General features: G+C 62.7%; 112 protein-coding genes, 1 tRNA gene, 2 pseudogenes and 1 other annotated feature (2 of these 116 running past the window's edge). Of the genes and pseudogenes, 47 read left to right on the top strand and 68 right to left on the bottom strand.

Going from position 1 to position 110,394, the window contains the following annotated elements:
- Positions 1-101, bottom strand: partial view of an ergothioneine biosynthesis protein EgtB gene (locus GLL_RS08495; protein WP_011141636.1) — the 5' end (the start) only. The gene continues 1,117 nt to the left of window position 1, outside the view; the window shows 101 of its 1,218 coding nt (coding positions 1-101); it begins with the start codon at positions 99-101; the stop codon falls past the left edge of the window.
- A 150-nt stretch (positions 102-251) separates the two neighbouring features.
- Between GLL_RS08495 and GLL_RS08490 the strand changes: the two genes are divergently transcribed.
- Both GLL_RS08490 and GLL_RS08485 read left to right on the top strand, forming a co-directional pair.
- A complete protein-coding gene (locus GLL_RS08490) occupies positions 252-1,001 on the top strand; it encodes a cobalt-precorrin-6A reductase (protein ID WP_164928822.1) in 750 nt (249 codons plus the stop codon).
- Between the two features lie 27 nt (positions 1,002-1,028).
- A complete protein-coding gene (locus tag GLL_RS08485) occupies positions 1,029-1,505 on the top strand; it encodes a hypothetical protein (RefSeq protein WP_011141634.1) in 477 nt (158 codons plus the stop codon).
- 11 nt (positions 1,506-1,516) lie between these two features.
- Here the strand turns inward: GLL_RS08485 and GLL_RS08480 are convergent, their stop codons facing one another.
- Complete coding sequence (locus GLL_RS08480) at positions 1,517-2,500, bottom strand: hypothetical protein (protein WP_011141633.1); 984 nt, start codon at positions 2,498-2,500, stop codon at positions 1,517-1,519.
- A gap of 124 nt (positions 2,501-2,624) precedes the next feature.
- Positions 2,625-2,876 (bottom strand): hypothetical protein, encoded by a 252-nt coding sequence (locus GLL_RS08475; RefSeq protein ID WP_164928821.1) that lies wholly within the window; start codon positions 2,874-2,876, stop codon positions 2,625-2,627.
- Positions 2,877-2,962: 86 nt separating this feature from the next.
- Here GLL_RS08475 and GLL_RS08470 point away from each other — a divergent pair, with 86 nt between their 5' ends.
- Together GLL_RS08470 and GLL_RS08465 are read left to right on the top strand one after the other, a co-directional pair.
- On the top strand, positions 2,963-3,199 hold the full coding sequence (locus GLL_RS08470; protein ID WP_011141631.1) for a hypothetical protein: 237 nt from the start codon (positions 2,963-2,965) through the stop codon (positions 3,197-3,199).
- Between the two features lie 107 nt (positions 3,200-3,306).
- Positions 3,307-3,912 carry a hypothetical protein gene (locus tag GLL_RS08465; protein WP_011141630.1) on the top strand — a complete coding sequence of 202 codons (606 nt, stop codon included), beginning with the start codon at positions 3,307-3,309 and terminating at the stop codon, positions 3,910-3,912.
- Between the two features lie 105 nt (positions 3,913-4,017).
- Here the strand turns inward: GLL_RS08465 and GLL_RS23430 are convergent, their stop codons facing one another.
- Positions 4,018-9,210 (bottom strand): caspase family protein, encoded by a 5,193-nt coding sequence (locus GLL_RS23430; protein ID WP_011141629.1) that lies wholly within the window; start codon positions 9,208-9,210, stop codon positions 4,018-4,020.
- A gap of 222 nt (positions 9,211-9,432) precedes the next feature.
- Between GLL_RS23430 and cbiD the strand changes: the two genes are divergently transcribed.
- The gene (gene cbiD / locus GLL_RS08455; RefSeq protein ID WP_011141628.1) at positions 9,433-10,506 is read left to right on the top strand and encodes a cobalt-precorrin-5B (C(1))-methyltransferase CbiD; all 1,074 of its coding nucleotides are present in this window, start codon (positions 9,433-9,435) and stop codon (positions 10,504-10,506) included.
- A gap of 60 nt (positions 10,507-10,566) precedes the next feature.
- Positions 10,567-11,329, top strand: a protein-coding gene (locus tag GLL_RS08450; RefSeq protein ID WP_164928820.1) for an IS5 family transposase whose coding sequence is annotated in 2 segments (ribosomal slippage) — positions 10,567-10,914 and positions 10,916-11,329 — 762 coding nt in all. Because the reading frame shifts where the segments join, the coding sequence is not laid out codon by codon here.
- A gap of 38 nt (positions 11,330-11,367) precedes the next feature.
- Here GLL_RS08450 and GLL_RS08445 read toward each other — a convergent pair.
- Positions 11,368-11,985 carry a class I SAM-dependent methyltransferase gene (locus GLL_RS08445; protein ID WP_197530144.1) on the bottom strand — a complete coding sequence of 206 codons (618 nt, stop codon included), beginning with the start codon at positions 11,983-11,985 and terminating at the stop codon, positions 11,368-11,370.
- A gap of 741 nt (positions 11,986-12,726) precedes the next feature.
- On the opposite strand from GLL_RS08445, the gene GLL_RS08440 reads away from it, so the two are divergent.
- A complete protein-coding gene (locus tag GLL_RS08440; protein WP_164928819.1) occupies positions 12,727-13,551 on the top strand; it encodes a M48 family metallopeptidase in 825 nt (274 codons plus the stop codon).
- On the opposite strand, the gene GLL_RS08435 is transcribed toward GLL_RS08440, so the two are convergent.
- From GLL_RS08435 to GLL_RS08425, 3 genes are read right to left on the bottom strand one after another with little or no spacing between them, the layout of a single operon-like run.
- Complete coding sequence (locus GLL_RS08435) at positions 13,548-13,958, bottom strand: nucleotidyl transferase AbiEii/AbiGii toxin family protein (RefSeq protein ID WP_011141623.1); 411 nt, start codon at positions 13,956-13,958, stop codon at positions 13,548-13,550. The genes GLL_RS08440 and GLL_RS08435 overlap by 4 nt on opposite strands.
- Complete coding sequence (locus GLL_RS08430; RefSeq protein WP_011141622.1) at positions 13,945-14,166, bottom strand: hypothetical protein; 222 nt, start codon at positions 14,164-14,166, stop codon at positions 13,945-13,947. The genes GLL_RS08435 and GLL_RS08430 overlap by 14 nt, the downstream gene beginning before the upstream one ends.
- A 25-nt stretch (positions 14,167-14,191) precedes the next feature.
- Entirely contained in the window at positions 14,192-15,907 is a 1,716-nt protein-coding gene (locus GLL_RS08425; protein WP_011141621.1) for an Rqc2 family fibronectin-binding protein, read from the bottom strand.
- A gap of 133 nt (positions 15,908-16,040) precedes the next feature.
- Between GLL_RS08425 and gmk the strand changes: the two genes are divergently transcribed.
- The 7 genes from gmk (at position 16,041) to GLL_RS08390 (ending at position 22,731) form a co-directional block, all read left to right on the top strand.
- A complete protein-coding gene (gmk, locus tag GLL_RS08420) occupies positions 16,041-16,658 on the top strand; it encodes a guanylate kinase (RefSeq protein ID WP_011141620.1) in 618 nt (205 codons plus the stop codon).
- Complete coding sequence (locus GLL_RS08415) at positions 16,639-16,860, top strand: DNA-directed RNA polymerase subunit omega (protein ID WP_011141619.1); 222 nt, start codon at positions 16,639-16,641, stop codon at positions 16,858-16,860. Before gmk ends, GLL_RS08415 begins: the two co-directional genes overlap by 20 nt.
- A gap of 10 nt (positions 16,861-16,870) precedes the next feature.
- On the top strand, positions 16,871-17,782 hold the full coding sequence (locus GLL_RS08410; RefSeq protein ID WP_011141618.1) for a histone deacetylase family protein: 912 nt from the start codon (positions 16,871-16,873) through the stop codon (positions 17,780-17,782).
- A gap of 258 nt (positions 17,783-18,040) precedes the next feature.
- A complete protein-coding gene (locus GLL_RS08405) occupies positions 18,041-18,430 on the top strand; it encodes a hypothetical protein (RefSeq protein ID WP_164928818.1) in 390 nt (129 codons plus the stop codon).
- 64 nt (positions 18,431-18,494) lie between these two features.
- Positions 18,495-19,439, top strand: coding sequence for an aldo/keto reductase (locus GLL_RS08400; RefSeq protein ID WP_011141616.1), 945 nt, complete (start codon positions 18,495-18,497; stop codon positions 19,437-19,439).
- A gap of 364 nt (positions 19,440-19,803) precedes the next feature.
- Positions 19,804-21,795: a ribonuclease catalytic domain-containing protein gene (locus tag GLL_RS08395; protein ID WP_011141615.1), complete on the top strand. Its 1,992-nt coding sequence runs from the start codon at positions 19,804-19,806 to the stop codon at positions 21,793-21,795.
- Between the two features lie 36 nt (positions 21,796-21,831).
- Positions 21,832-22,731 (top strand): mechanosensitive ion channel family protein, encoded by a 900-nt coding sequence (locus GLL_RS08390; protein WP_011141614.1) that lies wholly within the window; start codon positions 21,832-21,834, stop codon positions 22,729-22,731.
- Here the strand turns inward: GLL_RS08390 and GLL_RS08385 are convergent.
- On the bottom strand, positions 22,728-23,366 hold the full coding sequence (locus tag GLL_RS08385; RefSeq protein ID WP_011141613.1) for a phycobiliprotein lyase: 639 nt from the start codon (positions 23,364-23,366) through the stop codon (positions 22,728-22,730). The genes GLL_RS08390 and GLL_RS08385 overlap by 4 nt on opposite strands.
- Positions 23,367-23,511: 145 nt before the next feature.
- Between GLL_RS08385 and GLL_RS23655 the strand changes: the two are divergent.
- Positions 23,512-23,700: pseudogene (locus GLL_RS23655) on the top strand (hypothetical protein); the annotation flags it as partial.
- 93 nt (positions 23,701-23,793) lie between these two features.
- Positions 23,794-24,671, top strand: a protein-coding gene (locus tag GLL_RS08380) for an IS630 family transposase (RefSeq protein WP_197530059.1) whose coding sequence is annotated in 2 segments (ribosomal slippage) — positions 23,794-24,123 and positions 24,126-24,671 — 876 coding nt in all. Because the reading frame shifts where the segments join, the coding sequence is not laid out codon by codon here.
- 45 nt (positions 24,672-24,716) lie between these two features.
- On the opposite strand, the gene GLL_RS08375 is transcribed toward GLL_RS08380, so the two are convergent.
- The 12 genes from GLL_RS08375 to rplK form a co-directional block, all read right to left on the bottom strand.
- The gene (locus tag GLL_RS08375) at positions 24,717-26,975 is read right to left on the bottom strand and encodes a TonB-dependent receptor plug domain-containing protein (protein WP_011141609.1); all 2,259 of its coding nucleotides are present in this window, start codon (positions 26,973-26,975) and stop codon (positions 24,717-24,719) included.
- A 90-nt stretch (positions 26,976-27,065) separates the two neighbouring features.
- Positions 27,066-28,964, bottom strand: coding sequence for a DNA polymerase III subunit gamma/tau (locus GLL_RS08370; RefSeq protein ID WP_011141608.1), 1,899 nt, complete (start codon positions 28,962-28,964; stop codon positions 27,066-27,068).
- Positions 28,965-29,015: 51 nt separating this feature from the next.
- Positions 29,016-29,771 (bottom strand): Uma2 family endonuclease, encoded by a 756-nt coding sequence (locus GLL_RS08365; RefSeq protein WP_011141607.1) that lies wholly within the window; start codon positions 29,769-29,771, stop codon positions 29,016-29,018.
- Positions 29,772-30,209: 438 nt separating this feature from the next.
- A complete protein-coding gene (locus GLL_RS08360) occupies positions 30,210-30,698 on the bottom strand; it encodes a hypothetical protein (protein ID WP_011141606.1) in 489 nt (162 codons plus the stop codon).
- 109 nt (positions 30,699-30,807) lie between these two features.
- Complete coding sequence (locus tag GLL_RS08355; RefSeq protein ID WP_011141605.1) at positions 30,808-31,095, bottom strand: DUF3067 family protein; 288 nt, start codon at positions 31,093-31,095, stop codon at positions 30,808-30,810.
- Between the two features lie 69 nt (positions 31,096-31,164).
- Positions 31,165-32,079, bottom strand: a complete 915-nt coding sequence (accD, locus tag GLL_RS08350) for an acetyl-CoA carboxylase, carboxyltransferase subunit beta (protein WP_011141604.1) — start codon at positions 32,077-32,079, stop codon at positions 31,165-31,167.
- A gap of 92 nt (positions 32,080-32,171) precedes the next feature.
- The gene (locus GLL_RS08345; protein ID WP_011141603.1) at positions 32,172-33,266 is read right to left on the bottom strand and encodes an LOG family protein; all 1,095 of its coding nucleotides are present in this window, start codon (positions 33,264-33,266) and stop codon (positions 32,172-32,174) included.
- A gap of 54 nt (positions 33,267-33,320) precedes the next feature.
- Positions 33,321-34,478, bottom strand: coding sequence for a GuaB3 family IMP dehydrogenase-related protein (locus GLL_RS08340; protein ID WP_011141602.1), 1,158 nt, complete (start codon positions 34,476-34,478; stop codon positions 33,321-33,323).
- 113 nt (positions 34,479-34,591) lie between these two features.
- The gene (rplL, locus tag GLL_RS08335) at positions 34,592-35,005 is read right to left on the bottom strand and encodes a 50S ribosomal protein L7/L12 (protein ID WP_011141601.1); all 414 of its coding nucleotides are present in this window, start codon (positions 35,003-35,005) and stop codon (positions 34,592-34,594) included.
- A gap of 31 nt (positions 35,006-35,036) precedes the next feature.
- Positions 35,037-35,615, bottom strand: coding sequence for a 50S ribosomal protein L10 (rplJ, locus tag GLL_RS08330; protein ID WP_011141600.1), 579 nt, complete (start codon positions 35,613-35,615; stop codon positions 35,037-35,039).
- A gap of 17 nt (positions 35,616-35,632) precedes the next feature.
- Positions 35,633-35,776: a sequence feature (ribosomal protein L10 leader region), on the bottom strand.
- A gap of 9 nt (positions 35,777-35,785) precedes the next feature.
- A complete protein-coding gene (gene rplA / locus GLL_RS08325) occupies positions 35,786-36,502 on the bottom strand; it encodes a 50S ribosomal protein L1 (RefSeq protein WP_011141599.1) in 717 nt (238 codons plus the stop codon).
- 52 nt (positions 36,503-36,554) lie between these two features.
- Positions 36,555-36,980 (bottom strand): 50S ribosomal protein L11, encoded by a 426-nt coding sequence (rplK, locus tag GLL_RS08320; protein WP_011141598.1) that lies wholly within the window; start codon positions 36,978-36,980, stop codon positions 36,555-36,557.
- A 184-nt stretch (positions 36,981-37,164) separates the two neighbouring features.
- Between rplK and GLL_RS08315 the strand changes: the two genes are divergently transcribed.
- From GLL_RS08315 to GLL_RS08300, 4 genes are all read left to right on the top strand, one after another.
- On the top strand, positions 37,165-37,719 hold the full coding sequence (locus GLL_RS08315; protein ID WP_011141597.1) for a DUF1269 domain-containing protein: 555 nt from the start codon (positions 37,165-37,167) through the stop codon (positions 37,717-37,719).
- Positions 37,720-38,146: 427 nt separating this feature from the next.
- Positions 38,147-39,316: a transaldolase gene (locus GLL_RS08310; protein WP_011141596.1), complete on the top strand. Its 1,170-nt coding sequence runs from the start codon at positions 38,147-38,149 to the stop codon at positions 39,314-39,316.
- A 56-nt stretch (positions 39,317-39,372) separates the two neighbouring features.
- On the top strand, positions 39,373-40,071 hold the full coding sequence (locus GLL_RS08305; RefSeq protein ID WP_011141595.1) for a 2,3-bisphosphoglycerate-dependent phosphoglycerate mutase: 699 nt from the start codon (positions 39,373-39,375) through the stop codon (positions 40,069-40,071).
- Positions 40,072-40,087: 16 nt separating this feature from the next.
- A complete protein-coding gene (locus tag GLL_RS08300; RefSeq protein ID WP_011141594.1) occupies positions 40,088-41,950 on the top strand; it encodes an alpha-amylase family glycosyl hydrolase in 1,863 nt (620 codons plus the stop codon).
- Positions 41,951-41,971: 21 nt separating this feature from the next.
- Here GLL_RS08300 and GLL_RS08295 read toward each other — a convergent pair.
- From GLL_RS08295 to GLL_RS08250, 10 genes are all read right to left on the bottom strand, one after another.
- Positions 41,972-42,058: transfer RNA gene (locus tag GLL_RS08295), tRNA-Ser, on the bottom strand.
- Between the two features lie 165 nt (positions 42,059-42,223).
- Positions 42,224-42,970 (bottom strand): Uma2 family endonuclease, encoded by a 747-nt coding sequence (locus tag GLL_RS08290; protein WP_011141593.1) that lies wholly within the window; start codon positions 42,968-42,970, stop codon positions 42,224-42,226.
- Positions 42,971-43,005: 35 nt separating this feature from the next.
- Positions 43,006-43,572, bottom strand: a complete 567-nt coding sequence (locus tag GLL_RS08285) for a hypothetical protein (RefSeq protein WP_164928817.1) — start codon at positions 43,570-43,572, stop codon at positions 43,006-43,008.
- Positions 43,565-44,017, bottom strand: a complete 453-nt coding sequence (locus GLL_RS08280) for a hypothetical protein (protein WP_164928816.1) — start codon at positions 44,015-44,017, stop codon at positions 43,565-43,567. The genes GLL_RS08285 and GLL_RS08280 overlap by 8 nt, the downstream gene beginning before the upstream one ends.
- A gap of 93 nt (positions 44,018-44,110) precedes the next feature.
- Complete coding sequence (locus tag GLL_RS08275) at positions 44,111-44,461, bottom strand: RIP homotypic interaction motif-containing protein (RefSeq protein WP_011141590.1); 351 nt, start codon at positions 44,459-44,461, stop codon at positions 44,111-44,113.
- A gap of 10 nt (positions 44,462-44,471) precedes the next feature.
- Positions 44,472-44,813, bottom strand: coding sequence for a hypothetical protein (locus GLL_RS08270; protein ID WP_164928815.1), 342 nt, complete (start codon positions 44,811-44,813; stop codon positions 44,472-44,474).
- A 225-nt stretch (positions 44,814-45,038) separates the two neighbouring features.
- Entirely contained in the window at positions 45,039-47,147 is a 2,109-nt protein-coding gene (locus tag GLL_RS08265; protein WP_197530143.1) for an alkaline phosphatase family protein, read from the bottom strand.
- Between the two features lie 82 nt (positions 47,148-47,229).
- Complete coding sequence (locus tag GLL_RS08260) at positions 47,230-47,892, bottom strand: response regulator transcription factor (RefSeq protein WP_011141587.1); 663 nt, start codon at positions 47,890-47,892, stop codon at positions 47,230-47,232.
- A 1-nt stretch (position 47,893) separates the two neighbouring features.
- Positions 47,894-48,532 (bottom strand): sensor histidine kinase, encoded by a 639-nt coding sequence (locus tag GLL_RS08255; protein ID WP_011141586.1) that lies wholly within the window; start codon positions 48,530-48,532, stop codon positions 47,894-47,896.
- A gap of 1 nt (position 48,533) precedes the next feature.
- Entirely contained in the window at positions 48,534-49,769 is a 1,236-nt protein-coding gene (locus GLL_RS08250; protein WP_011141585.1) for a sensor histidine kinase, read from the bottom strand.
- A 155-nt stretch (positions 49,770-49,924) separates the two neighbouring features.
- Here GLL_RS08250 and GLL_RS08245 point away from each other — a divergent pair, with 155 nt between their 5' ends.
- The 8 genes from GLL_RS08245 (at position 49,925) to menA (ending at position 55,635) form a co-directional block, all read left to right on the top strand.
- A complete protein-coding gene (locus tag GLL_RS08245; protein WP_011141584.1) occupies positions 49,925-50,386 on the top strand; it encodes a hypothetical protein in 462 nt (153 codons plus the stop codon).
- A 14-nt stretch (positions 50,387-50,400) separates the two neighbouring features.
- Positions 50,401-51,624 carry an NADH-quinone oxidoreductase subunit NuoH gene (gene nuoH / locus GLL_RS08240; protein WP_011141583.1) on the top strand — a complete coding sequence of 408 codons (1,224 nt, stop codon included), beginning with the start codon at positions 50,401-50,403 and terminating at the stop codon, positions 51,622-51,624.
- A complete protein-coding gene (locus GLL_RS08235; RefSeq protein ID WP_011141582.1) occupies positions 51,621-52,043 on the top strand; it encodes a hypothetical protein in 423 nt (140 codons plus the stop codon). The genes nuoH and GLL_RS08235 overlap by 4 nt, the downstream gene beginning before the upstream one ends.
- 39 nt (positions 52,044-52,082) lie before the next feature.
- On the top strand, positions 52,083-52,619 hold the full coding sequence (locus tag GLL_RS08230; protein ID WP_011141581.1) for a hypothetical protein: 537 nt from the start codon (positions 52,083-52,085) through the stop codon (positions 52,617-52,619).
- 76 nt (positions 52,620-52,695) lie between these two features.
- Entirely contained in the window at positions 52,696-53,427 is a 732-nt protein-coding gene (locus GLL_RS08225; protein ID WP_269446175.1) for an SDR family oxidoreductase, read from the top strand.
- A gap of 23 nt (positions 53,428-53,450) precedes the next feature.
- Positions 53,451-54,095, top strand: a complete 645-nt coding sequence (gene folE, locus GLL_RS08220; RefSeq protein ID WP_011141579.1) for a GTP cyclohydrolase I FolE — start codon at positions 53,451-53,453, stop codon at positions 54,093-54,095.
- A gap of 63 nt (positions 54,096-54,158) precedes the next feature.
- Entirely contained in the window at positions 54,159-54,701 is a 543-nt protein-coding gene (locus tag GLL_RS08215; protein ID WP_011141578.1) for a DUF721 domain-containing protein, read from the top strand.
- 46 nt (positions 54,702-54,747) lie between these two features.
- A complete protein-coding gene (menA, locus tag GLL_RS08210; RefSeq protein WP_011141577.1) occupies positions 54,748-55,635 on the top strand; it encodes a 2-carboxy-1,4-naphthoquinone phytyltransferase in 888 nt (295 codons plus the stop codon).
- Positions 55,636-55,788: 153 nt separating this feature from the next.
- Here menA and GLL_RS08205 read toward each other — a convergent pair whose 3' ends face one another.
- From GLL_RS08205 to GLL_RS08195, 3 genes are all read right to left on the bottom strand, one after another.
- Entirely contained in the window at positions 55,789-56,016 is a 228-nt protein-coding gene (locus GLL_RS08205) for a hypothetical protein (RefSeq protein WP_164928814.1), read from the bottom strand.
- Positions 56,017-56,129: 113 nt separating this feature from the next.
- The gene (locus GLL_RS08200) at positions 56,130-56,354 is read right to left on the bottom strand and encodes a hypothetical protein (protein WP_011141576.1); all 225 of its coding nucleotides are present in this window, start codon (positions 56,352-56,354) and stop codon (positions 56,130-56,132) included.
- Positions 56,355-56,369: 15 nt separating this feature from the next.
- Positions 56,370-57,200 carry a DUF3598 family protein gene (locus tag GLL_RS08195; protein ID WP_011141575.1) on the bottom strand — a complete coding sequence of 277 codons (831 nt, stop codon included), beginning with the start codon at positions 57,198-57,200 and terminating at the stop codon, positions 56,370-56,372.
- 101 nt (positions 57,201-57,301) lie between these two features.
- Between GLL_RS08195 and GLL_RS08190 the strand changes: the two genes are divergently transcribed.
- The 4 genes from GLL_RS08190 (at position 57,302) to GLL_RS08175 (ending at position 59,047) form a co-directional block, all read left to right on the top strand.
- Positions 57,302-57,997 carry a HEAT repeat domain-containing protein gene (locus GLL_RS08190; RefSeq protein WP_164928813.1) on the top strand — a complete coding sequence of 232 codons (696 nt, stop codon included), beginning with the start codon at positions 57,302-57,304 and terminating at the stop codon, positions 57,995-57,997.
- Positions 57,998-58,073: 76 nt separating this feature from the next.
- Positions 58,074-58,352, top strand: coding sequence for a hypothetical protein (locus tag GLL_RS08185; RefSeq protein WP_164928812.1), 279 nt, complete (start codon positions 58,074-58,076; stop codon positions 58,350-58,352).
- A gap of 27 nt (positions 58,353-58,379) precedes the next feature.
- Positions 58,380-58,634: a hypothetical protein gene (locus GLL_RS08180; RefSeq protein WP_011141573.1), complete on the top strand. Its 255-nt coding sequence runs from the start codon at positions 58,380-58,382 to the stop codon at positions 58,632-58,634.
- A complete protein-coding gene (locus GLL_RS08175) occupies positions 58,631-59,047 on the top strand; it encodes a type II toxin-antitoxin system VapC family toxin (protein WP_011141572.1) in 417 nt (138 codons plus the stop codon). The genes GLL_RS08180 and GLL_RS08175 overlap by 4 nt, the downstream gene beginning before the upstream one ends.
- Before the next feature lie 16 nt (positions 59,048-59,063).
- Here GLL_RS08175 and GLL_RS08170 read toward each other — a convergent pair whose 3' ends face one another.
- From GLL_RS08170 to GLL_RS08130, 9 genes are all read right to left on the bottom strand, one after another.
- Positions 59,064-59,471, bottom strand: a complete 408-nt coding sequence (locus GLL_RS08170; RefSeq protein ID WP_164928811.1) for a globin family protein — start codon at positions 59,469-59,471, stop codon at positions 59,064-59,066.
- A 35-nt stretch (positions 59,472-59,506) separates the two neighbouring features.
- Positions 59,507-61,585: a molybdopterin oxidoreductase family protein gene (locus GLL_RS08165; RefSeq protein ID WP_011141570.1), complete on the bottom strand. Its 2,079-nt coding sequence runs from the start codon at positions 61,583-61,585 to the stop codon at positions 59,507-59,509.
- Positions 61,575-62,372, bottom strand: coding sequence for an ABC transporter ATP-binding protein (locus GLL_RS08160; protein ID WP_011141569.1), 798 nt, complete (start codon positions 62,370-62,372; stop codon positions 61,575-61,577). Before GLL_RS08160 ends, GLL_RS08165 begins: the two co-directional genes overlap by 11 nt.
- 14 nt (positions 62,373-62,386) lie before the next feature.
- Positions 62,387-64,354 (bottom strand): nitrate ABC transporter ATP-binding protein, encoded by a 1,968-nt coding sequence (locus GLL_RS08155; RefSeq protein ID WP_011141568.1) that lies wholly within the window; start codon positions 64,352-64,354, stop codon positions 62,387-62,389.
- 6 nt (positions 64,355-64,360) lie between these two features.
- The gene (gene ntrB, locus GLL_RS08150; protein WP_011141567.1) at positions 64,361-65,206 is read right to left on the bottom strand and encodes a nitrate ABC transporter permease; all 846 of its coding nucleotides are present in this window, start codon (positions 65,204-65,206) and stop codon (positions 64,361-64,363) included.
- A 32-nt stretch (positions 65,207-65,238) separates the two neighbouring features.
- A complete protein-coding gene (locus GLL_RS08145; RefSeq protein ID WP_011141566.1) occupies positions 65,239-66,522 on the bottom strand; it encodes a CmpA/NrtA family ABC transporter substrate-binding protein in 1,284 nt (427 codons plus the stop codon).
- 252 nt (positions 66,523-66,774) lie between these two features.
- Entirely contained in the window at positions 66,775-67,245 is a 471-nt protein-coding gene (locus GLL_RS08140) for a hypothetical protein (RefSeq protein ID WP_011141565.1), read from the bottom strand.
- A 65-nt stretch (positions 67,246-67,310) separates the two neighbouring features.
- Positions 67,311-67,682 (bottom strand): VOC family protein, encoded by a 372-nt coding sequence (locus tag GLL_RS08135; RefSeq protein ID WP_011141564.1) that lies wholly within the window; start codon positions 67,680-67,682, stop codon positions 67,311-67,313.
- Positions 67,683-67,718: 36 nt separating this feature from the next.
- The gene (locus GLL_RS08130) at positions 67,719-67,907 is read right to left on the bottom strand and encodes a hypothetical protein (protein WP_011141563.1); all 189 of its coding nucleotides are present in this window, start codon (positions 67,905-67,907) and stop codon (positions 67,719-67,721) included.
- Positions 67,908-67,955: 48 nt separating this feature from the next.
- On the opposite strand from GLL_RS08130, the gene GLL_RS08125 reads away from it, so the two are divergent.
- The 3 genes from GLL_RS08125 to GLL_RS08115 are packed head-to-tail and all read left to right on the top strand — an operon-like array spanning position 67,956 to position 71,430.
- Positions 67,956-69,494 carry a TldD/PmbA family protein gene (locus GLL_RS08125; RefSeq protein WP_011141562.1) on the top strand — a complete coding sequence of 513 codons (1,539 nt, stop codon included), beginning with the start codon at positions 67,956-67,958 and terminating at the stop codon, positions 69,492-69,494.
- A 2-nt stretch (positions 69,495-69,496) separates the two neighbouring features.
- The gene (locus tag GLL_RS08120; protein ID WP_011141561.1) at positions 69,497-70,804 is read left to right on the top strand and encodes a TldD/PmbA family protein; all 1,308 of its coding nucleotides are present in this window, start codon (positions 69,497-69,499) and stop codon (positions 70,802-70,804) included.
- Between the two features lie 53 nt (positions 70,805-70,857).
- Positions 70,858-71,430, top strand: coding sequence for a Uma2 family endonuclease (locus tag GLL_RS08115; RefSeq protein WP_011141560.1), 573 nt, complete (start codon positions 70,858-70,860; stop codon positions 71,428-71,430).
- An 8-nt stretch (positions 71,431-71,438) separates the two neighbouring features.
- Here the strand turns inward: GLL_RS08115 and GLL_RS08110 are convergent, their stop codons facing one another.
- The 3 genes from GLL_RS08110 to GLL_RS08100 are packed head-to-tail and all read right to left on the bottom strand — an operon-like array spanning position 71,439 to position 74,282.
- The gene (locus GLL_RS08110) at positions 71,439-72,218 is read right to left on the bottom strand and encodes a Uma2 family endonuclease (RefSeq protein ID WP_011141559.1); all 780 of its coding nucleotides are present in this window, start codon (positions 72,216-72,218) and stop codon (positions 71,439-71,441) included.
- Between the two features lie 46 nt (positions 72,219-72,264).
- The gene (locus GLL_RS08105; protein ID WP_011141558.1) at positions 72,265-73,302 is read right to left on the bottom strand and encodes an anthranilate phosphoribosyltransferase family protein; all 1,038 of its coding nucleotides are present in this window, start codon (positions 73,300-73,302) and stop codon (positions 72,265-72,267) included.
- The gene (locus GLL_RS08100; protein ID WP_011141557.1) at positions 73,302-74,282 is read right to left on the bottom strand and encodes a LysR family transcriptional regulator; all 981 of its coding nucleotides are present in this window, start codon (positions 74,280-74,282) and stop codon (positions 73,302-73,304) included. Before GLL_RS08100 ends, GLL_RS08105 begins: the two co-directional genes overlap by 1 nt.
- 176 nt (positions 74,283-74,458) lie before the next feature.
- Here GLL_RS08100 and GLL_RS08095 point away from each other — a divergent pair, with 176 nt between their 5' ends.
- Positions 74,459-76,015 (top strand): ferredoxin--nitrite reductase, encoded by a 1,557-nt coding sequence (locus GLL_RS08095; RefSeq protein ID WP_011141556.1) that lies wholly within the window; start codon positions 74,459-74,461, stop codon positions 76,013-76,015.
- Between the two features lie 102 nt (positions 76,016-76,117).
- Positions 76,118-76,468 carry a phage holin family protein gene (locus tag GLL_RS08090; RefSeq protein ID WP_011141555.1) on the top strand — a complete coding sequence of 117 codons (351 nt, stop codon included), beginning with the start codon at positions 76,118-76,120 and terminating at the stop codon, positions 76,466-76,468.
- Positions 76,469-76,523: 55 nt separating this feature from the next.
- On the opposite strand, the gene GLL_RS08085 is transcribed toward GLL_RS08090, so the two are convergent.
- Positions 76,524-76,742 (bottom strand): hypothetical protein, encoded by a 219-nt coding sequence (locus GLL_RS08085; protein WP_164928809.1) that lies wholly within the window; start codon positions 76,740-76,742, stop codon positions 76,524-76,526.
- Between the two features lie 92 nt (positions 76,743-76,834).
- Positions 76,835-78,568, bottom strand: a complete 1,734-nt coding sequence (locus GLL_RS08080; RefSeq protein ID WP_164928808.1) for a S8 family serine peptidase — start codon at positions 78,566-78,568, stop codon at positions 76,835-76,837.
- A gap of 179 nt (positions 78,569-78,747) precedes the next feature.
- On the opposite strand from GLL_RS08080, the gene GLL_RS08075 reads away from it, so the two are divergent.
- On the top strand, positions 78,748-79,737 hold the full coding sequence (locus tag GLL_RS08075; protein WP_164928807.1) for a tetratricopeptide repeat protein: 990 nt from the start codon (positions 78,748-78,750) through the stop codon (positions 79,735-79,737).
- A gap of 9 nt (positions 79,738-79,746) precedes the next feature.
- On the opposite strand, the gene GLL_RS08070 is transcribed toward GLL_RS08075, so the two are convergent.
- Entirely contained in the window at positions 79,747-81,381 is a 1,635-nt protein-coding gene (locus GLL_RS08070; protein WP_011141551.1) for a serine/threonine-protein kinase, read from the bottom strand.
- Between the two features lie 357 nt (positions 81,382-81,738).
- On the opposite strand from GLL_RS08070, the gene GLL_RS08065 reads away from it, so the two are divergent.
- Entirely contained in the window at positions 81,739-82,524 is a 786-nt protein-coding gene (locus GLL_RS08065; protein ID WP_011141550.1) for a hypothetical protein, read from the top strand.
- Between the two features lie 116 nt (positions 82,525-82,640).
- Here the strand turns inward: GLL_RS08065 and GLL_RS08060 are convergent, their stop codons facing one another.
- From GLL_RS08060 to GLL_RS22830, 4 genes are read right to left on the bottom strand one after another with little or no spacing between them, the layout of a single operon-like run.
- A complete protein-coding gene (locus GLL_RS08060) occupies positions 82,641-83,288 on the bottom strand; it encodes a hypothetical protein (protein WP_011141549.1) in 648 nt (215 codons plus the stop codon).
- A gap of 41 nt (positions 83,289-83,329) precedes the next feature.
- Entirely contained in the window at positions 83,330-83,596 is a 267-nt protein-coding gene (locus GLL_RS08055; protein ID WP_011141548.1) for a hypothetical protein, read from the bottom strand.
- On the bottom strand, positions 83,593-84,801 hold the full coding sequence (coaBC, locus tag GLL_RS08050; RefSeq protein ID WP_011141547.1) for a bifunctional phosphopantothenoylcysteine decarboxylase/phosphopantothenate--cysteine ligase CoaBC: 1,209 nt from the start codon (positions 84,799-84,801) through the stop codon (positions 83,593-83,595). The genes GLL_RS08055 and coaBC overlap by 4 nt, the downstream gene beginning before the upstream one ends.
- Positions 84,802-84,807: 6 nt before the next feature.
- On the bottom strand, positions 84,808-84,984 hold the full coding sequence (locus GLL_RS22830; RefSeq protein ID WP_011141546.1) for a hypothetical protein: 177 nt from the start codon (positions 84,982-84,984) through the stop codon (positions 84,808-84,810).
- Between the two features lie 129 nt (positions 84,985-85,113).
- Here GLL_RS22830 and GLL_RS08045 point away from each other — a divergent pair, with 129 nt between their 5' ends.
- Both GLL_RS08045 and GLL_RS08040 read left to right on the top strand, forming a co-directional pair.
- Positions 85,114-85,998: a tetratricopeptide repeat protein gene (locus GLL_RS08045; RefSeq protein ID WP_011141545.1), complete on the top strand. Its 885-nt coding sequence runs from the start codon at positions 85,114-85,116 to the stop codon at positions 85,996-85,998.
- Positions 85,964-87,226, top strand: coding sequence for an MDR family MFS transporter (locus GLL_RS08040; RefSeq protein ID WP_011141544.1), 1,263 nt, complete (start codon positions 85,964-85,966; stop codon positions 87,224-87,226). Before GLL_RS08045 ends, GLL_RS08040 begins: the two co-directional genes overlap by 35 nt.
- A 52-nt stretch (positions 87,227-87,278) precedes the next feature.
- On the opposite strand, the pseudogene GLL_RS23425 reads toward GLL_RS08040, so the two are convergent.
- The 4 genes and pseudogenes from GLL_RS23425 to GLL_RS08020 form a co-directional block, all read right to left on the bottom strand.
- A pseudogene (locus GLL_RS23425) lies at positions 87,279-87,479 on the bottom strand (cytochrome d ubiquinol oxidase subunit II); the annotation flags it as partial.
- A 182-nt stretch (positions 87,480-87,661) separates the two neighbouring features.
- Entirely contained in the window at positions 87,662-88,012 is a 351-nt protein-coding gene (locus GLL_RS08030; RefSeq protein WP_164928806.1) for a transcriptional regulator, read from the bottom strand.
- Positions 88,013-88,181: 169 nt separating this feature from the next.
- Positions 88,182-90,518 carry an ATP-dependent Clp protease ATP-binding subunit gene (locus tag GLL_RS08025; RefSeq protein ID WP_011141541.1) on the bottom strand — a complete coding sequence of 779 codons (2,337 nt, stop codon included), beginning with the start codon at positions 90,516-90,518 and terminating at the stop codon, positions 88,182-88,184.
- 62 nt (positions 90,519-90,580) lie between these two features.
- Positions 90,581-91,162, bottom strand: coding sequence for a TetR/AcrR family transcriptional regulator (locus GLL_RS08020; RefSeq protein ID WP_011141540.1), 582 nt, complete (start codon positions 91,160-91,162; stop codon positions 90,581-90,583).
- Positions 91,163-91,326: 164 nt separating this feature from the next.
- Between GLL_RS08020 and GLL_RS08015 the strand changes: the two genes are divergently transcribed.
- Positions 91,327-91,626, top strand: a complete 300-nt coding sequence (locus GLL_RS08015; protein WP_011141539.1) for a ribbon-helix-helix protein, CopG family — start codon at positions 91,327-91,329, stop codon at positions 91,624-91,626.
- Between the two features lie 61 nt (positions 91,627-91,687).
- On the top strand, positions 91,688-92,428 hold the full coding sequence (locus GLL_RS08010) for a hypothetical protein (protein ID WP_011141538.1): 741 nt from the start codon (positions 91,688-91,690) through the stop codon (positions 92,426-92,428).
- Positions 92,429-92,466: 38 nt separating this feature from the next.
- Here the strand turns inward: GLL_RS08010 and GLL_RS08005 are convergent, their stop codons facing one another.
- Positions 92,467-93,018 carry a chromophore lyase CpcT/CpeT gene (locus tag GLL_RS08005; RefSeq protein ID WP_011141537.1) on the bottom strand — a complete coding sequence of 184 codons (552 nt, stop codon included), beginning with the start codon at positions 93,016-93,018 and terminating at the stop codon, positions 92,467-92,469.
- Positions 93,018-94,016 (bottom strand): hypothetical protein, encoded by a 999-nt coding sequence (locus GLL_RS08000; RefSeq protein ID WP_164928805.1) that lies wholly within the window; start codon positions 94,014-94,016, stop codon positions 93,018-93,020. Before GLL_RS08000 ends, GLL_RS08005 begins: the two co-directional genes overlap by 1 nt.
- A gap of 57 nt (positions 94,017-94,073) precedes the next feature.
- Between GLL_RS08000 and GLL_RS07995 the strand changes: the two genes are divergently transcribed.
- Complete coding sequence (locus tag GLL_RS07995) at positions 94,074-95,312, top strand: mechanosensitive ion channel family protein (protein WP_164928804.1); 1,239 nt, start codon at positions 94,074-94,076, stop codon at positions 95,310-95,312.
- A gap of 15 nt (positions 95,313-95,327) precedes the next feature.
- Here the strand turns inward: GLL_RS07995 and GLL_RS07990 are convergent, their stop codons facing one another.
- A complete protein-coding gene (locus GLL_RS07990) occupies positions 95,328-97,742 on the bottom strand; it encodes a glycoside hydrolase family 31 protein (protein ID WP_011141534.1) in 2,415 nt (804 codons plus the stop codon).
- A 142-nt stretch (positions 97,743-97,884) separates the two neighbouring features.
- On the bottom strand, positions 97,885-98,298 hold the full coding sequence (locus GLL_RS07985) for a response regulator (RefSeq protein WP_011141533.1): 414 nt from the start codon (positions 98,296-98,298) through the stop codon (positions 97,885-97,887).
- A gap of 212 nt (positions 98,299-98,510) precedes the next feature.
- On the opposite strand from GLL_RS07985, the gene GLL_RS07980 reads away from it, so the two are divergent.
- Positions 98,511-99,992: a sensor histidine kinase gene (locus tag GLL_RS07980; protein ID WP_164928803.1), complete on the top strand. Its 1,482-nt coding sequence runs from the start codon at positions 98,511-98,513 to the stop codon at positions 99,990-99,992.
- A gap of 28 nt (positions 99,993-100,020) precedes the next feature.
- Here the strand turns inward: GLL_RS07980 and GLL_RS07975 are convergent, their stop codons facing one another.
- Positions 100,021-100,434, bottom strand: a complete 414-nt coding sequence (locus GLL_RS07975) for a response regulator (protein WP_164928802.1) — start codon at positions 100,432-100,434, stop codon at positions 100,021-100,023.
- A gap of 283 nt (positions 100,435-100,717) precedes the next feature.
- On the opposite strand from GLL_RS07975, the gene GLL_RS07970 reads away from it, so the two are divergent.
- Complete coding sequence (locus GLL_RS07970) at positions 100,718-101,242, top strand: phycobiliprotein lyase (RefSeq protein WP_011141530.1); 525 nt, start codon at positions 100,718-100,720, stop codon at positions 101,240-101,242.
- Between the two features lie 45 nt (positions 101,243-101,287).
- On the opposite strand, the gene GLL_RS07965 is transcribed toward GLL_RS07970, so the two are convergent.
- Both GLL_RS07965 and pdhA read right to left on the bottom strand, forming a co-directional pair.
- The gene (locus GLL_RS07965; protein ID WP_011141529.1) at positions 101,288-102,271 is read right to left on the bottom strand and encodes a pyruvate dehydrogenase complex E1 component subunit beta; all 984 of its coding nucleotides are present in this window, start codon (positions 102,269-102,271) and stop codon (positions 101,288-101,290) included.
- A gap of 4 nt (positions 102,272-102,275) precedes the next feature.
- Complete coding sequence (gene pdhA / locus GLL_RS07960) at positions 102,276-103,274, bottom strand: pyruvate dehydrogenase (acetyl-transferring) E1 component subunit alpha (protein ID WP_164928801.1); 999 nt, start codon at positions 103,272-103,274, stop codon at positions 102,276-102,278.
- Between the two features lie 154 nt (positions 103,275-103,428).
- Between pdhA and gatA the strand changes: the two genes are divergently transcribed.
- Positions 103,429-104,898: an Asp-tRNA(Asn)/Glu-tRNA(Gln) amidotransferase subunit GatA gene (gatA, locus tag GLL_RS07955; RefSeq protein WP_011141527.1), complete on the top strand. Its 1,470-nt coding sequence runs from the start codon at positions 103,429-103,431 to the stop codon at positions 104,896-104,898.
- On the opposite strand, the gene GLL_RS07950 is transcribed toward gatA, so the two are convergent.
- The 4 genes from GLL_RS07950 to GLL_RS07935 form a co-directional block, all read right to left on the bottom strand.
- Positions 104,888-106,861, bottom strand: a complete 1,974-nt coding sequence (locus tag GLL_RS07950; protein WP_011141526.1) for a hypothetical protein — start codon at positions 106,859-106,861, stop codon at positions 104,888-104,890. The two genes, gatA and GLL_RS07950, sit on opposite strands and share 11 nt — an antisense overlap.
- Positions 106,862-107,001: 140 nt before the next feature.
- Positions 107,002-108,132, bottom strand: a complete 1,131-nt coding sequence (locus GLL_RS07945; RefSeq protein ID WP_011141525.1) for a glycosyltransferase family 4 protein — start codon at positions 108,130-108,132, stop codon at positions 107,002-107,004.
- Positions 108,133-108,144: 12 nt separating this feature from the next.
- On the bottom strand, positions 108,145-109,590 hold the full coding sequence (locus GLL_RS07940; protein WP_011141524.1) for a S41 family peptidase: 1,446 nt from the start codon (positions 109,588-109,590) through the stop codon (positions 108,145-108,147).
- Between the two features lie 112 nt (positions 109,591-109,702).
- Positions 109,703-110,394, bottom strand: the end of a protein-coding gene (locus GLL_RS07935; protein ID WP_011141523.1) for a CTP synthase. 958 nt of this gene lie beyond the right edge of the window; the window shows 692 of its 1,650 coding nt (coding positions 959-1,650); its start codon lies beyond the right edge, outside the window — the gene reads right to left on this strand; its stop codon occupies positions 109,703-109,705.

The following is a 110,394-nucleotide window of genomic DNA, read 5'->3' as shown; positions in this document are numbered from 1 at the left end:
ACGCCCGCAAGCATGGCGAAGGTGGCTTCGCGGGTCGCAAATAACCGCTGCGGCAGAAAACGGGCGCGACTGGCGGCAATTTGGACCGGTTCTTGAACCACACTCGACTCCGAGACGACGGCGATCCCAAACTTCAGGATCCTACCACTGGGGGCCGGGGGTCCCCATGATCGGTATCACAGATAACCGGCCGGTCGTGACCCATCTCACGGAGTCACGCCGGGAGTTGGCACCACGGTACACTCGTGTCCATGATCTGGCTGATTGGCGGCACCAGTGAGAGTCGCAGTATCGCCCAGGCACTCGCCGGGGCCAGAGTTCCCTGGGTGGCGACGGTGACCACGGCGCGGGCTGCCGGACTCTACACGGGTCTGCCGGGGGAGGTGGGGGTCGGTCCCCTCAACACCGAAGCCTTGGGGGCTTTTTTGGCCGCCCACCGGCCCCTGGCGGTGGTCGATGCTTCCCATCCTTTTGCTGCGCAGATTTCGCGGCTGGCCATGGCCGTAGGGTTGCCGTATTTGCGCTACGAGCGACCGAGTGTGTCCCTGGCACCCGAAACGGAGCAATTTCCCGATTTCGCAGCGCTCGTCCATTCGCAGGTGCTCGATGGGCGCCGGGTGCTGCTCACCGTGGGCGTCAAAGCGCTGCCGCTTCTGGCTCCTTTGCAGGGGCGGGCCGCGCTCTGGGCGCGGGTATTGCCCGAATCGGCCGCACAGGCGCACTCGGCCGGCTTTGCCCTGAACCGGCTCATCCTCACCCGCCCACCAGTAGATGCCGGGGCGGAGCGGGAGTTGTGGCAACGGCTCGCTGTCGATACGGTGGTCACCAAAGAAGGCGGCGAAGCGGGCGGGGTCGACGTCAAGCAAGTCGTTGCCCGGCAGTTGGGCGTGCGTCTGGTGGTAATTGCCAGGCCCACCCTTGCCTATCCCCGCCAGACAGCCAATTTGTCCGAAGTTCTGGCCTTTGCCCAGAAATTTTTACACCCGGCATTAGATCAGTAGAATCGACGTATCGTCCCGCTTTTTTCGATGAGCACTGAGCAACGCCTGGACAACATCGATGCCCGATTGGATCGGTTGGTTACGGTGGTCGAGCAGACCAACCTCAGTATCCGCGAAGGGTTCCGCCAACACTCCGAGAGCATTCGCGAGGGGTTTCGTCAACAGTCCGAACTGATGCGCGAAGATTTTCGTCGACAGTCCGAACTGATGCGCGAGGGGTTTCGTCAACAGTCCGAAATGGCTCAGGCCGGTTTCGAGCGTCAGTCCCAGGTGCTCGCTAGGCAGTCTGAAAGCATCGACCGGCTCGACCGCAACCTCGACCGCTTGGCCGGGATGGTCTCCCAGATGGTGCGGGCGAGTTCTGAGAACCTGGCTGCCGCCCGAGCGGCGGCGGAGGCGGCCCGCGAGTCTGCCCAGGCCGCCAAAGAATCCGCGTACTGGGCACGCAATGGGCTCGATACGATCCGCGAAGTCCTAGAAGAGTTGCGCGATCGCCGCGACTGAAGACCCGCTCTTCAGCGCGGCGGCAGACCGGCTGTCTGGCCGCAGCTGTGCATGCGCATCATTACCTCCGCCGAGCGCAATTGCTGGGGGATGATCGTCCGCGCGGTGCGGCCTTCCTCCGAGAGATCCGGACCGTTGCCGAGTACCACGACGCTGTGCAGCAACTCCGTCGAGCCGTTGATCGAGCGGGCCTCTAGGGCGTAGGAGGCACCCGGAAACAGCACGTTGTTGGGGACGGCGGTCGGGTCGAGACCGAGCAATCGGCCCAACTGAAACATCGCCTGCTGGGTGATCACCTCCGGGTGCCGCCAGCGGTAGCCCGCCGCAAACAAGCCCTCGCGCCGCTGCTTGAGGGGCAGCCGCACGACCGCCAGTCGCGAATCGTCACTTACCAGATAACTGCTGAAATCCGGGTACTGTTCGTAGGTCTCGACGCGCACATCGGCGGCTTCGGGATCGCCCACCATTACAAAAGGCTCGCTCGCCGCGCGGCGCGTGAAGCCCGCCATCAGCCGGTTCCAGCGTTCCGTTGACTTGGCGATTGCTTCGAGCAATACCGACGGGACCGGTTCGGGGCTATCTTGCAGGCGCGGATCGACATACACCTTGAGCGGAAAGCATCCTTCCAGGTACGCTCCGCCCGAGCGGACGGTGATCGTGAACTCGATCGGGCCGGGCGGCACAGCGGCCACCGTGCGGCCGATCGCTTCATTCAAGCTGCGGCGGACTTCCTCCAGTTCCGGTCCCGGCGGCAGTTCGCTCACCAGTTCCGGTTCGACCACCGCGCCGCTGAGGAGCACCGTCGCCCGCACCCGGACGGTGGCATCGCTCATCAGGCGGGGCAGCTGCCAATTCTCGACCACCGACTGGCGCACCGCTTCGCCGTGGCGGGCATTGGTAGTCGTGGCGTTCAGTTCGATAGGAGGCGAAGTTTGCGCCCACACCTGTTGGGCGAACGTCCCGAGCAGGAGCAGGCAGAAAAGTAGCTTATACATAAAATTTTGGCGTTGGTACCGATTCCCGGGCGGGGATCGGGAGGGTTACGGCGACAGTGTACCAGCGCCATCCGGGCGGGAAAGCCTTTATGAGGAATCTACACAACTCACCAAGCGGTTCGCCTCAGCGGTTCTGTTCGATGAGCTTCTCGCTGTGGGCGATTCCCTCGTCGGTGATGGCAATGCGCAGATTGGTCCGCTCGATGTAGCCGGACTTTTGCAGGGCTTTGCACACGTCCTGCACTTCTTTGAAGGGCAAACCCGTCGCCGCCTGCACTTCACCTAAGAACGTGGCGCGATCGAGGTCTTCGAGGGTGAGGTGGTAGATCGCCTTAAGTACCCTGCGCTCGTGGTTCTGCCGGTCTGCAAATTTCATCGCTGTGCGCCCATGGACAAACGTCCCTTTCATTGTAGCGCCTAGGCCCGCCGTTAGAATTGGGGCGGTCGTTTGCGCAGTGTGCCATGGTACCCAATCCGCCCTCCGCTTTTGTCCCAACAGTTGCCAACTACGACAAAATCATCACCCCAGCCATGGCAAATGTAATTAAAAACCAGAAATACGAAGATCTTATGGTCAGCTACCAAGGAGTTATACTTGGGCAAGGAGAAGCTCAGATTAATGGAACTTGCCTCGATAATTCGTGCAACAAAGTCGACGTTAAAGTGGTGACAATTCAAGGCAAGTCGAGCTCGAAATGAAATCAACTTCTAATTGTTGAGGATACAAGTAGAAAGTTTATTCAAGCTGCATACTCCAGGCAGAACGCGACTATAAAGTTGTATCGCCATCGCTGGAGAATAGATGTATGTGGAGAGTTACCCATATAATTGCCGGTCCAGAGCTTCCTATAATCATAAAAGCAGATCAAGAAACATTCTGTGAAGAAGGTGTTGAGCAGGTGCTCGAATTGAACGATATTCTACTTACACGATCCTCTTTAGTCGAGCTTCAGGAAGTGGAGAACAGTTCTCAATTACTCATCACCATGGTGAGATTAGATTCGGATACTGAAGTAACTATTGCTGATGATGGCCCAGCCATTATGCTGCGGTTGAACGCTGGAAAGCTTGTCGCTAAGTCCTTCGAAACGGCAGATCGGAGGGGACATTTAAGCTTTGATACTAGATGCATTCCTCAACAGGAGCAGGTCTATCTTGAAGCCGACGGGCAAAGCTACGATTACGCCTTGAGCAGCGTCAGCGGGAATACGGATGTTTATGCCCACGATCCGGCAGGCCAGTATTTTTTGGCCGGTACTGTTCCTGAAGGGCTGATGGCCAGATTCACTACGCAGCCAAGTCTGAGCGATTCGGAAAATTTTGAGAGGATACTCGCCAGTACCACCGACAGTTTACTGGCGAATATGAACAGGCTAACGGACGACGGTCGGTGGCCGACTATTCCGTCCTAGAGCAGGTTTTAGGTGCCGGGTGCGGGATGTCCAAAGGAAAACCATTATCCGCCAGGGTTTTCGGCCGATCGGCTGTTTTTATGCACCTGAAAGCTGGTCTTGGGCTTACCTTTTTCTACAGGCACGGGCAACTTCTCCAGCCTTCTCATCCGTGGCAAGGCTGGTGTAGTTCTGCAACCATTGACAGCCAGACTCAAGCACATCATGCGGTCTGTATCGCCATTGCTTCCAGAGCTCGAGGGTGCCGTCAGCACTCCCGGAAGCCAGAGTGTGGCCGTCAGGGCTAAAAGCAAGGGCTGTCACACTGTTACCAACATCGAGGGTTGATAACAAGTCACCCTTCAGGTTCCAAATGCGCACAGTACCATCTTCACTTGCCGTTGCGAGGTATTTGCCGTTCGGGCTGAAGCGAACATCCCGGATCGAATCGGAATGGTGTGCCAATACAGCCAATAACTTTCCCCTAGCTGTCCACAAACGCACCGTGCCATCCATGCTCCCGGAGGCTAGTATCCGGCCATCCGGGCTGAACTTTAGATTGTAAATAGAGCCCCGATGCCCTGAAAGTACAGCAAGCAGACTGCCATCGCCGCGCCAGAGTCGAATTTCACCTTCTGAATCGGCGGAAGCCAGTATATTATCGGCAGGCTGAAAGTCAAAGCTATAAATTTGGCCTTTGTGTCCTGTCAAAACTTTTATCAGTTTGCCATTCAGTTGCCACAGCCGAATAGTACCATCCCAGCTGAAGCTAGCCATCTTGTCCTGCAGGAGCAGGGCACCTGTCGTCGAATCGGTGTGTCCTTTAAAAGTTTGCAGCAAAGAGCCATCCAGGCTCCATAAATGTACCTGATTATCATGGCCTGCCGAAGCAATAATATCACTGGAGATATAACGAATAAAGAAAGGCCAGTTGGTTTGCCTGGGAAAAATTTTAAGCAGCTTTCCTTGGCTACTCCAAAGACGAATGGTGCGGTCGGAGCTTACTGAGACAATCTGCTTTCCATCGGGGCGTATGTCAAAATTCTGAACCAGATCTTCATGCCCGATGAGTTTGGCTATCAACTTTCCATCATGGCTCCAAAGGTAGATATCTTTGTTGGCGGCGGCAGCTAGAACGCGATTATTAACCGGACTGAAGCGCATAGACAGCACCTCGGAGCCATTACCTTTAAAAGATAATCTATAGAGATTATTGACTTGCCATAAGCGAATTGATTTATCAAAGCTTGCTGAGAGGAGATGGGTGCCTTCTGGGCTGAAGCGCACATCCATGACTCTGTCTGTATGACCTGACAAAATTTTTAAACTGTGGCCGTCCTTGCTCCATAAGCGCACTGTCCTGTCTTCACCGGCTGATGCGAATATTGAGCTATCGGGGCTGAATTCGACTTGCCAAATCGCATCTGTATGACCGGAGTAAGCATGCTGAAATTTGCCGCTCTTTGCATTCCAAAGCCGTACAGTCTTGTCTGAACTAAAAGAGGCTATTTGATTGCCGTCAGGACTGAAATTGGCGCCATTGACCGGCTGTGTATGGCCCTTAAGAACTCTGAGCAATTGTCCGCTAAGACTTGTAATTTCAACGGAATTTCCTGCTATTATCGGAATGGCGAGCAGCTCTTCATCCGGGCTCCATCCAAAGGCAATGGCTTCGCCAATGTTGCGGTTGATTGATCGTATAAATTTACCGGTTTTATCCCAAAGCTTTATTGAGTTTGAACTCATCGAGGCAAGGAGTCTGCCACTTGAGCTGTAGCGTATACTGTGCACTCGCTCGGTATGGCCTCTCAGTGTCTTGAGCAATTCGCCATTCACGCTCCATAGCCGAATAATCTTATCCTCACCTGCAGTTGCAAACTGTAGACTGTCGGGACTAAAGTCAACTTTGTAAATGACAGATTCATGCCCTTTCCATGATTTAATAGTCTGACCACTTCGATTTTGAAGATAGATATTTCCTTGCGAGTCTCCGCAGAGGATGAATTTTCCGTCCGGGCTGAAGTCACAACTTAACGGAGTACCGATGTATCCCTCTAGGCGATTGGCTTCCTCAATATTAAAGATCACTTTTTGCAGCGTTCTGTCGGTCTGTTCGTTGAGTTGTTTGTCTCCCGAGAAAAACTGACGTGCCAGCTGCGCTGCACGCACACTACTGATCAGTGCGTCCAGTTGTCTGTGGTCGGCAAACAACAATTTTGATTCTGAAATCAGTGTGTCGATGCGGCTGTGCTGCACCTCCTCGACCTGTTTGTAGGCAAATAGTCCGGCCACGGCGGCAAAGGCGGCCAGGATCGCCATCGCCACGGCGGCTATCTGGGCAACGCGCAGGCGGCGGCGCTCCTGCGCGCGTTGGGCGCCACGCTCCGCGAGGCAGGCGACCACGAACTGCTGGGCAGTTGCCGTGAGTTGGTCGGCGAATTTGCCAATCAGCTCCTCCGCCTCCGACAGGCGCACCCCCTGGAGCAAAAAGTCCTTCTGGCGCTGCTTTTGGTTCCACAGAAAAGCGGCCTGTTCGATCTGGCGCAGCACCCGCAATCGGGCGCGGTTTTCTTCGAGCCACCAGCGCAAAGTCGACCAGTGACGGATGAGCACCTCGTGGGCCACCTCGACCGTCACCTCGCGGCGCAGTTGCGCCGCCGCCGTGGCGATGTCCGTGCCGAACGTGCTGCGGGTGCCCGCCGGTTGTCCCTCTTCGAGGTCGACCACCACCAGCTTCGCCGCCGTGAGCGCCTGCAGCGTGCGCTCCACCAGATCTTGTGAATAGCGCTCGACCACCAGTTCCGACTTGTGCACCCGGCGGCGGGTGTCCTCGGTGCCTTCGCCCAACTGGGTCAGCGACAAAAAAATCCACTGCGCGCACTCGCGCTCCTCGGTCGTGAGATCTGCATAGACCCGCTCGGCGCGTGCCTCGAGCGCCCCCTGCAACCCTCCCACCTCCTGGCGGTAAGCCTGCAACGTCAGGCGGCCCTCCGAGCGCACCTGCCAGAGTTGCTCCAGGGCAAATTCGAGCAAAGGCAGCCCCCCCGCCGAGCCGCTTAATTCCTCGAGCAGCGCCTCCACCAGTTCGGGCTCCACCTGCAAATTCACCTGCTGGGCCGGCTTGCAGATGATCTGGCGGTAATCGGCACTCACCAGCACCGGCGGCACCAGAAAGCTGCCCTGCTGCAACAGCGGGGCAAGCTCGCTCTCCTCCAAACAAGGACCGATAAAATCGGCGCGCAGGGTGACGACCAGCTTCAAGCGCCCCGCCGCCCCAGCCAGCGCCCCGAGCAGTACCGCCAGAAAGTCGCGGCGCTCCTGGGGTGAGGCGAGGGTAAACAGCTCCTCGAACTGGTCGATCACCAGCAGCACCACCGGCTCCTGGCGAGCGGCCAGCCACTGCAACAATCCCTGAGCACCCAGGTGCAACAACCCTTCGATCTGTTGTCCCGCATCCAGGCGCTCGCCTGAGCCGTGTCCCTCGGCGAGGCGGCGGCTGAGGGCGGCGATCGGCTGCGCTCCCGGACGGAAGCTGCCACTCCACCAGTGCTGCGAGCCCGGGATGTGGCGGCCGGTACGCAACTGGGCGAGCAGACCCGCCTGGACCAGCGACGATTTGCCGCTGCCGCTCGCCCCCACCACCGCCACAAACACCTGGCGCTCCAGACGGGACAGCAAGTCGCGCGCGAGGACCGCGCGGCCAAAGTAGTAGGGCGCGTCCTCCTCTGCAAACGCTCTGAGGCCCATGTAAGGACACAGCTTGAGGTCCGCGGCGGCAAGGGAAGCGAAATTCTGGCGGGCGGCGGGCAAAATTTCGATGATCCCCGTCTCGCCGGTGAGACCGACGTGCACCCCCACCCGCGCCTGGGTAAGGCCGTTTTGCAATCGGTCGATCCAGCTTGCCGCACTCAGGCCCGTCTGGGAATCGGCAGTCTCGATCGTGGCGAGCAGCACCCGCAAGAAGCGCTCGGGATCGCTCTGCGGCGAGGCGGCGGCCACCAGGCACTGGCTGCGCTCAGAACCGACCAGCAGGCAGTCGGTCCAATCGGCGAGGCTGGGGCCACCCCCGGGGCAGTCGAGGACCACAATCTGCTGGGCTGCGCCGCTGTACTGCAGCTCGCGGCGCAGCCAGAAAGGACTGAGGCGCACCGTGCCCCCCAGGCAGAGCGTCTCGCCCTCGGCGGTGCGTTCGATGGGCGCGCGCAAATAGATGAGCACCGTCTCGTGCTCCTGGGCGCTCCCCTGGGGGGTGAGGCAGGTTTTGATCGCCTCGCGCACTTCGCTCCAGGGGCGGCCCGGTTGGGGCCAGTAGGCGACCTCGAAGCCGCCGGATCCCTGCAGGAGCGGGCCGAGGGCAAAGGCGGCCCGCTCGCCTGCAAACCCATCGACAACCAGGGCCCGCCTGAGGGGACGGGCCTCTTCCTGGGGCACCTTGAGGCCAATCACCTGGGTGCCTACACCTTCGACGATGCGCTTGGGGGTTTGCGGCGGGTACTCCGGAAAAAAATCCGTTTCTCCGTCGCGCTGCTTCTGGCGGTTCAGAAGCCGGAGTTGCCGGTTGCGGTTGTCGATGTACAGTCGCGCCTGCTGGCAGACATAGCGGTAGAGATGGTCGACTTCGATTTCGCCTTTGTAGTTGGCGGCCTCTCCCCGCAGGCCGCGCATCAAAAAGTAAGTAAACAAACCGTGCCCCAGTTCGCTGAATTCCCAGGAGCGCTGGAAGCGGTCGCACGAAAGAATCGCGTAGAAGCCCTGGCTTCTGGCGGCCCGCTCGCGCAGCACCGCCACCATCGGACCGCCGGGATCGCCCCCGGCGGCCAGATCCCCGATGCTCATGCCGCCGCTGTGGCAGGCGTCGATCCAGACCAGTTGCTGCTGGGCGCTGCAGCGGCCGAGCCGGGCGAGCAACCGCTGCAACTCCAATCCCGTCTCGGCGGGTTCCTCGGCGCGGGTGTCGGCCAGGCACAGCACCGCCTGCCGGGTGGCCGGGTCGATCACCCCGTGGCCGCAAAAATAAAACAGCAGCGTGTCCTCCGGTTGCGCCCGCTCGGCAATCTGCTCGAGGGCGGCGAGGACACCGGCCGCCGGCGGAGCGCTCACCCCCCGGTCTTGAAAGACAAAGCACTCACGGCCGCTGAAGTTGGGAGTCGCGTCGAGCAGGGCGGCGTGAATGCCCTGGCAATCGGCCACGCAGTAGCGCAATCCGGCAAACGTCGGGTCCTGGTAATCGTTTATCCCCACCAAAAGCATCCACAACTTGCCCTGCTTGGCAAGCGAACGACGCCCGGTTTGGGGGGAGCGAATACCGACTGGAGACATGCAGAGCGTCTCGCACAGGTGCGGGTATAAAAACCGATGAAAAGTAAACTGGGCTTGACGTCACAGCAAGCTTTTCGATACGTCGATAGCTGCTTTTTAAGCGATCATAAATGTAGTCCCTTTATAAAAGGAATTCTATGGCTTCGAGCGGCAGCGGATTTGATTGTCATGGGATCGTGACATAAGATGGGCGACGCCGCTACCTGGCGCGTACCGATTCTGATGTCCCGCACCGGCTACACCTTGCCCGTTTTTGCCGCCGCCGCCGCCCGGGCGGCGTTGCTCCATTTGATTGAAAAAGTGCCCTGCGCATCGGTACAGCTCGATTTGCTGGGTGAACAAGCCGCGATTCCCATCGAGCAGGTGGCACGGCTGGACGCTGAAACAGCCCTCGGGGTTACCCGCAGCGATCCGGGCGACAACCTGGATCTGACCCGCCACACGCCGGTCTGGGCCTGGGTGCACCTGGAGGTGGGCACCGGTGAAGTGCTGCGGTTGGAGGCCGGGGAGGGGCTGGGCCGCACCGCGGCGGGCGAGGCGGCCATCTACCGCTACGCCCGGCAGCTGATGGAGGCGAACGTCGCTCCGCTGGTACCGACGGGCCGGACCGCCACGGTGCGCTTTATTTTACCGGAGGGGCGGGCCCTCGCCTTGCGCACCTCCAACGCCGCCTTCGGCATCCTCGAAGGGCTGGCGCTGCTGGGCACCAGCGGTCTCTCGCAGCCGCTGTCCGCCGCCGACCACCTGGAGAGCTTTCGCGCGGCGCTGCGCGAGCGGGCCGAACGCGAGCGCCGTCTGGTTTTTTGTATCGGTGCAGGCGGTCTGCAGGCGGCCGGGCGGCTGGGCCTCGACCAGGGCGCCACGGTGCAGACGGGCAACTGGATTGGAGCGCTGCTGGTGGAGGCGGGGATGCTGGGGATCGAGTCGGTACTGCTTCTGGGTTACCAGGGCAAGCTCGTCAAGCTCGCCGCAGGCATCTTCAACACCAGCAGCCACGTCGCCGACGGGCGGCTGGAGACAATCGCCGCCGGGGCCGTCGCCGCCGGAGCGGACATCGAGACGGTGCGCACCGTACTCGAAGCGCCCACCGCCGATGCCGCCTGCGCCCTGTTGGCGGCGGCGGGATGGGCAGAGAAAATCTATGCTGCTCTTGCAGAGCGGGTAAGCGGTCGGTCGGTCGAGTACGTACGCAAGTACACCGAGCGGACGATGGCCGTCGCCACGATGCTGTTGGATCGTCAGGGCCGGGTAATCGCCCGGGATCGCGCCGCCGCGGAATGGCTGGCCGAACCCTAGGGCCTGTCATCAATTAGCTAAAAAAATTGAAGGAGATCTCTACTCCCGCAAGTTCCAGACATGACAACCAGACGCTATGCCCTGCGAGACGACCAATGGGAACGCATCAAAGACCTTCTGCCAGGACGCGAAGGGACCGTCGGCGTCACCGCTAAAGACAATCGCTTGTTCATCGAAGCCGTCCTGTTCCGCTACAGAGCAGGCATTCCCTGGCGAGACCTGCCCGCCCGCTTCGGCGATTTTCGCGTCGTGCACACCCGCTTCAGCCGTTGGTCCAAATCGGGTGTCTGGCAAAGGGTCTTCGAGCATCTGGCCCAAGACGCGGACAATGAATACGCGATGATTGACTCGACGATTGTGCGCGCCCACCAACACAGTGCTGGGGCAAAGGGGGGGAGCGTGACTCTAAGCAATCGGTCGCAGTCGCGGGGGACTAAGTACGAAGATCCATGCCACGGTCGATGCTTTGGGCAACCCGTTGAGCTTTCATCTGACGGCAGGTCAGGCGAGTGACCTAGAGGGGGCGGATGTGCTTTTGGTGGGTCTGGCCTCTGGGACGGTGATTGGGGAGAAGGGCTACGACGCGGATGAGCGGGTGATAGAAGTGCTTGAGTGTGCGGGAAAGACAGCGGTAATCCCGTCTAAGAGCAACCGCAAGGTGGCGCGGGAGTATGACAAGGACTTGTACAAAGCGCGGCACTTGATAGAGAACTTCTTTGCAAGGCTGAAGCAATATCGGGCGATAGCGACGCGGTACGACAAGCGGGCTATCCATTTTCTGGGAGCCGTTTATCTTGCAGCGGCGGTCGTTTGGCTAAATTGATGACACGCCCTAGGCGACCTTGTCCACCACAGCAGTCTTCATGAGACCTCGCCGATTACGCAGACGACGGGGGGTTTGAGCGCAAGCGTGTCCGATCGGATGCACGTGAAGCCCGCCTCTGTGAGACGTGCCGCGATCTCGCGGCCTGCAGCCACTGTTGTCTCCGCCGTGGCACCGTGGCACCGCGGCTGGGAGACGATCGCGATCCGTCCTCCGGGCCGCATGAGGCTATGAAGCTCTTTCAGCCGCTCGCCTGGATCGCGCCACATGCCCATGTTGTTCACGGCCAAGACCTTGGCAAACGGCTCCTCAAACGCCGGCAGGTGCTCGGCCGAACCGCAACGCAGCTCCACACGGCCCGCGCGTACGGCGTCCGCGTTGCGCCTGGTCGCTTGCCGGACCATGACTTCCGAGTGATCGACGCCACACACAAGGCCGTGCGTCGCCCGGCGGCTCAGCTCCCGGATCGCGATCCCCGGCCCGAAGCCGATCTCAAGGACGCGGTCGGTTGGCTCCACCCCGAGCAGACCGACTGCCCACACGTTACGCTTGCGGTTCGACGACCGCAGTGCCATCTCCCATCCGACGAGCCAGCCTGCAAACCCGCAGGGCCGCATAAACTGAGACCGGATCGCCATTACCAGCGTCTGCTTCATGTCCATAACCTCAGTCAACTCCCTTTTGAGAGCCTTTCGCCCTTGGAGCCTAGCTTTAGCAGCCAGCAATAGTAGAGGCCCGAACCTGCAATAAGGAGATTCTCGACCGGGGTTAATTGCAACCAGGGATTACTGTGGACCAGGCATAAATGCACCCGGACCTGCAACCATCCGCCCTCAACCTGCAATCGTCCGTCTTGGCTAGGATTAAGTGCAACTGGAGGGCAGGAAAACCTCCGACTCCCTACCCTTCTGCTCACGAGAGTCGATGCACGAAGGCTCGACCTTTCAGCAGTCAACAGAGCCGATCATAGGATTCGAAGCCAGGTTTTGTCATCTCCTGATGGGTCTCTTACCTTTTTCTCTACCAACGTGAATGTAGTCTGTCAAGGGTTCCAGCCATTTGCAATTAATGCTGGCTCAGCTGCAATATTGCAGGTCGAGGTACAGTCATTGTTGGCTTGGTTGCATTTAATCCTGGCTCACTTTGCCCTTATTGCAGGTCGGAGCCTCTACTATTGCTGGTCGCTACACCTACGGTATCGTCGCTCTCGCTGTGCACCGCACGCCGGGTGCGTCCCCGGGATGATGGCGCACGAGCGGGTGAACTTGTATCGTGACATCGGCGGCTTCGCAGGGGTACCCGTTCCTCGTCGCTGCCGATTGCAGATAGGTAGGATCGACCACGTTTTCAATCGAATCGGTGCACCCACTTTTCACACCATCCAATTCGTTACATCCATGGGCAGATCTTCCGGCGGCGGTTTCTTTCGCGTGCTCATCGCACTGGTTTTGGCCGGTGGCGCGTTGTTTACTTACTTCAGTTCTACCCAGGTCAACCCGGTCACCGGCGAGAAGCAAAACATCACGATTACCCCCGAGCAGGAGATCGCCCTCGGATTGCAGGCGTTGCCGCAACTGCAGCGGCAGTACGGCGGCACCTCGCGCGACGCTCGGGGCCAGCAACTGGTCGATCGCGTCGGCGAGCGGCTCGTGCGCGGGACTGCGGCAAGCCGCAGCCCCTACCGCTTCAAATTTCACCTGCTCGACGACCCGCGCACGGTGAACGCCTTTGCCCTGCCCGGGGGCCAGATCTTTATCACCAGCGCGCTGCTGGGCCGCCTCAAAAGCGAAGGCGAACTGGCGGGCGTCCTCGCCCACGAGATTGGGCACGTGGTGGGCCGCCACGGCGCCGAGCAACTGGCCAAGCAGCAGTTGACCCAGGGCCTCACCGGGGCGGCGGTGATCGCCACCTACGACCCCTACGACCCCTCCAGCCGCAACAGCGCCGCGGTAGCCGCCGCCCTCGGGCAACTGGTCAACATGCGCTTCGGCCGCGAGGACGAACTGGAGTCAGACCGGCTCGCCATTACCTACATGGCCGAGGCGGGCTACGATCCGCGCTCGCTGCTTGCGGTGATGCGCACGCTGAAGGCGGCCGGGGGAGGTGCCCGCCCGCCCGAATTTTTCAGCACCCACCCCGACCCGGATAGACGTCTGGAGCGTATCGCCGAGGCGATCAAGCAGCAGTACCCGAACGGCGTGCCAGCGGGCCTCAAACCCTAGAGCGCCACCTGCCAGATACCGCGGCCGTAGGTCGAGACGCGCAGGAAGCTGCCGTCCGCGGGCAGGTACAGATCGCTCACCTGCACCGCGGGCAGTCCCGCCCCGAACAGCTGCCAGTGGGCGCCGCCGTACTGGTCGGCGCGGATTTCCCTGTGCAACAAGACGCCCTCTCGGCTTGCAAACAAAGCCCTGTATCCCCGCTCGCCGATCACTGTGCGCAGCAGGCGGTAGCCCTCGTCCACCGAACAGAGAAAGTCGATATCCAGACTCAACCGAAATTCACCGTGCAGCAGGCTGATGAGCGTACCACCGCCAAACAGGGCGCGGCAGCGTGCGAGAAATTCGGCATCCAACCGGGCGAGAATCTCCAGGATGCGGCGGTGTCGTTCTCGTTTAGCAGGATACATCGAGATCCGAGCCAAAGCGGTGAATCAATTTCTGGAGGAATTCGCGCTCCTGCTCGCCGAGGTCGGCAAGCACGCCCCGAAACCGCCAGCCGCGTTCGTAGATCTGCAACATCTCGCGCGGCGACAGACCGGATGTGCTCCCCGTCTGCCAACAGAGCGCCTTCAACAAAGGCAGTTCCTGGGGAATGTCGAGTTGCGGCTCCGGCATAGAAAAGTTGGGCTCTGGGGTGATTCTATGTTCCTCTGTCGGGAAGCGCGTTGGGATTGCCCCAGATCACTTTTTCGTCGCGGAAGGTGACCAGGCCGGGACGGCCGCCTTTGAGTTTGCGCACGAAGCGCCGCTCGGTATAGATCACCGGCACAAAGGCGCTCTGGCGGGCCTGGCTGAAGTAAGCGGCGACGTTGGCCGCCAGTTGAATCTGCTCGGGGTCGGCCTGCTGGCCGGGGGGCAACTTGAGCACCACGTGGGAGCCGGGAATCTCCTGGGCGTGAAACCACAGATCCGCGGGCGAGGCCACTTCGAAAGTGAGCCGGTCGTTCTGGCGGTTGTTGCGTCCCACCAGCACGAGACGCTCGCCTTCTAGAAGAAAGCGGTGAAAGGGCACAGTCTCACCGGATGTGGCCGGCTTCTCTTTGGCCTCGACATACTTCTGCTGGACCAGTTCTTCTTCCACTTCCAGCAGCGCTTCGAGGTCGGTGCTCTCGCCCAATAGTTCGACGGTGGCACCGACTTGCTCCAGATAAGCCACTTCCTCGCGGGCTTGCTCCAACAGCGGCGTCACCGCCTGCCGGGCGCGCTTCGCCTTGCGGTGCAGGCGGTAGTAAGCCTGGGCGTTGGCCACCAGATCTTTGGTCGGGTCGAGGGGAATGGTTACCGGTTCGCCGCTTTCGAAGTCCTCCAGCACGACGCGCCTGGCCCCCGGCTCGGCCCCCTGGTGCAGATAAGCCATCAGCAAATCGGCCATCTGCTTGTGGCGCTCGCCCTCGGCGGCACCAGCGAGCATCTGCTCAAGGGCCGCGCGCCGCTTGACGGCCTTGGCAAGGGTCGCTTTGAGGATCTGTTGCAACCGCGAGCGGCGGGCGCGCAGCAGGTCCGCCTGCAACTGGGCGGTGTAGTAGCGATCCAACAGGGTGTGCACGCTGCGCTCGGGAGCGCGCAGATCCCAACCGAGCACCGTGTAGCCGCCGGTGGTCCAGCCGGGGCGGTAGCTGCCCTCGCCTAGGCAGGCGAGCCACTGCCGCCAGAGTTCCCAGAGCCTCCGCCAGTCGATTTCTGCAAGTTCGGCAATATGCACTTTTGTGGGCAGATGCGCCTCGGCGAGCATCTGCTGGGCAAGGGTCTGGCTGACCCCGCGGTAAGCTTTAAACAAAGTGGGGGCAAAAGGACCGGGCACCACCGAAAGCCGGGCGCACCAGCTTGCAAAGGGTTCGTCGGGGTTGGGGATGGGGCCGCTCAAGGGCGGCGGCGACTGGTAGATTTCTCCCAACAGCAAAGGCCGCACCCGCGACTGGGCGGCCGAGACCGAGTGGGCCAGGGCCAGGATCTGGCCGCTCGGATCGGTGAGAACGATGTTGCTGTACTTGCCCATCACCTCGACATGCAGTTCCACCTCCGGCTCCTGCTCGGGGCGACGGGCGAAACCCAGCCGCACGATCCGCTCCCATTGCGGCTGTACACAGTGCACCAGCACCCGGCCCCCCAGGTACTGATGCAGGGTCGAAGCAAAGGAGAAGCGCGCCCCCTTGCCCCGGCTCGCTTCGCCCATGTGCAGCCGGGCCGCCTGAGGGTGGCAACTGGCCACCAGCCAGCGCTGGGCAGCAAAGGTCTTCAGCTGCAGTTTGATGGTCTGGTAATCGTCCTGGCGAATCTGCTCGACGCGCGCCGGAATCCAGGCGGATTGGATTTCGGCGCGCGCTGCGCTCAGCGCTGTAAAATCGACCGCTTGCATGCTCAGCCCGACTCCTTTGTGCCCGGCCCGCCGCACCCACCGCCGGGGGGCGCGTTACGATGAGATACGGGAAATGCTGTACCTGCTTTTATGGACGTCCGGCCCATTGGATTGGAACGCTGCGCATCAGGCCATGCCATTTTATCGGCGATCCGCCGGATCGCCTGCAGGGCATCCCTTGAGTAGGTTGCTGGTGCTCAGCGGCCCGAGCGGCGTCGGCAAAGACACGATCTTGCGGGAAGTGCGCGAGCGTCACCCGGGGCTCTATGTCTCGGTGTCGGCCACCACCCGCCCGCCGCGCCCCGGCGAGGTCGACGGCAGGGACTATCGCTTTTTGAGCGCCGCCGAATTTGAAGAATGGATCGCCACGGATGATCTGTTGGAGTGGGCCTGCTACGTCGGCAATTACTACGGCACTCCCAAGACTCCGGTGCTCGAACGGCTGGCAGTGGGCGAGCCGGTGGTCCTCGAAATCGACGTGCAAGGGGCGCTGCAGGTCAAAAACAACTTTCCGGCGGCTATGCTGGTATTCATTCGCCCGCCTTCGCTGGAGGTGCTGGCGGAGCGCCTGCGCTCCCGCGGCACCGATGCGCCCGAGGCGATCGAGCGCCGTCTGGCGCGCGCCCGTGAAGAACTGGCCCTAGCCGACCGCTTCGATCACCAGGTGGTCAACGACAAACTGGCGGCGGCCGTCGAAGCAGTAGAACGTCTGTTGTTTGAGGAAATACCCGATGAACCAGCCGGTGGTTGAAACCGCAGAGTTGATGCGCCGCGTCGAGCAACTGGTCGACGCCGCCGCCAACCGCTATCGCATCACCGTCCAGGTGGCCAACCGCGCCAAGCGCCGCCGCTACGAAGATCTCAACGACGACGACGGCAACTTCAAACCGGTGCTGCGGGCCATCTTCGAGATGTCCGACGAAATGAACGAGCCTGAAATCATCGGCGATTGAGCCGTTCGGCGTGGAACTGCCCTTCGTTTACAGCCCCCGCTACGAGGCGAACCTGCCCCCCGCCCACCGCTTTCCAATGGGCAAATTCAGCCGCCTCCACCACTATTTGCTCAACCAGGGCGTCGCCCGGCCGGAGCAATTTTGGGAGCCGGAGCGGGCCGGTTGGGAGTGGCTGACACTGGTGCACGCGCCGCGCTATGTCGCGGATTTTTGCGCAGGGATCTTAAGCGCTCAGGAATTTCGGCGCATTGGCCTACCTTGGAGTCCGGCTCTAGTCGAGCGCACCTGCACCGCCGTGGGCGGCACGATCTTGACCGCCCGGCTCGCCCTCAGGCACGGTCTCGCCTGCAACACCTGCGGCGGCACCCACCACGCCTTTCCGGACTTCGGTTCCGGCTTTTGCATCTTCAACGACCTGGCGGTGAGCGCCCGGGTGCTGTTGGCCGAGGGACAGGTGCGCCGCGTGCTCATCGTCGATCTTGATGTGCACCAGGGCGACGGCACCGCCTGGATTTTCGCGGACGAACCCGGGGTGTTCACCTTCTCGATGCACTGCGAACAAAATTTTCCCGGCCGCAAGCAGCGCAGCGACCTGGACGTTCCGCTGCCCATCGGGTTGGACGACGATACTTACCTGCGCGTCCTGAACGAGCACCTGCCGGGGCTCATCGAGACCGTCCGCCCCGACCTGGTGCTCTACGACGCCGGGGTCGATCCCCACCGCAGCGACAAACTGGGCAAGCTCGCCCTCACCGACCGGGGATTGTTCGAGCGCGACCGCGCGGTGCTGGGCCTCTGTCTGAAGCGAGGCATACCGGTGGCAGCCGTCATCGGCGGCGGCTACGACAACAATCTCGACGCGCTGGTGGCGCGGCACGCCCTGCTGCACCGGGCCGCCGCCGAGGTTTATCGCCGCGCCTGAGCGGCATTGCCGTAAAGAAAGCTGCTACATATTCCAAGGTCGATCGGCAAAACACCATCCGGAGATTTGCAGTCATACCGACTTTTTACCCACAAAAAGGTGAACTGCAACCGGGATTGCACCAGTCGGTAATGTAAATTTTGTACACTGGATTACCTGCGTTTTTCGGGGAACTTGCTATAACCGACCCATAGCCTATGCGTCCTTCCCCCGAGTATTCTCGCCCATGTGTTGTTGCCGTCATTCCGCGGTTGCACGATGCCCAACAGCCACCCCTCCAGTACGATCACCCTATCCAGACGCGCAAAATGCGAAGATCCGCGCTCTTCGCTCCGTAAACATTCAACCCGGCTTGCAGCGCTGCGCCGCCGCCTTTTTCAGCGCGAGGCCCGCAGGCGCGAGCACCGCTTTCAAAAAAGCGACGCCCACCTTTGCACGCAGCGGACCTACCGCAACTGGCGCATCTCGACGCGCTGGCTAATTCGCGGCTATGTGGCCGACCTGCTCAATCCGCAGGGCAAACCCTTCGGCGAGCCGTTGCTGTGTTTTGCAACCCCCGATCTGGCCCAAGCCTACGCCATGCGTTACATCGACTGGCTGATGCTGTTCGCCTCTCCGGGTGCCCAGGTCTCCGGAAGCGGGTGCTGAAGGCGGCGTTGGCTTTGGGTCTCCCAAGGGCGACACTGATGACAGCGCTTGGGACAACGAAACGATGGAAACGCGCCGGCTTGGTACCAACGGCCCGCACATCACCACAATCGGCTTCGGGGCCTGGGCCGTCGACGGACCCTGGCAGTTCGGTTGGGGACCGGTGGACGACCGCGAATCGGCAGCAGCAATTCGCGCCGCCCTCGACGCCGGGGTCAACTGGATCGATACCGCCGCGGTCTATGGCTTCGGCCACTCGGAGAAGATCGTGGGTGAGGCGGTCAAAGGCCGCCGCGACGAGGTGTTCATCGCCACCAAGTGCGGCTTGCTCGGAGGGGAGACCAAAAGCCCCGTGCGCTCGCTGAGGCCCAAGTCGATCACAGCCGAGGCCGATGCGAGCCTGCGGCGTCTGGGGGTGGATCACATCGACCTCTACCAGTTCCACTGGCCGGATGTGAATACGCCGGTCGAGGACTCCTGGGGCGCGATGGTGGAATTGGTCGAAGCGGGCAAAGTGCGCTATGCCGGCGTGTCCAATTTCGATGTGCCGCTGCTTGAAAAAATTCTGCCCATCCATCCGGTCACCTCGCTGCAGCCACCCTACAGCCTCATCAAGCGCGGCATCGAGGCGGAACTGGTGCCGTTTTGCCGCGAGCACGGCATCGGCATCGTCGTCTACAGCCCCATGCAGGCGGGTTTGCTCACCGGCAAGTTCGATCCCGACCGCCTTGCCCCCGACGACTGGCGACGGCGGGCCGCCTGGTTCGCGCCCGAAAATCTCGATCGCAATTTGGCCCTCGTCGAGCACCTGCGGCCGATCGCCGCGCGCTACGGCAAGAGCGTCGGACAGTTGGCCATCGCCTGGGTGCTGCGCGATACGGCTGTCACTTCCGCGATCGTGGGCGCCCGCCGGCCGGATCAAGTCAGAGAGAACGTCGAAGCTTCGGGATTTCACCTCGGGGAGGCAGATCTGGCCGAAATCGAGGCAATCCTGGCTACTCAAAGTTGACAGACTTGTGCTCAAGTCTGTCTGCGAGCACATGCAGCGCAAGAGCCTGAACGACAGCCATTGCCCGTTCCCTTGTTTCCTATAGGCAACAACACCGGGAAGTTCGGTAATCTCAGCCAGCCACCGCCCGTCGATTTCTTGTTCGAGCTCAACAGTGTAGTTCACAGCCAGCCTGGAGCGAACCGCTTCGCAAAATCTGTTTTGCTCCACTATGATGCGTTCGCTTTGGGCTCGACGGCCTGTCGGTACCGATAAAAGCTCTACCCTACAGACTTGCGCCATTGCAGAGAATTGCGTCAATCGCTTCCGAGCGGCGCGGGCCTGCGGATAAAGTAGTCAGGTACTGCGCACTGGCTGGACGTTTGTGGAAAGAGGGACTCTGGTGGAATTTCGCCTGCAAGGAGGCCGGCGCTTGGGAGTGATCAGCGGCCCGGACGGCAAGAAAAATTTCAACCTCCAGACCCAGACGGGCAACACCCAGACCGTGCATCCCCGGCAAATCACCTACCAGGTGGCCGGTGGCCCCTACCGCACCAGCGAACTGCCGGCTTTTGAGTCGCAGGTGCAAAATTACCTGGACCAAGCAGATCTGGAGGTGGCCTGGGAGCTTTTTCGCGAGAGCCACGCGCTGGTAAGCCCCGAGGATCTCGCCCAGCTGCTGTTTGACACCGCCGCTCCCGCCGCTTGCTACGCGGCCCACTGTCTACTGAGCGAAGACCGGCTCTACTTCAAGCAAAAGGGCGACGGTTACGAGCCGCGCCCGACCGCCCAGGTCGAGGAGTTGCGCCACCAGCAGGCGGTCGAGCAGCGCAAAGCCCAGGAACAGGCGCGCTTTCTAGCCAGAGTGCAATCGGTGTTGGGTGGGGCCGCAGACGAATGGGAGCCCAGCGACCGGTTGCGCCTCGATGCCCTCGAACGCTACGCGCTGTGGGGAGACGAAGCTTCCGACCGCGCGAGCGCCCAGGACGTGCTGAGCCAGTTGGGCCACACCACCCGCAGCGAGGACGCGATTGCCCTTTTGGTCGCCCTCAGGCTCTGGTCGCCCCACGAAAATATTCACCTGCGCCGCTCGGGCATCCCGGTGCACTTCGGCACTCCGGTAAGCGAATACGCCCGCAAGTTGCTGGAGAATCCGCCGGCCGATCCGGCCTCGCGCCGCGATTTTGGGCGGCTTGCCATCTACACGATCGACGACGAATCGACCCGCGAAATCGACGACGGCTTGAGCCTTGAAATGCTCGAGGACGGCCGCGAAAAATTGTGGATCCACATCGCGGATCCGACCCGCTGGGTGCAGCCGGGCGACCCGCTCGAAGCGGAAGCCCGGCGGCGGGCCACCAGCGTCTACCTGCCCACCGGCGCCATCCCGATGTTTCCGCCGGAACTGGCCACCGGTCCGATGAGCCTGCTGCCGGGGCAACTCAACTGTGCTTTGAGCTTCGGCGCCATCATCGGTCCCGACGGTGCCGTCGAGAACTTCGAGGTCACCCCGGCCCTGGTGCGCACGGTCTACCCGGTCACCTACGAAGAAGCCGACCCGCTTATCGCCAGCGGCGAGGAGCCGGTGCTTGCGCGCCTGCACGAAATCGCCCTGGCCCGCCGCCGCCACCGCCACCAGCGCGGGGCGGTCAGCATCGACCTGCCCGAAGCGCAGGTCAAAGTCAAAGATGACGAAATCCGCCTGGAGATTCTGGGGGATTCGGCTTCCCGGCTGCTGGTCTCCGAGATGATGATCCTGGCGGGGGAACTGGCGGCGCGGCTGGCCATCGAGGCGGGCATCCCGGTGCCTTTTCGCACCCAACCGGCGCCCGAACTGCCCCCTGCCGACGAGTTGCTGCGCCTGCCCGCCGGGCCGGTACGCGAATTTGCCGTCTGCCGCTGCATGCAGCGCGGCGAGGTGAGCGTCTACCCGGCCCGCCACGCCGGGTTGGGCCTCGACGCCTACACCCAGGCCACCTCGCCCATCCGCCGCTACAGCGACCTGCTGGTGCACTTTCAAATCAAGGCCCACCTGCGCCACGAGCCGCTCCCGCTGACCCTGGAGCACCTCAAAGAGTTACTCGCCATGATCGACGCCGCCGGCCAAGAGGTCACCCAGATCGAGCGGCTCTCGGAGCGCTATTGGATCTACGAGTACCTGCGCCACCGCCGCCACCAGGTCCAGCCCGGTCTGGTGCTCGACTATCTGGGCGGCGACCCGCAGCGGGCGCTGGTGCTGCTCGAGAGCGTCGCCCTCAGGCTGCCGGTGCGCCTCGACCGGCCCGTCTCCAAAGGTGAGATGGTCGATTTACAGATCGTGCAGGTGGACCCGCGCCAGGATCTGCTGGTACTCAAGGAAGTGCGCCAGGCCCACTGACGGTTACCCTGGGAAAGATAGCGACGCCTGGAGCCCATGGAGCAGGTACTGCAATATCTTGGCCGGTTTTTTACCCAGCCGCTGTTTACGATCAGCGGCACGGCCGTCTCGGCCACCTCGGTGCTGGTCTTCGCGGTGCTGACCGTGATGTCCATCTGGCTCGGGCGCCAGGGGCGGCGGCTGGTGCGGCAGCTGGTGGCGGGCCGATTGGAAGCCACCCTCGCCAACGCCCTCGATCAGATCGTCAACGTGCTGGTCATCGTCGCCGGACTTTACATCGCCCTGCGCTTCGTAGGAATCGACGTGAGCGGTCTGGTGGTGCTGGCAAGCGCCCTGGGCGTGGGCATCGGCTTTGGCTTACAAAATATCGCCTCCAACTTGATTTCAGGAGTGATCATTCTGCTGGAGCGGCCGATTTCGGTGGGCGACCGGGTGACCGTCGGAGACACGATCGGCGATGTCAGCCACATCGGCCTGCGCTCGACGGAGATCATCACCCCCGACAACATCATGATCATCGTCCCCAACACCGAATTTGTGAGCAACCGTGTCATCAACTGGACGCGCGGCAAGCCCCAGACGCGGGTACGTTTGCCCATCGGCGTCGCCTACGGCAGCGATCTCGACCGAACCCGGCAGGTATTGCTGGGTGTGGCAGCCCGACAAACAGGAGTACTGGCCGAGCCGGCGCCGGAGGTGTGGCTGGCGGGCTTCGGCGATTCGTCGCTCAATCTCGAACTTCTCGTCTGGGTAAGTGCGCCCAATTTGATCCCAAGACTCAAATCCCAGCTCAACTTCGCCGTCGAGGCGGCCCTGCGCACCCACCGGATTGCGATTCCCTTTCCCCAACGCGAGGTGCGCGTCGTCATCGACGGCACCACCAACGGCAGCATCCCCCCGACAGGCAGCCGCAGCCCGGAGGAGACTTCCCGCTAAACCTCCGGGTTATCGCCCTTGTTGGCCATCTCCTCGGTGATCCAATCCGGCAGTTCGTTCGTTTGGCTGGGCCAGGTGCGCGCCTGGGTCTGCGGCGGTTGCTGGGCGGGGGGGGCTTCTGCCCTGCGCACCTCCGAACAGAAGGTCGTGACGCTCAGGCCGTCCGGGCCGGTGACCACGCCCGCGCGCAGGCGCAGGTTCGGGCTGGCGAACAGTAACCGCTCCTTGATTTCGACGGCGCCATGGCGGGTCAACAAAGTCAGAGCGTCATCCTCGCCCATCCGAAAGCGTCCGACCAGCGGCTCACCGCCCGCGGCGGTCTGGGCCACCAGATCCCCCTCGCCCGAGCCGGGCGTGTCGGGAGCGCTCACCAGCAACGAGCGGCCGGCGTAGGTCTTGTTATCGAAATCGAGTGCACCCTTCCACTCGATAAGCAGTGCCCCGGCGGCGCGATCGGGATCGATGCCGCCGAGACGGCACAATTCAATCGCGCGCGGATCGTCGGCTTCCAGACAGGCAATTTCGACTTCGGAGCGACTCCCCTCGCTGCGGCGGCCGGTCAGGTCGAGGCGATTGCGCTGCGAGAACCAGCGTCCGGCGCTGGCGCGAAAAAAATCGATCACATCTCTGGCCATCAGCTCAAGACTTTCCCGTTGACGCCGTTTTTCATTATATCGGGGGAAATGGAATCTAGCCTCCAGGATTCTTCCCTGCTGTACTCAAGCATAATTTATAGTAATTGCATGGGGAAGCCCGAAGCAATGTGACCGCTCAAGCCTGATGACATCGTGGAAGTTTCAGGTGGCAACACCGCTGGGGTTCACTGTGAGAATGACCGAGAACTACTGGCAAAGGCTGTTGGAGAAGCATCCCGATTTATTCGATAAAGAATGTCTGGTGAAACAAGCCCTTACCACTCCGTTAGAAGTTAGGCGCAGCAGCAGAGATTCCAATGTGCTTCTTTTTTACATTCCTACCAAAGTATAAAGATGGATGGTATAGCTGTCGTCAGCTCTATTAGGACATAGGCTATAACTACCAGTAGTCTCTCGGCGACCGGCCATGGCAAAACCCTACAGTTACGACTTCCGCCAAAAAGTCCTGCAAGCCATCGAACTCAACGGTCTCAAGAAAAGTGAAGCCAGCGAGCTGTTCGACATCAGTCGCAACACCATCAACTTGTGGTCTCAGCGCAAGGCAGAAACCGGAGATGTCCAGGCAAAGCCCAGACCGGCATCCCATAAGGGTCAGAAAATTACCGACTGGGAAAAGTTTCGGGCCTTCGTAGAAGCACATGGCGACAAAACCCAGGCCGAGATGGCGCAACTGTGGGATGGACAGATCAGTAGCCGCACGATTTCGCGGGCGTTGCACAAGCTTGGCATCACCCGAAAAAAAAGACCTACGGGTATCGCGAACGCGATGAGGCGAAACGCTCAGCATTCCTAGAGCTTCTGCCGGACCCGAAAGCCGCGCACCTGGTGTATGTCGATCAGTCCGGCATGGACGAGCGCGACGATTACGGATACGGTTGGTCGCCGTTGGGGGAGCGCTTTTACGGACTGAAAGCAGGTCGTCGTCAAGGTCGCATCAACATGATTGCGGGCTATCGAGCCGGTCAGCTGATCGCCCCGTTCACTGTCGAAGGGGCTTGCAATCGGACCGTGTTTGAAATTTGGCTGGAGAGCTGCTTGATTCCTGTGTTGCAGCCTGGCGAGTGGGTGATTCTGGATAACGCCACGTTTGATCATGGTGGCCGGATTGCCGCATTGATTGAAGCGGCCGGTGCCCACGTACTCTATTTACCCCCGTATTCCCCCGACCTGAACCGCATTGAGAAGTGCTGGGCGTGGTTGAAAAGTCGGATTCGCAAACGGTTACGTGATTGCGGGCATTTGCGCAACGCAATGGATGCCGTTCTCAAACAGGCTGCGTCCTAACTTAAATGGCGACAGCTATACCTTGGAAATTTTCGACGACAAAGATCAAAACAGCGCGTCGATGCCGACGTTGACGCCGAAGCCGGGGGCGTCCAGGGTCGTGCCGTGCTCGCGGTAATTGGTGTTGAGCACATTGTTGACGTTCACCCGCAGCGTTGTCGCGCCGCTGAGGGGAAAACCGGCCCGCAGGTTGGGAACGACGAAGCCGGGGGTGCCGTTTGGGTTGATGCGCGTATCGGTGAGGTTATTCTCCGAAAGCCGTCCCTGGTAGGTGGCGTAGCGTAGGTAGGGCTCGATGTAGGCTCCCGCCGTCGGTTCAAAGCGAACGCCCAGCACGCCGTTAAAGGGCGGGATCACCGTCTCGCCCACCAGGGGCGCTTCCGCGTAGGTGAAGGTGCCGGTGGCAAAGAGCGACCAGACATCCCCGAGACGGTAGCGCCCGCCCAACTCGATTCCCCAGATGGTCTCGTTGTCGCGGTTGACCGACTGGAAAACCTCAGAGGTGCTGCCGTCGGAGTTGACCACGGTACCCACGCTCTGCGAGGTGATCCGATCGGTGTAGCGGCTCCAAAACCCGATCACTTCGCCTTTAAAGTCACTGCCTGCCCAGCGCAGACCGCCGTCGACGGAGAAAACCTTCTCGGGGTTGAGGCTGGAATTGGGGAGGTTGATGTCGCTGGCGCGCCGCTCCCCGGCGTTGCCCAGGTCGTTGATGTTCGGAGCGCGAAAGCCCGTACCCAGATTCATGACAAACTGCAGCTCCCGCTCAAAACGATACAGAAAACCGGCATTGGCGGTGAGCGCCTCGAAGCGGCGGCCGAAGCCGGAACTGTTGGGGCGCACGGCACTGAAGGGAACGGATACATCCACTAGCGAATAGCGCAGCCCAAGCAGGGTCTTGAACTGGGTACTCCAGTCGATCTCATCCTGCACAAATAGACCGTACTGGTTGAATGTCGAGCCGTCGACGTAGCGCGAACCGTTCGGGTCGGGGATGGTACCGGTTGTGTCGTTGCGTATCGATCGGGTGCTGCCCACCAGGTCGAAGTAGGCCTCCGCGCCGTAGGTGAAAACGTTATTGCCCCAAGTGCTCTTGAGCACCGCCGAGGTGCCGATCAGATCCGAGAAGTTGCTCTCCAGGGTGATGTCGGGGCTCGGGGTGCCGCTGCCGTAGTCGGGAAAGCTCGGCCGGGGCCGGGCAAAATTGCGCTGGAAGCGATCGTCCTGGATCTGCTGATAACCCAGACGCACGCGCACTTCGTCTAGCCAGGAATGATTAAAAACCGCCCGGTACTCGCCCAGGAAGAAGGTGCGCCCCTGGGGCGAAAAGCCGCGCTGGGCAGAGGTGACGTTCTCGCCATAACCCTGGATGATCCCGTCCTGGCGCTGGACGGTCGGGATGCGGCTGTACTGGGTGGTAAGGGTCAAAAACTGGTTGTCCGCCAGGCGCACTTCCCCTTTGAAATTGGCGCCGTAGTACTCGTAGCCCGAGCGGCCGATGCGCGCCGTGGGATTGGGGAAGATCACCTGCAAGTCGGGAGCGGCCCCAACGGCCAGATCGCCGAAGCTGCGGTAAGTGAGGCCCATCATCGCCCACGCACGCTCACTGCCGCCCTGGTACTGAAAGTACGTGCTGCTCCCTGCCGGGTTGGTGTTGTAGTCGGTGTGCAGGCGAAAGGCGGGTTCGCCCGCTTTGAAGCTCGGAGTGATCACGTTGGTGGCCCCGCCCATGGCATCCGAACCGTAGAGCGTCGAAACCGGTCCGCGTACAATCTCGATTTGATCGATGAAGAACGGATCGACCAGGCTCTGGTACTGAACGTTCGGGCGCGCGAAAGCGGGCGAAAGCCGAAAGCCGTCCACCAACAACAGCACATCCCGGCCGGTCGCTCCCCGGATCACGGGCGATCCGGCGCTCGGGTTGGTGGCGCGCACGTACACGCCCGTCTCGCCGCGCAGCAGATCCGCAAGATCCGTCTGGGTTCGCTCTTGAGCCTGGGCGCTAGGGACAATCGTGGTCGCCGTCGGCACGTCGAGAATGGGCTCGCTTCTGCGCGTGGCGGTGACGGTGACCGCAGGCAGCAGATCGCTGTCGTTGCCGGGACTCGTGGGCTCGGCGGGCGAAGCATCACCGGAGGACTGGACCAGCAGATCGCCGGCCCGGGTGCTCATGTCCGGCAGCAGGTCCGCGACGGTGGGTAGAGCGAGGCTGGGTACTGCCGGGATCCAACCGTAGGCTATGGCGAAAAGCAGCCAATTCCAAGCCGGACGGGCGCGCGCTCTGGAGTGACGTTCGGTGCTCACCTGATGCCGAGATCCTGTGACCTGGGAATTATCACTCAAAGAGTATATGCGTGAAAGTCTCCGGCAAGCCGAGAAGCAGTCCGGGAACGCTCAAAACGGAATGTCTTCGTCATCGTCGATGTCGCTCACCTCGGCGGCGCCGGGCTGGGTGGCACCCGGCAGCTCCTCCGCTTCGCCGTCGAAACTGATCACCTCGCCGTTAAAAAATTCGGCGAGGCCGCGGGCGGCGCGGTCGAGTTCGTCCGGTTCCTCGTCGCTGAGCGGCGGCTTTGCCGCGCTCGGCGGCGCGACGGTCGTCGGAGAAACAGGGGTTACTTCAGGAGGTGCCGGCGGGCTAAAACTCACCGGTGGCGGAGTGTAGGCGGCCGACTGGGAAGAGGCAACCGCAACGGCCGGTGCGGCAGCAGGGGCTTTGCCGATATGGAACTGCACTTCGATCGGCCGGCCCAAAAATTGCTGGAGCACTTCCTGAATCTGCTTGAGGCGCCGGGGCTCGCTGGCCCGCTTTACCAGGGGCTCGGTGGTAAAGCCGATGACCAGGCGCTTGGGAGTCTCCTCCAGCCAGAAGCTCGAAGACATCAAGCTCTGGGTCGGCTGGGGAATCAGGCGGATCCACTCCGGCCACCGCTCGCGCAGGCCGGTGCCGTCGGGGGTGGACCCCGACGGTCTGGCCGGCCGGTGAATGGCTGCCGCCGGTTCAATCGACGGGGGTGGAACTTGTGGGCGCTGGGGCGGAGTTGGCTCGACCGGCGGTTGCGGTACGGAGTTGGGCCGCTCCTCGACCCCACGCGGCGCAGCAGGAGGCGGTGGGGTCGGCCGCTCCTCAGCCGGGCGCGGCGGCGGGACCGGGACTGGAGCGGCGGGTCTGGCCGCAGCCGGGGCGAGTGCAACCGGCTGATTTTGGCTGGGGGAAGCCAGCAGTCCCAGCAACCCCACCTCCAGCCACAGCCTCGGTTGGGTGGAGGTTTTGATCTGCGGTTCCGCCTGGCGCAATCGCTCCTGCAGCGCCAGCAGCTGCGGAATACTCAGGGTCTTAGCCCGCTCGCACATCTGCTGCCAGCTCGCGGCGGTCACCGCCACCAGATCCCGCCGATCGGGGGCGGTGTGGGCGATGAGCAGATCCCGGTAGAACCCGAGCAGATCCTGCAGTACCTGCAAAGGCTCCTTACCGCTGTCGAGCAACCGGCGCACCTGCTCGATGAGCCGCGTGCTGTCCCCGGCCTGGATGCACTCGCCGATGACGAGCAACTCCCGCTCGGGAACCGCCCCCACCAGTTGCCAGATCCGTTCTGCCCCGATAGTCCCTTCGAGCAAAGCGAGTTGATCGAGCAGACTCTCAGCGTCGCGCAATCCCCCCTGGGCAATCTGCGCCACCAGTTCGACCGCTTCGTGCTCGATGTCGATGTCCTCTTTCCAGGCGATCTCCTCCAGATGCTTGACCATGTCCGTAAGCGGGATACGCCGAAAATCGAAGCGCTGGCAGCGCGAAATCACCGTGGGCAACACTTTTTGGGGATCGGTAGTAGCCAGTACAAAGGTTACATGCGCGGGGGGCTCCTCCAGCGTCTTGAGCAGGCAATTGAACGCTGCAGAGCTGAGCATATGAACTTCGTCAAGTATGTATACTTTTTGTCTGCTCTGGACCGGAGCGAACTGGGCGCGCTCGATGAGTTCGCGGATGTTGTCGACGCCGGTGTTCGAGGCGGCGTCGATCTCGATGACATCGAGGGCGCTGCCGGTGGCGATGGCCAGGCACTGTTCGCAGCGCCCGCAGGGGTCGGGGGTGGGACCGTGGATGCAGTTGAGGGCCTTGGCGATCAACCGGGCGGTAGTGGTTTTACCGGTGCCCCGCGAGCCGGTGAATAAATACGCATGGGCGATGCGACCCGCTTTGAGGGCGTTGGTGAGGGTGGTGACGATCGGTCCCTGCCCCACCACATCACCGAAGCGCTGGGGGCGGTATTTATGGTGCAGGGGCTCGTAGGCCATGGCAAGGACCGGTGGAAAGTTCCATTATGACCACTGGCGGCGGGCCGCCCTTCAACCGTCAGGATCGACGCCCAGTTCGCGCAGGCGCCGCTCCAGAACCTCAGCTCTTTGTCGCTCCTGCTCGGCTCTTTGTCGCTCCTGTTCGGCGCGCTGCTGCTCAAGGCGCAGTTGCTGCCGGGATTGTTCGAGCAGTTCGCCTGGGGTGGGGTAGCGGTTTCCCCGCTCGTCGTACCAGTAGAGCCACTCGCGCGTCACCGCCCGGAAAGTGCCGGCTTCCCGCCCGAGGGCAAGCTGCAACTGCGGTATCCAGACTGGCCCCTCAGTCGGTTGCAACTGGTAAGCCCCATCCACCAGCCTGTAAACCTCCAGCGGCGCGTGCCGCCGTCGCCGCCGGGGGCTCAAGCTCGGGTCGTATACGGCGTAGCAGGGCACGCCCAGGCGCGCGTACTGCTGCAGTTTCTTGTCGTACTCGCCCCGGTAGGTCTGGGAGACCACCTCCAGCACGAAGCAGGGGACGATGCCGTTTTCTTCCCAGAGCACATAGCTCGGGCGCAAATTCTCATCGATGACCCGCTCGACGCCCAGGCTGATGAAGCCGTCGGGGACGATAGCGGGCAGCTCGGGGTCGTAGTAGACGCCCATGTCGATGGCAAACAGCCAGTCGCGGCGCTCCTGCCACAGCTCGTCGAGAATCGAGCGCAGCAGTACGGGAATCAGTTCCTGCAGTTCGTTATCCACGGGGGCATCGTCGGAGTCGGGAAGCTCCGCCGAGGAGGGCAGAGGGCGGGTGGGATCGTAGTACCACATGGCTTTTGGTCGCGCGCTTGCTTTCATCTTATGGGGCTGCGTGCATTTGTCCACCAACCCGCCCGCCGCCGGACACTACCCATCAGATTATGCACGGCATTTAAACTGCCTCACTCTCCGATACACTTGCAGCCCAACGACCAGCCAGCCCCATCGCCGCAGTCGACACGCGTCGTGCAGGCCCTGGAAGAATAAACCGATCCCACCCACCAAGCCTCGTTCCCAACCATGCCGCTAAGTCCGGGGGGTGTCGGGGGGGTGGCACCCCCTCGACGCGGGGAGGTTGGAGAGCGCGAGAGGGGAACCCGAAGGGGGTTCCGCCTCTCGCTCCACAGACTGTCGTGCCACACCAACCGCCGGGTGTCATGGCAAAAACCCTCGACCATCAAGGTTTCCAGACAACTTGCCGTCGTTGCCCGGGCAACGAAAAAAACCGCCCTAACCGCCGGTGCCTTCGAGCCGAGCGAGGGCTGCGCGGGCTTGCTCGGCTCCGGCCGCATCCCCTTCGGCTTCGAAGCGCTCCGCCGCCTGGCGCAGCATCCGGGTTGCCTCCTGCGTCGCGATGCCGCGCTCCAAAAAAAATAAACCCTGGGCCAGAAGCGCAGCACCGCCTGCCTGGCCTTCAAGCTGCACTAGCCCCGGTCTGCCGTCGCGAAAAAGAATCACATTGCCCTTTTCATTGGCGGCGTACCAGGCAAAGGAACCGCTCGCATCCTGAAAATGGTGCTCGGCGCGCTGAAGCCTGAAAGTGCTCACATAGCGGCTGTTGGCGCCGTAAAGATCCAAAAGCCGTCCACCTTCGCGCAGATGGGCCATCCCCATCCGACCGCCGCCCAGATCAACGGCATATTTGGGACGGGTCTCCGCCAACAAAGGCCATTGCAACAGCAAACACATCCCCAGGGCCAGGGCCAGCTTTTTTTGCATGGGATCATCCTTACCGAGCTGAAAGGTAGGGCTGAAGCGAAGTCGCTCCGCAAGCCCACTTCAACCGTCGCAAAGCGCCCTAAGCCCGATATGAAAAGCAGATGAGAGGTTATTCAGGCAGCTGTAAAGGCAGCGACACCGCCCGGCCGATGCGCGGCTTCTCGCGGGTGCGCTCCAAAAAGGCGATCACCTGCTCCTCGACACCCAGTTCGCGCAACTGCCGGCCAATGCGCTCGAGGTGTGCGTCGTACTGGGCTTCGCTCAGGGCAAAGGTTCCCTGCCCCAGGTAGCGCCACATCACCTGCAAATACAGGCGATCGCCGCGGCGAAATAGTCGAACGTCGTAGGGTCTTCCCCACTTGCGCTGCAGAAAATCCCGCAGTTGCGTGCCTGTCATCGCTGCATCAACCGTGGCCAACCTCAACGATAGCCGCCTTGCGCTCTGGGAGCTATATCCCGCCTGTGACTACTGTTGCTCCTGGGCAAGCGAAGCCTGGGGCGACGGGCGGTAGGCCTGCACCTGCCCCACCCCGTGCAGGCGCAGAATCCTGGCAAGCGTCGGGCGCAACTGGGCGCGCTCGACGATGCGATCGACAAATCCGTGTTTGAGCAAAAACTCCGCAGTCTGAAACCCTTCGGGCAATTTCTGGCGCAGAGTCTGCTCGATAACGCGGCGACCGGCAAAACCGATCGTGGCCTTGGGCTCCGCCAGGATAATGTCGCCCAGCATCGCAAAACTTGCCGTCACGCCGCCGGTAGTTGGGTTGGTGAGCACTGAGACGAACAGCTGCCGGTCGGAGCGGTGGTTCTGCAGTGCCGCACTGGTGCGGGCCATCTGTACCAGCGAGAGCACGCCTTCCTGCATGCGCGCCCCACCCGAGGCGCACACCAGAATCGCCGCCCGCCGCTCGGCGGTGGCCCGCTCGACCAGCCGGGTGATCCGCTCACCCACCACCGAGCCCATGCTGCCGCCCATGAACCGAAAATCCATCACTCCAAGGGCGATCGGCCGACCTTCGAGGGTGGCAAGCCCCGTGACGATGGCGTCGGAAAGCCCAGTCTTCTCGCGCGCCTGGGCGAGGCGCTCGGGGTAGCTCTTGATGTCGTTGAAGCCAAGCGGATCGTTGGCGAGCAGATGATCATCGGTGGAAACCCAACTGTCGGGGTCCACCAGTTGGGGGATACGCTCGGGAGCACCCACCCGCTCATGGTGACCGCAGGCCGGGCAGACGCACAAATTGAGCTGAAAATCTTTGGTGTAGTGCAGCGCAGCGCACGAAACGCACTTGGTCCAAAGACCGTCGGCGATCTCGCGCTGGCGCTCTTCTTTGCTGAGCCGGCCATTCTTGCGCCGGTCCTTAAACCATTCGATCAGATCCATAGAGTGCTCTCCAAAACCGGGCGCCAGTGTGAAAGCCGTACCGCGTCATTATACCTACTTTTGCAATGGCGTCCGGTTTGTCAACGGTGGTTTTACAGATTTGTACCGCAGCCGCCTCCGAGCCGCACCGCCGGGTCGGTGTGCAGATCCCGCGACGGTTCGTAATTGTTGATGGCGTCGATGAGCATGCGCAGGCGTCCGAAGCTCGCCCGGTCGAAGTGGAGCACCAGCCTGGGGAGCGGGTGGGCCTTGTCGTTTTCTTCGCGCGCGAGCGCCGGGCTTTTGGCGATCCGCCCTTGGTCGAGGATGTCGTAAAAGTGGTCGTTGAGCGATTCGACAAACCCGTCGGACAATTCCTGCTGCAAGCGAATGACCAGCTGCGAGCCCACGTAACGGCTGGAATGGTAGACGCGATAAAATTGACAGATGTGGTCGCAGGCAATGTCGATGTCGTCGGTGATCCGGTAGAGATTGACGTCGGCGGGCGAGATAAGGCCGCGGCCCAACAGCTGCGTGCGCAAATAGGCGTCCCAACTTTGCCAGTAGTCGCCCCCGGGCAGGTCGACCATCACCAGGGGCAGCATCGCCGCCTTGCCCGTCTGCAACAGCGTCAGCACCTCGAAGCACTCGTCCTGGGTACCCAGACCCCCCGGAAACAGGGCAAACCCGTCCGTCTCCCGCACAAAAAACAGCTTGCGGGTGAAGAAGTACTTAAAGTGAATCAGCTTGGCGTCGCCGTCGATGTGGGGGTTGGCTCCCTGCTCGAAGGGCAGACTGATGTTGAGGCCAAACGATTCTTCGGTGGAAGCCCCGGCGTTGCCCGCTTCCATCACACCGCCCCCGGCGCCGGTCACCACCATGAAACCGCGCTCCACCACCCGGTGGGCAAAGGCGCGGGCGTGCTCGAAGATGGCGGTGCCGGGGCCGGTGCGCGAGGAGCCGAAGATCGCCACTTTGCGGCGGTTGGCGTAGGGTGCAAAGATCCGAAACGCCTGCTCCATGTCCTGCAGGGCGTTGTTGATAATCTTCCAGTCGAGGCGGGTGCGCTCCGGAGCGTTGCTGATCTGCACAATCTGCTGCAAGGTCCGGGCAATCAGCTCGCCGTGGGGATGGTCCGCAAGCCGTTTAAGAAGGGTATCGAGTTCGCGGGATAAGGCAGTGGGACGTAGGGTATCCATGACTACCATGTTATGGGAAATCCAGCCCCATCGGCCCGCCGATTTGGTGGCCGGGGATCGCTGCTACTTGCCCATGCCCAATTGCTGGGCTTTCTGATAAACCTTGCCCTCGGTCAAAAGCGAAGGGGCGACGACGACCTCGACTTGCTGCATCTCCTTGAGATCTTTGGCCCCGAGGGTGCCCATCGAAGTCTTGAGCGATCCCAGCAGGTTGTGGGTGCCGTCGTCGAGGCGCGCCGGTCCGCGCAGGATCTCGGCGAGGGTGCCGGTGGTGCCCACTTTGATGCGCGTGCCGCGGGGCAGCACCGGGCTTGGGGTGGCCATGCCCCAGTGGAAGCCGTTGCCGGGAGCCTCGGCCGCCCGGGCGAAGGGCGAGCCGATCATCACGCCGTCGGCACCGCAGGCGATGCACTTGCAGATGTCGCCGCCGGTGACCAGGCCGCCGTCGGCAATCACCGGCACGTAGCGGCCGGTCTGGGCAAAATAATCGTCGCGGGCCGCGGCACAATCGCTAACCGCCGTCGCCTGGGGAATGCCGACACCCAGCACGCCGCGGCTGGTGCAGGCGGCCCCCGGGCCGATCCCCACCAGCACCGCCGCCGCCCCGGCCTGCATCAAATCGAGGGCGACTTCGTAGGTGACGACGTTGCCCAGCACCACCGGAATGGGCATCGCAGCGCAAAATTCGGCCAGATCGAGCGTTTCGTGGCTCGACAGGTGGGCGGTGGAGACCACCGTCGCCTGCACAAAAAAGAGATCGCAACCCGCCTCGGCGGCGATGGGACCGTACTGCCCGGCCACCTGCGGCGTGGCGGAGGCGCAGGCGATGCCCCCTTGCGCTTTGATTTCTTCGATGCGACGGCGGATCAGTTCCGGCTTTACCGGCTCGGCGTACAGTTCCTGCATCAGGCCGACGAACGCTTCTTTGCCCACCGAGGCGATGCGCGCAAGCACTTCGGTCGGATTCTCGTAGCGCGTCTGCACCCCCTGGAGGTTGATGACGCCCAGGGCGCCGAGCCTGGAGAGCTCGACGGCCATCTTCACATCGACCACGCCGTCCATGGCCGAGGCGATGATCGGGATCTCGCGGGTGACGTTGCCGATGGTCCAGCCGGTATCGGCCAGATCGGGATCGAGGGTGCGCCGCCCCGGCACCAGGGCAATTTCATCGATACCATATGCGCGGCGAACGGTCTTGCTCCGTCCAATTTGTATATCCACAGCCTCGTCTCCCGCCCGGCAGCACCTATTTCCCAACCATAGCAAGAATCGTTCGCGATCCCAAAACCCCTCCAGGCCGACAGGACCGGGAGGGGATCACCGGGGAATTGAAACTACTTGATGCTGGCTTTGGCGCCGGCTTCTTCGAGTTTCTTCTTGATAGTCGCGGCGTCGTCTTTGTTGACGCCTTCTTTGACCGCCTTGGGGGCCGCTTCGACCAGATCCTTGGCTTCTTTGAGGCCGAGGCCGGTGATCTCGCGGGCCACCTTGAGGATGGCGATCTTCTTGTCGGCGGGCACTTCTTCGAGCATGACGGTGAACTCGGTCTGCTCCTCGACCGGCTCGGCCGGGGCGGCGGCGGCGGGGGCGCCGGGCATCACGCCGGGCATCACCATCATGCCGCCCCCGGCGGGCGCCTCGGCCTTGACGCCAAAGACTTCTTCGATGCCTTTGACCAGTTCGGCCGCCTCCAGCAGGCTGAGGGCCTTCAGATCTTCGAGAATTTTCTCGACGCGTTCGCTTGCCATGGTCTATCTCTCCTGTAAGTCGATGGTTGCTTCAAGCGGCAGCTTGCGGCTGCTGCTGTTCTTCTTTTTGTTTTCTGAGCGCTTCGAGGACCCGGGCCAGGCCGGCGGGCACTTCGTTGATGCCCACGGCCACCTTCGTCGGCACCTGGTTGATGCCCACGGCGATCTTGGTCGGCAGCACCTTGAGGGCACCGGCAAACTGGGCCAGAAGCACCTCCTTGGGCGGCAGGTCGGCAATCGCCTTGAGGCCGTCGAGGGTGACGAGGGTACCGTCGACGACCGCGCCGCGAAACTCGGTTTTTTTGGTCTCGCGCGCGAAGTCCTCGTAGGTCTTGAGCATCTCCTTGAGCTTTTCGTTGCCGAAAAGAAAGGCCGAAGGACCCGCCAGCAGCGGATCGATGTTCCGCCAGGCCGTCTCGCGGGTAGCGACCCCCATCAGGGTGTTCTTGGCCACCACGCAGGTGCCGCCGTGCTCGCGCATGCGGCGGCGCAGGCCGGTGATTTCGGCGACGCTCAGACCGCGATAGTCGATCACCATCACCACCGAGCTTTTCTCCAGAAGTTTCTGGAGATCGCCTACGAGCGCTTCTTTGACTGGTCTTTTTCCCACTGGTTCTCACCTCCTTGGGTTGGGCAAAAAAATCGCCCCGCCGATATTCGAAGCGAGGCGCAAAGGGAAAAAGCCTGGAGGCGTACTTCCCATGTGCCAACCTCGGCAGGCTGATTAAGCGTCAAGGCCCCTGCTGTCTTCGGTCGCGGATTCGGTTGAAAAACTGGGCCCTAGGCGGCGCCCTCCAGCTTGAGGTCGCGCAGGGCGTTGATGTCGATTTCGATCGAAGGCCCCATGGTCGACTTGATATGAAAAGTGCGCCAGTAGCGGCCCTTGGCCCCCGACGGCTTGGCGCGGTCGATCGCATCTTGGACCGACTTGAGATTGTCCATCAGCGCTTCGGGGGTGAAACTTACCTTGCCGAAGGGGATGTGGACGATACCGGTGCGGTCGGCGCGAAATTCGAGTTTGCCCGCTTTGAATTCGCGGATGGCGCCCACCAGGTCCATCGTCACCGTGCCGCCCTTGGGAGAGGGCATCAGGCCGCGCGGACCGAGCAATTTTCCGAGGCGGGCCACCTGGGGCATGATGTCCGGGGTGGCGATCATCAGGTCGAATTCCATGAAGCCGCCCTGGATGCGCTCGATGAGCTCTTCGGATCCCGCGATGTCCGCCCCGGCCTTCTCGGCTTCGCGCACCTTCTCGCCCTTGGCCAAGACGGCGATGCGGATGGCTTTGCCGGTGCCCCGGGGCAGAACCACCGTCGAGCGCACCTGCTGGTCGGCGTACTTGGGGTTGATGCCAAGTCGGATGTGGGTCTCGGCGGTCTCGTCAAATTTGGCGTTGGCGGTCTGCTTGAGCAGTTCGAGGGCCTTCTGGGGCGCGTAGATAGTCTGGCGGTCGACCTGCTCGCGCAAGGCCTTGAGGCGCTTGGACAACTGGACCATGGTTTCCTCCGTGGGGTCGTAGCGGGAAAGCATTCCCTGCCCCGATAAGAGACTAGTCGGCGATGACGATGCCCATGTTGCGGGCGGTGCCGGCGATGATCTTCATCGCCGCCTCGACGTCGTTGGCGTTGAGGTCGGGCAGCTTCTGCTCGGCAATCTGGCGCAGTTGGGCGCCGGTGATCGTACCTGCTTTTTCTTTGTTGGGCTTGCCCGAGCCCTTCTCGACGCCCGCCGCCTTGGTGAGCAGCACCGACGCCGGTGGGGTCTTGAGCACGAAGGTGAAGCTGCGATCTTCAAAGACCGTGATTTCGACCGGGATCACCATGCCCACCTGATCGGCGGTGCGGGCGTTGTATTCTTTGCAGAACATCATGATGTTCACGCCGTGCTGACCGAGGGCCGGGCCGACGGGAGGAGCAGGGTTCGCCTTGCCGGCGGGCAAAGCCAGCTTGATCTTTGCTGAGACTTTCTTGGCCATGGTGGTGCGTCGAAATGGAGATGCGCGCCTGCGCGAAGGCACAGTCTTGTATTGTTACCCATCGGGCCTGTATTCGGCAAGGACCAGTTTTTTGCTTCGCGCTTCGCGTCCCACGCGCGGCCGTTGCCGCCCGGGGGGCGATACGGTATCTTGACACCGCACGCTCATGTGGGGGAACGGTGAAATGGCGGACTTGATCGTGGTGGGTTACGACGACGAGCACCGGGCGGAGGAAGTACGGTTGGCGCTTGCCAAGCTGCAACAGGAATATCTGATCGACCTTGCCGATGCAGCGGTCGTAGTCAAGGACAGCGAAGGGAAAATCAAGCTCAAGCAGGCGGTCAACCTGCCCGCTACCGGAGCCCTGAGCGGCGGCTTCTGGGGATTGCTCATCGGGGCGCTCTTTCTCAACCCCTTGTTGGGGGTAGCAGTAGGCGCCGCCTCTGGGGCACTTGCCGGGGCGCTCTCGGACGTGGGCGTCGACGACAACTTTATGCGCGAGTTGTCGGAAATTCTGCCCCCGAGTAGTTCAGCGTTGTTCGTGCTGGTGCGCAAGGTAACCCCGGACAAGGTGCTCGCCGAAGTGAGCAAGTACGGCGGCCGGGTGCTGCGTTCTTCCCTCAGCAAAGAGGACGAACGGGCGCTGCAGGAGGTGCTTACCAACCGCGGGCTGACTCCCGCCTCTACCACCGTTCTGGGCACCACTCCCGCTCCAGGCTCCACCGCCGCTGGCGAGTAAACGGCTTACCCCCCCCGCCTTCCTGGCTTTGGTCGCTGAGCAGATTGCCGTCGGTCGCAATTTTGAAGCCGGGGGCGGTGTAACCCTTGGGCAGGTAGTCCTCCGAGATCGTGCTGTGGTTGCCGTCGCGCAACGCCGTGTAGCGCGGAGAGAGAATCTTGATGCCCGCGGCGTTGCAAAAATCCTGTACGTTCCGGTGCAGTGATGATCCCCGAAGCGCCGCCGATCTTGCGTGACGCCGCCGCCGTCGTTGGGCGGGTTGTCTCTAAGAATTTGTAAAGCGCGAGACACCAGGATTTCGGGGTATCGCAGCGTCCTTGTCCAGCCGGAGGGGGGCTGGTATTTTGTTAGGGCTGTCCTCCGGCAAGAGTCTTGGTCCAGGGAAAGCTTGAGTTCAGAGCAAACCCTTAAATTGAAGGAGACGGGCATGACCGGAAGCCTACTTGACCAACTGCGGCAGATGACCATCGTCGTCGCCGACACCGGCGACATCCAGGCCATTGAGCAGTTCACACCGCGCGACGCCACCACCAATCCTTCGCTGATCACCGCCGCCGCCCAGATGCCGCAGTATCAGCAAATCGTAGACGACACCCTCAAGCAGGCGCGCGCGGAGCTGGGTCCCGAGGCGAAGGCCGCGGCGGTCGCCACCCTCGCCTTCGACCGGCTGGCGGTGGCCTTTGGCCTCAAGATCCTGGCCATCGTCCCCGGGCGGGTCTCGACCGAAGTCGACGCGCGCCTGTCCTACGACACCGAGGCGACGATCGAAAAGGGGCGCTCACTGATCGCCCAGTACGAAGCGGCGGGCATTTCCCGCGAGCGGGTGCTCATCAAGATCGCTTCGACCTGGGAGGGTATCCGCGCCGCCGAAATTCTTGAGGACGAAGGCATCCACTGCAACCTGACGTTGCTGTTCGGTGTGCACCAGGCGATCGCCTGCGCCGAGGCGGGGGTGACCCTCATCTCACCTTTCGTCGGTCGCATCCTCGACTGGTACAAAAAAGAAACCGGCCGCGATTACGAGCCCCACGAAGATCCGGGCGTGGTCTCGGTGACGACCATTTACAACTACTACAAAAAGTTCGGCTACCAAACCCAGGTGATGGGGGCGAGCTTCCGCAACATCGGCGAAATCGTCGAACTGGCCGGCTGCGATTTGCTCACGATCTCTCCAAAGCTTCTCGAACAACTGCAGGCGACCGACGCAGAACTCGTCCGCAAGCTGGATCCGGACCAAGCCGCTGGCCTGGAGATCGAAAAGATCGACATGGACCAGGCGACCTTCGAGAAGAGGCACGCCGAAGACCGCATGGCTTCTGAGAAGCTCGACGAGGGCATCAAGGGCTTCACCAACGCCCTGGTGGCCCTGGAGAAGCTGCTCGCCGACCGTCTGGCGCGGCTGGAGGGTGAAGTGGCCCTCAACCAGGCCTTCGAAAGCATCTTCCGCACTTTTGATCTCGACGGCGACGGGTTTATCACCCGCGAGGAGTGGATGGGCACCGACGCGGTTTTTGATGCCATCGACCTCAACCATGACGGCAAGATCACAGCGGAGGAATTGGGGGCCGGGATCGGGGCCGTCTCGAAACTGGCGTAGGTGATGTCTCCAAAGCAGTCCGACTGTGATAGCCACCACGGAGCGAGGGTCTTTCCATGGCTCACCTCATCCTTATCCGGCACGGCCAGAGTCTTTGGAACGCCGCCAACAAATTTACCGGTTGGGTGGACGTTCCCTTGAGTGAGCGCGGCCGGGCGGAGGCGACGATCGCTTCTTGCAAACTTCGGGATTATCGGGTGAACGTCTGCTTCACCAGCATGCTGATGCGCGCCATCGAAACAGCGGTGATTACCCTGACCGAGTGCGACGATATCTGCGGCGGCAAAATCCCAATCATCAAACACGAAGCCGACGACGAGAACTGGCACGGCTGGGACAACTACGACGGCGACCCGGCGGCGGAGTTGCCCATCTATCCCACCGCGACCCTGGACGAGCGCTACTACGGCGATCTGCAAGGCCTCGACAAAGCCGAGACGACCGCGAAGTACGGCAAGGAGCAAGTCCAGATCTGGCGGCGCTCCTACTCGGTGCGCCCCCCCGGCGGCGAGAGCCTGGAGGACACGCGCAAGCGCGTCTACCCCTATTTCACCAACCGTATCCTGGGCCATATCAAGCAGGGGGACAACGTGCTGGTGGCTGCCCACGGCAACTCCCTGCGCTCGATCATCATGATTCTTGAAACCCTCAGCGAGGAAGAAGTGCCCAAGGTGGAGCTGGCCACCGGGGTGCCGATCGTCTACGAACTCGACAAAGCGGCCCACATGCTCAGCAAGGCCGTGCTCACCAACTGACCCCCCACCACCCACCATGGCAATCACCATCGAAGAGAAAGCTCCCCGCAAGCTCAGCGAAGCGGATCTGCGGCCGCGCGGCCAAGTGCATCCGAGCCCGGCAAGCTGGCGCGATCAGTTTCTCTACCAGCTGTTGCCGGACCGCTTCAGCGACGGCCGCGAGGCGGATCGGCCGCTTTTTGACCCGGCCGATCCGGCCCGATTCCAGGTCAAAGACAGAGGAGCCTGGATGGCGGCGGGGAAGCGATTCGTAGGTGGAACCCTCAAAGGCGTCATCAGCAAGCTCGACTATCTGCAGGGGCTCGGGGTGACGACGCTGTGGCTCAACCCACCCTGGAAGCAGCGAGCGGATCTGGAGACTTATCACGGCTACGGTATTCAGAACTTTTTCGACATCGATCCGCGCTTCGGGACCCGCCAGGATCTGCGCGACTTGGTCGATGCCGCCCACGCACGGGGCCTGTACGTCATCCTCGATGTGATCTATAACCACAGCGGCAACAACTGGTTCTACCGAGACGAATGGGACGGCAGCCCGCAATCGATGCGCCCCTACCGCTATGCGCCCGGCTATCCGGTGCACGGTTGGCGCTCCGGCGACGGGCGCAGCGTGGGTGAGATTGTTTCTCTCGACGACGGCGTCTGGCCCGAGGAGTTTCAAAACTTTGACTGGTACACCCGCGCCGGGCGGATCATCAACTGGAGCGAAGCGGCCTGGGAGGATTATCTGAGCCCCCAGGTCGAATTTCGCCGGGGCGATTTTTTTGATCTCAAAGACTTCAACCTGGCCAATCCCGCCACCATCGCCGGTTTGGCCCGCGTCTACCAGTACTGGATTGCCCTCAGTGACTGCGACGGATTTCGTGTCGATGCGGTCAAGCACGTCTCCCCTGTCGAATCGCGCAAGTTCTGCGCGGCCATCAACGAGTATGCCCAGTCGATCGGCAAGGACAATTTTTTGCTCACCGGTGAACTCACCGACGACCGCATGCTGCTTGCCTACCTCGACATCGTCGGGCGCAACCTGGATGCGGCCCTCGACATCGTCAGCGCGCCGATTCAGCTGACCGCCGCAGCCAAGGGCCTTGCTCACCCGGGCGCCTTCTTCGGTCTTTACGACGAGAACACCCTGGCGGGCGCCTACCGCCAGAGCGGGCTTTATCATGTCTCGGTCCTCGACGATCACGACATGTCCTCGCGCAGCTACAAATCGCGCTTTGCCGCCCACGGCGAAGGGGTGCCCAACCTTTACCGGCAGGTGGCCCACGCGGTCGGCGTGCAACTGACGATGCCCGGTATTCCTTCGATTTACTACGGCACCGAACAGGCCCTGGACGGCTCCGAGAGCAACCACGACTACGGCATCGATGGGTCGCACGAATATGTCGATCGCTACGTGCGCGAAGCGATGTTCGGGGGTGCCTTTGGTGCCTTTCGCACCGAGGGTTGCCACTTTTTCAACCCGGATCACCCTACCTATCTGCGCATCGCCGCCATCGCCCGCCTGCGCAACCGTCTGGACGCCGTCGGCAAAACCCTGCGCCGGGGGCATCACTACCTGCGGGAGACCTCGTTTGTCCACCGACCCTTTGTCCTCCCGGGGGCCGGCGAGCTGGTGGCCTGGTCGCAAATTCTGTTCGAGACGGAGGCGCTGATGGTCCTCAACACCCACGGCCTGGAGAATCGAGGTGCCGAGGTGACCGTCGAGACCTCGCTGCACCCGGAAGGTTCGTCGATGGCCGTCCTGTACCACAGCGAATGGAGCGACGACCAGCTGCGTCAGCCGCCGTCGGCTCAGACCGTGCCTGTCGAGTATGGCCACGGTCGCGCCACGGTGCGCATCGACCTGCCCCCCTGCGGCATGGTGATTCTGAGCTGAGGCACAAGCTTCCACAAAAAACGGAGAGAGAGGGATTCGAACCCTCGATAGAGTTGCCCCTATACAGCATTTCCAGTGCTGCGCCTTCGACCACTCGGCCATCTCTCCAGGAACCACTCGCGGGGTATTCCACCCGTGCCGCTGCGGCGAAAGACATTATAAGCGCTGGTAAGGCCCGACCGCCAGCCGGACTGGAGCGGGGTTTCAGGTTGCCCAGACAACGGCAGGCTGCCGCAAACCTCGATGGGCAACGGTTTTACCCTGACACGTGCTCTAAACCGTGTCCGGATCCACTCCCAGTTCCCGCAGGCGCTCAGCCAGTGCCGCCGCCCGTCTTTCGGCCTGTTCTCTGGCCCGACGTTCTTGTTCCCTGCCCTGGCGCTCTTGCTCCCTCGCCCGGCGCTCCTGCTCCAGGAGCGCTGCGGTACGGTGCAATTCCTCCGCCAGTTCCGCCGGGATAAGCAACTTCTCGCCGCTGTCCTCCCGGTAAAACGCCGGCAACCGGTCTTCTACCTGCAGGCGCAAGCCCAGAACTGCGCTGCGACCGTCGGTGATCGGCAGGTACACCTCAACCACTTCGCCCATCACTTCTACCGGTTGCAGACGATATCCCTGCAGTCGGCCTTCGACCCATTCGCCCCTCGGATCGAATAGCCAGTACTCCCGCACACCCAAACGCTCGTAGAGGTGCTTCTTCTCGACCGTGTCGTTTTGCTGGGTGCCCGCCGAGGTCATTTCGAAGATCGCCGCCGGAACCTGGCCCTCCTCCCAGATTTTGTAATTATCCCGTCCGCCGGGTGCGACGCTGAAAATCACCATCACGTCCGGGGCCACCCGCAGCCGGGGAAATCCCTGGGCGTAGTAGAGAAACTGGTTGGCAAGCACCGTGGCTTGCTGGCCGCTCAAGTATTGCCTGAGCACCTCCAGCGTCACCAGGATGGCGTAGAGGTGATCGAACGTCTCGGCCACGGGTTCTCCGTCGCTGCTCGGGTAGGTGACGGAGGGCAGCACAAAAGTCATATTCGCGGCCCAATCCAGGTTGCCCCCCAGTCTAGCTAATCGTCCAGCGTGAGCACGATCGTCCGGTAGCGGCCGCCGCCGCTCTGCTGCAGCCAGGTGCGCTGGGAGCCGTAGAGTCTGCCCCCGCGAAAGTAGGGCGATCGGCTGTCGGTGTTGCCCGCAAGGCCCACCGAAGCGCCCGGTACGCCCAGATCGAGATCCAGGCGGTTGGGGCCGGGGCGCAACCAGCCCGCCAGGGGCAATACCAGACTGCTGCGGTTGTTCAGGTTGGCGAGCGTCCGGCCGTTCAGGCGCACCCGGCCCCTGAGGAGCCGCCCCGGCGGCGGCTGCACCACCAGGTAGTAGCGGCCGGAACCGCCGCCCGTGAGACTCCACTCACTGTAGCCGTCGGAATCCTGGTATTGATAGCTGCGCTGGTAGGTCGTGCCTGAGGTGCCGTAGCCGTTGGTACTGACCCGGCCGCCGTTCACTGAGACCGCACCGGTGCCCGTCTGGACCTGGACATCGGTGCCGTTCACCTGCACCGAGACCTGGGCGGCGGCCCCGGCGCCCCCCAGGAAGCTGCCGGCTAGCAGACTGAGGAGCCAGGTACTTCTAGCCATCGCGATCACCCCGGCGGTTGTTCGGGCCTTCGCGGCGGTGCAGTTCGGGGCGTTCGAGGTCGTCGCGCTCGCGGCCGAAGCGCTTGGTGCGCTCGAAGCGCTCGCGCCAGTCGCCCGGCTCGCGCTCAAAGCGATCGTCGCGGCCGAAGCGGTCGTCGCGGCCAAACCGGCGGTTGCGATCCCCCAGATCGACGGTGGTCACGTTGCCGTCGAAGTCCTCCGGCACGTAGACGTTCACCGTCTGGGACTGGCCGCTCGCCTGATTGAGCGCACCCGACTGGCTCGTACCGCCGTAGCCGCCCCCGGCGCCCTGGGCCTGGGTGCCGCGGATGATCGACGTCTGGCTTTGAAAAACCGGAATGATAATCCGGTCGGCCTGGGCGGCGGGGGCGACGGCCACCAGCAGCAGGCCCGCCGAGAGTACCGGGCAGAGGGTTCGTAGCATCGGTGTTCTCCAAAGAAATGGGCTGCAGGCCGGGGAGGGTGCCCCCTGAAACACCGCCCCCGGCGAACACGTAGAGGGAAACGCGACAGAGCGTCAGTTGCGGTCGCGGTAGCGGCCGAAGCCGGGCAGGCCCAACTGGACCTGCTGGGCATTCTGGACCCCTACGGCCGTCTGGACTCCAGGAGCGACGCGGATATCGTCGCTTCCGGGGTAGTTGTAGCGGGTGGGACCGCGGCGGGGCCGGGAAGTGAACTGGTACTGGGGCTGCTGCTGAACGATGGTGCCCGTCTGCTCGCGCACCCCGAAGCCGAGCTGGACCTGCTGGGCGTTCTGGACGCCCACGGCCGTCTGCACACTCGGATCGACTTCGATCGTGCCCGCCCAGGCCGCCCCCGGTAGGGCAACCGCCAATGCCAGGACCATAAACCAGGTAAGAGGTCTCATTGTTTCACTCCTAACGGCGCGGCAGGCGGTTGAACTGGCGCTGGCGCATCTCGCGCACGTCCACCATCGTCTGGTTGACGCGACCGAAGCCCTGCTGGGCCTGCTCGGTCATCTGCACCCCGGCGGCGGTCTGCTGGATGTTTTCGCCCCGGTAGGACGGCCTACCCATCTGGAACTGGCCCAGGTTGCTCACACTGACGCCCGTCTGGTTGCCCCGGCCCTCCAGGTACTGCGACTGGTAGCTCTGCTGGATGCCCACGGCCGTCTGGGTGACATCGGCGCTGGCCGCTCCGGAAAACGCGACTCCCAGAATCAACGCCAGTGCCGACGCCTGAAACACTTTGCTGTTCATGTGTCTGGACTCCTGTGCAAAGTAACGATGGCTATCAATGTGCCCGGCCGGGGGCTGCTTTCTAAACGGGCGCAGGCGCACCGATGGGGGTTGCGGCCGGTAACAATCTTTGCGCCTCGCCGCAGCCGCTCCTCTGCAACAGGACGGATACAATGCGCGCAGCCACACAAAAAAAACCGGCGGGGGCGCTGCACCTCCGCCGGCCGTGTCACCGTTAAAATTGCTTTACTTTTTGAGCAACCGGTTCAGGGCGTTGCCCTGGACGGTGGAGGCTGGGGCCACTCCCAGAATCTGGAGGATGGTCGGAGCCACGTCGATGTTGCGCACCGCCTGGAAAGTGCCCTTGCGGATATTCGGTCCCGCGGCGTAGAAGATGGCGCTCATTTCGGGGAGACGCGAATCGTAGCCGTGGGCGCCGTAGAAGTTGGCAAGGGAGAGCACCGGGGTGGTCACGGTCGTGTCGTCGCCCTGGCGATAGACCACCGGCGACTGGGTGCCGTCGAAGTTGTAGCCGGGATTGAGAATCGCCACGACATCACCCGCATCCTGGCCGATGGCGTCGCTGGTGGCGAAGCCCACCGGTTTGCCCTCGGGCGTCGGGCGCGGCGTGACGAACCGGAACAGTTTGCCCCCGGGCAGCGAGTAGTTGTAGGTCGGGTTGGGGTCGGCGGCGCCCCGCAGAACCTCGACAATTTTCTTTTGCAACTCTAGATACTCGCTCTCGCTGACGACACCGTCGGCCTCACGCCCCTGCAGGCTGATGTAGAGGTTGGCGGCGGGGCCGGTGGTCACTGCCCGCACCTTGGTGGTGTCGATGCCGTTGTTGCTGAGCAGGTTGAAGATGCTCACGGCGGTGTGAAAAGGGGCCATGCCGTGGTCGGAGACGACGAGCACATCGCTTTTGGGGGTGCCGTCGCGCTCGGTGCCCACCGCCTGGATGATGCGCTGCACAGCGTCGCTGGCTGTCTGGTAAGCGGTCTTGAGGTAGCTTGCGTAGCGGGCTTTTTTCTCCGGATCTTGACCGCTGCCGATGCTGTTGGGGTTTTTGAAGTCGGTGGGCTGGCGCGGATCGGTGAGGGTGAACTGGTGGCCCGAGCCGTCCGGTTGCTCGATATAGATCATCACCAGATCGGCGTTCGGGTTCTGGGAGATGGCCCGTAACCCAATGTCGGTCTGGTAGGAGACGAACGAGCGCACCTGATCTGCGTACATGCCTTCGAGTTCGAGATCCGGGAAGGTCTCAAAGCCGGGGCTGATGCGCTCCGGAATGCGAAAATCCGGCTGGGGCGCCCAGAAGCCGACGTTGTTGTTGATGTCGTCCACCGAGGCGATAATCGGCGCGTTGCGGGGAATAAAGTTGGTCGCGTAGCGCGCGAAGCGCACCGTCGAAAGATCCCCGGCCAAAAAGCTTACGTAGAACGCTGTACCGGCTTTGTTGCTGCTGCCTTCGAGGTAGAACTTGCTCGAGTTGCCGTCCACGCGCTCGTAGGCGGGTCCGGTGGAAGGCAGGCTGAAGGGACCGGGCTTGATACCCTGGGCTTCGTCGTAGAACACCAGCGTGTCGTAGTTGACGACCTGGTCGTTGGTACCGTCCAGAGCCGCCACCAGAATGTTGTAGGTGACGTCGCCCACGGTGAAAGTCTCAAGCAGGCTGGTTTTTTGCTTGACGGGGCTATAGGAGACGTAACCTGCCGCCGCAAGCTGGCTTGCCAGGGCCGCCGTCCCGTCGGCAAAGTCCGCCGCGCCGAGCACGAAGCCTTTGGCGCCGACCCCTGCGAAGGAGCCGAAGGGCACGGTGTAATCGACCGTGCGCACCGAAGCAGGCTGAATGAGGTTGGTGGAGGTGGGCTCCAGCACATCGACGCCGTCGCCCCCCGGCCAGGTGGCGGTGGCCACCTGCTTGCCCGCCGCGCGCAGGGTCACCCACAGCGGTGTGGCGGTGGGCTCCTCGCTCACCGTCGGGCCGGAGACGTCGTAGCCGCCGATGGGAGCGCCGAAGCCGCTGGTGTTTTGGGTGAAGTTGCTCTTGATCAGGTGAAAGCTGTTGGCGTTGATGTCGTTTTTGGCCGCCGTCGAACCGGTCGCAATCGCGATGTGGCCGGGCGCGGTCACCGACGGGGTGATCGTCACGTTCTGACGGGCAAAAGCGCCGGTGCGCCGCAACAGACCTAGGCCGGTTTTGGCATTGAGTACCCCGGATTTGAAGTACTCGTCGGCGATCGAGGCGTTGGCGCCGTCGAGGGAGATCAAAACCACCTTGGGCGCCGCCCAGGCCGCGGGCACGGCCGCGAGCGCCAGCGTCGCCGCGAGCGCTGCAGAATAAAAGTATCGCATCAGACAACTCCAGGACATGCAGACCGGCAGCCATTGTGCCAGCAAAGCATTAAGCCGAGTTCATGGCCAGGTGATGGGCGTGTTAACCCGCAGCGCTGCCGGGGCTGACCAGGCCGTGTTCGAGGGCGAAGCGCACCAGCTCGGTGCGGCTGCTGGTGCCGGTCTTGGCGAGCAGGCGGCTGACATACTTCTCGACGTTGCGGGTGGAGCGCTCCAGGCGGCCGGCGATTTCTTTGTTCATCAGACCCGCGTAGACCAGCAGCAGCACCTCCTGCTCGCGGGGGGTGAGATCCAGGTCGATCGCTTCGATAGCGACCGGGGCCGGGCGATGGTTCAGTTCGCTCACCAAACTGACGATCTCCGATTGGACCTGGCGAGAGCGATCGAGCAGGTTGCGCACGATGGCCACCAGTTCCTCCGGGTCGCCGGGCTTGGGCATGTAGGCGTCGCAGCCGTGGCGGTAGCCCTGGATGCGATCGGCGGTCTGGCCCTTGGCGGTCAGGAACACCACCGGCGTATAGCGAAAGCGCGGCAGGGCGCGCAATTTCTGCAAGAACCGGTAGCCGTCCACCTGGGGCATCATGATGTCGGTGATCACCAGATCCGGCTGGTGTTTTTCGGCCAGTTCCAGCCCTTCGATGGCATTGCGGGCGGTAGTGACGCCGAAGCCCTCGTCCTCCAGATAGGCCTGCAGCGCCAGGCGAATACCGGGATCGTCGTCGACCAGTAACAGGTGAGCGGCCATGTCAGTCCTCCTGGGCGGTGGGTAAGGTTACACAAAAGCGGCTGCCGCCGCCTTCGCCGTTGCGCGCGTCGATAGAACCCCCCATTTGCTCGATCAGGTCTCGGGCGATGGCGAGCCCCAACCCCCGGCCGGGCCGATCGCCGTTGCGGCTGCCGCGGTAGTAGGCGTCGAAGATGCGTTCGAGATCGACTGCCTCGATGCCGCTGCCGGTGTCGGCGATGTCGATGGTGCAGGCATTCTGGCCGGGCCGCACCTCCAGGCGCACCTGCCCCCCGGGCGGGGTGTACTTGAAGGCGTTGTCGAGCAGGTTCATCAGCACTTCGTAGAGGGCGCGTCCGTCGGCTTTGACCTGACAGGACGCCTGGCCTTCCCGCTCGAAGCGGATCTGCCGTTCGCGCGCCAGGGCGTTTGCCGCCCGCTCCACCTCGGCCACCAGCGGCTCCAAGGGCACCGGACCCGGCGCGTGCACCTCCAGTTTGTCCTCCAGGAGCGCGTCGAGGCGGCGGCACTCGCGGGCGATTTGCTCGAGCAGCACCTGGTTGGGATCGTCCGGCCCGAGGCGCTTGCCCACAAGACGCGCGAGGGTGCGAATCACCATCACGGGGTTGCGCAACTGGTGGGCGAGGCGGTCGAAATCCACGTCAACTTTGAATGGGAAGGTACAACGTCAGCGTACTGCTTTCGCCCTCGGGGCGCAGGCGCAGGGTGAGTTTGCCGCCCATCGCCGCCACCAATCCCTGGGCCGCCGGCAGCCGGAGGGTGACCGCCCCGGCCTGGGAATCGACTCGAAAGGGATTGGCGTCCTCCGCCGACGGATTCTCGACCGAACCGCCGGTGATATCGATGCGCACCCTGAGCCAGAAACCGGCCCGCTCGGCTTTCAGTTGGATGTGGCTACCGAAGGGCAGGCTGCGCACCAGCCGGTCCACAAGACCGCCCAGGACCCGTTCTAGAAGCAGCTGATCGGCGTGCACGCGGGGCAGTTCGGCGGGCGGATCGACATCGAGGGCCAGACCGCGCAGATCGGCTTGCTCGCGCCAGCGCTCCAGACAGCCCATAAGCAGTTCGTCGACGGCCACCGCCTGGGGCCTGAGGGCCAACTCGCCCTGCTCGTGGTCCATGGCGAGGGCCAACAGCTCAAAGCGCTCGATCTGCAGCGCGCACTCGCGGTCGATCGCCTCCAGATGGGTGCGCGCGGACTCCGTGAGCCCGCCTTTGCGCAGCACCAGTCGGGTGAGCGTGCGAATCGTGGTCAGCGGTGTGCGCACTTCGTGGGCGAGCAATTCGAGAAAATCAAGTTCGCTGCCGTCGATCGACTCCTGGGCGCGCGAGCCTTCCGCCAGCAGGGCCCGGCTGAAGCGCGACAACAGCCGCACGCTCGCCAGCGGCGGGTGGCTGAGGGCGCGATCGAAAGCGGCCAACCGGTCGGGACGGGTGATCACCAGCCGCTGGCGCAGCACGGTACAGGCGCGGCGCACCACCGCCGTTTCAAAAGAAAACTGCAGCGTCGGGCTGCGGTGGCACAGCACCAGGCAAAAGTCGTGGGCGATCACCACCAGAAAGTTCTCATCGGCCAGCGGATCGCCCGCGCTCAAAGGGACAACCACCTCGCCCTGGGGTTTGTGGGCCAGCAGCGTCTGGAACTGCCAAAGCTTCGGTGCCACCGTGCCCACAGCGCTCAAAGCGGCCAGATCGAATTTGCCGCCCGCAAAGAGGATCACCCGCGCCGGATGCTCTCCTAGAAAGCCCGCGAGGGCAGCGACGGCCATCGACCAGGTGCGGCTGCCCGCCGCCTGCAGTTGCTCGGCGAAGGGGGGACCGGCGGCCAAGGCCTGGCTCAGCGAACGCAACCTTGGTGCAAGCCCGAGGGTTTCCATTGGGAAATCGCATGAATGTCCCGATTATCGCTACTGTAACGCTGCGTCGACAGGTTCGGCGGCCGGTTTTCCTACCTGCTCGGGTGGGGATCTCCTCACCGCAATAGCGCTATGTTACAAGTAGAAATGATTCTTCAACCAGCCCGAGCCATTCGATGAAAAGTGCACTTCCCGTTTTTACACTCGGTGTTTGCCTGACTGTGCTGGGCAGCCTTTCTGTCTCTGCCCAGTCGGCCACCCCGCCCGCCGAGGGGACGGCACCTGTCGGAGTCGACGCTGCCGCCGCCGAGATCCGCACCAAGCTTCCGTTTGTCTCCCGTGCCCCGGTCTACAACGGCATTCCGATGGAGTACCGCCTGGCCGCCATCCGCGGGCCAAAAGCCGAGAAAATCGTCGAAGACATCATTGGCTTCGGCCACAGCGACTTCGGCTCGCTGATTCTGTCCAAAAAAGAACAGCTGCCCGCCAAGTTGCGCACCGAGCCCGGCAACACCTGCAGCGTCTGTGCGGTCGAGCGCGGCCTCGGCAGGCGCAACATCGACTATTACGTCTTCTGGCTGCGCAACCTCAACGCCAAGCAGCGCCAGCAGCTTGTCCAGGCCCTGGAAACCGAGTAGGTAGGCACGTTTAGATGGAAGGAATCGATTTGGGCAATGCGTTTGCCCAAAGCTTGAGTGGCTTGGGAGTACCGGCGGACGTCGCCCGCGCCCTGTGGTTGCCCCTGCCGATGATCGTCATTTTGCTCACCGTCACCGTCGGGGTGATCGCCGCCGTCTGGGGTGAGCGCAAGTGGTCGGGCATGATGCAGCAGCGCATGGGTCCGACGATTATCGGTCTGGGCGGCTCGATCCAGGGTGCGGCGGACGGGGTGAAGCTGCTGGTCAAAGAGGACATCATCCCGGTCAAAGCCGATCCGTGGCTATTTACCCTCGGGCCGGCCATCGTGATTATCCCGGTGTTTTTCTCCTACCTGGTCATTCCGTTTGGTCAGGGACTGGTGCTCTCGGATATCACCATCGGCATTTTCTTCATCATCGCCGTGGCGAGCATTTCGCCCATCGGCGCGCTGATGGCGGGTTACGCCTCCAACAACAAGTACGCCCTTCTGGGGGGTCTGCGGGCGGCGGCCCAATCGATCTCCTACGAAATTCCGCTGGCACTCTCGGTGCTCGCCATCGTGATGATGTCGAGTTCGCTTTCGACCGTCGACATCGTCGAGCAGCAGGAGACGCTCGGACTGTTTTCGTTTTTCTCCTGGAACATCTGGCGCCAACCGATCGGTTTTGTGATTTTCTTGATTTCGGCGTTGGCTGAGACCGAGCGCGCCCCGTTCGATCTGCCGGAGGCGGAGTCGGAACTGGTGGCGGGCCACCACACCGAGTACACGGGTATGAAGTTTGCCCTGTTCTATCTCTCCGAGTACGCCAATTTGATCCTCGCCTCGCTCATCGCCTCGGTGCTGTTTTTGGGCGGTTGGAGCTTCATCGTGCCGCTGGAACCGCTGGCGGCGCTCTTCGGCATCGAGGCTTCCAACCCGATCTTCCAGGTGGTCAATGCCCTGGTCGGTATCAGTGTGACGATCTTGAAGGCGACGTTCTTCGTGTTCCTCGCTATCCTGGCGCGTTGGACCCTGCCCAGGGTGCGCATCGACCAACTATTGGATCTGGGCTGGAAATTTCTGCTGCCGGTGTCGCTTTTTAACTTGTTGTTGACCGCCGCCCTGGTGTTGCTCTCCAACACGCTCAAGACGACGCTGCCTTTGTATCTGCCGCTGATAATCTTTGTGGGGCTCGTCTTCGTGGCGATGTCGCTGCAGAAGCGGCCCGCCGCCAAACCGACCGCCGCAAGAGCATGATGTATCACCCCATTGCCCTCTCACTGGTACTCGCAGCGGCCCTTCTGGCCGGTTGCCAGGCGAGCACCCCCTCGACCGCCAGGACCGCCGAGGAGCGGCCCGTGGCGGGCGGCCTCGGCAGCAATAAAGTCGGAGCCGATTTTCTGGCCGCCTCCCCCGCCAACCAGCTTGCCTACTGTGTCAGTTCGGTCAAGGCCTACAAGACTTCGGGAGTGCAAAGTTTCTCGGTGAGCCCCAGCATCGGCAACATCACCCCCGAGAGCTTTTGCTCCCAGCTCAACGAATACTTCGCCGAAGAGCCCGTGCGCCGCGAAGAGCGGCTTGCCCAGGCGGCGGCCGTGGCGATGCTGCTGTACTCCAGGCCCAAATCCCGCAAGCCCGACGCTGAACTCGATCAGATGGAATCGCGCAGCAAGTAGGTAGGATCGAGACCTGAGTGTCGTAGTGAGGTTCCCTCGATGCTTCGCGCCCAGCAGTACGTCTTCGACCTCGGCCCCGGCCAGATGTTGGCGGTGAGCCTTCAGGGCGAGCAAACGCTTTTGTCCCTGCAGAGCGGCTCGGTGGGTCAGCAGCAAAGCCAGCAATCGGGTTTTCCCACTGGAGCCTGGCTGGTTGAGCCCCAGGCCTGGCAGTCCCACGGGACGGTCCATCTGCGCATCCAGTCGCAGCGGGGCAGCTTCTGGCTCCAGATTGGCCACGGGCAAATCGGCGCCGGTTCGCCGCCGCCCCAGGACGCCCTGCCGGTGCCCAGCCGCGCGGTTTCCGGCCCCCCCCGCACCCGGCCTGCCGAGCCGACTATGCGGCCGATGGCCCCCGTGCCGCCGATGAAACCCATGGAGATGCAGATGGGCAATATGGCGATGCGCATGGGGGGCGAGCCGCCAAGCTCGGACTTGCAGGCGGAAAATCTGCGTCTGCGCGAAGAGAACCTGCGCCTGCGCGAGGAGGTGCTCGCGCTGCGCGAGCAACTGTGGCAACGGCGCCAGGGCCAGTGAAGTGCGACCGGTCTTATCGTTCTATAATGGATAACGGTGTATAAACCACTACGCTTTTATCTGCCTGAGAGCCGCCTTGGAATCAGCGCAAACTGACAGGATACGGGGGGTAGCCCTCATCACCGGAGCAAGCAGTGGCATCGGTCGCGCTGTGGCGAGGCGTCTGGCGGAGCAGGGCTTCGGGGTGGCGTTGGTGGCCCGCAGCCGCGAGCGCCTGGAGCAGTTGCAATCGGAACTGGCCCCGGCCAAAACGGTTGCCCTGGCGCAAGATCTCACCGATTTTGGGGCCGCGGACGGTGTGGTGGCTGCCGTCCAGACCAAGCTCGGTCCTATCGACGTGCTCGTCAACAGTGCCGGAATGGCCTACACCAATACGCTTGAGGGCACGCCGGTTGCGGATTGGGAGCGCGTTCTGGCTCTCAACCTGACCGCACCCTTTGCAATGACCCGCGCTGTATTGCCCGGTATGCGCGCGCGGCGGAGCGGTCTGGTGGTGAACCTTGTCTCCATCGCGGGCGAGCGCGCCTTTGCGGGCTGGGGAGCTTACTGCGCCAGCAAAGCCGGCCTGCTCGCCATGACGCGCGTGCTCGCCGAGGAGGTCCGCTCCGAGGGCATCCGGGTGACGGCCCTCTGCCCGGGGGCGGTGGATACGGCCCTCTGGGACAGCGAAGCGGTCGCGGCCGACTTCGAGCGCGGGGCGATGCTTTCGGCTGAGACCGTCGCGGGGTTGGTGCTCTACACGGTGAATCTTCCTCCCGACGCTGTGCTCGAAGCAGCGATTTTGATGCCCGGCCGGGGCACTTTCTAAATCATTTACAAGGAAACCGAAACATGACGATTGCCCACAAGGATTTTCTGCCTTCCGACTGGCACGAAGACGACTCCGCTTCAGAAGCCGCAAGCCGCAACGGCCTCGACCCGATGATGGACGCGGTCCGCACGCTTTTAGTCGGGGTGGGCGAGGATCCCGAGCGCAATGGCCTGGAGCGCACACCCAAGCGAGTGGCGGAGGCGCTGAAGTTTCTCACCAAAGGCTATGGTCAGTCGCTCGAAGAACTGCTCAACGGCGCCATCTTCGACCTCGGGCACGACGAGTTGGTGCTGGTGCGCGATATCGATCTATTCAGCATGTGTGAGCACCACATGCTGCCGTTTATCGGCCGAGCCCACGTCGGTTATATCCCCGACCAGAAGGTGGTGGGCCTGTCAAAACTTGCCCGCATCGTCGAGATGTACGCCCGTCGCCTGCAGGTGCAGGAGCGCCTCACCCGCCAGATCGCCGAGGCGCTGCAGGAGGTGTTGCAGCCGCGGGGTGTGGCGGTGGTGATCGAAGCCTCGCACATGTGCATGGTGATGCGCGGCGTGCAGAAGCCCAATTCCTGGACGGTGACCAGTTCGATGGTGGGGGTCTTCAAAGAGAGCCAGTCCACCCGCCAGGAATTTCTGGACCTGATCCACCACAAGGCGACGTTTTAATCGCCCGGTGACATAGAGCGTCCCGCGGGAGATACTGGCAGCGAACAGCGACCCTGGCGGTGGATGAAGCCGGTTTCTCTATCAAGTTTGCTTGGCGATCTCGTGCGCAATCCCCAGATGGCGCGCAACCAGCGGCTCGTCCAGCTGCAGAAACAGTGGGCAAAAGTCGTGGGCGAGGCAGTGGCGGCCCACTGCCGCCCGCTGAAGCTCCAGGACGCCGTGCTCACCGTGGCGGTCTCCGGGGCGGTCTGGGCGCAGAACCTGGGCTATCAGCGCCGCTTGCTGATGGGCAAAATTGCCGAAATCTGGGGTGCTGCCGAGCCGCTGCGCGACATCCGCTTCGAGACCACCGGCTGGTACGCCCGTGAGAAAACGGGCCGGGTTCCCCTGGCTCCCGAGCATCCGCTCATCGTGCCGTTGGCGGGACACCCCGCCCCGGCACCGGGCGCGGGGCCGCCCACGCTCCAGGACAGGCTGGAGCGGCTGAGGACACTGGCGCGCTGGCGGGGCGAGCAATTGCCCGAGTGTCCGCGCTGCCGGATGGGGGCGCCGCGCGGCGAACTGGTGCGCTGGGGGATGTGCGGCAGTTGCGCCGTGCGGCCTTGAGCGGTTTTGGTGCCACAATGACCAGGGAAAAGATGGAGAACCACCCGTGTCCGGCAGCCCCCTCAGGCCCTGGCTGAACAGTTTCAATCCGCTGATTTATACCGCCTCGGTCATCCCGATTCTGGTGGGCACGGCCTTCGCCTGGTGGCAGGGGGGCGTGTTCGACCTGCAGCGCTTTGCTTTAACCCTCGCCGGGCTTGTCTTCGTACACGCCTGGATCAACCTCACTAACGACGTGTTCGACTGGGACACCGGTGTGGACCGCAACAAGCTGAATTCGCTGGTGCGCACCACCGGCAGCCGCTCCCAGGTGCTCTGGGTGGGCAATATTTTTTTGAGCATTGGGTACGTGTGCTTCTGGGCGCTGCAGGACTGGTGGCTACTCGCTTTCGGCAGCCTCGGCATCTTTTTGGGGTACGCCTACCAGGGACCGCCCTTCCGCCTGGCCTACAAGGGTCTGGGCGAGTGGATCAGCAGCAGTTGCTTTGGACCAATCGCGGTGCTCACCGCCACCCGCGCCCAGACCGGCAGCTGGGAACTGGGGGCGCTCCTGGCGGGAATCGCCGTGGGCAGTTGGACCGCCACGATTCTCTACGCCCACCACTTCTACCAGTACGAGGACGACCGGGAATTCGACAAGCGCACCCCGGTGGTGCGCTGGGGACCGGAACTGGCTGCAAAGCGCTTCTGGTGGGTGATTTCTCCTTCCTACGTTGTCCTCCTTCTAGCCGTGATTGGCGGCTTTTTGCCCTGGACGGTGCTGGCGGCGCTGGCGACCATTCCCCTGGCGGTTTCGCTGGTAAGCTTCGTGCGCGAAAATGCAACGAACCCGGCCGTGGTAGTGGGGGCTCTGCCGCTCGCGGCGCGCTTTCACCTGGTCAGCGGCGCCTTGCTCACCCTGGGTTTGCTCGCGGGGACGCTGTTGCCGCGCTAAGACCGATTGGGTGCCTGGAGAATCTATCGACCGTGTTTTTTGGGTGCGATTACGATGCCGAAGTGCCTGTCGGTTATACCGAAACGGTCGCAATTCCCTTTTCTATCCTCCTGGCCGCCCGGCTTCTGGCTGTCGCGGAGCGCTCGGGATGGCCTACTGTTTCGACTGGCCCGGCAAGCTTTCCGGCGGATGTGACCTGAGCAGGTACCGGTCGCGGTACTGCCCTATCGGGCTTTGACGGTACTTATGTTCGAGGTCATCAATGTTGGCTTGCAGCTGTTCATTAATTTGGCGCAGTTGCCCGGCGATGTGGCTAAGGGTCTCGTGATGACGGGCTCGAGTTTCGGGATCCGGAATACGTGGAGTAAGTTCCGCGGTCATGACAGGCTCCAGTCTTCTCTGATTTCTTGAATGCTGCGCTCGCAAGCGGCGATACGCTCGGCAATGAGGTTGTGGCTCAATACCAGCATCCTCATGTTATCAACCGCTCTCTGCTATGGAGTGACCGCAATGTTGCCCATCAAAATCCAAAACCGCCTGTACGCATCTTGAACCTGCTCGCGGATATTGTCCAAGTCGGTCAAGCTGTCGGTGGTCTCAGCCGTTTCTCCAAAGGTCATAAGCAGGCTGCGCTCGACGACTGTCACTTCGTCGAGAAGATCCAGCAGGCGACCTTGTAAATCGAGGATGTCGCGTTTCAGCGGATCAGGTAGCTTCACAAATACCTCAACTTTCTAAATCCGGCGCTCGGTGACCAGGGTCAGGCTTACCCACTCGCCCTTGGCACCGAAGCGGCGGACTATCCGCTGGCGCAGTCCCGGCTCCACCAGCCAGCCCACCTCCAGAAACACCGGCTTGCCCCAGGTGTGGACGAGTGGACCAGTGCAGGAAGCGCCACCCGCCAGTAAAAGCACCTGCACGGGCTGCAAGCCTTCGTCAAACAGCAGGCGCGTCCCCTCGATGCGGGCGGTGGAACTCCAGTCGAAATCGCCCGAGCGCAACTGTTGCACCAGCTGGTCTCCCCGGCGCTCGACGGTAAGGGACGTCTGCGCCACGGTGGGCGGCTGGTAGTCCGGATAGAGGCTCAACGCTTCTCCTTTCCACTCGCCCAAGAGCGCTTCGACGATAAGCGGCGGTGACTCTGCCTCAGGACGGCCTTCGAGGTGCTCGCGGATCAGCGTGATCCGTGACAGCTGGTGATCGGTGTCGTAAAGCTGTACCAGCCTCAGCCGCCGTTTGCCTGCGATGAAGCCGAACTCGGCGCCGAATTCGGTAAGAGGGGCAATTTGCATCGAGCCCTGGCAAAAAGCACCGTCCGGGAAAAACAAGATGCTCTGGCTCAAGGAACTGTAGCGGAAGGCTTTTTCACTGACCACCGAGCCGTCGACGGGCGAGGTAAGCCGCACGACCTGGTGGATGGTCAGGTTGTCATCGAGGCCCTCCAGGCTCACCAGGCTCGGCAGATCCTCCAGCTGCTCGCCGGTGGGCGCGATGCGCGTAAACGAGCCTTTCCAGGCTCCGAGGTTCATCAGCAGACGTTCCCACTGAGAAGTCGAATCGCTCATGGGTCGAACCAACCGGGCGTCCCCATTGTCCCACGTGATCCCGGCCGGTAAGGGCGTGGTAGCATTGCCCGCATACTGCGCTCCCAGGTGGGGTGGAGCCCATGGAAAATTCGGTGGACCAGTTGCGTGTCCGGCTGGCAAGCGCCGTCGTCGGCGAGCGGATTGCAGCGGCCCTCGATTTGCGCTTTTTGCCGCCCGACGAGGCGGTGCCGTTGCTGCAGCAGGCCGCCAAGGATCCCTCCTCGCTGGTGCGCGTCTACGCGGCGGTGGGGCTGGGTAAACAAAAAGCCCCCGGCTGCTTCGAGGCGCTGGAGGAACTGATTTCCCGCGACGAGGTGGGCTCGGTGCGCGCCGAGGCGGCCGGCTCGCTGGGGGCTTTGGGCGATACGCGCGCCTTCGAGGTGCTGGAGCGGACTTACCGCGCCGACACCGACTGGATCGTGCGCTACAGCGCCGTCGTCGCCCTGGGGCAACTGGGGGATGGGCGGGCTTTCGATGTGCTGTGCGACGCGCTGGAAAGTCCCGTGGAGATGACCCGCGACGCCGCCATTACCGGGCTGGGTGCTCTTGGCAACCCGAGCGCCGTCGAGCGATTGCTCCCCTTTGTCGGCCACCCGCAGGCGGAGGTGCGCCGCCGTCTGGCCTACGCCCTGGGCAGGATAGCCGATCCGGCCGGGCGTTCTGCGCTCGCTTACTTGTCCAAGGACAGCGACCCTAAAGTGGCCGAGGCCGCCGCCCAGGCCCTGCAACGGTTGCCCGCCGACACCAACCTGGCCGACGGCGAAGCTGAACGTTAGGTATTTATGGGAGCGTCATCTGGGCGGGAGCCAAGGCAACAGTAGTTTAAAATCGAAGAAAAAAGAGGACAAAAGAGTGAAGTCGTTTTGGGAAGACGCTGGGAAGGTCGCTCTGGTGCTCGAATTACTTAAAGGAAATCCGTTGGCTTTTCTTGCCGTCGTCCTGGTATTGGTTCAGGCTTTTACGAGCTGGCATTCTCGGCGGTTTTTACTATTGATTTATGGCTACGACGTCTGTGCCGTTGCTCCTTTGAGCACTTTTGGATCCAGCTTCGGGGCTACCCCTGGAAAGTACGACCTAAATACATTTACCTTAACTAGCTGGACGGTGCCGGCTGGCGCCACCAACCTCTGAATGAAACCGCACCCAAATTGAAAAGCCATGCTTACCGTTCAACTCGACGACGAAACCGAACGCCAACTGGCAGATATCCTCGCCTACGAACAGACCGACAGAAGCGAACTGGTTCGGCAATTGATCCGTGAGCGCTGGCTAAGCCTGCAAGCCGGCAAATCCATTCTCGAACGTCGTGGTGGTCTTCCTCGCCATCCATTGCAGGATGCCCCTCCAGATCTGTCGGAGCGCGAAAACCGCAAGCAAGCAATTTCTGAATACTTGCGCCAGCGGCAACGGTGAGCCACCACCCACTCGTCCTGGTCGACAGCGGCGTACTGTTTGCTTTCTACAGCAACACCGATACTCACCACAGTCGGGTGGTGCGGTTTTTTGCAAATTGCACAAGTCGGCTGCTAACTACCCCCAGCTGTGTGACGGAGGTGAACTGGTTGCTCAGCCGCGACTGGCGAACCCAGAACGAGTTTTTACTGGATCTGGCTCGCGAAGTCTACGAGTGTGTTCCTCAGCTTCCCCAAGACTTTGTTCGCATCGCCGAGTTGAATGCCCAGTACGCGGATCTTCCTGGGGATTTTGCCGACCTGTCGCTGGTTGCGATCTCTGAGCGACTGGATATCGCTGCCGTCGCAAGCCTCGACAGCGACTTCGATATCTACCGGCGCTACCGTAAGCAGCCGTTCGTCCGCATTCTTTAGATACCGTACTTGCAACTCAGCTTTCGGCCCCGGTGAGCATCAGCCCGGTGATGGCACCGTAAGCATCCACCCAGGCTTGTTTGACCTCGGGGGTCCAGGCGTCGCCCAGGTAAGTTTCGAACGTCTTGAGCAGTGAAGTGCCCACCATCGGGTAGTGCTCAGGAACGATGCCGTAACCCGCGTGGCGGTTGCCCAGATCTTGCAAAGCTGTGCTCAGCACCTGGGGCTGGCGCAGGTTTTCGACCACCAGAACCAGCGAGGCGAGCAATTTTTGCTGCTGGGCTTGCATATCGCTGTGGGCAAACAGCGCTTGGGTCTGCGGAAAATCCGAAAAAAGGTTGTCGTAAAAGCTGGCGGCAAACGCATGGGCGTTCGGTTTGACGCCTTCAAAACTCTGTTCCAACAGCTTTACCTGCAAGGCCATCGCGGTTACCTCCATTAACACTCGACATAACTTCGTCAAGGCAGCGCCGAAAGCTGTACTGCACAACTTTTGACTTCCGGTTGACCCGAAATCGGATCTGATTCGGGGTGGGTGAGGGCGTTGACCTCGGCCGCCTCCGCCCAGAGCGCCCCCCAGTGCATCGGCACAAAGACCGTGCCCGGTGCTACCGCCAGGGTGAGGCGGGCCGGCAGGCGGATAGCGCCCCGGCGCGAGCGCACCTCGACCCAGTCGCCTTCGCCGAGACCGAGTTTGCCCGCGTCGCGGGGGTGGATTTCGATGAACGGCTCAGGGTACAGGTTGAGCAGTTTCTCGATGCGGCCGGTGCGTGTCAGGGTGTGCCAGTGGCCGTAGAGACGGCCGTTGATGAGCACAAAGGGATACTCGGGGTCGGGGGGTTCGGCGAGGCCCCGGGCGTGGCAGGCGGCGAAGCGGGCGCGCGCATCGGGTGTCGCAAAGCGCCAATCGGTGTAAAGCCGCGCTGTGCCCGCCGAACCCGCCGGGCAGGGCCACTGCAACGGTCCCTCGCGCTCCAGGCGGGCGTGGGAGATGCCGGTCATCTCGCAGGGGCGCCCCCGGGTGAGGGCGGCAAATTCGGCAAACACCGCCGCGGCGTCGGCAAAGGCGAACTGCTCGGCGAAGCCCAGACGGCGGCCGACCTCGGCAAAAATTTGCCAGTCGTCGCGCGCCTCGCCCGGGGGAGGGTGAAAAGCCGGGCAGAGGGTGACGCGGCGCTCGGAATTGGTCATCGTGCCGGTCTTTTCGCTCCACTGGGTGGCAGGCAGCAACACGTGGGCGTAGCGGGCCGTCTCGGTCGGATAGTAGCAGTCCTGGTAGACCGTAAAGGGCGAGCGCAGCAGGGCGGCCTTGGTGCGCTCCAGATCCGGCAGGCTCACCGCCGGGTTGGTGGCGGCGATCCAGAAGACTTCGACTGCGCCCGCCTCCAGCGCCTCGATCATCTCCCAGGCGGTGCGCCCCGGCCGCGCCGCGATGCTGCCGGACGGCAACTGCCAGTGTTCTTCGACTTGCCGGCGGTGATCGGGGTCTGCGACGCTGCGGTAACCCGGCAGCAATTGCGACAATCCGCCGGCCTCGCGCCCGCCCATGGCGTTGGGCTGGCCGGTGAGCGAGAAGGGTCCCGATCCGGGCCGACCGATCTGAGCGGTGAGCAGGTGCAAGTTGATGAGGGCGCGCACCTTGGCGGTGCCTTCGATCGACTGATTGATGCCCATCGACCAGAGCGAAAGGACGCGCGCCGAATTTACCCACAGGCGCGCGGCCAGTTCCAGGGCCGCGGTAGTGATCCCGCAGCGGCGGGCGACCGCCTCGGGCGGGTAGTGGCGCACCACCTCGGCCATTGCCGCGAATCCCTGGGTGTGGGCGCCGATAAAGCGCTGGTCGGCGCGATCCCACTGCAAGATCAGGTGGGCGATGCCGTTGAATAGATCGATGTCGCTGCCCGGTCGGATGGCCAGGTGCAGATCCGCCGCCTTGGCGGTGGGCGTGGCGCGCGGATCGACCACCACCAGCCGGGAATTGAGGTCTTGCTTGCGATGTTTGAGCAGGCGGTTGAAGAGCACCGGGTGGCACTCGGCGGTGTTGGTGCCCACCAAAAAGGCGCAATCGGTCAGATCGAGATCGTCGTAGCAGGCGGGCGGGCCGTCGCTACCCAGGCTCTGTAGGTAACCCGACACCGCCGAAGACATGCAAAGTCGCGAGTTGGCGTCGATATGATTGCTTCCCAGGCAGCCTTTGAAGAGCTTCTGGGCGACGTAATAGTCTTCTGTGACAAACTGCCCGGAGCCGTAGAAGCACAGGCTCTCCGGGGAAGCGGCGCGCAACCTCCCGACCACCAGAGCGAGCGCTTCTTCCCAACTGGCTTGCCTGAAAGGTTCATCGAGGCGAGCGCGCACCATCGGGTAGAGCAGGCGATCTTTGCCGATCGATTCGAGCACCGTCGCCCCTTTGACGCAGACCATGCCCAGAGTGGAGGGATGGGCGCGGTCGCCGCGCACGCGCGCATCCGCGGTCACCTCCAGGCCACAGCCCACACCGCAGTAAGGACACAGAGTTTTGGCCAGGGTGTCAGTCGGCAAGGACGGGTTCTCCAAAGCGGTCGTAGAGAAATTCGAGGATGCGGTTTCTGAGGGTGTAGTAGGCCGGGTCTTCGAGGATCTCGGCGCGCGAGCGCGGCCTGTCGAAGGGAACTTCGAAAACTTCGCCGATCGTGGCGGCGGGGCCGTTGGTCATCATCACGATCCGGTCGGCCATCAAGATCGCTTCGTCGATCTCGTGGGTGATCATCAGCACGGTGGTGCGGTCGGCTTCCCAGATCTTGAGCACTTCCTCCTGCATCTCCTCGCGCGTCAGCGCATCGAGGGCACCGAAGGGTTCATCCAAGAGCAGCACCTTCGGCCGAGTGGCAAGCGCCCGGGCGATGGCGACGCGCTGCTTCTGGCCGCCCGAAATCTCCCCCGGTCGCTTGTCGGCCTTGCCGCCAAGGCCGACCAGGGCCAGGTAGCGCTCGACCACCGAACGCTTTTCGCTTTCGGGCGCGCCGGGCATTGTCGAGCGCACCGCCAGATGGACATTCTCGTAGGCGGTGAGCCACGGCAGCAGCGCGTAGTTCTGAAAGACGACCATCCGGTCGGGGCCGGGTTCGTCGGTTTCTTTGCCTTCGAGGATCACCCCGCCCGCGCTGGCCTTGCTGAGGCCCGCCACGATGTTGAGCAAAGTCGATTTGCCGCAGCCGGAGTGGCCCAATAGGGCGATAAATTCGCCTTTGCGGATTTTGAGGGCGACGTCTTTGAGGGCCACGAACGGCCCCTTGGGCGTCGGGAAGATCTTCGAGATATAGCTCAATTCGAGAAAGGGCTGAATCATGGTGGCGGGTAGGGTTAGACGGCATTGAGCGAGCGGGCGGACTTGCGAATGGCGAAGCGTTCGATATAGGCAGTCGGGTCGTCGGGCTCGAGCGTGTCGCCCCCGGGCAGGGTCAGGGGCCGGTAGACCGGCTCGGGCGGCGCTGCGATGCCCAGTTGGGCGCAAGCTTCGCGGGCGGGCTCGTCGCGCCAGACGCGGTCGATGGCGGTGCGCCAGTTAACCGGAAGGGAGGTGAGCAGTCCCCAGCGGGCCAACTGGGTGAGGATCCACAGCCTTTCGGTGGGATTGGCGCTCCAGCCGTCGAAGCGGTTGAAGCCTTCGAGGCGCTCAGGTGCCCCGAAGCCGCGGTCGTAGTTGCCCGAAAGCCCCATCGCGGCGTAGGCAGGGTCGGCGTTGACGTAATTTTTAGCGCAGACCAGGCGGATGACCTCCTCGCGGTGGGCCGGGTCCGCCGCGTAGCGGCAGGCTTCGATGAGGGCTTTGACCAGCGCCAGGTGCGTCTTCGGGTGAGCCGCGGCCCAGGCTGCGCGCACGCCCAGCACTTTTTCGAGGTGGCCGGACCACAGATCGAGGCTGGTGGCGGGCACAAAACCGAGCCCCTCGTGGACGGCGCGGGCATTCCACGGCTCGCCCGTGCAGTAGCCGTCGATGTTGCCCGCCTGCAGATTGGCCACCATCTGCGGCGGTGGGATGACGATCAGATCCACGTCCTTGTCCGGGTCGATGCCCACTTCCGCAAGCCAGTGGCGCAACAGTAAGTTGTGCATCGAGGTGGCGTGGACGACGCCCAGCACGGGACGCCGCCCGTCCCCCCCGCTTTTGACGAGGCGGGCGAAGCCCTCGCGGTCGCGCACGCCTTGATCCCAGTAGCGACGGTGCAGGGTGACGGCGTTGCCGTTGCGGGTGAGGTCCAGCGAAGCCACCAGGGGCACACCGGCGCCGCCCAGCATCCCGGCGAAGGCCATCGGGGCGACGATCTGGGCGGCATCGAGGCGTTCTTCGACCAGTCCTTCGAGGACCGCCTTCCAACTGGGCTCGCGCGAAAGGCTCACTTCGAGACCGTGGTGGGCAAAAAAGCCCTTCTCCTGGGCAATCACCAGCGGCGCACAATCGGAAAGGGGCACGAAACCGACCGCGAGGGCGGTCTTTTCCAGATTGCCGCCGGATGATGTAGTGGCGGGAGTTCTGACGGGTGCGCCCTGGGCGGCTTTTTTGGCCTTGTTGAGAAAATACAGAAGCTCGTTGCGCTGGCGGTAGTAGTGGGGGTTGTTGATCACCTCCATGCGCGTGCGCGGCCGGGGCAATTCGACCGTCATCAACTCGGCGACTTTCGCCGCCGGACCGTTGCTCATCATCACGATTCGATCGGAGAGCAGGAGCGCTTCTTCGACGTCGTGGGTGACCATCACCACCGTGATCCGGTGGGCTTCCCAGATCTTGAGCAGCTGCTCCTGCAATCGTCCGCGCGTCAGCGCGTCGAGGGCCCCGAAGGGTTCATCGAGCAGCAGCACCTTCGGCCGGGTGGCAAGCGCCCGGGCGATCCCGACCCGCTGGCGCATGCCGCCTGAGATCTGGCCGGGCTTTTTGTCGGCGGCGGCGCGCAGGCTCACCATCTCCAGGTGCTCTTCGACAATCCGCCCGCGGGCGGCTTCGTCGATTTGTTTGTGCACAGCCTTGACCGCGAGGGCGATATTCTGGCGCACGGTGAGCCACGGCAACAGCGAATGGTTCTGAAAGGCGACCATCCGGTCCGGCCCGGGGCCGCTCACCGCCACGCCGTCCACCACCACCCGGCCGGCGGTGACCAGCCCCAACCCGGCAATCAGGTTCAGCAGCGTCGATTTGCCGCAGCCGGAGTGGCCGATGATCGAGACGAATTCGCCCTGCTGGATCTGCAGATTGACGTTTTTGAGCGCTTCGTAGGGCGAGCCGTCCCGAGCGGTAAAGGTCTTGCCCGCGTTCTGAACTTCAAGAAAGGCCATTTGTGTTTACTCCGAAGCGACCAGCAGGCGGCCGGCGTAGTAGATCATCCGATCCAGGACAAAGCCCACCAGCCCGACGCACAGCACCGCCAGGATGATGTCGGCCATGCGCGAGCTGTTATAAGAATCCCAGATAAAAAAGCCGATGCCGACGCCGCCGGTGAGCATCTCGGCGGCGACAATCGCCAGCCAGGCGAGACCGACGGCGATGCGCAGCCCCGTAAAGATATAAGAAGCCGCCGAAGGTAGCAAGATCTGAAAGAAGTAAGTGGGTTTTGAAAGCTTCAGGACGCTAGCGACGTTGCGGTAGTCCTGGGGGGTTGAGCGCACGCCGACGGCGGTGTTGATGATAATCGGCCAGACGGCGGTGATGAAGATGACGAAAATCGCGCTCGGGTTCGCCTGGCTGAGGGCCGCCAGGGCAATCGGCAGCCACGCCAGGGGTGGGATCGTGCGCAACACCTGAAAGATCGGGTCGAGGGCCAGCTGGAAGGACCGCATCGAACCCATCAAAATGCCCACTGAGACACCGACCACCGCCGCCAGGGTGTAGCCAATTGCCACGCGCTGCAGCGAGGCAGCCAGTTGCCAGGCAATACCGACGTCGTTCTCGCTGTTGTTAAAAAAGCCCGTAATCAGCGGCTGCACGTCCTGGACCACCTGCAGCGGCCCCGGCAGCGTGCCGGTAAGCCCCGCCGCACTGAGGCCCTGCCAGATGCCCAAAAATATCGCCACCGCGATCAGCGGCAGTACTACGGTGCTGCTGCGCTCCAGCAAAGCTTTCACCTGGGGACTGGTTCCGGCTGCTTCGCCCCGCGCCGGGGCGATGGCCGTCTCGTTTGTCGTCGTCATGAATTTTTCCCGCTAGTGAGAGGCCCGGTCGTTCAGGCCAGTTTCTTGAGCTTGACGCTCTTGAGGTACGCTTCCGGCTTGGTCGGGTCGAAGGCGACGCCGTCGAAGAATTTTTCGACACCCCGGGAGGTGCCTTTGGGAGCCGGCTGGCCCAGGGCCTTGGCCGCCTCGCGCCAGAGATCCTCGCGGTTGACCGCCGCCACCAGCTTTTTGGTGTCGGTGGTCGCGGGCAGGACGCCCCAGCGGATGTCCTCGGTCAAAAACCACAGATCGTGGCTCTGATAAGGGTAAGAAGCAAAATCTTTCCAGAACTGCATGATGTGGGGGCTGTTGCGCTCCACCGGCCGACCGTCGCCGTAGTCGATGATGCCCTTGTAGCGCGCCACGATGTCGGAGACCGGGGCGCCTATCCAGCTGCGCTTGCTGACAACCTGGGCCAGTTCGTCCTTGTTCTCGGCCTTGTCGGCCCAGATCTGGGCCTCCTGCACCGCCATCAACAGCGCTTTTGTCGCCTTCGGATATTTCTCGACGTAGTCGGCGCGCAGGGCAAAGGATTTTTCCGGGTGGCGGTTCCAGATTTGGCCGGTGGTCACCGCCGTGTAGCCGATCTGCTGGTTGATGAGCTGCTGGTGCCACGGCTCGCCCACGCAAAAAGCGTCGGTGACGCCGGTCTTCATGTTGGCCACCATCTGCGGGGGCGGCACGGTGATCATCTTGACGTCGGTCTCCGGGTCGATGCCGCCAGCGGCGAGCCAGTAGCGCAGCCACGCCCAGTGGGTGCCCCCCGGGAAAGTCTGAGCGACGGTAATCGGATCGCCGTTGGCTTTGGCCTTGAGCGCTTCTGCCTTCATCGGCGCGGCGTCGAGGCCCACCTTGAGGAGCTTATATTTGTTGGCCACCGAGATGCCCTGGCCGTTGACGTTGAGCCTGGCCAGGATGAACATCGGCACTTTCTTACTGCCTTTGGTGATGTTGCCGTTGGCAATCAGATACACCATCGGCGTGAGGATGTGGGCGCCGTCGATACCGCCGCCCCCGGCACCCAGTTCGAGGTTGTCGCGGGTCACCCCCCACGACGCCTGCTTGGCGACCTCGACGTCCTTCATGCCGTATTTGTCGAACAGACCTTTTTCTTTGGCGATCACCAGCGGCGCGCAGTCGCTGAGCGAAATAAATCCAAGCCGGGCCTTGGTGGTCTCAGGGGCGTCGGCCGCCCCCACATAACCGGGGGTCAGCAGCGAACCGACCGTGGCCGCCGCGGCTGCCTGGAGCAAGCCGCGGCGGGTGAGCGTGAACTGGGCGGAATCTTCGGGCATGGCGGAAGTCTGCAATCTGGCCTTTGTTTACATCAGGAAACACGCTGTACCGCGGCCTAATCGTGTTTTCTGATACACAAAATCCCAGGATCGCAACATTTGTTATCAAGCCGATAACCACATGGAATGCCCGTCAGGGATGTCGGCCCTGCTTGGCGGCTGGAGGCACAAAGATGTGTCTTCTAGAAAATCTTTAGTGCGCAAAAGCGGGAAGGGCCGCGCCCTGCCGGCTTGTATCCTGAAGAGCCCGCTTCAGGAAAGACGGCTCTGCCATTCCAGGCGCGCGATACATTCGAACGTACTGTCGTGGAATGCGAAGATGAAATGCTTGTACTTCGCAAATTGTTCAGGCCGATAGTTGGGATGAACCGTGTGCATTCGTTCGAGCGCCCAAATCCAAGATGAATTTTCAACTTCGAACACTGCGTACGGCTCGAGGCCTCGTTGTGCCAAAGGGTGGCCCGCGAACGCTTCATCGTTTGGCGGGCCGAACAGATGAGCGATGGCATCGGTGAAGAGGACAAGTGCGCAGGGTTCCCCTTGCGAATGCACATCGGCAATGTGAACGCTCGAGCCGTCCCAGCCCTCTTCGCGTTCTTCCAGGTAGTACGCCAGATGCAGAAAATGCTCACCAAATATGGCAGCGGGACAGGGAGCACCGACCGAAGATTGCGGCAGATCCTTGCGCTCGGTGATGAAATCCCGATTATCGATTGAGTACATGGGTAGGTGAACGGGCAATCTCTAGTCCATTATCCCCAACTCTTTTGATAGATCAGGGGTCAGCATCACTCATGGTTTTGAAAAAGGGCAATTCTATTGCCTTCGCTATCTTCAAACTCAGCAACAAAACCAAGTTCTCCAACAGGCGTCATGGGTAAAAGCACAGCTCCGCCGTTTAACTGCACTTTGCTTAAGGTGTCGTCGATATCTGAGGAGTTCAGATAAATCAATGAGCCATTCTTCGAAGGTACGTAAATCTCGCCCTGAGCCAGAGCGCCGCTGATTCCCTCTTGGCCTTCATAGATTGGAAAAAGGGCCATCTCATTGCCATGGATCTGCTCTTTGACAAAGTGATAACCAAACACAGCGGAGTAAAATTGCACGGCGCGCTCGATGTCGAGGACGGGTATTTCAAAATAGGATGCGGGGTTCTTCATCGCACCGGCTCCACGGGCAGACGGCTACTTTCCAGCTTATTTGCAGCCGAACTTTTTGTGCAGGATCCTGTGGCTGCTTTTGAGATCGACTTTGGCGATAAGACAGCCTTCGACGTAGTGCCATGGCTGCTGAAAGGACCGCCAGCCGTGCAGGGCGCGCAGGTTGGCAAAGAGCACGATGACGAATTTGTAGATGATCGACGGTTTTCCCCTGATACCTGACACCTGACACCTGAGTTGCCTACAATAAAGCGCCTGCGTGGACTTGGTGCGATGTCTCGATGTCTGTTGCCCCGTCGTCAGTTGCTCCGGCTTTTGGCCGCTACGCCGGTGCTGATGGTGCCGCAGCGGGGGGAGGCTGCCCAGGTGGGGGTGGCTGAGGTGTGCGCTGAAGCGGTGAAGGCGGCCCGGCAGGCGGGGGCGAGTTATGCCGATATTCGCCTTATCCGGCAGCGGCAGCAGGTGCTCGTGGCGCGCAACGACCGGATGGCGCAACTGAGCGATGAGGAGACGTATGGGTTTGGGGTTCGCTGCCTGGCGAAGGGGGCCTGGGGATTTGCCAGTTCCGCCGCTGTTACCCCCGCAAGTGCAAAGCAGACCGCTCGATGGGCGGTGGAGATCGCCAAAGCGAGCGCCCTGGCCCAGCAGACGCCCATCAAGCTCGCTCCTGAGCCTGTCCACCGCGGTCAGTTCCGCTCGCCGCGCACCGTCGAGAGCTTCGAGGTGCCGGTGGATAAAAAAGTGGATCTGCTGCTGGCCTGCACGGAGCAGATGCGTAGGGTGAACGAGGTGAAGGTGGCGACGGGTTTTATTTTTTTGATGGGTACGGATAAGTACTTTGCGTCGAGCGAAGGGGCGCTGCTGCACATCGAAAGCCTGATCACCCACGGCGGGATCACGGCCTATGCCGCCGGGGAGGGCGATCAGCAGTCGCGCTTTTATGAAATCCATCCGCTGCAGGCGGGTTGGGAACATATCGAGGCGGGAAATTTGCTCGCCAACGCCGAGCGGGTCGCTGGGGAGGCCAAACAAAAACTGACCGCCGCCGAGGCGCCCCAGGGGATTTTTGATCTGGTTCTCGACGGAGAGAATCTGCACCTGACGATTCACGAGAGCGTCGGCCATGCCACCGAACTGGACCGCGCCCTGGGCTATGAGGCCGACTACGCCGGGACGACTTTTGCCACTCCCGATCAGTTGGGCCGCCTCCAGTACGGCTCAGCCCAGGTCAATCTGGTGGCCGACAATACGCTTGCGGGGGGGCTCGCCTCGCTGGGCTACGACGATGAGGGGGTGGCTGCCCAGCGGTGGGATATCGTGCGCGAGGGGCGGCTGGTGGGCTACTCCACCAACCGGGAGGTGGCTCCTCAGGTGGGTTTCAGGCGCTCCCACGGGTCCTGCCGCTGCGAGAGCTGGGAATTTATGCCGATCGTGCGCATCGCCAATGTCGGCCTGGCCCCAGGGGCAGGATCGCCGGAGGACTTGATTGCCGATACCAAAGACGGCGTCTATATCGAGAGCACCGGCACCTACTCGATCGACCAGAAGCGGCTCAATTTTCAATTTGGCGGCGATCTTTTTTATCGCATCCGGGGCGGCAAAAAAGCGGAGATGCTCAAAGATGTCGTCTACCGGGGCACGACCCCCGCCTTCTGGGGTGCCTGCGACGCGGTGTGCGGTCCTGAGTACTGGCGGCCCTGGGGGCTCATCAACTGCGGCAAAGGCCAGCCGGGGCAGGCGGGGCGGATGACCCACGGCGCCGCCCCGGCCCGCTTCCGGCAGATTGAAGTCGGTTCGGGTCGAAAGATTTAGCTATGGCTTTTCTGAACGCCGAGCGGGCGCAAAAAATGGTCGAAACCGCCCTCAAAGCGGCGAGCGCCAAAGATGTGCTCGTGCGCCTGGGTGAGCGCCGCAATGCCGTCACCCGCTTTGCCAACAACGCCATCACCCAGAACACCCTGGATGCGGGCACCGAGTTGGCAGTCGAAGTCGCCTTCGAGAACCGCCGCGCCAGTGCCCGGGTGAGCAGCCTGAGCGAAGAGGCGATCCGCACGGCGGTGCGGCGGGCCGAGGAGCTTGCCCGGGTGGCCCGGCCCGACCCGGAATATCTGCCGCCTTTGCCCCGGCAGCAGTATCTGGCGGTGGATGCCTACGACCCGGCCACCGCCAACCTTACACCGGTCGAGCGCGCCAAACGCGCCGGGCGCATCGCCGGGGCGGCGGGCCGGGCGAGCCTGCGGGCGGCCGGAACGGTCGAAAGCGCTGAGCGCGTCTCGGTGGTGGCGGCAAGTAGCGGCCTGTTTGCCTACCACCTGCGCACCGATGCCCAGATTGGCTGCACGCTGCAGGGACCGGACAGTTCCGGCTGGGCGCGCGATGTCGCCTCGCGCATGGCGCTGCTGTCGCCGGAGCGGATCGCCCAAAGCGCCATCGAGCAGGCCCGCCGGGGCGTCAATCCCGTGGCCGTCGAGCCGGGCCGCTACACGGTCATCCTCGCCCCGGCGGCGGTGGGCACGCTGCTCTTTCACCTGGTGGAGCAGATGGACGCCCGCGACACCCTGGACGGGGTGACGTTCCTGTCGGGCAAAATGGGCCGGCAACTGGTCGGCTCGAATATCACTCTGCGCACTGACCCTGCCAATACCCGTCTGCCGGGGGTGCCCTTCGATGAGGAAGGATTGCCCCAACCGCAATTGCCTTGGATCGATCGGGGTGTGTTCCAGCAGATGCGCTGGGACCGCTTCACCGCCCAAAAAAATAACCGCCCCCCGGTGCCCGCCCCCCGGAGCCTGGTGATGGAGGGCGAGGACAGAAGCATCGAAGATCTGATTCGCTCCACCGAGCGGGGGCTGCTCGTCACCCACGTCTGGTACGTCCGCGACGTCAAACCCGACGAAACAACGGTCACCGGCCTGACGCGCGACGGCACATTTTTGATCGAAAAGGGTCAACTGACCCGGGGAGTGAAGGTGCTTCGCTTCAACCAGAGCCTGCTGGCCATGCTCTCCAGCACGCTGGCTTTAAGCCGCCCCGAGGCGGCGGCCGACAACGAACTGCCCCCCAGCCTGCTGCCGGCCCTCAAGGTGGCCGAGTTCAATTTTGTGAGCGGCAGCAGCTTTTAGCCGGGGCAGAATATAAGCAACCATTTTCGGTCCGCTCCAGGAGATCCGTCCGAATGATCGCCAATCCGAAGCGGCAGGGTCTGACGCCGCAGGAGTACTTCGAGTGGGAAGCGCTCCAGGAGTACAAGCACGAGTACGTCGACGGCGAGGTGTTCGAGGTGACCGGAGGGACGATTCCCCACGCCGCTGTCACCCTCAATCTGGCTTTTTCGTTGAAACTGCACCTGAGGGGCGGACCCTGCCGCGTGTTCAGTTCGGACGCCAAAGTGGGCGTCTCGGAGCAAGGACCGTTTTTGTACCCCGATGTCGTCGTCACCTGCGACGAGCGCGACAGGAATGCCGCGCGGGCGATTCACTTCCCGACACTGGTGATCGAGGTGCTTTCACCAACCACCGAAGCCTACGATCGGGGCACCAAATTTCGCCGCTACCGGCGCATCGAAACCCTGAGCGAATACGTGCTCGTCGATGCTGAGCGCGTGGGTGTCGATTGCTTCAGGCGCAACCCCGTCGGCATTTGGGAACTGCACCCCTACACTGAAGAAGACCACGAAATCCGCTTTGCCAGCCTGGATCTGCGTGTCTCGATGGCCCAAGTCTACGAAGAGGTCCGCTTCGAAAGCTAAACGCTCGATTACAGGTCGTCAGGATCGACACCCAACGCCCGCAACCGCTCGGCCATCGCCGCCGCCCGCCGCTCGGCCAGGTCGGCCCTCGCTTTTTCTTGTTCAGCGCGCGCTTTTTCTTGCTCGGCCCGTGCTCGTTCTTGCTCGGCCGGGGTGAGAACCCAGTTGCCTTCGCCGTCGCGCCAGCGCAGCCAAGCCCGGCGGCAGCCGAAGTATTCGCCGCGCCAGATGCCCAGGGACAACTGCACCTCCCGCACCCACACACGCTCGTCTTTGATGCGCCGGGGTACGAAGGTGCCTTCGCGCGGGCGGAACACCCGCAATTCACAGGTCGCCCCGTCGAAGACCACGTAGTAGGGCACCCGCACGTACTGCGCGTAGGCTTCCCACTTGGTGGGGGGTTCCCCGGGTCTGCGCGGCCGGAGGCCCAGATCTTCATCCTCGGTGCCGGGCGAGAGCAATTCGACAATCACCAGCGGACGCACCTGCTCGTCCCAGAGCACGTAGCTTCTGCGCATATCCTGACCCAGGTACAGCGACGGCACATCCACCACCGCGTACCAGTCGGGACGCTTGTAATAGCCGGTGTGAAGCGGATCGTAGTACAAATTGACGTCGCAGGCGGTGAAGATCCGCTCGGCCGGGTGGGTCGTGGGCCGAAAGGTCTCGGTCAAAAGCTGCGCCTGGCGCAGATGGTATTCGTCGGGCAATCCGGGCTGACCCACCTCTTCACTGGGAAGATCATACATGGTGGGAAGTGAGCGCCGCGGCGGCCGGTCGGTGGTCATCGGCAACTTCCAGGACGTCTGTCCCTATTAAAGCCTGGTTGGGAAGCTAGCGCAGCTTTTCGAGTTGCCGCCAGGCGAGCCCTTCGTCGAGCGCCCGGGCGGCAAGCGGAATTGCTGTCTCGAGCGAAGCGCTGTGGCCGGATTGGACCAGCAAAAAGGCGCTGTTGAAGATCGTCGCCCGACGCAGGGGGGTGTCCTTGCCCTGGAGGGTCTCCAGGCACAGACCGGACTGGCGTTCGAGATCTTGGCCGTCGCCCACCAGAGACAGATCGTCGTCCCCCAGGCCGTGGTCGCTTGCCAGGATGCGAAACGGTTCGGGGGTATCCATCGCCGCCGTCCAGCGCACCCCGAGATTGGGATGAAACAGCGTGCAGTTGACCGAGCCCTGCAGACCCCGCACCATGACCATCGCGGTCGCACCCCGAAGCGGCGCGGTCTGGACCGCCAGGGTGATCGTCTCGCGGTGGGTGTAGCCGATCACCGGCAGACCCACGCCGACCGGGTTCCAGAAAAGTTCAGCGGTGGCCACCGGCGGACGCTTGCCGATCTCGTCGCGAAAAGCCTGCAAAGCAAATGCCTCAGGAAAATGGGCGGGCAGGTACACCCAGCCCAGACCTGTCGCCCGGTACTGCTCGCTGAGGATTTGCCGGTCGCGCTTCAGGTCCACCCCCAGACCTGCCAGCAGGTCGAAGCTGGTGAGGCCGTGCTTGGGGGGCATGTCGGTGCTGCCGTGCAGCACCACCCCCTGGCCCAGGGCACTGACAATCAAGGCTGCAAGCGGTGTGACGTTGGCGAGGCGGTCCTGGCCGTCGTAGGGGCTGCTCAGCACCAGCGGCGGTGGGGCGTCCGCCGGGACCGTCAGCGGTCTTGCCACTTGATCAAAGGCGTCGAGGATGCCCGCCAGTTCTTCCGGGGTCGGGCGCTTGATGCGGTGGGCGATCAAAAAAGCACCGATCTGCGTCGGGGTGGCTTCCTGGTGCAACAGCATCGCCATCGCCCGGCAGGATTCTTCACGGGTGAGGTCGCGGCCGGTGAGGCGACCAGAGCCGATTTTTTTGACGAATTCGCGAAAGGCCGTGCTCATCAGCCCGCCAGGTACGAAGCTTCGCGCAGCCAGGGTTCGGGGCCGGTGTGGACCCAGCGGGCGAAGGCGGTGGGCAGGTGCTCGGCCACCAGGCGCGTAAAGGCCGCCACCACGGGCACCTGGTAGTTGTCCTTGCGGCAGACCAGTTCGACGCGCCGGGTGATCGAGGGCTCCTCGAGGCGGGCGATGACCAAATCCGTCCCCAGGTGCTGCACGGCGCACAGCGGCAGGATCGCCACCCCCACTTCCTGACGGACCATTTCTTTGAACGCTTCGAGGGTATTCAGTTCGACAGCCACATCGACCGTGGCGCCGATGGCGCGAAAGTGCTGCACCAGGGCGGTGCGCATGGCGTACCCGTCGCGGAAGACCACCTGCGGCAGGATCGCCACCTCCGCAAGCCGCACGCTCGGACGGCGCGCGAGCGGGTGGTGCGCCGGGAGCAGCACAACCAGCTCTTCTTCGTAGAGCGGCGTGCTCACCAGTTCCGGCGAATGGACCGGCCCCATCAAAATGGCCGCATCCACCAACCGGTCGAGCAGCACCTTGATGATGCGCTCAGAACCCAGCGAGGTGAGGCGCAGCTGCGTACCGGGATGCTTCTGCCGAAAAACCGCCAGTAGCGCCGGCAGCAAATAGGCGTTGACCGAGTGCAGCCCGGCGATGCAAATTTCGCCCCGATCGGGCTTCAACAACTCGCCGATGGCGGCACGGGACTGTTCGAGTTCTTTGTAGGCGCGGCGGGCGTAAGGCAAAAAGCATTCGCCCAAGGGTGTGAGGGATGCCCGCCGACCGGTACGGTCGAACAACGGTCCCCCAAGCTCGCCTTCGAGAGCCATGATCTGCTTGCTGAGCCCTGGCTGGGAAACGCCACACTGCTCGGCGGCAAGCCTGAAACTGCCGCAATGATTCAATGCCAAAAAGTACTGCAGCTGCCTTGAATCCAACCCGGAACCCCAACCGTTAGTCACTCCGTGCATCAGACCATATCCGGCCCGCACGGCCACGAATGTATCTGGGGTTACGTAAAGTTAAGTTCCTTCAAAGCATTCGTGGGACGCTGGCTCTCGAAAGGTTATTGACTCAATAACCGTTGGTTTTCGGTTGGCAATTTTTGTAGAGACGGGCACATTTTGTTGCGCCCGGGACCGCTTCTGTGGAAAGGAGCTGCCGTTATTGTCTGGAAGGTGCTGTGGCAAACCCGATCGAAAAAATCAAGGATGAAAAACCCGGTCTTGCCGTCAAGGCCGAGCTGATCGAATTTGCCCGTCTCGGGTGGGAGGCGATTTCCAAGGGCGATCTGGAGCGGCTGAAGTGGATCGGCTGGTTCTTCCGCAAGAAGACGCCGGGCCGCTGGATGGTGCGTCTGCGCGTACCGGGGGGGATCTTGAGCAGCGAGCAGTTGCGGGTAGTTGGGGGGATTCTTGCGGAATTCTCGGACGTCAAGCAACTGGATATCACCACCCGCCAGAATCTCGAGATGCGTGGATTGCGCATCGAGGACAGCGTATCTATCCAGGAGCGCCTTGAGGCGGTGGGGTTGACCACGGTGCAATCGGGCATGGACAACGTGCGCAACATCGTGGGCTCCCCGGTGGCGGGCATCGATCCTGACGAACTCATCGATGTGCGCCCGTTGGTGCAGCAAATGCAAGATCTGATCACCGAGGGCGGCCGGGGCAGTTTCGCCTTCAGCAACCTGCCGCGCAAGTTCAATATTTCGATCACCGGCGACCGCGAGAACTCGGCCCACGCCGAAATCAACGACATCGGTTTTATTCCGGCGCGCCGGGAGGAACGCATCGGCTTCAACGTGCTGGTGGGCGGGGTGCTCAATTCCCAGCGCGCCACCCCGGCGCTCCCGCTCGATGCGTTTGTGCTTCCTGAGCAGGTGGCGCCGCTGTGCGCGGCCGTCTTGCGCATCTACAGCGACCATGGCCCGCGCGAGGCGCGCACCCGCGCCCGGCTTATCTACTTGCTCGAAGACTGGGGGATCTCGAAGTTTCGGGCCGCCGTCGAAGCCGACCTGGGCTTTGCGCTCCCGCCTGCCGCCCACGAAGAATTTATCGATTACGACAAGCGCGACCACGTCGGTGTCTGGCCCCAGAAACAGGCGGGCTACTGCTTTGTCGGCCTGCATGTGCCCATCGGCCGGCTGTGGGCGCACCAGGCGCTCGAAGTGGCCGACCTCGCCGAGGTTTACGGTCAGGGCGAAGTGCGCCTTACCGTCGAGCAGAGCTTTTTGATCCCCCACGTCGCCGAGGAGAAGCTGGAGGCCCTGCTGGTCGAGCCCCTGCTGGCAGTGTTTTCCCCCGAACCGAATCCGCTGCTGCGCGGTCTGGTCTCCTGCACGGGGGCGCAGTTTTGCAACCTGGCCATCATCGAGACTAAGGAGCGCGCCCTGAAGCTCGCCCATGTCCTTGCAAGCGAACTGGATCTGCCCCAGCCTGTGCGTATCCACTGGTCGGGTTGTCCCAACTCCTGCGGCCAGCCGCAAATCGGTGATATCGGCCTGATCGGCACCCGCACCAAAGTGGCCGGACAGAGCGTCGATGCAGTGGACATTCTGATGGGCGGTCAGGTGGGACGGGAGGCCCGTTTCGGCGAAGTGGTGCGCGAAGGTGTGCCTTGCGACGAATTGGCCGCCGTGCTCAAGGGGCTGCTTATCGAACACTTCGGTGCCGAGGAGCGGCCGGTGGCCCTGGCCAGTTGAGAGCTGGGGGTTTCTGCCAAAGGATCGCAAAATGCAATTCTCCAGATAGAGGCAGAACAACCGGCAAATGGCCACGATAGGGTAGTTCCCCTGGAGCTGAACATGGTTGCTTTTTTGCTGAGCTGGCTGGTTTCGGCCGCAGTCTTGGTTCTGGTTTCTTACGTTGTGCCGGGCTTCACAGTCTCAACGATCGGGGCGGCACTTATCGCCGCGCTGGTGGTGGGTATTATCAACGCGATTATTGTGCCGGTGCTCAATCTGCTTGCCCTGCCAATTAACATCCTGACTCTCGGCCTGTTCTCGTTTGTGATCAGCGCCCTCGGGCTGCTGCTGGCTGCGGCCATCGTACCCGGGTTCGCCATCGCGAACTTCTGGACGGCGCTGTTGGGTGCGATCCTCATTGCCGTCGCCAACGCAGCGGTTGGTCTACTGGGTGGACGCAGCTTCGCTTGAAGCGTTCAGGCTCCGCGCAAAATCCGGTTACCGCAGCAGCCCCCCGCGGTGAGCTTTACGAAGCGCCGAGCGATTCGACTTCGAGGACTGTGCCCGCCATGGTGGTCGTCATCAGATCGTCGCGGACGGTGCCTCTGACCTGCACGGTCTTGCCTTCGAGGGTCTTCAGATCGGCGGGCCGGTTTTTGAAGCGCAGCTGGTACTTGCCCTGGGGAGTGACCAGTTGCCACACCCCGGTCTCGATGTCGATAAAGCGCAACGTCCCTGTAAACATGCTGGTCTCCTTGCGTACTTGGGCCTGGCAGGCGGCTGTGGGCACCAGCAACGGCAACGCCAGTCCCAGACCTACCAATGCCCCGAGCCGATTCATGGGTTCTCTACGCCGCTGCGGTGGACGAAAAAGCCCAAAAGCAGGCTGAGTAAGGCGTTGACCAGCAAGAAGCCGCGGGCGTAGGACTCTTCGGTAAACCATGTCAAAGGCGTATAAAAAACGCTTCCCTGCAGAGCCAGGAGGGCTGCGCTGCCGACGCACGCCCCTACGGCCAGCGAGCGTCCCCAGCCGGAACCCGAAAACAGCGCCGCAACAAGTCCCGGCACCAGGACCGTGTGCAGGCCGGGATTGAGCCAGCCTTCAAAAAAGCGCAAATCCCAATTCGGGATCGGCGTGGCAAGTAGAGCCAGTAGCCCTTCCGGTCCCCAGAGCGTGCCGAAGGCCGACAGCGGAAAGAAGCCGAGTCCCGTGGCTGCAAAGCCGATGGCGTAGAAAAATTCGCTAAAACCGATAGCGCGGCTGCCCAGCATCACCAACGCCCCCAGCACAATACCAACGGCGAGGGTGGCCAGCGGCACCAACCACCAGAAGCCTCCCCGGAAGAACCAATAAGGGTTTTCGAGGCTGTCGAGGGCAAGTTGGGCGTTCAGTTGCCCGGCACCGTGCTGGTTTTGAAAGTCGTGGCCCACCGGACGGGTGGCACTGAGCAGCACCTTGCGAATTTCAGCCGCGTCCTGCACCCCGGCACTATAGACGAGGGCCGCCACTCCGGCCACGTGGGGAGCAGCCATCGAGGTGCCCTGGTAGCTCGCGTAGGTAGAATTGCCCTGGTCGTCGATGGTGTTTTGCAAGATGCCGCCGTCGGCTCCCAGAGCACTCTTGTCACCGCCGGGAGCGCTCAGATCCACGCCGCGCCCGAAGTTCGAGAAAAATGACAGCGATCCGTCCGGGCCGGTGGCCGAGACACTCAGGCAGTTGGCGTACAGAGCCGGGTAGGATGCCTGGGGAGCGCTTTCGTTGCCGGCGGCGCAGACGACCACCACACCCTTGCGGTGGGCATAATCGACCGCCTCGCGCAACACCGAGCTGTCGCCGGGGCCGCCGAGGCTGAGGTTGATCACATTGGCGCCGTTGTCGGCGGCAAACTTGATGCCCTCGGCCACGTCGAGGGCGGACCCGGACCCGTAGCGATCGAGCACCTTGACGGGCATGATCCGCGCCCGGTAGGCGATCCCCGCCACCCCTTCGCCGTTGTCGGTCGATTGGGCGATGGTGCCCGCGACGTGGGAGCCGTGCCCCTGATCGTCGGTGGCGTCGTCGTCGTCGTTGACAAAGTCGTAGCCGAGCACAAAGTCGGTCTGGGCCATATCCGGCAGCCTGCGGGCCACGCCGGTGTCGATGACTGCGACCACAGCCCCGCTACCGTCCGCCTTTTGCCAAGCGCTCTCGATGCCGATGGCGCGCAGATTCCACTGCTTTGGATAGAGCGGGTCGTTCGGAAAACCGAGGGTGCGGTAGACGTAGTTGGGCTCGGCGTACTCGGCCACGTCGCTTTGCACCAGCTGCGACAACAGCGCGCCTACCTCGGCGCCCTTGCCCGGCGCGTAGCGCACCCGAAACACCCGCCCATCGCCGGAGAAGCGGCTGTTGGCCTCGAAGCGTACACCATGGCGTGCCTGCAGTGCCTTCAGAAACGCCTGTGAAACCGGGTCACGAAAAGCGATCACCGCTTCTTGCGGGAGGGTCATCGGTTCGGCGAGGGCCGCTGTGCCAGCGAGCGCGAGTGCCATCCAGCCCAACAGCGCCGTCCACCATTTGCGCAAGCGCATCGCCACCACCCGAGGTCTCAACGATTGCCCCGAGCTTAACACGCGCTTAGGGCGGCGGCGGGTGAGCCAATCGACGCAGATCGCGGTACCCTGAAGTGGCCAGCGGACCCGGCGGGCTCCAGCGGCGGGATTGCCTGGCGGATTGCCCTCTGGTGAATTGCGGTGGAGGCGCCATTGAGGTGAAGCATGGCTGGCTGCTTGGTGCGGGTCTGGCCTCGCTGGTATGGATAAGCGGACCGGCCGGTCCGGTAGGGTCGCAAACCAACCTGCAACAGCTGTTCAAGGACGCTTACGCCCAACAGAACAAGGGTAACTACACCAAGGCGCTCAAAATCTGGAACGAAGTGCTCCAGCGCAGCCCCGATGAGCCCGCCGCCTACGTCAACCGTGGCATCACGCGCTACTTGATGCGCGATTTGCGCGGTGCTGCCGACGATTTCGGCCTGGCCATCGATCGCAAGGCCGATTACGCCAACGCCTACTTCAACCGGGCCGTCGTCTACAACGATCTCAAAGAGTTCAACCGGGCAGTGGACGATTACGGCCGCTATCTCGAATTGGCCCCAAACGCCCCCGATGCTCCCCAGGCGCGCGCCATGCTCGATGCGGCCCGCAGACGCGCCGCCGCCCCGTCCGCCGCCCGCAGGCAGGCGACCGTCTCTCCCCCCGCGCCTCCCCAGCCATCCGACCCGACCAGCCGGTCCCCTACCGGCCCCACCACCCTGGCAAGCACCGGGGCGCAAGCCGACCCCCGGCCCGTCCGCCCGCCGCTCGCCGCGTCCCCTCCGGTCCCGGTGGACGAGCCTGCGGCGGCACCCCCGGCCACAGCGATGCCCCTGGTCAGTGCCAGTCGCCCTACCGAGCTTCCCGCCGTCGCCCCCTCCCCGTCGCCCGTCGCGGCCCGTCCGGGCGCGGTTGCCGTCGGCAAAATCAGCGGCTACGACGCCACCACGGACGATGTGCTGCTCGGACTCAGGCTCAGCGTCGAGCGCAAAGTGCTGAGCCGCGAAGCTGCAGTATACGGGCAGACCCAAAATTTTGTCGTGCGCATGGAGCGCGGCTCGACCGTCGATGAAGCCCTGAAGAGCACCGGCCTCGACCGCCAGGCGCTCATCCGTCTGGCCTGGCGCGGGGCTGCCTGGCGGACTTACAAGATCTATATCAAGTAGAAGGCGCGCCTACTTTGGCGGCTCGAGGGGCTTGTCCGCGGGCCTGAGGATATCCGGTGTCTCCGGGGCGCTGACGGGCGCTTTGGCAGGCAAAAACAGTTCCGGTGGGGAGGCCGTTTTGGCAGGCGGGCCTTTTGCAGTCACGGTGGGGAGTTGGACCGGTGCAGGCCGATTTTGCGGCGGTTTGGGTTTGGGCTGGACAGCGGCGTCTTTGACCATGGGTTTCGGCCGGACGGACGCGGTGGGTGCCGCCTTGACTGCCGGAGGCGGTGCTGTAGTTTTGACAACCGGCGCGGCGGCAGTCGGCGGTTTGGTCGGCACCGGCGCGGGCGGGCGCACGGGGCGGATGGCTTGGGGGGCGGATTTAGAAGCGTCGCGAAGCGCTGGGTTTGCTACGGGCAACTTGGCAGGAACGCCGAGCGCCTGCTTGGGCCGTACACGCTCGGGCGCTTGGGGCACCGGGGACAGTTGCGGTGATGGGCGGTTTGCCAAGGAACGATAGGCCAAAAAGCCCAAAGCGACGGCGGCGAGGACAGCACCGGTCAGTGCCAGCGTCCGGCGGGGCGACACCTGCTGCGGGGCCGATGCTGATGCGGTTTGTGGAGGCAGCTCGGAGACTGAGAGCGGCAGGCGTTGGCCGTAATAGGTTTCCTCGCGGGCCTGCGGCGTCTCAACCGGGGGCGGCGTCTGCTGCAGAACCGGCATTTCAACTGGTAAGGGCTGACCGTAGTACGTTTCTTCGCGGGCCTGCGGCGCTTCGAGCGGCGGTGGTGTCCGCTCGACGGTGGCTGCCGACGTGCTGCCGGGGCTGGCGTAAAGATGTTGGAGCGCTTCGAGGGCTTCGTGGGCCGTCTGGTAGCGGTCCTTGAAGTGGTAAGACACCATTTTGCTGAGAATCGCGCACAGTCCCGGGCTTGCCTGGGCGTTGTCCTGCCAGAGCGGCTCGCCTGTGCGCGAATCTTCGGGAAGTTCCATCGGATTGAGCCCGGTCAGCGCCTGGATGCCGATCATCCCCAGCGCATAGATGTCGCTGCTCGGGCGCGGTTTGCCCCGACCCTGCTCGGTGGACATGTAGCCTGGGGTACCGATGATCGTGCCTGCGACCGTGCCGCCGCGCTGACCTCCAGGCAAAGCTGCCGGGCGCGACCAGACGGTCTTGACCGCTCCAAAATCGACCAGCACCAGCTTGCCGTCGCTGCTGCGGCGAATCAGATTGTCAGGCTTGACGTCGCGGTGGATGACCCCCTGGCTGTGTACAAACGCGAGCGTCGAGAGCACATCCTGGAGCATCGCCGCCACTCGGGCTTCGCCCATCGGCGCGTCCGGTTGCAGCTCGGTGGCCAGAACGTGTCCTTCGATAAATTCTTGCACCAGGTAAAACTCTTCGTCCTCTTCAAAGTAGGCGAGCAACCGCGGAATTTGATCGTGGTGCCCGATGCGCTCAAGCGTCTCCGCCTCACTGCGAAAAAGACGCCTGGCAATCTGCAGCGAACCGGGATTCTCACTGGTGGGCTTGAGGTGCTTGACGACGCAGGTAGGACTGCTGGGCCGCCGCGTGTCAAGGGCAAGATAAGTCTGGCTGAAGCCACCCGCGCCCAGGATCTGCAATATCTTGTAACGCCCGTCGAGCAGTCTACCGATCATTACTCGTGCTCAGCATATACATGTACTTAAACGCGGGTTCGCCCCCCAGCCCGAGATGACACCCCACAAGCACTAACGTTTTATCAGATTTTGCTTATATACTGCGTGAAGCTATATTGCAGGACGTGTAGAGGCTCAAGGTTCCAGACCTCGGCAAGGCCGGTTTCCAGGAAGCTTGTTGGGCCTGACTTGCAGGATAACACTGAATTAATGCTCGCGAAAGATGCGGAAGTCGTATCGTGCGACACAGATAGAGTTTCATCGATCATTTTCGGACGACAAGTTTTAGGTCAGTGCCCTTGAGCCGCCAAAACTTTATCCCTAGTCGCTATCGGTCTGGCTGCGGCGGAGTCGGGAATGCATACTGCACTTTGCAATCTGCTGCAGGAGTGGGTGGTAAAAGCCGTGCGGGTAAATCGCTGGATGTGGATGCCGGCGGCAGGGGTTCTTTTCCTCTGCGGCACTGGTTTGGGGTATGCCAATCCCGAAAGGCAAGGGCAGATCCTGGGAACAGAGGCTGCTCCAGTGCTGCCGTTCAAGACGCCTTCACAGCCTGTCGGTGAGGTGGAAGTCCGGCTTATCGGTGCCGAGGTGCCGGTAAGCGCGGCTGAACCTTTACAAACGGCGGAGCCGGTAGGAGGTGGACCGTTGCCGTTGGTTGCTGCCGCGTTGCCGTTTGGCGAATCGGCGGTCCCTGCCGATTCGGCGGCGATGTTTGCGCCTGCAGAGCCCTTCGGGGAAGAGTCGTCCATTGCCCTCAAAGCCGTGACCAGTTCAGAGCCGGACGGTGTGCGCCGCCCGAGTGTGGGGACCGCGCCCTGGATGAAGCTTGCCCCGCTGCCTCTGCGCCCGAGTGCGCTTGCCGTTGCTGTGCCGACGACGGCATCGCCACCAATGGCGCCGGGGCCGGCTGCGGCGCTGGCCCAGATTGCCATTCCGCTCAAAGACGGCACCGTCGCCACCGCGGATCGGTTGCTGGCGGTACAGGAGCGCGTCTGGCACTGGAAGGGAGGCGCGATCCGCCGCCAGATTGCCGGATTAATCAACCTGCTTATCGACACGCGCGACCTCGAAGTGGCTTGCGAGCGCTCCGGTTTATCCCTAAATGAAGTCCAATACCTACTCAAAAGCTTCGAACAGTAACCCAAAAAAAAGCCCCTCTCCTCCAGGGGGTTTCCGGGAGTCCAGAGAATGGGCCTGACAGTTAGGTTAGTCTGCGTGTATCCTGACACGTCCCGCCGCCAGCACCTGTATTGCCGCTAACATTCCCTGCGATCTTGGGAAGTTTCCAAGAATGCCGGTAAGCGCACCAGACTGTGGCCGGAGCGCGCCCGTGGCGGACCCTTGGGGATTGGGGCGTTTGTCCCGGTGATGTCGATCGATTCAGGAAGGGAGAGCGGCGACTGGCAGCGGTCGGAGGCGCTGCGCTCCAGGACGCCTTTGAGTTGAAGCAGTTGCCGTTCGAGGGCGATGATGCGTTCGTTCGCTTTGAGCAGCCGGGCTTGCGCCTGCTCGGCGGCGCTGGCATGCTCGCGGATGCACCGGTCGGCTTCGGCGATTCTGGCTTCCCACTGGGGCGAAGCGGCCGGGCGCTGGGTCAATTGCTCCTGCAGGGTGGCCAGGCGCTGCTCGAGCGAGCGGATGATCCCACTGGAGCGATCGAAATTGCGGCGCAGTTCGCTCAGCTCTGCCTGCTGGCTGGCAATGGTCTGGCGTTGCACAATCAGAGCACTTTCGGCTTCCTGGCGGCTGGTATGGGCCTGGCGGGCAATCTCCATTTGCTCAAGGCACAGTTGCTCGGCCTCCTCGGCGGCGCACTTCCAGTAGGCGGCAAGCGCCTCCTGGTCCACCGGCTCCCTCGGGCGGTCGGGGGTGTGACTTTCGGGTGCGGCCGACTCCTCGTCCATGGTCGTTCCTCTTTTTTGAAGACAGCATAGCGCCCCGGCCGCTAGCCCGCTTCCTCCGAGGCGTAAAACACCTGCATGGCGTGCAGCACCGAGAGTTCCTTGAGCGCCTCGGTGATCAAGTTGTGCACTTCGTCGTCGACCCGCTCGTCGATGGCCCGCAACAGCCTGGTCACACTCTGGGTTTGGGCGTGCAGTTCTTCCCGGGTAACCACCCCGTCCGCGAGGGCCAGTTGCCAGGAGTCTGCGCGGCTGACCACCTGGAAGGCCAACTCGCCGGTTTGCTCGTCGAACCAGGGTGTGCGGATCACGCGGGAGTCTCCATTCGATCCAGCAGGCGGTGGGCCATCTCCAGTTTGCTCATCAGGGGAATCGCATGCATATCCCCGCGGCTGCTTAAGAGCATAGCCTGATTGTTGTCACCGCCGAAGCCCTGCTCTTGGAGGTCGACGCGGTTGGCCACCAGCCAATCGAGGTGTTTGGCTTTGAGCTTGGCCGCCGCGGGAACCAACCAGTCCTCGCCGGTCTGGGCGGCAAAACCGACCAGTGTTTGCCAGGGTTGCTTACGGCGAGAAAGTTCGAGCAAAATATCCTCGACCGGCTCCAGGGTGAGCCTATTGCCCAGCTGGTTTTTGGGAATTTTGTCGATGTGGATTTGGCTTGGGCGTACATCGGCCACCGCCGCGGCCATGAATGTCAAATGTGCCCGCTCGAACAGCGCAAAAGTGGCCTGGGCCATCTGGGCGGCGCCGACCACCGGGTGGCAATCGACCTCCGGGGGGGCCTCCAGGTGCGTCGGACCCAGCACCAAGTGCACCGTCCCGCCGCGGTGGGCGCAGGCGGCGGCCAGCTCAATACCCATCCGGCCGCTGCTGGGGTTGCCGATAAAACGCACCGGGTCGAGAAACTCGCGGGTGCCGCCGCCGGTGACCAGCACGGTTTTGCCCGCCAGATCCTGTTTGCCGCCGCTCCAAAGAAGCGAACCGAGGTGGCGCAAAAGCACCGCCGGTTCGCTGAGGCGCCCGGCTCCCACCGCGTCGCAGGCAAGCCGCCCCCGGCCAGGACCGCTCAGGTGGTAGCGCGGCCGGGTAATCAGCGTCTGCGCATGCGCTGCGACCGGCTCCTGTTCCCACATCTGGGTGTTCATCGCCGGGGCAAGCAAAATCGGGGCGCTCGAAGCGAGCACCGTGTTGGTGAGCAGGTCGTCGGCGAGCCCCAGGGCCAGTCGCGCCAGGGTGTGGGCGGTGACGGGTGCGATCAAGATCACCTCGGCCCACTGGCCCAGGGCGATGTGCAGGGGCGCGCCGTGCTCCGCCGACCAAAAGTCGGCGTCGGTGTAAGCGCGCGCCCGCGCCAGGGTGGCGAAGGTGAGGGCGCTTACAAACCGTTCGGCCGCCTCCGTGAGCAGCACGCGCACGGAGGCGCCCGCCTGGGCGAGGGTGGAGACCACCTCGCAGACTTTGTAGGCGGCGATGCCGCCGGTGACGGCCACCAGGACGCGCCGACCCGCGAACATCGCCCGCTAGCCGCCCGGGAAGGTGCGTTCGAATTCCACCAGCAGATCGTCGATTTCTTCGAGGGCCTGGTTGACGTCCTGGCGCGTGTCGAGGCTGAGATCGGGTTTTTCGATCAGCTGCAGCAGATTGGCCCGCTCGCGGCGCACCTTTTCTACCCCCTCGCGAATCTCCTGCTCGGTCATGGTTTACGTTCCTTCACGCCTCGTTCTGGTGCCATTGTGCCACGCCGTGCCCGCCCGCACTGGGAGGGTCGGGGTTGAGCCGTTACACTGAGTAGAGCCCATTTCCGCCGGTCCGTAGGTTTTTGACGCATGTGGAATCGTTTATTCGCCCTCGCTCTGGTGGCAAGCGCCCTGGCTATGCCTGCAGCGCACGCCCAGACCCCGCTGGTCACCGTCCCGTCGCTGGCGGCCGACCAGTTGCAGCGCCAGTCGATGCAGCTGGCCGAAGAAGCGATTCGATTGGTACAGGTGGCGCGCTACGGCGAGGCGGAGGGGATGGCCCAACTCGCGGTGCAGCTTTCTAAGAACAACCCCCAGGCCCACACGGTCCTGGGCGGCATTTATTTGCAGAACAACAAGCCCGAGGCGGCCCTCACCGAGTTGAAGCTCGCCAGCGAACTGGCCCCCGACAACGCCCGCTTTCAGTTCAATCTGGGCCTGGTCAACAGCCGCCTCAAAAATTATCCGGCCGCCGCCGATGCCATCGAGCGCGGCCTCAAGCTCGATCCCAAGGCCGTCGACGAATACTTCAACCTCGGCAACGCCTACGTGCTGCTCGAGCGGCCGGAGGAGGCGGTGGGTGCTTTTGAAAAGGCGGTCGCCCTCAAGAAGACCTTCTGGGAAGCCATCAACAACATCGGCCTCATCCGCTACGAGCAGGGCCGCATCGACGAAGCCAAAAGCCGCTGGGAGCAGGCGGTGGCCATCAATACCAAGGCCGCCGAGCCGAAGCTCGCCCTCGGGGTGGCGCTCTTCAGCCAGGGGGAGCGCGAAAGGGGCCTGACCCTCAGCGAGGAGGCGCTGGGCTTCGACAAGCGCTACGGCAAACTCGACTACCTCAAAGAAAATCTCTGGGGTACCAAGCTGCTGGCGGACGCGGCGATGGTGCTGACCACCCCGCGCATCAAAGCGGCCCTGGAGCGACTGCCGGAGCCTACCAGTGACGAGCAAGCCGCCCGCAACGGCGCGCCCTAGCTTCCTGCCGGACCTGCCGGCGCCCGTCTGGATTTTGTTTGCCGGTCGGCTGCTCGCCTCGCTCGGGCTGGGCTTCGTGCTGTTCTATTCGGCCATCTTTTTTACCGGTGCGCTGGGCATCAGCTACACCCAGCTCGGGCTGGGCCTCGCTTCCTCGGCAGTCAGCGGCATTTTCGCCCGCCTGGTGGGCGGCACGCTCACCGACCGCCCCGATTGGGGGCGGCGGCGCACGCTGCTGGCGGCCCTGGTGATCTTGAGCGTCGGTTATGTCATGTTTGCGCTTGCGGACAATTTCGCGCTCTTCGTGGCGGCAAACGTGATTACCGGTTGGGGCTTCGGCCTTTACTGGCCCGCCAACGAGGCGGTGGTGGCCGATTTGACCGAGGGCAAGCAGCGCGCCGAAGCTTACGGTCTTACGCGCTCGGGCGACAGCATCGGTCTGGGATTGGGGGCGGTGGTGGGCATTGCGGTGATCGCCCTGACCGGCAACTACCGTCTGCTCTTCTGGCTCAACGCCTGCGCGTTTTTGGGATTTTTTGCCGTGGTGGCCCGGGGTGTCCCCGAGACGCGCCCGGAGCATCTGGAGGCGCACCCATCCCTGGGGGGTTATCCTGAGGCGCTGCGCGACCGCAACTTGTGGTTGTACGCGGCGGCAAACCTGGTCTTCACCACGATCGTTGCCCAACTCGAAAGCACCGTGCCCGTCTACCTGCGCAACTTCGCGGGCCTCAGCACCGAGGCGGTGGGTGCCTGCTTCACCCTGCACGTCGCGCTGATGGCCGCCATTCAGCTGTGGGTGGCCCGGGGCACTTCGGCCTGGCGGCGCACCCGCACCCTGATGCTCGCAGCGGTGGTGCTGGCGGCGGCGCTGGTCATCATCTGGCTTGCCGGAACCATCGCGGGGTCCGCTTTGGGTCTCGCGGCACTGGCTTTGGCGGTGGCGGCGGTGGGGCTCACCTTTATGCATCCGGCGGCGGCGACGCTGGTGGCGGCGATGTCCCCGCAAAATATGCGGGGGGTGTACCTGTCGATCAATTCCCAGTGCTGGGCGTTGGGTTATATGATCGGCCCCGCCGTGGGCGGACGGATCCTGGATCTGCCCCGGCCTCTGAGCGACTGGCTCTGGCCGGGCTTTGGGCTGCTGCTGCTCCTCGACTGTCTGGTGCTGGGCTGGCTGGAAGTGCGCCTGCCGCCCGCGGTCAATGCGGCCGGGAAGGTGCAGTCTTGATGGATAGCGGCACTTTCTCTTGAGGCTTAAGAGCGAGTTGGATCCGCAAGCTTCACTCGTAATGACCGCCGGTGACTTTGCCGCGGAAGACGACGTACTGGAAGATGTTGTAGGCAAGCATGATTGGGATTAAAAAGCCCATAAAGATGATCATGAACACCAGGGCACTGGGAGCGGCGGCGGCCTGGTAGATGGTCACCGACATCGGAATGATGTGCGGAAATACGACCAGGGCCAGCCCGGCAAAAGCAAGTGAGCGCCACCAGGACCATCCTTTTCGCTTGCCAGGTACAAAGTTGGCTCTCCTTGGCGGTTCCAACGGTTGCCGTCCGCTTGAGCCGAAAACCGAAAATCCAGCACGCCGAATGGCGAATTTACGGGGATGTGCCGGACGCCGTATCCCCGCCAGGGCCGCACAAAGGAGGCCAAAACCACTCAGTAACCGAGTCCTTCGTAATCGGCGGCGAGGGCGGCAAGTACCCTCTCGAACTCGCCGCGCCGGAGCATCTCAAGGGCGCAGTTGCCATCAAAGGCGGGCATGGGGGTTTGTAGAAATTCCCGCAGCCCTTCGGGGGTATACACAAGTGATCCCAGTGCCAAAATCTCGCTGAGCCTGGCCAGTTTCCATTTTTGCGCCTCCGCCGGTGTTGCAACTCCTTTTTCCCAGCGCTCGTACGTCTTCGAACTGACTTGCAGTAAGCTGCTCATCCGCTCGCGCGAAAGATCGAAGCCTTTACGGACCTGCCCGGGATCCCACAGGTTGACACCGGCACTGCTTTTCGACACGGAGGCTCTCCTAAGCACAGGGCACTTGCGAGTACCTCAGGCCTAACAGTTGTTCTAGACATTTGTCTAGATCTCAAGGCGAGTCGGAACCCCCTGGCCATGCAGCAGGTGCAAAAAAAGCCCCTTCCTGCTTCCAGGAAGGGGCCGTCCGAGTGACTGAGAAACTGAACTATCGGGCGCTCATGGCCATCTCCGCCTTGGCGTCGGCCAGATCCGGGTAGATGAAGATCACCTTGCCGTCGGCGTCGACATCTACCAAGTAGCGCTCACCGCTCACCAGCCGCCCGAGTAGGACGGCGTCGGCGACAGAATCCTCCAGCAGGCGCTGCACGGCGCGGCGCAAAGGACGGGCGCCCCAGGCCGGGGAGTAGCCCTCGGCGATGACCTTGTCGATGAAGGCGGGACTCGCCTCCAGTTCGATGCCCAGTTCGCGTACCCGCTCCAGCGACTCGTTCAGAAGCAGCCGGGCCACCTGGCCCAGTTCCTCGCGGTCCAGCGGCTGGAAGACGATCACCTCGTCGAGGCGGTTGAGGAACTCGGGGCGGAAGACCTGCTTGAGCTCTTCTTGAACCCGGTCGCGGATGGCGACGTAGCGCCGCTCGCCCGCGCTGCCGGTGGTGTTGAACCCGAGTCCGCCGCCGCCGCGCTCGATGACCCGCGAACCGAGGTTGCTGGTCATGATGATGAGCGCGTTCTTGAAGCTCACGGTGCGGCCCTTGGCGTCGGTGAGCCGGCCGTCGTCGAGGAGTTGCAGCAGGATGTTGAACACATCCGGGTGGGCCTTCTCGATTTCATCGAGCAGGATCACCGTGTAGGGCCGGCGGCGCACCGCCTCGGTGAGCTGACCGCCCTCGTCGTAGCCCACGTAGCCGGGGGGCGAGCCGATCAGCTTGCTCACCGTGTAGGACTCCATGAATTCGGACATGTCGAGGCGGATCATCGCGTCTTCAGAGCCGAAGACCGTAGCCGCGAGCGCCTTGGCCAGCTCCGTCTTGCCGACACCGGTAGGGCCGGCGAAGATGAAGCTCGCCTGCGGACGCTCGGGAGACTTCATGCCGGCGCGCGCCCGGCGAACTGCCCTGGCCACCGCACTCACCGCGGGGTGCTGGCCGATGATGCGCTCGTGCAGCCGCGCTTCGAGGTGCACCAGACTGGTGGCCTCTTCGCCCGTGAGCTTGCCCACCGGAATGTTTGTCCACTCCGAGAGCACCTGGGCAATCGCTTCGCTATCGACGATGGCGGGCAACTCGGCGCCCCGGGCAAGTTTCACCCGGATCATCGAACCGGCTTCGTCGATCAGATCGATGGCCTTGTCCGGCAAGAAGCGATCGGCGATGTAGCGATCCGATAGGCGCACCGCCGCTTCGAGGGCGGCGTCGGTGTAGCGCAGCTTGTGGTGCTCCTCGTAGCGCACCTTGAGGCCCTGCAGGATGGCAATCGCCTCATCCACACTCGGTTCACCCACCGTTACCGGCTGGAAGCGGCGCTCCAGGGCGGCGTCGCGCTCGATGTGCTTGCGGTACTCATCGAGGGTGGTCGCCCCGATGCATTGCAGTTCGCCGCGCGCCAGGGCGGGCTTGAGCAAGTTGGCGGCGTCCATGCCGCCCTCGCTCGCCCCGGCTCCCACCAGGGTGTGCAGTTCGTCGATGAACAGGACAATCTGCCCCTTGGAGGCGATCACTTCCTGCATGACGCCCTTGAGGCGCTCCTCAAATTCGCCGCGCATCTGGGTGCCGGCCAAAACCTGGCCCATGTCCAGGCTCACGATGCGGCGATCGAAAAGCATCTCGGGCACGTCGCCCTCGGCGATGCGCACGGCGAGGCCCTCGGCGATGGCGGTCTTGCCGACGCCCGGTTCGCCGATGAGTACGGGGTTATTTTTGGTACGGCGACCCAGAATTTGGATCACCCGCTCGATCTGCTCGGCCCGCCCCACGACCGGATCGATTTTGCCGCCGCGGGCCAGTTCGGTCAGATCCCGACCAAAGCGTTCGAGCGGTCCGCCGCTGCGGGAAGCTCTGTCGCTGCGGCGCGGTTGCTCGTTGCCGCGCGAAGCAGAGGTCGCTTTGGCCGCATCCCCCAGGCTTTCGAGCAGCATCTGGCGGGCCTTGTCGCGGTCGACGCCGAATTCATCGAGCACGCGGCTTGCCACCCCTTCGTTGTCGCGCAGCATGCTCAAAAGCAAGTGCTCCGGTTCGACCAGGCGCTGGCCGAAGCCGTTGGCCTCGATGAGCGCCTGCTCGATAAGCCGCCCCGCCCGGGGGGTAAAGGCGACGCGCTGGCTCGGACGGCTCTCACCTTTGCCCACGATGCTCTCCACCTCGCGGCGGGCACCGGCCAGGCTGAGGCCCAGCTCGGTCAGCACCTGGGCGGCGACGGCGTCGGAATGGGCCAGCAGTCCAAGCAGAAGCTGCTCGGTACCGACGGCGTTCTGGCCGAGGCGCAATGACTCCTGCTTGGCCAGGTTGAGCACCTGGAGAGCCGACGGGCTGAATTGCTCAAACATGGAACCTCCTTAAGTACCGCCCTGCGACGGCCGTTGAGCGAAAGATTAAACTTGCGGAAAACTCATGCGTTCGGGCGGACGCTCTGCCAGAAGTCCTGCGCCCACTGGCGGGCGAACTGCTCGGGTGGAGTAGGGGCCTCACCGCCCAAAAAAGCCCGGGAGATAAACACGTAATAGAACAGCGGGCCGCAGAAAGCCGCTGAGAGGCGCTGAGGGTCGCCCGGCCGGATGCGCCGACGCTCGATTTCGAGCCGAAAGTAGTGCGTCTGCAACTTCATCGTCTGCAGCGGACCGCTGCAGCAATCGTCCGCCTGCGGGCGCAAGGCCCTCAGCAGTAAGGTGGGCAGATGCTGGCAGTAGTAGCGCACCGTGAAAAGGGCGGCTTCCTCCAGCAGGACATTGACCGGCCGCGACTCGCCCTGGGCAAACAACTTGCGCCAGAATTCCTGCGGCTCGACGCTCTCGCTGATGCAGGCGCGCAGCAAGTCCTCCTTGCTGGCAAAGCACTTGTAAATCGATGCCTCGGAGATACCCGCCTGCCTGGCAATCTGGGCAATGGTCACCGCCTCCACGCCGTGGGTGGAGAGAACCACCAGCGTGGCCTGGATGATCTGTTCGGGATCGATGATGCGGCGGCGGCCCATGGGAATAAATAAGTGAGTGCTTACTTATTATTTGTAAACGATCCAGGCGGCAGGGTCAATGGTCTGTGTGCACAACCTGTCTTGAGGAGTAGACGCCTGGGAGGCGGCTTCACTGGTGGCGTCTACGATTACATCTGTGTAGGTGTAATTGTAGGGAGGGCGATGTGGCTTTATACCGCGCTCAAATTTTGCTGGAACCTGAGCAGCACCGACAGTTGGCCGAGATTGCCCGAGAGCAGGGACGTACACTCTCCGAGGTGATGCGCGAAATCGTGCGGGATTATTTTGAGCGGAACCGGCGGCAGGTCGGTCTGCAACAGGCAATGCAGGCTATCGAAGCTTTGACCCGAATGCGCAAGCGACTGCAGGAGCAGCATGGCTTGTTGCCTGCCGACCTTTTGCAGGAGGCACGCGACGAGCGCCTGGAGGACATTGAACGGGCGTGGTTGGATAGCAGCAATTGAGCGGGCCAGGATGCGCCGGACTGCCTGAAGTACACTGTCGGTGGCGGGTTGAGGGGAAAATGTGGACGTTTCCCGGCAGCAAGAGTCTTCGGTCGGTGCTGCTGTGCCGACGCCAGCCAGCAAGCGACCTCTGTTGGTCCGGCTTGCTTCATTGAAGTGGGCAGCCGAGACAGTGAGTGCAGGTGTACAGGTGGTGGCGATCATCGCCGCCGGCGTCTGGGCCTTCTACTCGTTTATCTACGAAGATCGGATTAAACCGGCCAACGAACCGCTCGCTATGGTGGCTACCACCGAACTTGAGAAAGTCGGCCGACGCGGCGACATGGTCGCTGTCCAAGTGCGCGGGAGCATCCGCAACGTTGGCAAGGCACCCTTGCGCCTGTTGCTGAGCACGGTGAACGTCTATGGAGTACAGGTGGATACCAAGCCAAGCAAGCTTTTGTCGACAAGCAACGAGATTCTACCAGACACGGTCAACCGCATCCGCTATCTGCGCAAGACCCAAGAAGAAGTCATCTTTACTTTTGGTCGCCGCTACAAAGGTGGTGGCGGGAGCCAGTATGACACGTATCTCAATCCGGAAGAAGAAGTGCGGATCTTGAGCACTGTCCTCTACGTCAATCGTCGCCAGTTTGATCAGGTTAACTCCAAATTTGTCTATTTTTTTGGCCGGGCAGAGATCACATGGCCGGTCGAACTGGTGTATGCATCGGATGGCTCTGTGGGCGGAAAAGCTCGGAGGTGTTCCGAAGCTAATTGCCCGGTGGACACAGACACATCAGCGATTTTGTCGCTGTGGTAGAAGTTGCCCTAGGCCGTGGCGGACTGTAGCCTGCCCCATCAATGCAGCTGCTTCAAATATCGGTACGCCCCGGCCCGGGATCCCCAAGTCTGCTCGCCGGTAGTGGCCTCGAAGCCACGGTCGAGGGTGAAAAACAACCGCTCGCCAAGTTCAAATTCGATCTCGACATAGCTGGCGTCACCGGGAAAAAGACGGCAGCCGCCTCCGGGTTGCATCTTGCCCGTGAACGTCTCCCCCCGGCGCTCCAGATAGAGCGTGCAGCCGGGAAGCTGCTCGCAGTCGTCCGCCCTCAGCCGCCCGAGACGCTCTGGGTCCTTTGCCGCCCCGGCCCAGACTTTCTGGTCTTTGAGGCGATAATTCTCCAGCCGCAAGGGGTTATCGAGCAACTGTAATACCCGGCTGCGGTAGGGCTGGTTGGGGGTGTGCTCGCTCACCTGCTCGGTAAAAAAGCCCGCCCCTTCGCCGAAGAGCCCGGCCACTTCCACATACCAGAGTGTGACCGGAATGAACCAGACCGGCTCCGCCATCGCCTGGGCGCGGTTGGAGTAGGTGCCCGCCAGCCAGGTGCGCACGGTCTGCCAGTCGCTCATTACATGTCCTCCGCCGGTTGGGCCACCCGGTCGATCTGCTCGGGGCTGGTAAAGCGGTAGAGCAAGTAGGCGTCTTGAAACCCCCAGCGGCCCTCGACGTGGTAGAGCCGTCCCAGGTCGAGCAGGTAGTTGCCGAGGGCCACCGCCTCGGGGCGGGTGATCTGCAGCAGGTCCGACCAGAGGCTCACCGCGTCGAAACCGGCAAAGCACTCCGGATAATACACAGAGCCGTAGACGCGCTCTTTGAGCCCGAGACTGGGGGCGCGCTTGCACTGGGCGATAAACGTGTCGATATCGGCGATGCCGTAACTCTGGATGGTCTGCCAGGCCCGGCGGTAGACCTGCTGGGGGGTGAGCACGTCGGTGCTGTATTCGTCGTCGTAGAAACGATAGAACACCTCGCCGTCTTCAAAGTTGGCGCTATCCAGGACGTGGTGGAAAACCCTGAGCGAGATGAGCGCGTTACCGAGGGCGATGGCCTGGGATCGTTCGAAATTGAAGCGCCGCCGAAACCAGCAGGCGGCGTCTTTGCCCACAAAGCAGCGGCGAAACAGGCGCAACCCGACTCTGTGATCCTGGATGGTGACTGCCTGGTAGAACTGCACCACCAGCGAGTCGAGTTGCGGCACCTTCAGCTGCATCAAGACCGCGAGGGCCTGCTCGCGGGTATAGGGGGCGCCGACGCTGTTTTTCTCGTCGCGGTAGAAGCGGTAGAACAGATAGTCGTCGCGAAAATCCCAGTTGTCGAGCACGTGGTGGAACACCGACATCTCGATAAGGTCGTTGCCCAGCATGACGGCGATCTCTTTGGGGATGCTGTAGTGGCGTGTCAGCCACAGCACCGCCTCGCTGCCTACAAAGCAGCGCGGGAAGCGCACAAAAAAATACCAGCGCTCGCGAATCTCGAGGCGGGTATAAGCATCCTCGACGAGTTGCTGCGGGTCGAGGCCGACGGCCCGGATGCGTTCGGCGGGATCCCCTTTGCGTTGAACGATCACACGAGCCTCCGGAAGAACCGCCGCAGGCGTCCCGGGAACGTGCTCTACACTTGGGACATGCGCAGGCGGCATTGCTATTCTCTTTTAGCGCAGGCGGCGGGGCTCTGGGGGGCGCTCGCCTTACCGGCCGGGGCGCAGAGCGAGATGCCGCTCATCACCGTGCCCCTCGAAGCGCTGCAGTGGTTGATGGCCGTCGCTTCGGTGGTCCTGGGAGCGCTGGGCAGTTGGGGACTGAATATTGTTCGCGGCCGCTTGAAGTTTTTTATCGGCGACCAGCGCTTCGACCCGTGGTTGAGGAGCCTGTTTGGCCTGCTGCAGGGGGGAGTGTGGTTTGCGGCCCTCTGGCTGGCCGCCGGAAACCTCAAAGGTCTTGATCCATTGCGCTCCCAGGTGGCATTGCTGCTGGGGGGGGTGGCCGATTTTTTGGTCGGGGTGTGGCAGGTGCCGGTGCTCACCATCGACAAGACGCGCTTTCCCCTGGGTACGCTGCTGTTGCTGTTGGTGCTCGCTTTTGCCGTCTTCTGGGCCTCGCGCCTCTCGGCGGTGGTGCTCAAGCGCTTCGTGCTCAGCCGCTTCAACCTGACCATCGGCAGCCAGGAGGCGATCGCCACCGTCTGCAACTACGTGATCAGCGCCGTCGGCTACATTTTGCTGTTGCAGCTGGCAGGTATCGATCTCGGCTCGATCGCCATTTTGCTGGGGGTGATCGGCCTGGGTGTGGGCTTCGCCCTGCAGAACCTGGCGCGCAACTTCATCAGCGGACTGGTGTTGCTGATTGAGCGGCCCGTGCAGGTGGGCGACTACATCGTCATCGACAACAAAGACGGCGTCGTCGAAAGCGTCAACCTGCGCGCCGCCACCTTGCGCCGCTTCGACGGCTCGCGGCTGATCGTTCCCAATACCCTGCTGGTCGATCAGCAGGTGCTCAACTGGTCCACCGCCGAGAACCGGGCTCGCCTGTCCCTCGAAGTACTGGTACGCGGCAGCGGCGATCCGGAGGTGGTGACGGAGACGCTGCTTAAAATTGCCTCCGAGGAGCGGCGCGTGCTCACCAATCCTGTTCCGGAAGTGATCTTCCGGGGATGGCGCGAGTTGGGGATGCTCTTTGAGCTGTGGGCCTGGTGCGGTACTCCTAAGGAGCAACTGCGCATCAAAAGCGCCCTCTACTACAAAATCGACGCCGAGCTGCGCGAGCGCGGCGTCGAGCTGGCCTTTCTGGAGTACGGCCAGCCGTGGCAAATGCTTCCGAACGGGACAACGCCGATGTCGATGCAGCAGCCCAACGGCCGCAACTGAGCGGACCTGCGCCCGTCAATCCAGCTCCAAAGTCCGAAAGCTGTCTACCTGCAAGTACTCCCCAGACCAGGATGTCTGCCGGCCATCCACCCGTGCGCGCCCCACGTGGACACCATGCACAAAAACGCGCACCCCCCGGTAAGGAAAGGCAAAGCCCCCTTCCCAGGAGCGCTCCAGCACCAAGCCCTCCCCGCGTCGGCTGAATCGCAGCCGCTCGATGCGGTTTGCCCCGTAGCCGTCCCCGGCGTCCTCGTATATTGCCCCTGCGAATGCGCCGGACTCGGGCGCATAGAGGTGCAAAGCCAGATGGCCATCCTCCTCCATCGGCAATACGCTGCCGGCTTTGACCAGCAGCGGAATGCGCTCGATCGGTGCGTCGAGGCGGATGCTGCCCGGCCCCTCCAGCACCTGATCGTCCCAGAAGTGGTACCAGCGCCCCGCAGGCAAGACGACCTCCCGGGCGCGCTCGCCCTCGCGTACCACCGGATAGACGGCCAGGGCGTCTCCCAGCATGAATGCGTCGTCGATGTCCCATAGCCGTTTGTTGCCCGGATCGGCCCAAAATAGGGGGCGCACCAGGGGAATCCCGCGTCGGCTGGCCTCCCAGCAGAGCGTGTAGAGGTACGGCAGCAGCCGGTAGCGCAGCTTGATGAACGCCCGGGCGATGCCCAGCGACGGTTCGCCGAAGGTCCAGGGAGCGCGGCTGCGCGCATCGTTGGAGGCGTGGGTGCGAAAGAAGGGCAAAAACGCCGACAGCTGCATCCAGCGCACGTACAGCTCAGAGGTTGGGTTGCCCCGGAAGCCGCCCGTGTCGGGGCCGGAGTAGGGGATGCCGCATAGGCCCAGTTCGAGTACCTGGGCCACGGTCATGGCGAGCGCCCCCCAACTGCTCTCGGTGTCGCCGGTCCACGTCCAGGCGTAGCGCTGCAGACCCGCCCAGCCCGCCCGCGAGACGATAAACGGCCGCACCTCGGGCCGGAAGGTGCACAGGCTCTCGTACCCCGCCCGTGCCTGCAAGAGACCATACAGATTGTGCGCCTCGCGGTGATCGCCGCCCCGGCCTTCCATGGAGTGACGGGTCGGCCGCGGCAGCGATCGGTCGCCCCAGGCGACGAAGGCGGCCGGTTCGTTCATGTCGTGCCAGAAACCGGCGATCCCGAGCGAGAGCAGGTAGCGGTACTGCTCGCTCCACCAGTGGCGGACCTCGGGGTCGCTAAAATCCGGAAAGGCGCACCAGCCCGGCCAGACCGGGGCAATCACCGCTTGGGCGTTGGGGGTGGTCACAAAGGCCTTGCGCTCCATCCCGTCGCGAAAGATCGGCAGATCCGGATCGGCCTTGATGGCCGGGTTGAGGATACTCACCAACCGCACGCCCCGCCGGGCCAGATCCCGGGTAAATTCGCCCAACAGCGGAAAGCGCTTGGGGTCGATCGTGAACGCCTTGAAATCGTCCATCACATCGATGTCGAGGTGGATGGCGCTTACGGGAATGTCGTTGGCCTCAAAGGCCTGGGCGACGTTGCGCACGGCCGCCTCGGTCTCGTAACCCCAGCGCGACTGGTGATAGCCCAGAGCCCATTTGGGCGGCAACGGCGGCCTGCCGGTCAACTCCGTGTAGCGCTCCAGCAGCTTCTCCACAGGACCGATTCCCACGTAATAGCGCAGGGCGCCGCCCTCGAAGGCGGCGACCGCCTCCTGTTTGAAGGTGAAGGCGGCCGGGAAGGAGTTTTCGTAGAAGACCAGATAACTTCCCTGCGGTTGCAAGCTGATATAGAGAGGAATCGAGATATAGAGCGGATCGGCCCCGGGGCCGTAGCGCCCCGCCATGTCGAAGTTCCACATCTGAAAGGCCGTCGCCCCCCCGCCCGCATCGCGGGCCAGGCGCAAATTCAGGGGAGCGGCCCGCTCGCCGAGGCCGTAGATCCGCTCTTGCTCGGCCAGCGACACCCGGTGCACCCAGCCGCCTCGCTGGTGGTCCGGGGGCAATTCCTCGCGCAGGGTCTGCCCATCGGCATCGGCGAAGCGCACCCGGCCGTCCGGGGTGACGCGCACCCGCATCGCTCCCGTGGTCGCTTCGACACCCTGGGCACCCGCCTGGACCTCCACGGCGAGCGCCGGCCACTCGTCGCGGGCGATGGCGTAGGGCACCGGCAATTGTTCCGACAACCAGTCGCAGCGCACCAGATCCGCCGCCAAAAAGCGCACGGTCAGTTCGCTGTGCTCGAAGCGGCAGTGCACACCCCAGCTCTCAGTGCGGTGCTCAAGAAGCTTGCCGGGTCGCTCGAAACCCTGGAGGGCGGGCGGTGGAAATCGTCGTTCAATCCCGTCTCGCCAAAAGGAATATTGCAAAGCTTTCTGGGTATAACCCAGGTAAAAAAAGGAGCTGACAAAGTATTGCCACTTTGAGACGATCTTCTGGATGATGCTCATTGTTGGGCAACGAAGCTCGATGGTGTGAATACAGACAACAACTGCCGACAAGCATTCCGATTATCGGGGCAAGGCGGTCTGGCGCTCCATCTGCCTCAGGTCGGATTTGTCGCTCAGGTGGGTTTGGTTGGCCCCGGAGCGCTCAGGACAGGTTCAGCGACTGCACGACATTGATGAGCGATTCGGTTCCTATAGGTTTGATCAGGTACGAAAAAGCCCCAAGGGCGTAGGCCTGGTCGCTGTCGCTCTCCAGTGCGGAACTGGAAAGCATCACCACCGGTATGTCCTTGAGGTGGTCCTGCCGGCGCATCCAGGTGAGCAACTCGAAGCCGCTGACGTGGGGCATCTGGATATTCGAGATTACCATCACCGGCAATGGATAGCTCTCGCGGTCGGTGTAGGGTGGCTCGCCGCCCAGATAGAGTAGCGCCTCGCGTCCGTCCAGGACCACTTTGAGTGCAAAATCGAGCTGCCCCTGGCGAAAGGCCCTTTCCACCATCACCACGGCCGCCGGGTTGTTCTCCACCAGCAAAATCGTCCGCCGCTCCGCCCTCATCGCCGCGCTGATTCCCTCAAAATGCCCGATACAGGGTACCGTACCATGTGGCCTGTACCGATGATCCCAAAGTCCCTTTGCACCGCCGGCCGCTTCTAGAAGTTTTTGATAGCAGCCCCAATGCCTGGGAAAATGAAAAACACTCCTTTGCGCAGAGTCGCTCCTCACCAAATTTCAAGCAAAGTTAAGCTATGCCGTCCCAATCCACCTTCATGGCCAGTCCAGACCTGCGCATTATTCTCATCGACGACAACCCCGGCGATCGGCTGCTTGCCCTGCGGGAGCTGACCCAGGAGTTTCCCAACCTGCAAGCCGAGCAAATCACCGACCAGGCGGCCTTCGAAGGGGCTCTGGCGACCCAGCGCTTCGATGTGGTGATTACCGACTACCAGCTGCACTGGGGAGACGGACTGCAGGTGCTGCGGCGGGTCAAGCGGCGCTTTCCGGACTGCCCGGTGATCATGTTCACCAACAGCAGCAACGGTGAACTGGCTGCCCAGGCGATGAAGGATGGGCTGGACGACTACGTGACCAAGTCTCCCCGGCAGTACATCCGGCTGGCGGGAGCGGTACGCTCGGCGCTTGCCTTCACCCGGGCCAACCGGCGCGTCGAGCGGTTGCAGTCGCGCCTGCAGACGCTGCTCAACCGGCTGCACGTCGGCGTGTTTCGGGCGAGTGTGGGCGGCCGGCTCATCGAGTGCAACATCGCCTTTTTGCAGTTGCTGGGCTTCACTTCGAGCGGACAAATCCAGCAGTTGCCCTTCGAGCAGCTGTACTGCCCACCGCCGGACGGTGCCCCGGAGGGCTACTGGGAGAACGAGATTTTGCTGCAGCGGCCGGACGGCAGCGAACTGTGGGTGCTGTTGAGCGCCACGCTCAGCGCTGGGGAGGACGGCGGCATCATCGACGGACTGATCGAGGATATCAGCGCTCGCAAGCAAAACAGCGAACAACTGGAAAGGCGGGTGCGCGAACGCACCGTGCAGTTGGAGGCGGCCAACCAGGAGTTGGAGGCATTTACCTACTCGGTCTCCCACGACCTGCGCGAGCCCCTGCGCAACATGCAGGGATTGGCCCAGGCGCTGCTTGAAGATTTTTCCGCCCAATTGCCCCCCACCGCCCACCAGTACGCTCAACTGATCGTCCGCTCCAGCCAGCAAATGGACACGCTTATCCAGGATCTGCTCACCTACAGCCGCCTGGGACGAGCCGACACCCACCCGCAACCGGTCAATCTCAACACGGTGATTTCCGCCGTGCTCACCCAGCTGCAGACCAAACTACAGGAAGTCGGAGCCGAGGTGCAGGTGGCTAGTCCGCTTCCCGAGGTGCACGGCCACTTCAATACCCTGGTTCAGGTCCTGCTCAACTTGCTGACCAATGCGATCAAGTTCGTCGCCCCGGGGGTCACTCCCCGCGTGCGCATCCGTGCCGACGTACACGACCGGGAAGGCTCCCGCTGGGTGCGGCTGTGGGTGGAGGACAACGGCATCGGTGTGTCCCCCGAGAACCATCAGCGCATCTTTCGCGTCTTCGAACGGCTGCACGGCAGTGAGACCTATCCCGGTACCGGCATCGGCCTGGCCATCGTACGCAAGGGCATCGAACAGCACGGGGGCCGGGCGGGCGTCGAGGCGGATCTGGGGCAGGGCAGCCGCTTCTGGGTAGATCTGCCGCCGGTCGCAGACGGGTGAAGCCCGCAATCCCAACGAGCGCCCAGGCTCAGGCCGTCTGGAAGGAACTAAGCACTTCTACCAGGGTTTCGGTCGCCAGGGGTTTGAGCAAATAGAAGTAAGCCCCCATCTGGTAGGCGCGCTCGAGTTCGCGGTTGCCCGTGCCGGTCAACACGAGCACCGGCAGATCTTTGAGTTCCGGGCGCTTCTGGATCCAGGCGAGTAGTTCAAGGCCGGATGACCCCGGCAAGCGCAGGTCCGTGACCACGATCCTGGGTAAGGGAAAGTTCTCGCGATCGGCGTAGTGGCCTGCACCTTCGAGGTAGCGCATCGCCTCTTCAGCGGAGCTGACCCAGTGACACTCGCTGTCGGCCGCCGCCTTGCAGAAGGTGCGCTCGATCATCAGCGAATCGATGGAGTTGTCCTCTACCACCAGTACAACGTTGCGGGCACGAGCTTCCATCCTCACTTCTCCCTTGCACTAAATTCAGCTACGAAAAAACAGTTGCTCTATTTAAGTAAGTATGTTCGACGCGACCGGGGCCTCATGCCTATCCAAAGACAGGTTCCCGAGAAGTATCGCCGGTACCGCCGGTTGGCGGGTCACCTGCCTGAAGTAGCGGCAGTCAACTTATCCGTATACTCCCTACTGCACAGAGAATGCCAGCAAAGCGGTGCTAGGATAAAGAAAATTTACATTGACCGGTTCAGTCTCTGCCCCGGTCGTCTCGACAGGACACAGACCGGTGCAAACTCTCACTCAATCTTCCGAATCGCTGATTTCGCGCCTGTTCCAGCGCTCCGAGGGGCACTGGCGCTCCGAGCGGCGCTACTACACGCTGCCCGAAGGCCGCACCCAGGAGATGGAGAGCTTGCTCGAGATTGCCTACTTGCCCTCGGGCAGTGCAGAACTCATCGAACTGGCTGGGTTGCACAGCCTGTCGACAGAAATGCCTCTGGTCTGCGGAGCCAAAATTCACTGGCGCAGCAGTGCAAAGCTGACCGGCCGCGAGCAGTCCGAAGGGATTACCCTATTTGGGGCACTTGGGGATACGCTCTATCGCGACCGGGGTTTTGCCACCAGCAAGCCGGTCACCGCCCTTTACCGCTTTACCGATCCAGACACGCTGCACCTGCGCACCGAGTACAACGGTTCGGTGTTCGAAGAAGAACTCAAACTGGTCGGCGAGCGCTATCGCACGCGCCAGACGATCATCTCGCGCCTCGGCGAGCAGCAGATGATTGGCCAGTATCTAGAGAAGCGCATCTAATTTGGATTCCAGGCGGCGAGCACATCTCTGCCGCCTGGAATGCGCTCAAACGCGCAGAGCAAGCATGTTTTCGACAGCCTGGACGATATCCTGCGGCTGCGGGATCACCGTCGCCTCCATCCGGCCGTTGTACGGCACCGGCACATCCTTCGACGCCAGACGCAACACCGGCGCGTCCAGATAATCGAAATAGTGCTCGTCGATACTTGCCACAATCTCCGCACCCACCCCGCCGGATTTCATGTCCTCCTCGACAATCACCACCCGGTGCGTCTTTTTGAGCGAGCGGCCAATCGTCTCCAGGTCCAGCGGCTTCAGCGATATCAGGTCGATCACTTCCACATCGATGTCGCGCGCGGCCAGCTCCTGGAGCGCCTCGGTGCAGTGGTGGCGCATCCGCCCATACGTCAGCACCGTCACATCGCGGCCTTCCTTGACCATTTCGGCTTTGTCCAAAGGCAATAGGTATTCCTCCTCGGGGATATCCTCCTTGAGGTTGTACAACAGCACATGCTCAAAAAACATCACCGGGTTGTCGTCGCGGATCGCCGCTTTGAGCAGGCCCTTGGCGTTGTAGACAGTCGAAGTGTGCACGATCTTCAGGCCGGGGACGTTGTTGAAGTAACCTTCGAGCCTTTGGGAGTGCTCAGCCCCCAGTTGTTTGCCGACCCCGCCGGGACCGCGCACGACCATCGGGATTTTGAACTGTCCGCCGCTGGTGTAGCGCAGCATGCCGCCGTTGTTGGCGATCTGGTTGAAGGCCAACAGCAAAAAGCCCATGTTCATCCCTTCGATGATGGGCCGCAGGCCAGTCATGGCGGAGCCGACGGCCAGTCCTGTGAAGGCGTTTTCGCAGATGGGGGTGTCTAGCAATCGCAGTTCGCCGAATTCTTTGTAGAGGTCCTTGGTGGCTTTGTAGGAGCCGCCGTAGTGTCCGACATCTTCGCCTAAGACGTAGACATTGGGGTCGCGGCGCATTTCTTCGGCCATGGCGTCTTTGAGCGCTTCGTAAAACAGTTTGACCGGCATAAAGCTATGCGTCCTCCGCAAACTGGAAGCGATAGAGTTCGTCGATGGGTGGCTCGGGGGACTCCTCGGCAAAGAGGACCGCATCGTCGATTTCGGCTCTTATTTCTTGATCGATGGCTTTGAGTTCCTCGGCGCTGGCCAGTTCCTGCTCGCGGACAAAGGCCGCCAGGCGCGGGATCGGATCTTGTTTGCGCCAGAATTCTTTTTCGGCCGGGTCGCGCAGCTCGTCCGGGTCCGCCAGCGAATGGCCCCGAAAGCGATAGGTCGTGCATTCGATTAAAGTCGGGCCGCCGCCCGCGCGGGCGCGTTCGATCGCTTCTTTGGCCACCGCGCGCACGGCGAGCACGTCCATCCCGTCCACGCGTACCCCGGGAATACCGAAGGCGTCCGCTTTTTTGTAGATTTCGATGACCGAGGAGGCGCGGTGGTGGTACATGCCGATCGACCAGAGGTTGTTCTCGACCACGTACAGCACCGGCAGATTCCAGAGGGCCGCCATGTTCAAGCACTCAAAAAACTGGCCGTTGTTGGTGGCGCCGTCGCCAAAAAAGCAGGCGCTCACCTGATCGGTGCCTTTGTAGACCGCCGTGAAGCCCGCTCCCGTGGCAATCGGGATCCCTTCGGCCACGAAGGCGAAACCTCCCAACAGATTGTGCTCCGCCGAGAACAGGTGCATCGAGCCGCCGCGGCCCTTGGAGCAACCGGTGGCCTTGCCGAACAGCTCCGCCATCACCGAGCGCGCCGGCACCCCCTTCGAGAGGGCATGGACGTGGTCACGGTAGGTGCTCGTCACATAATCGTCGGGGCGCATAGCCTTGATGACGCCTGTGGAGACGGCTTCCTGACCGTTGTAGAGGTGCACAAAGCCGAACATCTTGCCGCGGTAGTACATCTGGGCGCAGGTGTCCTCGAAGGTCCGCCCGAGGACCATGTCGCGGTAGAGGACCAGCGCCTCTGGGCGGTCGATGTGGTAGCGCGTCGGAGGTAGTTGTTGCTGGACCATCGTCATCCTCTGGGTGAAAGTCACGAAGTGTTGCGCTTCGGCCCTGTCGTAGCCCCACCATACTATGAGTTTGAATCGGACAAACGGTGTCGATTGTTCCAGAATCGGGGCCAAATCGGTACGATGGTTGTCTGTGTGGACAGGAAATATGCAAATGACATCGATCGGACAGCTGCGCTCGCAGGTCGCAAGTAAAGAGCGCTCGGCTGTGGAAGTGGCCAGGCAGTACCTGGAGCGGGCCGAAAGACTCGACACGGAGGTCCATGCCTTTTTGCGCCTCACCCCAGAGCGCGCCCTCGCAGCAGCTGAAGCCGTCGATGCAAAAATCGCCAGAGGCGAAGATCCGGGCCTGCTCGCCGGGGTGCCGGTCGCGGTCAAGGACAACCTGTGCATGGTGGGCATTCCCACCACCTGTGCTTCCAAAATTCTCGAAAACTACCGCCCGCCCTACGAATCGACCGTGACCCGCCGGTTGGAGGAGCAGGGGGCGCTCATCATCGGCAAGACCAACCTCGATGAATTTGCGATGGGCTCCTCGACCGAAAATTCCGCCTTCGGCCCGACGCGCAATCCCTGGGATCTGGGCCGCGTGCCGGGGGGCTCCTCGGGCGGTTCGGCGGCGGCGGTGGCAGCCTGCGAGGCGGTGGCCTCCCTGGGATCCGATACTGGCGGCTCGATCCGCCAACCCGCATCTTTTTGCGGCGTGGTCGGCCTCAAGCCCACCTACGGGCTGGTCTCACGCTACGGCCTGATCGCCTTTGCCTCCTCGCTCGACCAAATTGGTCCCTTTACCCGGACGGTGGAGGATGCCGCCCTGGTGCTGCAGGCGATCGCGGGCCACGACCCCCTCGATTCGACCAGTCTGGCGGTGAACGTGCCCGATTATCGTCAGGCCCTGATAAGCGACCTCAAGGGCGTAAAGGTGGGTTTCGTCAAAGAATTTTTTGCCGAGGGTCTCGATCCCGACGTGGCCGACGCCGTCTTCGAGGCAATCGAGGTGATGCGGGATCTGGGAGCCCAGATTCAGGAAGTGAGCTGCCCGCGCTTTGCCCGGGGACTGTCGACTTATTACATCATTGCCACCTCCGAGGCGTCGGCCAACCTGGCGCGCTACGACGGCGTCAAATACGGTCTGCGCGACCGGGAGGCGGACGCGCTGGTGCCGATGTACGGACGGACCCGCGAGGAAGGGTTCGGCAGCGAAGTGAAGCGCCGCATCATGCTGGGCACCTACGCGCTGTCGGCCGGTTACTACGACGCCTATTACTTAAAAGCCCAGAAGGTGCGCACGCTCATCAAGCAGGACTACCTGGACGCCTTCGCCAAAGTCGACGTGCTGGTCGGTCCTACCGCTCCTACCACTGCCTTCGCCTTCGGCGACAAGGTGAGCGACCCGCTCAGCATGTACCTCTCGGACATTTACACCATCCCCCTCAACCTGGCGGGGGTGGCCGGGGCGAGCATCCCCTGCGGCTTCGACGCCAAGGGCCTGCCCATCGGCTTTCAGATCATGGCGAACGCCCTGGAGGAGGGCAAGCTCTTGCGGGCCGCCTACGCCTACGAGCAGGCCACCGAATGGCACAAACGCACCCCGGCCCTGGCGGCAGAAGCGCTCACTCGCTGAGCAAAAAGATCAAAGGCCTGACGTCCTCTTCGCCTGGGGTCCATTCCCAATAGCGCACCAGGATCTGGTAGACCATCAGGCCGGTCTCCCCCTGGCCGGTGAGGATGTAGTTGAGCGACTGCTCGGTCATATTCTTGCGGGTGAGCCCCAAAAAAACCGAGACCGGGTCCATCAGTTCGCTCAGGTAGGCGATGGCGTTGGCGATGGCCACCGCCCCGAACACCTCGAGCGCAAAGTTCTCGCCCTCCTGGCGGATCTGCAGCCTCAGGCCCCCCGTAAAGTCGCTGCAATCGTCGCGCAGATTGACGTGCAAAAAGGCAAACGGATGGCGGATGGTGTAGTAGTTGCGAATCTGGTTGGCCTTGCGCTCGCGGGGACCGGGGGCGTTGCTGATCAATGGCACCAGAGCCACTTTTTTGCCGAGCAGCTTCGGCCACAACTCGGCTGAGAGATCGTCGGCGAAGGTGACCTGCTCGACGCGCAGTTCGGTGGCCCGCCTGAGGCGCGTGCCGATCCCCACTACCAGTACGAAGGCGATGAAGAAACTGGCGATGATCACCCCGTCCGGTCGTTCGATATTGTTGTCCCACAGTGCGTAGGCGAAGATCGCCGCCACCAGCCAGAAATAGATGCTCAGCAGTCGATCGCGGGTGCGGCGGTAGAGCTGCCCTTCGCGCCCCAACGAGAGTGCCACGGCGACCGCCGCCGAGAGAATCAGCGCTAGCACCCCGGTGGCATAAGCGCCCCCCTGCGCTTCCACATTCGCGTCAAACAGCCATGTCACCAGCGCATTGATGGCAAAGAGCACCAGCACCAGCGGCCGGTTATAGCTCACCCAGGAGGGAGCCATCCCGTAGCGCGGCAGGTAGCGCGGGATCAAATTGAGCAGACCCACCATCGCCGAAGCGCCGGCAAACCAGAGAATGGCGATCGTCGAAACATCGTAGATACTGCCGAACAGTTCCCCAAGGTACTCGTGCGCCAGGTAGGCGAGCGAGCGCCCCGCGGCCGGTCCGCCCGGCCGGTAGGCAGCCGGCTCGATGAGCAGCGTGGTCACAAAGCTCGAACTAATCAATAGCCCACTCATCAGCACCGCCGCCGAGGCGAGCAGATAACGGGCGTTGCGGATGCGGCCTTCCGGCGCAGGCTTGTTGCGGTCCTCAGGGTCGCCTTTGACCAGAGGGATGACCGACACCCCCGTTTCAAAACCGCTCAGTCCAAGGGCCAGTTTCGGAAAAGCGAGCGCCGCCAGCAGCACCAGGCCGGTCCAATCCCCCAGAGCCAGGAGATTGCCTTGCCAGCGGCCGATCACCTCGGGTCTGGCGGCGATCTCCATCAGGCAACGGGCGAGCACCACGATGTTGAGCAGGATATAGGGCACTCCCACCGCCACGGCCAGACCGACCGCCTCCGAGAAGCCCAGCAAGAAGACCACGGCGAGCAATGCGAGCAACAGCAGCGTCAAAGGCAGGTTGAAACCTTCCAGGTACGGTTCGAGCAGGGGATTTTTGACGAGGTGCTCGGCGGCATCTGAAGCCGAAAGGGTCATCGTGATAATGAAACTGGTCGAGGCAAAGCCGATGAGCACCAGCACCAGCAATTTGCCCGACCAGCCCGAAAGCAGGTTCTCGAGCATCGCGATCGACCCTTGGCCGATGTAGGAGCGCTTTGCCACCTGGATGTAGACCGGCAATGCTCCCGCCAGGGTGACGACCACCAGCATCAGCGTCGCCAGGGGGGAGATCGCCCCCGCTGCCAGCAGGGCGATACCCGGTTGATAACCCAAAGTCGAGAAGTAATCGACTCCTGTGAGCCAGAGCACCGTGTACCAGGGCTGGGTCTTCTCCGCGTGGTGCTCTCCTCCTGGTCCTCCGGCCTTCAACCAACGCCCCAGAGGAGTTTTGCCAGAGCCGGAGCCGGGAACGGGCAGCAGTGGCAGCGTTTTGACGCCCGAGGTCGTCATGGTGGATGGTTCACTCCATCGATGAGCTGCTTTCTTACTTACACTAACGGATCGAAAAAAACTTCAAACAAAAACACCGAAGCCCGAGGGCTCCGGTGGGAAACTAGCATCGAGGGGGTTGGGGTCTGTACACAACGCTCCTAGGCACGCCCCGGGCCAAAATTAAGTTCCCCCGCCAGCGCGCGCGCCACGCACGAGCGCACCGCCTGACCGAAGCGCGCCTGGGAAAAGTTTTCGGCCCGAGCGCGGATGCGTTCGGGCCACCAGCGGGTCTGCTCGCAGCGCTCCACCGCCGCCACCAGCGCTTCGACCGTCTGCTCGCCAAAGAGCACGCCGCTTTCGCCGTCGGCCACCGTCTCGGTGGCCCCGCCGCGCCCGTAGGCCACCACCGGTCTGCCGCACGCCTGCACCTCCACCGGCACGATGCCGAAATCTTCTTCTCCCGGAAAGATCAAAGCCCGGCAGTTGGCGAACAACTCCGCCAGTTGCTTGGGGGGTTGATAGGGCAAGAACACCACGTTCGGCCGCGCCTTAGCCCGCAGCCGCCCCAGATCCGGCCCTTCGCCCGCCACCCACAGCGGCAGCCCCAGGCGGTTGAACGCCTCGATGGCCAGATCCAGACGCTTGTAGGGCACGAAGCGGCCCGCCGCCAGATAGTAATCGAGGCTCGGAGCCGCCACCGGCTGAAAGAACTGGGTGTCCACGGGCGGATAGATGACCGTCGAAGGCCGCCGGTAAAACTTGGCGATGCGCTGCTGGACATAGCGGGAATTGGCCATCAGGTGATCCGGCCTTTGGGCGGCCTGAAAGTCCCAGGTGCGCAGCGCACTGAGCACCAGCGGCATCAAGGCGCCCACCAGCGGCACCCGAAAATCGCGCTGGTACTCCCAGGTCATATCCCACAGATAGCGCGTCGGCGTGTGGATATAACTCAGGTGTAGCGCGTCCTGGCGGGTGAGCACCCCTTTGGCGAAGGCGTGGGAACTGGAAATCACCACATCAAATTCGCGCAGGTCGAAGCTCTCGTAGGCGGCGGGCATCAGGGGCAAAACATACTGCAGCCGCCTCTGATAGCTGGTGCTGCCCCCCAGGGGCAGTTTTTGCAAAAACGACGGGCGCACGTCGTAGCGGCGCCAGCGCTCGGGCATCGTCGCCGCCCCGAAGTAGCTGGTGTAGATGGGCGCCTCCGGAAACAACCCCTTGAGCGCCTCCACCACGTTCTCCGAGCCGCCCTGCTTGATCAGGTACTCGTGGACGAGGGCGACTTTCACAGGGGGCGCCGGTTAACTGCCGGGTTTGTAGATGCCGATTTCACGCACGACATTGGTGCCGGTCTCCAGGCCGAAACTTACTCCAATGGCATCGTAATTGACGTAGTAGCGGTCCGGGCGGTTGGCCCGGGAGCGCTCCGGAAACGGAAACAGTTCGTTGTACCCGCCGGTGCCCGGATTGCCGTAGGCTTCGAGGATGTCGTTGTAGCCCGAACCGATGCGGATGCCCTTGTCGGTGACGGTGTTCGCGGCGGTCGAATAGATGCGGTCGGCAAAAAAGTTGAGTAGCGACGAGGACGGCTTGTAGTTGAGGACGATGTAGTCCGGGACAAACCAGATTTTTAGCTCGTCGCTCGGGCGCATGGCGTTGCTCTCGCCGCCGCGGAAGTACTCGACCGCCCCGGCCAGGCCCAGATCGCCCGTGCCGGCGTTGAATCCGAGGGTTTTATCACCGATTTCGCCGCGCGCCGGGAATACCGTGGGCTTCAGGGGCCGGCCCGGCTGGGAGGCGAGCAATTCGACCGCCCGCGGCAGCGGGTCTGTGCCGCTCGGTTCGGTGGGCTCGACTCCCTCGGCCAGGCCGCGACCGTCGCCGGTGCGCCAGCGGCCGGTCACCAACCGCACCGCCGCCCCACTGGGCAGCGCAAAACTTTCGCTGAACAGATCCGACCCCGCCGTGCGCGTGCCCAGCACCTGGGCGCGGCCGGTGCGCCCGAGTTGGGCGGCAAGCGCCTCCGCCCCGGCCCGCGTCTTTTTGTCGATGAGCACCACCACCGGCAGATCGACGGCCACTGCCCGCACTTTGCTGTCCCAGCGCCGGACGCTGTCGCGCGCCCCGACCGTCTGCACCAGCGGCGAAGCGCCGGTCGGGAAAAAGAGCCGGGCTGTATCCGCCACCGACTGGGCATCCTCGCCGCCGGCTCCACGCAGATCAAGGATCACCCCGCGGCTGTGGTCCGCCTGATGCAGTGCCTGGCTCACCTGGGAGGCAGAACCGAACCCAATGGAGGCGAGCTGCACCTGGGCAATGCCTTCGCCCACCGGTGTCACCGACACACTCGCCCGATCGCGCTGGCGCTCGCGCTGCAACTGCTCAGGCGTCAGCAGCGCGTCGCCCTTGGCGCCGTACTTGCCGAGCACCTTGGTGATCACCTCGTACTCGACCAGCTTCGGATCGCGGCCCTTGCCCTCGGTCTCCTGGGCGACCACCAGTTCGCGGTAGCTGCGCTCGCTGCTGAGGGACGCCGTGCGCCCCCCCTCATCGAGGGCCTGCTGCTGCAACAGCGCCACCACCGTCTGCAGATCCGCCCCCGCCTGGTAGCGGCTTGCGGCGATACGCGGCGGCTCGGTGGCCGCGGGCAGTTGCGGCTCACCCTGGGCAAACACCGGCATCCCCGTTGCGCACAAGCATAATCCCCACCACCAGCCCGTCCAGCGGTTCCAGCACTGTCTCGCCATCGCAGCGGCCCTCCAGGCGCTCCCCTACTCTAGATGTAGGGGTTGCAAGCAGCTTAGCTGAAGGTCAGCCACTAGGGCAAGTCTTGGAGCATTTTCGATTCGGCCAATCCGGTCAAACCGCGGACGGCAGCGGGACCGGTGCCGGACTGGCGGGTAGCCGTTCTGTCTCCTTGCGCTCGAGGGCGGCGCGCACCAGACCGAAAAAGAGCGGGTGGGGTTTGTTGGGCCGCGACTTGAACTCGGGGTGAAACTGGGTGGCGATGAAGTAGGGGTGATCGGCCAGTTCGATGATTTCGACGAGGCGCTCGTCGGGGGAGGCGCCGCTGATCTGGAAGCCCGCTTCGATAATCGCCTTGCGGTAGGCGTTGTTGAACTCGTAGCGGTGGCGGTGACGCTCGTAGACCAGCGTCTCGCCGTAGAGGCGGTGGGCCAGGGTGCCTTCCTGCAGACGGCAGGGCCAGAGCCCCAGGCGCATCGTGCCGCCTAGATCCACCACGTCCGCCTGCTCGGGGAGCAGTGAAATGACCGGGTTGGGGGTCTGCGGGTCGAACTCGGTGCTGTTGGCGGCAAGCCCGGCGGTGTGGCGCGCCCACTCGATCACCGAGCACTGCATGCCGAGACACAGGCCCAAGAAGGGCAATCGGTGCCCGCGGGAAAACTCGATAGCGCTCACTTTGCCGTCGATGCCGCGCGAACCGAAGCCCCCCGGCACCACCGCCCCATCGACGTTGTTCAGAAAATAACCGGCTCCGCGCTCCTCGACCGCTTCGGCTGAGACCCATTCGACTTTGACTTCGGCGTCGA

The organism is Gloeobacter violaceus PCC 7421 (assembly GCF_000011385.1).
Taxonomy (GTDB): domain Bacteria; phylum Cyanobacteriota; class Cyanobacteriia; order Gloeobacterales; family Gloeobacteraceae; genus Gloeobacter; species Gloeobacter violaceus.
This window is presented reverse-complemented; position numbering and strand designations above follow the sequence as displayed.

Bases quoted from the DNA above. Each gene is read 5' to 3' on its own strand.
- GLL_RS08345 (WP_011141603.1), bottom strand. From the start codon at position 33,266: ATGGTAGTCATGGATACCCTACGTCCCACTGCCTTATCCCGCGAACTC.
- GLL_RS08230 (WP_011141581.1), top strand. From the start codon at position 52,083: ATGCTTCGCGCCCAGCAGTACGTCTTCGACCTCGGCCCCGGCCAGATG.
- GLL_RS08145 (WP_011141566.1), bottom strand. From the start codon at position 66,522: ATGCCCGAAGATTCCGCCCAGTTCACGCTCACCCGCCGCGGCTTGCTC.
- rplK (WP_011141598.1), bottom strand. From the start codon at position 36,980: ATGGCCAAGAAAGTCTCAGCAAAGATCAAGCTGGCTTTGCCCGCCGGC.
- GLL_RS07950 (WP_011141526.1), bottom strand. From the start codon at position 106,861: ATGACGACCTCGGGCGTCAAAACGCTGCCACTGCTGCCCGTTCCCGGC.
- GLL_RS08170 (WP_164928811.1), bottom strand. From the start codon at position 59,471: ATGGCCTTGCAGGTAAAGCTGTTGGAACAGAGTTTTGAAGGCGTCAAA.
- GLL_RS08360 (WP_011141606.1), bottom strand. From the start codon at position 30,698: ATGCAAAAAAAGCTGGCCCTGGCCCTGGGGATGTGTTTGCTGTTGCAA.
- GLL_RS23430 (WP_011141629.1), bottom strand. From the start codon at position 9,210: ATGTCTCCAGTCGGTATTCGCTCCCCCCAAACCGGGCGTCGTTCGCTT.
- GLL_RS08260 (WP_011141587.1), bottom strand. From the start codon at position 47,892: ATGGCCGCTCACCTGTTACTGGTCGACGACGATCCCGGTATTCGCCTG.
- GLL_RS08370 (WP_011141608.1), bottom strand. From the start codon at position 28,964: ATGGCCTACGAGCCCCTGCACCATAAATACCGCCCCCAGCGCTTCGGT.
- GLL_RS08275 (WP_011141590.1), bottom strand. From the start codon at position 44,461: ATGAGACCTCTTACCTGGTTTATGGTCCTGGCATTGGCGGTTGCCCTA.
- GLL_RS08235 (WP_011141582.1), top strand. From the start codon at position 51,621: ATGATGTATCACCCCATTGCCCTCTCACTGGTACTCGCAGCGGCCCTT.
- GLL_RS08315 (WP_011141597.1), top strand. From the start codon at position 37,165: ATGGCGGACTTGATCGTGGTGGGTTACGACGACGAGCACCGGGCGGAG.
- GLL_RS07980 (WP_164928803.1), top strand. From the start codon at position 98,511: ATGGCCAGTCCAGACCTGCGCATTATTCTCATCGACGACAACCCCGGC.
- nuoH (WP_011141583.1), top strand. From the start codon at position 50,401: ATGGAAGGAATCGATTTGGGCAATGCGTTTGCCCAAAGCTTGAGTGGC.
- rplL (WP_011141601.1), bottom strand. From the start codon at position 35,005: ATGGCAAGCGAACGCGTCGAGAAAATTCTCGAAGATCTGAAGGCCCTC.
- GLL_RS08415 (WP_011141619.1), top strand. From the start codon at position 16,639: ATGAACCAGCCGGTGGTTGAAACCGCAGAGTTGATGCGCCGCGTCGAG.
- GLL_RS08445 (WP_197530144.1), bottom strand. From the start codon at position 11,985: ATGAAGCAGACGCTGGTAATGGCGATCCGGTCTCAGTTTATGCGGCCC.
- GLL_RS08045 (WP_011141545.1), top strand. From the start codon at position 85,114: ATGTGGAATCGTTTATTCGCCCTCGCTCTGGTGGCAAGCGCCCTGGCT.
- GLL_RS07940 (WP_011141524.1), bottom strand. From the start codon at position 109,590: ATGGCGAGACAGTGCTGGAACCGCTGGACGGGCTGGTGGTGGGGATTA.
- pdhA (WP_164928801.1), bottom strand. From the start codon at position 103,274: ATGGTCCAGCAACAACTACCTCCGACGCGCTACCACATCGACCGCCCA.
- GLL_RS08390 (WP_011141614.1), top strand. From the start codon at position 21,832: ATGGAGCAGGTACTGCAATATCTTGGCCGGTTTTTTACCCAGCCGCTG.
- folE (WP_011141579.1), top strand. From the start codon at position 53,451: ATGACGATTGCCCACAAGGATTTTCTGCCTTCCGACTGGCACGAAGAC.
- GLL_RS08025 (WP_011141541.1), bottom strand. From the start codon at position 90,518: ATGTTTGAGCAATTCAGCCCGTCGGCTCTCCAGGTGCTCAACCTGGCC.
- gmk (WP_011141620.1), top strand. From the start codon at position 16,041: ATGCCATTTTATCGGCGATCCGCCGGATCGCCTGCAGGGCATCCCTTG.
- GLL_RS08140 (WP_011141565.1), bottom strand. From the start codon at position 67,245: ATGTACTCAATCGATAATCGGGATTTCATCACCGAGCGCAAGGATCTG.
- GLL_RS08300 (WP_011141594.1), top strand. From the start codon at position 40,088: ATGGCAATCACCATCGAAGAGAAAGCTCCCCGCAAGCTCAGCGAAGCG.
- GLL_RS08490 (WP_164928822.1), top strand. From the start codon at position 252: ATGATCTGGCTGATTGGCGGCACCAGTGAGAGTCGCAGTATCGCCCAG.
- GLL_RS08105 (WP_011141558.1), bottom strand. From the start codon at position 73,302: ATGAGCACGGCCTTTCGCGAATTCGTCAAAAAAATCGGCTCTGGTCGC.
- GLL_RS08205 (WP_164928814.1), bottom strand. From the start codon at position 56,016: ATGACCGCGGAACTTACTCCACGTATTCCGGATCCCGAAACTCGAGCC.
- GLL_RS08405 (WP_164928818.1), top strand. From the start codon at position 18,041: ATGCCCAACAGCCACCCCTCCAGTACGATCACCCTATCCAGACGCGCA.
- GLL_RS08070 (WP_011141551.1), bottom strand. From the start codon at position 81,381: ATGATCGGTAGACTGCTCGACGGGCGTTACAAGATATTGCAGATCCTG.
- GLL_RS08135 (WP_011141564.1), bottom strand. From the start codon at position 67,682: ATGAAGAACCCCGCATCCTATTTTGAAATACCCGTCCTCGACATCGAG.
- GLL_RS08125 (WP_011141562.1), top strand. From the start codon at position 67,956: ATGTCTCGATGTCTGTTGCCCCGTCGTCAGTTGCTCCGGCTTTTGGCC.
- GLL_RS08355 (WP_011141605.1), bottom strand. From the start codon at position 31,095: ATGACAGGCACGCAACTGCGGGATTTTCTGCAGCGCAAGTGGGGAAGA.
- GLL_RS08480 (WP_011141633.1), bottom strand. From the start codon at position 2,500: ATGTATAAGCTACTTTTCTGCCTGCTCCTGCTCGGGACGTTCGCCCAA.
- GLL_RS08110 (WP_011141559.1), bottom strand. From the start codon at position 72,218: ATGACCACCGACCGGCCGCCGCGGCGCTCACTTCCCACCATGTATGAT.
- GLL_RS08305 (WP_011141595.1), top strand. From the start codon at position 39,373: ATGGCTCACCTCATCCTTATCCGGCACGGCCAGAGTCTTTGGAACGCC.
- GLL_RS08280 (WP_164928816.1), bottom strand. From the start codon at position 44,017: ATGCTACGAACCCTCTGCCCGGTACTCTCGGCGGGCCTGCTGCTGGTG.
- GLL_RS08155 (WP_011141568.1), bottom strand. From the start codon at position 64,354: ATGGCCTTTCTTGAAGTTCAGAACGCGGGCAAGACCTTTACCGCTCGG.
- GLL_RS07975 (WP_164928802.1), bottom strand. From the start codon at position 100,434: ATGGAAGCTCGTGCCCGCAACGTTGTACTGGTGGTAGAGGACAACTCC.
- GLL_RS08245 (WP_011141584.1), top strand. From the start codon at position 49,925: ATGAAAAGTGCACTTCCCGTTTTTACACTCGGTGTTTGCCTGACTGTG.
- GLL_RS08430 (WP_011141622.1), bottom strand. From the start codon at position 14,166: ATGCCGGAGCCGCAACTCGACATTCCCCAGGAACTGCCTTTGTTGAAG.
- GLL_RS08020 (WP_011141540.1), bottom strand. From the start codon at position 91,162: ATGGGCCGCCGCCGCATCATCGATCCCGAACAGATCATCCAGGCCACG.
- GLL_RS08080 (WP_164928808.1), bottom strand. From the start codon at position 78,568: ATGCGCTTGCGCAAATGGTGGACGGCGCTGTTGGGCTGGATGGCACTC.
- GLL_RS08005 (WP_011141537.1), bottom strand. From the start codon at position 93,018: ATGAGCGACTGGCAGACCGTGCGCACCTGGCTGGCGGGCACCTACTCC.
- rplA (WP_011141599.1), bottom strand. From the start codon at position 36,502: ATGGTCCAGTTGTCCAAGCGCCTCAAGGCCTTGCGCGAGCAGGTCGAC.
- GLL_RS08470 (WP_011141631.1), top strand. From the start codon at position 2,963: ATGGTACCCAATCCGCCCTCCGCTTTTGTCCCAACAGTTGCCAACTAC.
- GLL_RS08100 (WP_011141557.1), bottom strand. From the start codon at position 74,282: ATGCACGGAGTGACTAACGGTTGGGGTTCCGGGTTGGATTCAAGGCAG.
- GLL_RS08425 (WP_011141621.1), bottom strand. From the start codon at position 15,907: ATGCAAGCGGTCGATTTTACAGCGCTGAGCGCAGCGCGCGCCGAAATC.
- GLL_RS08250 (WP_011141585.1), bottom strand. From the start codon at position 49,769: ATGGAAACCCTCGGGCTTGCACCAAGGTTGCGTTCGCTGAGCCAGGCC.
- GLL_RS08465 (WP_011141630.1), top strand. From the start codon at position 3,307: ATGTGGAGAGTTACCCATATAATTGCCGGTCCAGAGCTTCCTATAATC.
- ntrB (WP_011141567.1), bottom strand. From the start codon at position 65,206: ATGACGACGACAAACGAGACGGCCATCGCCCCGGCGCGGGGCGAAGCA.
- cbiD (WP_011141628.1), top strand. From the start codon at position 9,433: ATGTCCCGCACCGGCTACACCTTGCCCGTTTTTGCCGCCGCCGCCGCC.
- GLL_RS22830 (WP_011141546.1), bottom strand. From the start codon at position 84,984: ATGACCGAGCAGGAGATTCGCGAGGGGGTAGAAAAGGTGCGCCGCGAG.
- GLL_RS08290 (WP_011141593.1), bottom strand. From the start codon at position 42,970: ATGACTTTTGTGCTGCCCTCCGTCACCTACCCGAGCAGCGACGGAGAA.
- GLL_RS08435 (WP_011141623.1), bottom strand. From the start codon at position 13,958: ATGTATCCTGCTAAACGAGAACGACACCGCCGCATCCTGGAGATTCTC.
- GLL_RS07995 (WP_164928804.1), top strand. From the start codon at position 94,074: ATGCGCAGGCGGCATTGCTATTCTCTTTTAGCGCAGGCGGCGGGGCTC.
- GLL_RS08065 (WP_011141550.1), top strand. From the start codon at position 81,739: ATGCATACTGCACTTTGCAATCTGCTGCAGGAGTGGGTGGTAAAAGCC.
- GLL_RS08270 (WP_164928815.1), bottom strand. From the start codon at position 44,813: ATGAACAGCAAAGTGTTTCAGGCGTCGGCACTGGCGTTGATTCTGGGA.
- GLL_RS08115 (WP_011141560.1), top strand. From the start codon at position 70,858: ATGATCGCCAATCCGAAGCGGCAGGGTCTGACGCCGCAGGAGTACTTC.
- GLL_RS07985 (WP_011141533.1), bottom strand. From the start codon at position 98,298: ATGAGGGCGGAGCGGCGGACGATTTTGCTGGTGGAGAACAACCCGGCG.
- coaBC (WP_011141547.1), bottom strand. From the start codon at position 84,801: ATGTTCGCGGGTCGGCGCGTCCTGGTGGCCGTCACCGGCGGCATCGCC.
- GLL_RS08310 (WP_011141596.1), top strand. From the start codon at position 38,147: ATGACCGGAAGCCTACTTGACCAACTGCGGCAGATGACCATCGTCGTC.
- GLL_RS08160 (WP_011141569.1), bottom strand. From the start codon at position 62,372: ATGATTCAGCCCTTTCTCGAATTGAGCTATATCTCGAAGATCTTCCCG.
- GLL_RS08440 (WP_164928819.1), top strand. From the start codon at position 12,727: ATGGGCAGATCTTCCGGCGGCGGTTTCTTTCGCGTGCTCATCGCACTG.
- GLL_RS08285 (WP_164928817.1), bottom strand. From the start codon at position 43,572: ATGGCTAGAAGTACCTGGCTCCTCAGTCTGCTAGCCGGCAGCTTCCTG.
- GLL_RS08385 (WP_011141613.1), bottom strand. From the start codon at position 23,366: ATGGCCAGAGATGTGATCGATTTTTTTCGCGCCAGCGCCGGACGCTGG.
- GLL_RS08475 (WP_164928821.1), bottom strand. From the start codon at position 2,876: ATGAAATTTGCAGACCGGCAGAACCACGAGCGCAGGGTACTTAAGGCG.
- GLL_RS08400 (WP_011141616.1), top strand. From the start codon at position 18,495: ATGGAAACGCGCCGGCTTGGTACCAACGGCCCGCACATCACCACAATC.
- GLL_RS08085 (WP_164928809.1), bottom strand. From the start codon at position 76,742: ATGTTTACAGGGACGTTGCGCTTTATCGACATCGAGACCGGGGTGTGG.
- GLL_RS08265 (WP_197530143.1), bottom strand. From the start codon at position 47,147: ATGCGATACTTTTATTCTGCAGCGCTCGCGGCGACGCTGGCGCTCGCG.
- GLL_RS08215 (WP_011141578.1), top strand. From the start codon at position 54,159: ATGAAGCCGGTTTCTCTATCAAGTTTGCTTGGCGATCTCGTGCGCAAT.
- GLL_RS08485 (WP_011141634.1), top strand. From the start codon at position 1,029: ATGAGCACTGAGCAACGCCTGGACAACATCGATGCCCGATTGGATCGG.
- GLL_RS08190 (WP_164928813.1), top strand. From the start codon at position 57,302: ATGGAAAATTCGGTGGACCAGTTGCGTGTCCGGCTGGCAAGCGCCGTC.
- GLL_RS08365 (WP_011141607.1), bottom strand. From the start codon at position 29,771: ATGTGGTACTACGATCCCACCCGCCCTCTGCCCTCCTCGGCGGAGCTT.
- GLL_RS08180 (WP_011141573.1), top strand. From the start codon at position 58,380: ATGCTTACCGTTCAACTCGACGACGAAACCGAACGCCAACTGGCAGAT.
- accD (WP_011141604.1), bottom strand. From the start codon at position 32,079: ATGGATCTGATCGAATGGTTTAAGGACCGGCGCAAGAATGGCCGGCTC.
- GLL_RS08060 (WP_011141549.1), bottom strand. From the start codon at position 83,288: ATGGACGAGGAGTCGGCCGCACCCGAAAGTCACACCCCCGACCGCCCG.
- GLL_RS08090 (WP_011141555.1), top strand. From the start codon at position 76,118: ATGGTTGCTTTTTTGCTGAGCTGGCTGGTTTCGGCCGCAGTCTTGGTT.
- GLL_RS07965 (WP_011141529.1), bottom strand. From the start codon at position 102,271: ATGCCGGTCAAACTGTTTTACGAAGCGCTCAAAGACGCCATGGCCGAA.
- GLL_RS08120 (WP_011141561.1), top strand. From the start codon at position 69,497: ATGGCTTTTCTGAACGCCGAGCGGGCGCAAAAAATGGTCGAAACCGCC.
- GLL_RS08195 (WP_011141575.1), bottom strand. From the start codon at position 57,200: ATGAGCGATTCGACTTCTCAGTGGGAACGTCTGCTGATGAACCTCGGA.
- gatA (WP_011141527.1), top strand. From the start codon at position 103,429: ATGACATCGATCGGACAGCTGCGCTCGCAGGTCGCAAGTAAAGAGCGC.
- GLL_RS07990 (WP_011141534.1), bottom strand. From the start codon at position 97,742: ATGAGCATCATCCAGAAGATCGTCTCAAAGTGGCAATACTTTGTCAGC.